This is a genomic window from Collinsella sp. AF33-16, from assembly GCF_003475325.1.
Lineage (GTDB): Bacteria > Actinomycetota > Coriobacteriia > Coriobacteriales > Coriobacteriaceae > Collinsella.
Map to the genome: position 1 here is coordinate 1 of NZ_QRQC01000001.1, position 115,343 is coordinate 115,343.

The window sequence follows — 115,343 nt, forward strand, 5'->3', positions numbered from 1 at the left end:
GTCTTTTTAGTGCCCTCGGATTGGGTCATAGTGTCTGTCGTTGCCAAGACATCGGCGCTTCCGTTGTTGTAGGTGGCAGTTAGGTGCACTCATTGGGGACAGACTTAAATGAGTGCCCACAGAATGAGAGTGGATAATCTTCCGTTTTTGGCCTGCTTGGGGGTTCAAAGTGGGAGATTATCCACTCTGCGGCACTTGGGGACGTTCCTTTTGTGCCGGCACTTTGGGACACTCCTTGTCATTGGTACAAAGCAACCTGTCCCCATTGCGCCAAGCGGCGTGTGCCGTTAAGCGGAGGGGGTGTATTCCCGACCCATCGTTTGGGCATACAATGGCTATTGACTTGCTGCGGTGAAGGTCTGTCCGCCCCGCAGCTTTTTTCTACGGTTAAAGGAGTATGTATGTCCGTTGAGGTCATGAGGTCTGTGATCGACGCTGCCGAGGGTCGCGTGCCCGTCGACACGCTGTTTACCAATGCGCAGATTGTCGACGTATATGGCCAGCGCGTGGCGCCCGGTAGCGTTGCCGTCAAGGATGGCGTAATCGTCGGCGTGCTCTACGACGGTCGCGATGACGCTGCTGGCACCTACGAGGCGGCTGAAGTCATCGACTGCCAGGGCCGCTATCTTGCCCCCGGTTTTATCGACGGGCACTTGCATATCGAATCTTCGAACATCCGCCCTGCTGAGTATGCGCGCATGGCGGCGACGCGCGGCACCACCACTGCCATTGCCGACAGCCACGAGATTGCCAACGTTTCCGGCCTGGACGGCCTGCGCTTTATGATCGAGGACGGCCGTCGCGCGCCCATTTCCATCAAGTACATGATGCCCTCGTGCGTGCCCGCGCTGCCCGATGAGCAGGCCGGTGCCGTCATTACCGCCGCCGATATGCAGGCGTTTTTTGCCGAGTATCCGGGCGATGTCTTCGGTCTGGGTGAGATGATGAACCTGCCGGGCGTCTTTATGGGCGACCCCGAGACCTGTGCTCGCATCGATGCTGCCAACCAGACGCCGTCCAAGCAGGTTGACGGCCACGCGCCGCTCGTTGCCGGAAAGGACCTCAACGCCTATGCCACGGCGGGCATTATCGCCGACCACGAGTCGACGATTCCCGAGGAGGCACTCGACAAGCTGTCCCGCGGCATGTATGTGATGCTGCGCGAGGGTACGTGCAGCCATGACCTGGCCAACTTGTCGCCGATGCTGCTGGAAAACCCCGCCCGTGCCCGCCGCTGCTGCTTTGCGACCGACGACCGTGCTCCCTCCGACGCGCTTTCGACCGGTATGATCGACAACGCCTGCCGTGTGGCTATCGAGGCCGGCATTGACCCCGTGGTTGCCATCTCTATGGCGTCCCTCTCCACGGCCGAGGCGTTTGGCCTGGATCACGGCTGCCGCGACCCGTACGAGCTACGCGGTGCGATTGCCCCGGGCAAGCGTGCCGACCTGCTGGTGCTCAATGATCTGACGTTTGCCACGGCTCCGCATCGCGTATATGCCGCCGGTGCCCTGGTGGCGCAGGACGGCACCTTTGTGGGCGAGATTGCACCCGAGATGGCCGAGGTTGCGGCCCTTGCCGATGAGCTGCGTGCCTCCGTTAAGCTGCCGAAGCTTTCGCTCGATGTGTTCGACTATGCCTTTAAGCCGGGCGAGGCCGTTATCGATGTGATCCCGGGCATGGCTATCACGGGCATGATTCGCCCCGAGACTGACGAGGACTTGCGCCGCATTATGCTGATTGAGCGCCATGGCCGTGGCGTGTCGTTGCAGGTCGAGGGTGTCGACGGCGACGGCCCCGCCGGTCTGGGCTTGGTCGGCAAGCATATCGGTCGCGGTTGGGTGCGCGGTTTCACCATCACCGGTGGTGCCATTGCCTCCACGATCGGCCACGATTCGCATAACGTGTGCGTGGTGGGCGACAATGCGGCGGATATGATGGCTGCCGTTGAGGCCGTGGGCCAGGGCGGCCACGTGCTGGTGCGCAACGGCGAGGTCGTGGCGCGCATTCCGCTGGCGCTCGGTGGCCTTATGAGCGAGGGTACGGCCGAGGACGTTGCCGCGCAGCACGACGACTTTATGGTCAAGGCGCGCGCCATGGGTATTGAGCCGCCGCTCGACCCCATCATGGGCATCATTTTCCTGCCCCTGCCGGTGATCCCGACGCTCCGCATCCGCCCCGAGGGCATGTTCGACGTTACAACCTTCACCTACGCCGACTAGTCATCGGGGACGTTCTTAAACGACTAGTCGTTGGGGACACTCTTTGGCGTGTCGCCTGACGCCGCGACCGTGAGACCTCTGGCATGTGTGAGCTATTTGCCAGGTCCTTGTAACGTTTACGCCCGCGGAGTCTTATTTGAGCTCCCTTTGGGTACGTTGGAATCGGATACACGTTCGATTCCAACAAGCCCGAAGGGAGCTTTTCTATGTTTAAACTGATTGCATCCGATATGGACGGCACGTTGCTTGACGAAAACGGCCAGGTGCCTCCCGAGACCTACGAACTGATTCTGGCGCTACGCGAGCATGGCGTGCATTTCGCCGCATCGTCAGGTCGTCGCTACGATCGCCTGTGCGAGTTCTTTGCGCCCGTTCGCGACAAGATGGACTTTGTCGCCGCTAACGGTGCCCAGGTCTTCGCCGACGGCAAGATGGTAGACCGTGAGGTGTATTCGCACCTGGCGATTCGAAGGCTCGCCCAAGCCGTCGCGACGTTTCCCAATCTGCATCTTGCGCTTTTTGACCGAACCAAGTCCTTCTTGCTCGATGACGAGTGCAAGTTCGTGCGTGAGGTCGATAAGGACCTTCCCAATGCCGAGCGTATTTGGGAGCTGCCCGATCCCAGCGTAAATATCATCAAGGCGAGTATCTTTTGCGATGACGGTGCCGTTATGGACAGCGCTTACGTACTGCAGCGTGAACTCGGTCAGCTCTTTACTTTTGCGCCTTCGGGCAACGCGTGGATCGATGCCATGCAGCCCGGTGTGTCGAAGGCCTCGGGCATCGCACAGCTCATGGAGCACTATGGCGTCGAACGCGACGAGGTCATGGCGTTTGGCGACTCGATGAACGACTACGAGATCATTCGCTTTGTCGGTACGGGCTGTGCGATGGGAAACGCGCGCCCCGCGCTCAAGGCGGTGGCCGATCGCGTGGTGGGTTGTAATCGCGACCACGCCGTCCAGCAGGAGCTCCGTCGCGTGCTGGAGAGTCTCGCTTAATCCGGCAGATGGGGACGTTCCTTTTCTGCCGGCAGTGGGGGACAGTCCTTGCAGCTTTTTCGCGAAGACTGTCCCCAACGACTAGTCATTCAAGAACGTCCCCAGTGACTGGCCAATGACTAGGCGAGGGCGGCCATGATGGTGCGGGCGACGCCGTCGTGGTCGTTGTCGAACTCGGTGATGGCGTCGGCGGCGTCGCGGTCTTCGGGCTCGCCGTTGACCATGGCCATGCCGTGGCCTGCTGCCTGCAGCATGGGAATGTCGTTGATGTTGTCGCCGAACGCCCAGGCGTCGGCGAGACGCTCGCCCAAGTGCTCGCATAGCCACGTGAGGGCCGTTCCCTTGGTGGCGCCCTCGCCCATGACCTCGATATTCATGGCGTACGAACGTGTGACCTCAATGCCTCCGAGCGTGTCGAGCTCCGCCGCGATGGCGTCGCGATCGGCCGGGTCGTGCCAGTACATGGCGATGCGTTCGAGCGTCTCGACCTCGTCGATCTTGCTGTCGATATTCATGTCGATCGGTGTTCGTGTGCGCTTGAGCGAAGCCGCGATGTGGGGGTCGCCGCCGCAGAATTCGTCCAGGCGCGTGTAGAGCGAGCGGGGGAGGAAGCACTGCCCGTCCGCGAAGATATCGAAGGTCACATCGTGGCCGGCGGCAATGCGATGGATGCGGTGGGCAATGCCACGGTCGAGCGGACGGCTCAAGATGCACGTGGCGCGCGAGGCGTCGGTGGGCGTATCCTCGTCGAGCTGCCAGACGCTGGCGCCGTTGGCACAGACCGCGTAGTGCACGGCGGGATGGGCGAGAATGGGCTCAAAGATGCCCGACAGTGGACGTCCCGTGCAGGGAACAAACTCGATGCCACGATGTGCGAGCTCGTCGAGCATCGCCCAGGTGGCATCGCTCATTTGCTTATCGCTCGTCAGCAGCGTCCCATCCATATCGGAAAACACAATCATTTGATGCGGTCCTTTCTACTGGCATAAAAAGCGTGGCCGAGGGCTTGGGTCCCTGGCCACGCTCGAGTTCTATAACGGTCCGCGTCCTAGCGGTCGGCGAGCGGCTTGTACTCCAGCGGCTCGATCACCGGACGATAGGCGGGGCGGATGATACGGTGCGCGCAGAAGAGCTCTTCCATGCGGTGTGCCGACCAGCCGGCCATGCGGGCGACGGCGAATAGCGGCGTAAAGAGCGTTTCGGGCACGCCGAGCATCTTGTAGATAAAGCCTGTGTACAGGTCGATGTTGGCGCAGATGGGCTTGGTCATGCCGTGGTCGCGCATCACCTGCGGTGCCAGGCGCTCGATGCGCTCGATGAGTGCGAACTCTTCGCCCAAGTCCTTCTTGGCTGCCAGTGAGCGCGCGTAACGGCGGCACACCTCGGCACGCGGGTCGCTCAGCGTGTAGACGGCGTGGCCCATACCGTAGATGAGACCCGTGCCGTCGAAGGCCTGCTTGTCGAGAATCTTGCCCAGGTAGGCTGCAACCTCGTCCTCGTCCTCCCAGTTGGAGACATGCGCGCGGATGTCCTCGTGCATAGACACGACCTTGGCATTGGCACCGCCGTGGCGCGGGCCCTTGAGCGAGCCGATAGCCGCGGCGTAAGCGGAATACGGGTCGGTTGCCGAAGAGGACAGCACGCGGCAGGCGAAGGTGGAGTTGTTGCCGCCGCCGTGCTCGGCATGCAGCATGAGCATAACGTCGAGCAGCATCGCCTCATCGCGGGTGAATGCCATGCCGCCGCGCAGGACCTGTAGGATGGTCTCGGCGGTGGAGAGACCGGGCGTGGGGTGCGGCACGTGAACCTCGGAGCCGCGAAGCTTGGCGATCGAGGCCATGTGTGCGAAGGCGGCGATGCGCGGGAGACGTGCGAGCATGGAAATGGCGACGTCGATTTCGTGCTCGGGCGTGATCACGTCTGGTTCGGCATCGAAGGCGTAGAGCAGCAGCACGGCGCGCTGGAGCACGTTCATGATGCTCGACGACACCGTGGTCATAGGGAACTCTTTGACGTACTCGTCGCTCAGATGTCTAAAGGCGCCCAGGCGCTCGCAAAAGCCGTCGAGCTCTTCCTTGTTGGGTAGCGAACCCGTGATAAGCAGATAGGCGACTTCCTCGTAGCCGTAGCGATTCTCGGCCTGGGCATTGTTGACCAGATCCTCGATGCTGTAGCCGCGAAGCGTGAGCTTGCCCTGATCGGGCACGACCTTTCCGTCGACCTTGTTGTAGCCGTGCACATCCGAGATGCGAGTGAGGCCCGCGACCACGCCCGAGCCGTCGGCGTTTCGCAGGCCGCGCTTGACGTTATGCTCGACGAACAGACCCTCGTCGTACGGATCAGTCGGCAGGCCGTAGTAGAGGTTTTCGCTTTCGGGCGAAATCTGGCGGCTCGCCTCATAATCCAAGACCAGGCGGCTCAGATGGTCATCGAAGCGGTAGTAGATTTTCTTGGCGTCGTAAGCCATGCGCGCTCCTCTCCGGGCCGCATCGGGGTGGCCTGCATGGGCATGCGCGTGTCAGGCTATTCCCAGCGGCCTGCTCGCTACAGGCGGTACATAAAGTTAAAGACGTCCTCGCGCTGGATGGACACGTTGACGCCCGAAAGCTCGCCGGCCTCGGCCAGCGCCTTCTGCAGCTCGGCGAAGTCGAGCTTGGACTCGGCGGTATCGGCCAGCATGGTCATGGTGAAGATGTCCTCGATAATGGACTGCGTGATGTCGCGGATGTCGACGTTGGCCTCGCCTAGGACACGGGTGACGCCGGCGACGATGCCGGGGCGGTTCTTGCCAAGGACGGTGATGACGATACGGGAGGACGAGATCTCGGCCATGGGAAACCCTTTCGCGTGATTGCGGCGCGCGCGGGGCGCTCCGCTACGGTACAGTGTTCATCATTGTACCTGTCTGGCGCAAAAAAGGCGCGCTCGCTGCGGCGTTACATGCCTGCAACATGAGCGTAAGGGGGAAGGCCGCACGGGGAAGAGCCGTCTGGCGCGTGTCCGGCTCGTGTTGGGTTGATTTCCGATCTCAGCCGAACACATTGAGCGGACAGGCCGTTCCCGCAGTCAGCCGAACGCCTCCGACGGCTGATTCCGAACTGGAAGCGGAGGGCATCCCCGCCCTTCGGTAGGGGATACCGCTCCGCGGCGCATGCCGCGGGCGGCGCCCCTATCGGACCACCGTGACCTCAGTTGGGATGGGCCCAGCACTGCCGCGTACTCGGTGAGCTAGAGCCAACTGTTCGTCTTCACGTCGCGTATGGCGATATTTCGGTCGTCCGGCTCGGTGATGCCGTAGCCGAACGCCTGGAGCGTCTCGATGGACTCCTGGATCCTCTGTTGGAACATGGGACCCGGATCGACCCTCGGCCCGAGGTGCCCGCGCCAAAGGCACGGCGTGGCGCGCAGCATGTTATGGATTTTGGAGATGGGCTCGATGTCGGCGTAGACGTTGAGCGTCGCCATGGCGTCCTTGTGGCCGAGGATCGATTGGAGCGCCTTGATATCGCCGCCTTGGCGGATCCACTGCGTTGCGAACGTGTGGCGAAGGCCGTGGAACGTGATCAGCTCGTCGTTGGTGCCCATGAGGCCGTTGGTCTCCGAGAACGTCTTGAACGCCCTGCGGATATAGCTTGTCGTCGCGAAGGTCGCGCCCGGCTCCGACAGGATGTAGCAGTCCCCGATCTCGACCGCCCCGGTAAGGCCGCGCAAGCGCAGCTTTCCGCAGTCGATCTCGTGGGTCTCCTTCAGGAAGGGGAGTAGGCCGACCGGGTCGATGGGGATACCCCTGGCGTCATGGGTCTTGGTGTCCTTGATGAACGAACCCATTCCCTTCGCGTACGCCACCGAGTGTCTGATCGAGATCAGGCCCGTCTCGAAATCCACATCGCACCACCGAAGGCCGCAGACCTCGCCGATTCGCATCCCCGTGTGCAGGGCGAGTACGACCGCCCTCTAATCCTCGGCGGACCAATCGAGTCCGAACTCCTTTCGGGCATCCTCTTCGCTCATGACTTCGAGAAGGTCTCCGGGTTGGCAACGAAGGGCGAGGCATAGCTGCTCGAGTGTGTTGAAGCGAATGCCGCGAATATGCCCTTTTTTAATACGGGACAGGTTCACGGGCGTGGTTCCAATCCTTTCGGCAAGTTCGTTCGAGGAAATCTTTCGCTCGGCCATGATCTTGTCGAGGCGAACAATTACGGGCATGGCGTTTCCTTACGCAATCTCGTCGGAGTCGAGGTACAGCTCTCGGGCGTACAAGAAGAGCTGGGAAAGCATGAACAGGACGATGCCGAGAACCAGAGAGGTCCAATCGAATGATGAAGCGATCTCTTGGGCGCCGACGGCCCCCTCGCCGCCAAACATCGAAACGGAGGTTTTGAGTGAGCCGGCGTAGAGGCTGGTGGCAGCTTGAACAACGAAGAGAATGCCGAGCACCTTCAAGCATGTCGCAGACCCTTTCTTGAAGGGGTCTCCGCTCTTGATCGTCCACACGAGAACGGCGCTGAGGATGGTCGTAGCGATACCGATGACGGCAGGGACCAATGTCGAGATCGCAAGGGCTGGATACGCGGGGGAGTCTGCAATTACAGGGTTGTCGAGCACTTCGATTGCTGGCTTTAAGGAGAACGCCACTTGTGCGATGGCGGTGGCGCAAAGGGTCGCAGAGGCTATCGCACATGCGATGCGGAAGGAATGAAGCCGGGGAGTGCGATTGTCGGAACTCATAATAACCTCCGAAGAATTTAAAAAACTCAGGTTACTTTTTAACAGTTTATGTTAAATTGACTTTGCCGGCAAGTAATCACAGCATACTGTAACCGAAACCCCTCTAGATTGGAGAGGATTATGTTCAGTACTGTTAAGTCGTGTAAGCTCTTGGTTTTCCTCGGCCTCGCTCTTTGTCTGTTGCTGCCGGGAGCCCCCGCTTTTGCGGATACCCCGATGCCTCCTTCCCAGGAGAGCAGCCAGTGTGCCCTCGTTGAGCCCCTCGGGTATACGGACGACGTCGTCGATACCTACTGGAGCTACAGCTGTCCTCGCGGCGTAAGCGGGCACAGCATCTCGATGTTCAACATCTCTTACAAGACGATCTCCTACCGAAATGGCTATCGCCGATCCGCGCATCATAGGGAATCCCGCCTCGCTGCAATGTGCTCCTGTGGTGTTCTTGGCACAACTGATAAATGGCAATTAGTCTATAGCACCTACTAGATGCGAGGAAGGGCCGAGCATTTTGTTCGGCCCCTCTGTTCCGACTGGATGAGGTTAAGGTTGGCGATGAATATGCTCAAAATCTCGAAGGCGATCTTTAGGTCGCTTCTCTCCTCCAGGTCGCTCTGTGTTGTCGTTGTTGCGTTGATGGTTCTTTGTGCTCTGCCCGTCTTCAGGAGCGCGGCTGGCATCGACGGACGGGTCGAATACCTCGAGTCGGGAATAACCCGTGTTGAGCAGGAATTGTCAGCATCCTATGCGGATGCGCTTGTGAATGCGGGGGAGGACGGTGTCTATACCTCTTCATCAAGCATGCCCGCGCTTCTGTACCCTCTTGCCGCGGGACGTCTTATCTTGGCACCGCTCTCTCCCCTACTTCCGTTTCTGCAGATATCGGATGGAGAGTACACCTATTATGACGGATCGAAGGAGTACTTGCTATGGGTCGCAACGGCCGTTGCCGTCTCGTTCCTTGCCGCGCGTCTTAACAAACGTGAAAAGCTCATCATCCAGGCACCGATGGGCGAGCTGGGTAGACTTGTTGCATCGAGCGTATGGGCGAGTGTTTTTGCAATGCTTGCCGTCCTCGCCATCAATCTTCCAGGGATAATCGCCGCGCTTGTGAAGAATGGCCCGGGCTCGCCGTTCTATCCGATAGGCTACATTCAATATGCGACTCCGGTTATCAAACCGGCTTGGCTGGTGTTCGCGCAGACGGCCATCTTGCAATTCTTGGTGGCAGCGTTCATCTCGCTTGTCGTTCACCTTGCCGTGAAGATTGCCAATAACCCTACGCTTGGAATCGTGTTCGTATGTGCCCTGATGGGGGTGACGATGGTTCCCGGGTATTACGGAAGATCCATCGCTTTACGTGAGTTCGCCCTGTTGAATCCCCTTACGTATGCGAACACTGAGTTGACCGTCGGCGCCTATAGCCCGTACCCGACAACGCAGATAGTGAATCTGCCTGGACTTTGCTTCGAGCGTGGCGCGATTGCCCTCGTATGCGCAATCGGGATCGAGGTGCTGGCAATTAGCCTGCTTTGCGTTGCTGGAAAGAGCGGCTGCGCGTGCCCGATATCCCCGATTTGTCTTGAGAGAGGTTCCTTCACTGCATCGAGAACGGCAACTCGTTCGAGCGCTTGTGCCTCCGCCGTTGCATACGTAAGAACGATGGGGAAACTGCTCCTGCGTTCTCCTACCCTCGCCGTATGCGCGATTGCAATGTCGACGACGATGCTGGCCCCGGCTCTGGTCGAGATGTTTCCTGACGCTGATAACGTTTCCGCTGTTCGGTATAGGGATGGGGAGCTCCGTTCAATAGATCGGTATCTAGAGCAGAACGCTGCGAATATGGACGTCGAGGGCAAAGCGGCCCTGGAAGACATGCGGGATGCTCTTTCGGGTTTCGTGTACGCGCCTATGCCTGCGGAGGGGTTTCGAAGCCTTGCGACGTACGAGTGCGCTCGAGGTGAGCTGGGCGCGGCAGATGCGACTCTCCTGCAATCGATCGGAATCGAGCCGGAGACTCCTTCTCGTGCGGAGGCGCGCGCCCTTCTGCTTGAGTCGATCGCGAGCTTGCCGGACCCCAAGGTTTACGAGTTAAGTACGAAGATGCCCCCATTAATCCTCCTTTCGTATCTCCAGGCAGCGCTTCCCTCCTTATTTTTGCTGTTGCCCGTGGTTGTCACATCGCTCGCGTGCACCCACCTGCAGTGTCGTTCCCTTCTGGTTCTCCAGATCCCCGCAACAGCGCATGTGCGTTTTCTGACGGCTGTTGCGCTGGCTCTCCTGCTTGGCTTGGTGCTGCTTTTGGTGTCGATGGTTCCCGCTGTCGTTGTGTCCGTGATTAAGAACGGTGCGGGTGGATCGGAGTATCCCGTCGCTCTCATTCGGGCGGGAGCTTCGACAACGTCCATGGTGGGGGAGGCGGTGTTGTGCAGTATTCCGTTGCTGGTCATGGCATACGGCGTGATTTCCGTCGTCGCTGCGTTGACAGCAGCGATTAGCCGCAACCCCGTTGTCACCGGAATGGTTTGCGCGGTTCTCTTGGTGTTGGGTTCGTTGAGCGCTCATGTTGAAAGCGTGGGCATGGGCGTCGCGCTGCTGGCTCCATTCGCCTCGTTTGATCCCGCTTCCCAGGTGGGGACGATTGGGTTCCTTGGGCGAGGGACGAACGCGATGCCTTTTGGAGAGGTCGTCGGCGCATCGGGCGCTCTGCTGGTGGTCTTGGGCGCCGTATCTCCGTTGATGGTGCGCCTGAGTGTTCCAAAGATCGAAAGGGGATGATCTCGATGATTGACCTTCAAACGCTGACGATCTCTTATGGAAAGAAGGTGCTCGTAGATTCGGTGAACGCTGAGTTTGCCCCGGGTACGGTCTACGGTCTCGTCGCTCCGAACGGGCATGGAAAGACGACGTTGCTGCGTGCGATGGCAGGTTTGCCGGGTCCTCGCGTGGACGGGAGCATCGTTCTGGATGAGGTGCAGGGTACGGGTGCGAGAGAGGTCCGTTCTATGATCTTCTATGCACCTGGTGAGGGGACGCTGCTGTATCCCGGATTGCGTGCGGAAGATCACCTCAAGATGGTTTGCGATATGTGGCCGCATGCTCGCGATATCGAAGAGATAGTGGAACAAACGCAGATAGGCGAGTTCGCGAAGATGAGGATCCGCACTCTGAGCCAGGGCATGAAGCAGCAGCTTACCCTGGCGATTGCGTATGCGACGGGCGCGCGGTACCTTCTATTAGATGAGCCCATGAACGCGCTCGACCCCAGCAGGGTGGACTTGCATTCCGAGATTCTCAGGAAGCTGGCCGATTCTGGTACGTGCATCATCATGTCATCCCACATCTTGGATTCGGTCGATAGGCTGTGCGATGAGATTCTGTTTTTGAAGGATGGGAGGCTCATTAGAAACATTCCGCAAGATGATGCTGCGCCGAAGTCTCCTGGATCCCATTTCGCAAAGCCTGCTGGACGCGCCGAGGGTGCGCTAAGCACGTATCGGCGACTCTACGAAAAGGGCGGGTAGAAATGCAAGTTAAAAATCTATGTGGCCAATGTGATACCGTTGAACCCGCATATCGATACCGCTCAGCCATTCGCCTCGCCCCCGTCGCACGTATCTTCATCCGGTCTGTTACTTTTAATCTAACGATTCTTTGAGGAACGTAGGTGCTTCTAAATGTACTGTCGACTTCTTCTCAAACTAATCCTAAGAGACAAGGCCGCATGGATTTGTACGCTCGTTCTCGCTGCAGCCTTTTCCGTCCCCATTGCGTTCAATTCACCCATCTACGGGCCCTTCTTTATGAAACAGGGCATGCAGGGCTTTGTCGACGCATTCAATACGCGCGCGCCCCAGGCCAGCGGCACAGACCTATCTCCAGAGCAGCAAGCTGACGCGGAGCTTGCAAGATACGCGAACGCCGCCCTTGCCGCTCAAACCGACGCCGCCTTTCTCGATTCTGCCGAGAGCTACTACGCGCTCATGGACGAAGGCTTCCAATCCGGGTCCATCGTGGGAGACCGAGAGACCAATGACGCGGAGCTCGCATATTGCCGTGCCCTGAGCAGCTCCGGCATCACGGATATCCCGGCCTCCGCAAGCGACCTGCCATTCCTTTCCTTCCTGCCTTACGCCATTGCCGCGGCGCCGTCTTTCCTTCCCTTCATCCCCTTCCTTCTCTCGTCGATACTCGTGCTCGGCGCCACAAGGCCTGCGACCCTGGCGGCGAAGGCGCCCGCGCCCAAATTCCGGCGCCTTATCCAGATCGTGTTTTCGATAATCGCCGCGGGGACCGCGATGCTCCTCGCCGGCCTCGCACCCGGGGGCATTTACGCCTTGGCCCTAAACGGCTCCGGGCAAATTGGGTACCCGATCGCCTTCTTCCATGACGGCGCGCTTACCACCACGACCGCGGGAAACGTCTTCACGGCCCTGCTTCTCGCGCTGCTTGCGGGCGGAACCTTGATATCCGTTTGCTCCGCCGTCCTATCGACCGCAACGAGGCGCGTCCTCGCGGGCCCCCTTACCTCAGCGCTGCTTGTCGCGGCCCCGGCATTCCCGTTGCTGTCCGATTCGGCACTAGGGCATAATGCCGTGCTCGGGCTCCTGCCGCTGGCCGTGTTCTCGCCTATCGAGGCAACGGGCTACGTAGGATGCTTCCCGACAGAATTCATTGGCTCCGGTTCGGGCAGCGCATCGATGCTTGCCGTGGCCCTGGCATACGTCGCGGTCCTTTTTGCGGTCGGCGCCGTTGCGACACGTTCCCCCAAACAGCCTGGCCCCGCGAAAAAGCGCCATGGGCTCGAGCTTCTGGACGCGAGCGTGGGATACGGAAGCACGACGATACTTTCAATCGGGTCGCTTTTCCTGAGCCCGGGAACGGCGGCGGGCCTCGTTGCTCCCAACGGCTCGGGGAAAACCACCCTTCTTGAAGCGCTGTCGGGCCAATTTCCCACCCGCATCCGCTCGGGAAGCCTGGCGGCAGACGGAATCTGCCAACGTCGATCAGCCGAATTTGCAGAACTCGTCTACCTGAGCTCTTCGGGCGGCGCGGATCTCTATCCCACGCTATCGGCCATCGAGCACCTTGCTTTCGTTAGGGAGGCGTGGAAATCGGCCGCCGACATCGACTCGCTCTGCGACTCCCTCGGAATCTCCCCATATCTCGACAAGCCGACCCGTAAACTCTCGACGGGAATGAAGCAGCAGGTAAAGCTTGCCATGGCGATAGCGACCGATTGCCCGTACCTCATCCTCGATGAACCGCTGAACGGCCTCGATCCGGGAAAGCGGAAAACCTCCTGCGACGCGATGCGCAGCGAGGTGGCGCGGGGACGCAGCGTGCTCATTTCAAGCCATCTGCTCGACGACCTGGCAGACCTCACCAACTCGTTCTACTTCATCGAGGCCGGCACGCTCGTGGAAAAGATCAAGTCGTCCTCGCAGACGCTCAAGCAGGAATACCTCGATACATACGAGGAAGGTGAATGACATGAAACTATTTGAACAGCTGAAGTCCAACGCGTCGCGCATGGCTGTCTACGCCATCCTCGTGGCAACGGCTTTATGCGGAATCGCGGCACCCGTCTATGCGCTCAACGGAGAGAAAGGCGATGTCGAACCCGCGTACATGGCTTCGACGGTTAAAGACCGGTACAAAGCCTTCTCTGGAGACACGTTTTACGTAGCAGAGTACGACACGATCTACCGTCAGCTTCGCTACAACAAGGGCTACGACTATCTAGGCGCAGAGGCAATCAGCTATACGTCGGGTTGGTACCGCTCCAACTATGGACACATAACCCAGTTCAAGTGTAACTACCGTGTGTACAACTAAAGCAACCGGCCGGGACGAGGGGTGACGCAAAAGCGTCGCCCCTCGTTTTTAACCATGTCAACTGAACCTAGTTCAGTTTGGTTGATTTCCGATCTCAGCCGAACACATTGAGCGGAAAGGCCGTTCCCGCAGTCAGTCGAACGTCCCCGGGGCCCTTCTCAGGCCCCGGGGACGGCATTTTCCCAGTTGAAGGAACGGTGGAGATGTGTTTCGATGGGTCAGATTCGTGTCGTTCCGAAAAGACCGTGAACCTTTTGTGGGACACGCGGCGCCGTGGTACCATAGCCGAGTTTGTTGTCTTGGTCGGAAACCAAGACGCCTTATGCGCTGATCGGTAACCAGCGCCTGACCAATAAGGAGTCCTACCATGAAGCAGGGTATCCATCCCCAGTATGTCGAGTGCACGGTGACGTGCTCCTGCGGCAACACCTTCAAGACGCACGCTACCGTGTCCGAGATGAAGGTCGAGCTTTGCAACGAGTGCCACCCGTTCTACACCGGCCAGCAGAAGTTCGTCGACACCGGTGGACGCGTCCAGCGCTTCGCCGACAAGTTCGGTGGCGCCGCTGCCGCCCAGCTCAAGAAGGCTGAGGAGGCCAAGGCTGCCAAGGCCGCCAAGGCTGCTGAGGCCGAGGCCGCTCGCAAGGCCGCCGCTGAGGCTAAGGCTGCCGAGAAGGCTAAGCGTGCCGCTAAGTTCGCCGAGGAGGCTGCCAAGCAGGCCGCCGAGGCTCCCGCAGAGGCTCCCGTCGAGGAGGCCGCTGCCGAGGCCGAGACCACCGAGGCTGCTGAGTAAATAGCTCGCCGCGGAATCACTCGCATTCATGGCATGAGGGCCGTGCATCCATTTGGGTGCGCGGCCCTTTTCTTTTTATTGGCGCAAGCTAACCTGTCCCCGTGGCACCAAATGGCAGAGAGACGGCGTTTGCTCAGATAAAACCTGCCAAAATAAACCTGTTCCATTGCGGCAGGTTGGTCATAGTTATTACGTGGCGGTCGAGGTCGACCGTATAGGCCGCGCCTTGTTTGGCTAAAGTACAATCATCTGTGTTTAACTCGCCCGCAGCTGCACGGCGTGGGCGATGGCCAAAAAGGAAAACCACATGGGATTCATGTCAAAGCTGCTGTCCTTTGGATCCGATAAGGACCTTAAGCGCTACTACAAGATCGTCGACCAGATCAACGGTCTTGAGCCCCAGTTTGAGAAGATGACCGAGGAGGAACTCCGCGGCCAGACCGATAAGTTCCGTGAGCGTTACGCCAACGGTGAGTCGCTCGACGACATGCTCCCCGAGGCCTTTGCCACCGTGCGCGAGGCTTCCAAGCGCACCATGGGTATGCGCCACTTTGACGTGCAGCTCATTGGCGCCATGGCACTGCACGAGGGCCACATCGCCGAGATGAAGACTGGCGAAGGCAAGACCCTCGTCTCCACGTTGGCCGGCTATCTCAACGCTATTGCCGGCAAGGGCGTGCACGTCGTTACTGTCAATGATTACCTTGCCAAGCGCGACTCCGAGTGGATGGGCCGCATCTACAAGTACCTGGGCATGACCGTCGGTCTGCTCCAGAACAACATGCCGCTCGAGCTTAAGCGCCCGGCCTACCAGGCAGACGTCACCTACGGTACCAACTCCGAGTTCGGTTTCGACTACCTGCGCGACAACATGGTTACCCGTCCCGAGCAGCGCGTGCAGCGCGGCCACAACTACGCCATCGTCGACGAGGTTGACTCCATCCTGATCGATGAGGCTCGCACCCCGCTGATCATCTCGGGCGCTGGCACCAAGTCCGCCAGTACCTACAAGGACTTCGCGCGTGCCGTGCGTGGCCTTGAGCGCGGCGAGGACGTGTCGCACGACATGCTTACCGCCACCGAGGACGTTGAACCAACGGGCGACTACGTCATGGACGAGGCCAAGCACACCATCGCTGCCACCGAGCGCGGTCTTAAGAAGATCGAGCGCCGCCTGGGTATCGATGACATCTATGCCGATCTCTCTGGCCAACTGGTCAACCACCTGCAGCAGGCGCTGAAGGCCCAGTACATGTTCCACCGCGACAAGCAGTACGTGGTCACCAACGGCGAGGTCAAGATCGTCGACGAGTTCACCGGCCGCATCATGGAAGGCCGCCGCTACTCCGAGGGCCTGCATCAGGCCATCGAGGCCAAAGAGGGCGTGCTCGTGCGCGAGGAGAACCAGACGCTGGCTACCATCACCTTGCAGAACTACTTCCGTCTGTATGACAAGCTCTCCGGCATGACCGGTACGGCACTCACCGAGGATGCCGAGTTCCGCGAGATCTACAAGCTACCCGTCGAGGTCATCCCCTCCAACAAGCCCGTGCAGCGTGTTGACCACGAGGACCTGGTGTACCGCACCATCCAGGCCAAATACAACGCCGTTGCCGACGACGTCGAGCGACGTCACGCCAAGGGCCAGCCGGTCCTGGTGGGCACCGTCTCCATCGAAAGCTCCGAGAAGCTGTCGGCTGCCCTTACCAAGCGCGGCATCGCGCACGAGGTCCTCAACGCTAAGCATCACGAGCGCGAGGCTCATATCGTTGCCCAGGCCGGACGCTACGGCGCCGTGACCATCGCTACTAACATGGCCGGTCGTGGTACCGACATCCTGCTGGGCGGCAACCCCGACGAGCTGGTGCGCGAGCGCCTGGAGTACGAGGGCCTGACCATGGAGGACGTGACGCCCGAGCAGCTCGAGCAGTTTAACGCCGAGGCCAAGGAGACCTGCAAGGCCGAGCGCGAGCGCGTGCTTGCCGCCGGCGGCCTGACCGTCATCGGCACCGAGCGCCATGAGTCCCGTCGTATCGACAACCAGCTGCGCGGCCGCTCCGGTCGTCAGGGCGATCCGGGCGAGACTCAGTTCTACCTGTCGCTCGAGGACGACCTCATGCGCCTGTTCGGCGGCGACAAGATGGACCGTGTCTCCAAGATGATGATCACCGCCGACATGGGCGACGACATGCCCATCCAGCACAAGATCATCTCCAAGGCCGTCGAGAGCGCCCAGCACAAGGTCGAGAGCATCAACTTCTCCATGCGCAAGAGCGTCCTCGAGTACGATGACGTCATGAACAAGCAGCGCCAGGTCATCTACGCCGAGCGCAACAAGATTCTGGACGGCAAGGATCTGACCGACCACATCACCGAGGTCATGCACGACACCGTGTACCGCTGCGTGCAGGAGTTCTGCACCAAGGACAGCCACGATGGCGAGCGCGATCTCGAGGGCCTGCGCAAGTGGGTCGTGGAGCTCACCGGGCATATCGATACGCCCAAGTTCCCCGACGAGGACTTTGAGGCCCTGGCTGCCGATGTCCTGGCCTACGTCGAGAAGTGCTACAACATGAAGGCCGAGCGCCTGGGTGAGGACCTCATGCGCGAGCTCAACACCCAGGTCATGCTGCGCGTCATCGATACCCGCTGGATGAACTACCTGCAGGAGATGGACTACCTCAAGACTGGTATCGGACTGCGCGGCTTTGGTCAGCGCGACCCGCTGGTCGAGTACAAGACCGAGGCTTATGGTGCCTTCCAGATGCTCGTCGACACCATGTATGAGGATTACCTGCGCACCGTCCTGCGCATCGAGATCAAGGCCGCCCCGCACGCCGTGGAGCACAAGGAGGACCCCGCGCTCGAGGGCGCGCGCTTCTCCGGCCCCGCCGATGTCGATGGCGATAACGGCAACTCGGTGCTGCGCAAGCAGGCACAGGTGCAGGCCCGTACGGCCGTCCAGGGAGGCCCGGCCGCCGTCAACAACGGTGGCAAGGTGACCACCTACCGCAAGGACGAGAGCGACGATCCGTACGTCAACGTTGGCCGCAATGACCTTTGCCCCTGCGGCAGCGGCAAGAAGTTCAAGTACTGCCACGGCAGGAATCGTTAATGGCCGAGGCTTTAGAGGTAACGCCCGCCGAGCTGGACGCGTTTGCGGACCGGCTCGGCGAGGTCGAGTCGTATCTTCATTTGGACGAGAAGCGCACGCGCGTGACCGAGCTCGAGGCCAAAAGCGTGGCCCCCGGCTTTTGGGATGACGCCGACGCCGCTCGCGCCACCATGGAGGAGATCGCTCGCGCCAAGGAAGATATCGCTGCCGTGGATACCGCGCGCGGCGAGTTATCTGACGCCCGCGCGGCGCTGGAGCTTGCCGAGGAGATGGGCGACGACCCCGATGCCGCCGCATTGCGCGAGGAGGCTGCCGCTACGGCAGAACGCCTGGCCCGCGCTATCGACGAGCTCGAGCTTTCGAGCTGGTTTACCGGTGAGTTCGATCACGGCGACGCGATTGTGACCATCAAGCCCGGACAGGGCGGCCTGGAGGCGCAGGACTGGACCTTCATGCTCTTCAAGATGTACATGAAGTACTGCCAGCGTCGCGGCTGGAAGGCCACCATTAACGACTGCCCCGCAGCCGAGGTCATCGGCATCGACCGTGCGACCTTTACCGTCGAGGGTAAGGACGCGTTTGGCATGCTGCGCGCCGAGGCCGGCGTCCACCGTCTGGTGCGCATTAGCCCCACCGACGACAAGAAGCGCCGCCAGACCACGTTTGCCGGCGTTGAGGTCATCCCCGTGCTGCCTGACGATATCGACATCGAGATCAGTCCCGACGATATCCGCGTGGACGTGTATCACGCGAGCGGCCCGGGCGGACAGGGCGTCAACACCACCGACTCCGCCGTACGCGTGACGCATTTTCCCAGCGGCATCGTTGTCACTTGCCAAAACGAGCGCAGCCAGATTCAAAACAAGGCCGCGTGCATGCAGATTCTCAAGGCCCGTCTGTACGAGATCGAGCTCGAGAAGCGCGCCGAGGCGCTCGACGAGATTCGTGGACCCAAGACCACGATCGGTTTTGGTAACCAGATTCGCAGCTACGTGCTCTACCCGTATCAGATGGTCAAGGACCTGCGCTCGGGTGTGGAGACCAGCAACGTCGAGGCCGTTCTCGACGATGGCGATCTGGATCCGTTTGTAATTGGCTATCACCGTTGGGCTACCGGCAACGCCGGTGCGGAAGGCTCGGACGCCTAGGCACATGGTTGGCTCCGGGTCCATACAAACACTTCGCAGGGGTGGTATTTGCCCGGTGAATCGGTAGAATCGAATACAGTAAGAAGTTCAAAGCGCACTCGTTTGGGTGCGCTTTTTTGAGGGAGGCAGCATGGCATATCGTCTGGACATCAAGCGCATTCTTTCGCTGAACTTCTTTCATGACTTGCCCAAGATCATGTTTGGCTGCGCCCTGGCGGCTATCGCGACGGACCTGTTTTTGATTCCCAACGGTCTTGCTGCCGGCGGCGTTACGGGTCTCGCCACGATTATCCAGGCGGTCGGCGCCTCGCATGGCATCTCGCTGCCTGTCGGTATTCAAACCATCGTGATGAATGCCTTGCTGCTACTGGTCGTTATGCGCGAGGGTGGCATGTTCTACGTGGTCCAGACGGCGACGGGCTTTGTGCTGCTGGGCTTCTTCACCGACCTGTTCGCTCCGTTTGTGGCGCCGCTGGCACATGCCGACCTGATGCTGCCCGCTATGTGGGGCGGCATCATCACGGGCATTGGCTACGGCATGGTGCTGCGCGCCGGTGCCAACACTGGCGGCTCTGACACCATCGGTCAGATTATCTCGCGCAATACGTCACTACCGGTGGGCTCCACCGTCATGGCGATCGATGTTGCCGTGTGCGCGCTGTCGGCCCCGGTCTTTTCGGTCGAAAACGCGCTGTATGCGGGCCTTTCGATGGTCATTAGCGGCTACGTGATCGATGCCGTGGTCGACGGTGGCAACAGGCGCCGTATGGTGCTCATCATCTCGGACAAGTTTCCCGATATCGCGGCCGACATCATGTATGGCCTGGGTCGCGGCTGCACCAAGTTTAAGGCGACCGGCATGTACTCGGGCGCCGAGAAGCCGGTAATCATGGTAATCGTGAGCCGTCGCGAGCTCAACACGCTCAAGACCATTGTGCGTGAGCGCGACCCGCATGCTATCGTGACGGTGGCCGATGTCACGGAGACCTTCGGTGAGGGCTTCAAGGACATTAACGCGTAGGGCCGACTGCGTTCCATCCAAAAGACGTTCACATTGATAAACCGTTTCATCAGCGGTTCTGCCTGCTCAATTGTTCAAATAATGATAAATACTCTGGTAAAGCTTCCAGTTTCCAGCATAATGAATGACGTACGTGCATCGCGGCTGTGTTGGGACTACCTTTCCGTGCCGTGCGCATCTTGTCTTAAGAGAATGAAAGGAAGGCACAATGAGCGACGAAGAGCTCAAAAAGGTTGCCAACGAGGTAAGGAAGGGCATCGTCACCGGCGTGCACGCTGCCAAGTCCGGCCATCCGGGCGGTTCGCTCGGCGCTGCCGACATCATGACCTATCTGTACTTTGAGGAAATGAACGTCGACCCGGCCGACCCCCGCAAGGCCGACCGCGATCGCTTCGTGCTTTCCAAGGGTCATTGCGCGCCTGGTCTGTACGCCGTGCTCGCCGAGCGCGGATTCTTCCCCAAGGAGGATCTCGAGACGCTGCGCCACATCGGCAGCCACCTGCAAGGTCACCCCAACATGAACGACACCCCGGGCGTTGACATGTCCACCGGTTCGCTCGGCCAGGGCATCTCCGCCGCCGTGGGCATGGCCGTTGCCGCCAAGCACTGGGGCGATACTTATCGCACGTACGCCCTGCTGGGCGATGGCGAGAGCGAGGAGGGCCAGGTTTGGGAGGCCGCCATGTTTGCCGGCAACCAGCAGCTCGACAACCTCTGTGTGATCGTCGACCACAACGGCCTGCAGATCGACGGTCCCGTCGAGGAGGTCAACGACCCCATGCCGCTCGCCGACAAGTTCCGCGCCTTTAAGTTCCACGTGGTGGAGCTTGCCGACGGCAACGATTTCGATCAGATCCGCGCCGCCTTTGCCGAGGCTCGCGCTACCAAGGGCCAGCCGACCGCCATTATCGCCGAGACCCTGAAGGGCAAGGGCGTGTCCTTTATGGAGAACCAGGTTGGTTGGCACGGCAAGGCCCCCAACGATGAACAGTTTGAGCAGGCCATGGCAGAGCTCACGGCCGCCGGAGAGGAGCTCTAGGATGGCAGACGTCAAGAAAATCGCCACGCGTGTAAGCTACGGCGAGGCCCTCGTCGAGCTCGCCAACGAGCACGATGACTTTGTGGTCCTCGACGCCGACCTGGCCGCCGCCACGCAGACCGGTAAGTTTAAGGCCGCTTGCCCCGACCGCTTCTTCGACGTGGGTATCGCCGAGAGCAACCTGATGGGCGTCGCCGCCGGTATCGCGACCACTGGTCGTGTTGCCTTCGCGAGTACCTTTGCCATGTTCGCTGCCGGTCGCGCCTTTGAGCAGGTCCGCAACTCCATCGGCTACCCGCACCTCAACGTTAAGATCGGTGCCACGCACGCCGGCATCTCGGTGGGCGAGGACGGCGCCACGCACCAGTGCTGCGAGGATATCGCCCTCATGCGCGTTATCCCTGGCATGACCGTTATCGTTCCCGCCGACGACGTGGAGGCTCGTGCCGTGACGCGCGCCGCCTACGAGTGCGACGGCCCCGTGTACATGCGCTTTGCCCGTCTGGCCTCGCCGGTCATCAACGACCCCGAGACCTACAAGTTCGAGGTAGGCAGGGGCATCGTCATGCGCGAGGGCACCGACGTCACCATCATCGCCTGCGGCCTAATGGTTGGCGAGGCCCTCGAGGCCGCCGAGCAGCTCGCTGCCGAGGGCATCGATGCCGAGGTCATCAACATGCATACCATCAAGCCCATCGACGCCGACCTGATCGTCAAGAGCGCCACCAAGACCGGTCACGTCGTGACCGTCGAGGAGCACTCCGTGATCGGTGGCCTGGGCAGCGCCGTTGCCGACGTTCTGTGTGAGCAGTGCCCGACGCCGCTCAAGAAGATTGGCGTCAACGACACCTTTGGCGAGTCCGGTCCGGGTGCCGAACTCCTGCACAGGTACGGCCTGGACGCCGCCAACATCGTGGCAACCACCAAGGAGTTCTTGGCCTAGGGCGGTCTGCTTTGGCCTTAACTTGAGAGCCGCTTTTCGCATTGGGTAACGAATAAGCCGGGGCGCCTTCCATGTGGAGGGCACCCCGGCTTTGTGTTTGAAGGCGGCGGGGAAAGAAGTTAGAGAGGTTTTACGGTCGGGCCAGGGCGCAGTTGCGCAACGTTCAGCCCTAAACCCTAACAGCCAGAGGCGAATCGGAGAGGATTTCGCCCTGACATACGTGAGTTTCCGCAGGTCAGAAAGAGGGAGTAAATTTCGGGGCTGGCACCCGCAGGCCAGGGCGTTGCGAGCTAAATCGGCGGCGCGATAACAAGAAGGCGGGATTAACTCCCGCCTTCAGACAATCCACCTTCGCCCAGATGGTGCGCAATCACTCGAAGGTTCGCCGATTCATGCATTCTTGGCGGCAACGGCTCTGCTTGACATCATCAGGCAACCTGATGGCGTTTGAACGTCCTTATCGCGAGAACAATGCCCGCCGCGAAAAGCAGAAGGTAGAAAGCAGCGAGGAACACGGGGAGCTCGACCACGACAGGGCCTATGGCGTACGAGACCATGTCGAAGAGGTTCAAGGGGTTCAGTGCGTCGTAGGGGAACAGGTAGATGATGTGGTTCGCGATGCTGCTCGTCATCGTCGGCACGAAGATCGGAATCAAGATGAGAGCAACGCCGACTGCGAGGATTCCCATGGGGCTGTCTACCTTGGCCGACAGCGCAAGCACTATCCCAAGGAGGGCGAGGGTTGCGAGATACCCGACGAGGCAGCATATGAGGGCGGCGGCTGACAGGCTTATGCCGTAGGTGCATGTGATGTTGCAGATCTGGATGGGTAGACCTGCGCCGTCGGCTCCGTAGAAGACGAGCGGTATTGCCAGGAAGACGAGTGTGAAGACCCAGTATATGGCGCTTGCCGCGATCACAGAGGCTGCCGCCTTCGCGCGCCCGAGCCTTGATTTGCCGAACTTGGTGGACAGCAGGATGGCGTCGGTTTTGGCCCGGTACTCCCCGTTGAACACCGATGCGCACGTTATCACGACTGCGAGCATCGCGAATATGAGGAACTGGGCGAGGTTGAGGAACTCCGCCCACCCTCCTGCGTATCCGTACTCGATGGGCGTGTGCACACCTTGCGCCTTCTCGCTCCAGAACGCCCTCTCCTCGTCGTTGTACGAGAGGGCCCCGTTCGCGTGGAGCGCGGAGACTATCTTCGAGCGGACTTGTCCGTAGAGGTCGACGGTGCCAGTCGTGTCGATAGTGGCTACCGCGGACACGGGCATCTGGTTGTCTTGCATCCAAGGGCTTGTCAGCAGCGCCATAAGGGAGCCGTTCTTCGCTCTGAACTCCCAGTACTCGTCCGCCTTTTCCCCGTAGGGCTTTCTGTCCATTCTGTACTCTTCCTTGACCTCGCCGTCCGGACCGACGAACTCCTTGAACTCGCGGAGCGCCTCGGTGGCCTTCTTGTCGGTGATGGGGCCTGCGAGCGCTTCCGCGTTTGCCTTTATCTGGGCGATGGCGGCAGTGCCCTCGAATTCGGTGCCCATCTCCTTGGGTTCGAGGGCGTACTGGGACGTTACGTAGAAGAAGGCTATGACCGCGACCAACACCAGGACGGCTGCTATAGAGACCTGCGAGACGCGCCTTGAGAGCATCTTCTTGAGCTCGTATCTGATGAGGCTACCCACGGTGCGCTCCTTTCCTGCGTGCGATTGCGTCCTGCCCCACTTCCGCTTTCGTTTGCGAAACCGGCAGGCACCCGGACTGCTCTTGGAAGAGGTAGAGGTAGACGTCCTCCAGCGTCGGCTCCACGGCGCGCGCACTCGGATGCGGACGCTGCTGCGCCACCACGCGAACGATGGCAGAGCCGTCCTGGGCGTAGTGGATGTTGCCCACCGTGAGCGATGCCGACATGGCGTCTGCCTCCCTCGGAGCGACAGCGCACTCCCAGACGCATCCCCTGATGTCCCCCGTGATCTCTTCGACCGTGCCCGTCGTGATGATGCCGCCAGCGCGCATCACGAGAATCTCGTCGGCGATGTACTCCACGTCCGAGACGATGTGCGTGGAGAGGATGACGATCTTTTCTTGGGCGAGAGAGGATATGAGGTTGCGGAAGCGGACGCGCTCCTTGGGGTCGAGCCCCGCGGTGGGCTCGTCGAGCACGAGGACGGACGGGTCGTTGAGCACCGCCTGGGCGATGCCGAGCCGCTGCTTCATGCCGCCGGAGAAGGTCTTGACCTTCCGCTTTGCGGCCTCTGCGAGGCCGACAACGCCCAAGAGTTCGCGCGTGCGCACTTTCGCCTGCTGCGCGGTGAGCCCCTTGAGCGATGCCAGGTACATCATGAAGTCGCAAGCCGTGAAATCCGGGTAGTAGCCGAAGTCCTGGGGCAGGTACCCGAGGCGCGCCCGATAGCCGTCGCCAAGCTGGTCTATGGGGGTGCCCCCGAACAGCACGCTTCCCGATGTCGGCCTCATGACGTCGCATATCATGCGCATGAGCGTGGTCTTGCCCGCGCCGTTGGCCCCGAGTAGGCCGTAGACGCCGGGCGTGAAGCTGAAGCTCACGCGATCGACAGCGATATGGCTGCCGAACTGCTTGGTGAGCCTGTCGAGCCTGAGTTCCATGTTCGTTCCTTGTCCTTCGTTCGATGTTGCAGATAAGCAGGAGGAGAGCTAGAGCGCCGCCTTTGACAGGTGTGGCGAGAGGCCGCCCGAGACGCAGCGCATGAGCCTTGACGCCTCCAGGGCGGCGAGCGCCATGGAGGCCATGAGCGCCGCGACCCATACGGCGAGAGACGCACCCTCGTACCAGAGGGGGAACGTCGCGCTCAGCAGCCAGAGCGCCGCGAGTACGGACATCGCGGGAGCGACGCTGGCGACGAGCGAGTTGCCCGGCAGACGGCGCGCCGCATAGAAGCAGGTGGCACACGAGCAGAAGAACGGCGTGCATGCGTACAGCAGTACGCGAAGCGCGTCGATCCCCGCGAGCGTTGGCACTGCCGCAACGGCGAGCGTAATCCAAAGCACGTCGGCCAGGCCGAAAAGCAAAAGCCTGCTCGCCAGCACTTGCACGCAGCTGAACCGGCATGAGTACTCCATCTCGCAGACGCGGGTCTCGAAGCTCTTGAATACCGATGGTGCCGCTATGGCAACCGAGAGGGCCGATGCCGCCATGACGACGATGGGGCTTCCCGAGTGCGGGCCGATCTCACCGACGAGAACGAGCATGCATGCCAGAAGCGCGATCTGGAGCATCCATGCCCAGGGACGCACGAACCGAACCTGGCTCGCGACGAACCGCCAGAGCGGGATGTAACCCGCCTCCCTCGCGCCTCCGCAGGCGCGAGCCGCCTCTGCTTCCACGAGCAGCAAGGTGCGCTTGCGCGCCGAAGCGTCGGGGGATGCCGCGTCAGCGGCGTAGTAGCTCCTCAGCGCATCCTTTAGCTTCGAGTCATTCATGGCCTTCTCCCATCAGTTCCTTGAGCCTGCCGAGCGCGCGCCGCTCGATTCGATAGAGGGCGAACCTCGACTTCCCCGTCACGGCGGAGATGTCGGACATAGGCAGGTCCTGGCCGTAGCGCAGCTCGATGATCTCGCGCTCCTCTTCCGTAAGGCGGGCAAGGGCGTCTGCCATGATCAGCCGTCCGTCCATGTCCACATGCCGCGCGTCAGGAATTGCCGGCGCATCGTCCTCGTCCAAGGTGCCAACCGGTTTTTGGCCTCGGTAGAAGTCGGCACAGACGTTGCGCGCGCAGGTGTAGAGATACGCGAGGGGCTTTCCATGCTCGGCGTATAGCGCATCGCTCCGCACGAGTCGAAGGAACACCTCCTGAGTCACGTCTCGGGCATCCTCTTTCGAGGGGAGCCTTCGCGCGCAGTAGCGGTATACCTCGTCGTAGTGCTCCTCTGCGAAGCGCCCCACCAAAGAGTCGTTTTCGCGGCCTGGCGCGTCCGTCCTGCCGTTGCTGCCGTATGGAAAGCCTTGCATTCTCTTCCCTCACCTCCTATAGGGCATAACGTGGTTTGGCGCCGGGATGTGCGCGGAATTTTGAAATTTACGTCCCATGCAATGGGGGAAACCGCAGTCAGCGATGCTCGGTGAGTGGCGGATATGCGAGGGTGTGGCAGGCAGAAAGGGAGCTTATTCGCTTTCCCAAACCGCTCTGGTCATTTGAACGAGACGCGCCGGAGACCGTAACCGTCCCGAGTCATCTTCCCCGACTTGAGGTTCTCCTGTGCGTCCTGCCATGCCTTGATGGCAGCGTCAAGCTTCTGGGCTCCCTTTGCCTTCGGGTCGATGCGCAGAGCGCCAGACGGGCTCATCGAGGAAATCGGCCTGCTATACGTCGGCGTCACGCGCGCTCGAAAGGCGGTATATGCCTCCGCCTCGATGCAGCGCAGGACAAAATCGGGGGACTATCAGGCCACCTGTCTCTCTTGTCTAATATCTATTCCGAGTATTGCACCTGTGGGCTGGGCGGTGATGGATGCGGAGAGCTGACTTCTGGTGCTACGAGACGTGTCCGCTATGGCCGTGAGAGCCGGTCAGCCGTCTTGTCCATGACCTCGCTGAGCATGGCCAGGCCGTTCTTCAGCTCGCCCTGCTTGGAGAAGTAGTCCCTGTGCGCCATGAATCGTCTGCGCAGGGCTCGGAGCTGCCCGGCGGCGTCCCCTCTTGCGTTCTCGCTCTTGGCTATGTGCATGTAGCAGAGGGCGAGGGCGGTGAAGTCGTGGACGATGGGCGCTCTCTTAGTGAGTGACACGAGCTCGCGGTCGATCCCCAGCTCCTCGACCGCCATGTGTCCAGGGTCTCCGTACTTCTCGATGAGCCCGCGGGTGTATGAGGACCCTCCCAGCCCGGCGAGACTCCTCTCGGTGTGCTCGGGGTCTATCCCGTCGAGCGAATCCGATGCAAGGTGCAGAATGGAGGCTAGAGCGGAGATGACGGTCTCGGCGTCCTGGGCGGCCAGGTCTCCGGACAGGCCCATGACCGTCGGGGCTTTCGACCGAACAGAGTCGAGATCGACCCTCTTCTCGAGTACCCTGACCTTTCTCTCGCGCTCGGAATTGAAGAAGGACGCCATGAGCTCGTAGGGATCGTCTCCCTCGTCCATGATCATCTTGTTGAGCTCGACCTTCATGTAGTGCTCGATGTCGAGCGTGAGGGAGAGGACTGTCTCGCGAAGGTGGTGGTCGAGCCTCGTGAGCTCGGCGAGGTGGGCGAAGTCGAGGTTGATGTAGGAGCCGAAGTGCTCCGAGTCGGGGTTGGTGTAGCGGGAGAAGCACTTCGCGAACGCCTTCACCTTGAAGAAGTTGCTCTCTCGCAGGAACCGCTCGGCCTCCCGCTCGTCTGTCAGCTCGAAGCGGACCCCTCGGTCCTTGAGGTGGCGGACTTGCTGGGCGGCGCCGATGAGTGGCCGTTCCCTTGTTGTGGCGGTGCCGGAATCTCCCATATCGGCTCCAAAAGATAAGAAAAATGCGGCTGAAGGTACAGGTACCCGCAGCCGCTAAAAGCCCTAGGGCTTTTCACAATGACTGAAGTATACCCGATTGAGGCGGACGGGGGAGGTGTTCGGATGAAGTTGATATTCAAGGGGGCCGACGGGAATCCAAGGCGCGCCATGCTTCTTATGTGCAGCAAAGGCAATCCTGCTAAAATACAAAGCGCTCATGTAGTTTAAACGCACGACGATAAGGAGCACCAGTGGGTAACCACTTCCGTACCTCCGGTGCGGGCGATGAAGCCCCCAAGACGCAGCCGAGCGTCGCGGGCAGTCGTTTCGCCACTCCGGATTCAGAGGATCAGCTGTTTAGCCCGATCCCCGCACAGCCGGCAGATCAGGCACAGCCGGCGGCAGATCCCTTTGCCTACAACCCCAACAACGATGTTGCGCTTTCCGGCACGGCTGGCTTTGAGCCCGTTCAGACGGTGACCGCCCGCGTGGCTCAGCCTCAGATGAGCGCCGCCACGCCGCAGCCTACCATGGCCGGCATCCCCGACCCCTTGGCCCCTGCGGCTCCCGCGCCGCAGCCCGCGCAGTCCGGTCTTTTTGCCGGCATTCCCGACCCCACGCAGCCTGCGGCTCCCGTGGTCGAGCGCGATCAGGCCGCCGAGGTTGCAAGCCTCGACAGCGCGCTCAACAACCCCGACTTCACGTCGGTGTTTGCGCCCATCGACCCGCAGGCCAGCCGCAAAAAGATGGCCAAGCAGGCCGGTGTCGAGCCCGTCATCCTTATGGAGCACGTCACCAAGATCTATCCGGCGCAGCCCAACAAGCCCGCACTCGACGACATCAACATCGAAATCTATCCGGGCGAGTTCGTCTTTTTGGTCGGTCACTCCGGCTCGGGTAAGACCACGCTGCTGTCGACGCTCAACCGCGACGTCAAGCCCACAAGCGGTCGCATTTTGGTCGCCGGCCAGGATCTCATGAAGATCAAGAACCGCAAAGTTCCGTTCCTGCGTCGTCAGATTGGCGCCGTGTTCCAGGACTTTAAGCTCCTGCCGCAAAAGACCGCCTACGAAAACGTGGCGTTTGCCCTGCAGTGCATCGGCAAGCCCAAGGGCGTCATTCGCAGCCAGGTGCCCGAGGTGTTGCGTCTGGTCGGTCTGGCCGACCAGATGGACTCGCTGCCCGATCAGCTTTCCGGTGGCGAGCAGCAGCGCGTGGCCGTTGCCCGCGCTATGGTCAACCGCCCGCCGCTGCTTATCTGCGACGAACCCACGGGCAACCTCGATCCGGCGATTTCGCTGGGCATCATGAAGCTGCTCGAGCGCATTAACCGCACCGGTACCACCGTGATCGTCGCTACGCACGACCGCGAGATGGTCGATAGCATGCACCGTCGCGTGATCGCCCTCGAGGGCGGCCACGTAATCCGCGACCAGGAGAGGGGAGGTTACGGCAACTATGGCACCAACTAACGTGGGCTACTCGCTCAAAGAGGCAATCAGCCACTTCTTCCGTGACTGGACCACCTCGCTCGGCGCCGTCATCACGATTTTCCTTTCGCTGTTTATCATCGGCCTGTTCATTATGGGTTCCGCGATGCTGAACTCCGTGATCGGCACCGTCGAGGATCAGGTCGTCATCAACGCCTTTATTAGCGATGACGCCGACCAGGCAGATGTTCAGGCCTTTGAGGCCGAACTCAAGACGTGGAGCAACGTCAAGTCCGTGACGTACAAGGACAAGGACGACGCACTGGCCGAGTACACGAGCAAGATGTCGGGTAACGCCGACGCTACCATGAGCGCGCTTGACGGTCAGAACCCACTGCCGGCTTCGTTTGCCATCGAGATGGACGATCCGTCCATGGTCGAGAGCACGGCCCAGAAGCTCAAGAAGAACGCCGATTTTCAGAAGATCGCGGACGACGGCGACGTTAACGCGAGCGTTCTGTACGGCCAGGAGGAAGTGAGCCGCCTGTTCCAGGTGACGAACTACATTCGTACCGCCGCTGTGGTGCTCGTCGGCCTGCTGACCTTTATCGCGTTCATTTTCATTAACAACACGATCCGCCTGTCCATTACGGCGCGTCGTCGTGAGATCGCGATCATGCGTCTGGTGGGCGCAAGCAACGGCTTCATTCGCGGGCCGTTCATTACCGAGGGCGTGCTGCAGGCCATTTTGGGCTCGCTGCTTTCCATCGGCGTGCTGGAGCTGCTGCGTAACCTGATGGTTCCGCGTTTGCAGGAGAGCATCGGTTGGATGTCGTTTGCGCTGCCGATGCAGTACTACCTGGTGACCTACGCCGCGCTGATTTTGGTCGGCGTCATTATCGGTCTCTTTGGTTCCGCCATCGCCATGCGCCGCTATCTGCGCGTGTAGGCGTGCTTGGAATTCGTTCCTTCAACGGGTCGTCTCTTTTGGGGGCGGCCCGTTTTTTGTCCCCTAGGGATCATTTGGGTAGACTCTTGGGGTGTAAGCGGCCATCGATAGTAAGGAGGCGCCATGGGGCGCAATAACAAGCATAAGCGTGGAGCTCGCAATAAGCGCGGGCCGGTGCGCAGCGAGCGTCGCCCGAGTCTGACCGGACGCGTGCAGCTCCATGAGCATAGCGCCTACGTTGTAACCGAAAACGGCGACTACAAGGTCATGGGCCGCGGCAAGCGCGAGATTATGGACGGCGATACCGTTGCCGTAAGTATTAAGAACAGCCCGCATGGCGAGCGACGCGCCGTAATTGAGGGCGTCGTTGAGCGTGCGGCCATCAGTGTGGTGGGCACGTACCAGACCGCCGGCCCGCTCGGGGTGATCGAGCCGCTTGATTCTCGCCTTAAGGCCGATTTCTTTGTTCTGCCGGAGGACACCTCGGCGGAGCGCTTGGGCGTTCATCCGGGTGATGCGGTCGTCGCGCGCATTCTGACATATCCGACGCGTCTGGAATCGGGCACCGTGACGATTGAGCGCCGTATTGGCGGCGATGATGCGCCCGATTTGGGCGTTCAGTATGTGATGGCGCGCTATGGCTATACCGACAGCTATCCCGAGGCCGCACTTGCCGAGGCCGAGGCGCTTTCGCTTGACGTGGCCTCGGCGCTCAAGGACCCGCTCCGCCGAGACCTGCGCGATCGCTTTGTCATTACGATTGATCCGGTCGACGCGCGCGACTTTGACGACGCCATCTCGCTGGAGCGCACGCTCGAGGGTGGCTACAAGCTGGGTGTCCATATTGCCGACGTTTCGCACTATGTTGCCTGGGACGGACATATCGATCTGGAAGCCCGCCATCGCACGACGTCGGTGTATCTTGCCGATCGCGTGCTGCCCATGTTGCCCGAGCGCCTGTCGAACGATTTGTGCTCGCTGCGTCCCGACGAGGATCGCCTGGCGTTTACCGTCGACATTGAGCTCGACGCGCAGGGTCGCGTGCGCCATTACGATCCCTATCCCAGCGTGATTCGCTCACGCGTGCGCATGGACTACGACGGCGCCGAGGCGCTGCTGGTACGTGCCGGTGCGGTGGAGTATTCGGTGCTGGAGGGTGCCGCCGAGGATGTTGCCGCGGTTGAAGCCTCGCGCGAGGAAGCGCTCGGGCGCGGGCTTGCGTGCGAGAAAACCGCCCGCGGCTATAACGTCGACTTGGGGGATTTCCTCGTAGCCGCCAACGAGCTCGCCGAGCTTCGCCGTCGTATTCGTCGCGCACGCGGTTCGGTCGACTTTGATACGGCCGAGATCCGTGCACTGTTGGACGAGGACGGTGTGCCCGTGCAGATCGTGGCCCGTGAGCGCTCGTGCGCCACGTCGCTGATTGAGGAAGCCATGCTGCTGGCCAACGAGTGCGTGGCGGAGTGGCTGGCCGACCGCGATATCGAGGCCTGCTATCGCGTGCACGACGATCCCAGTCCCGACAGCCTGCACGGTGCCGCCGTGGCGCTGGCGCAGCTGGGTATCATCGATGACCGTCGCGCGGCCGGCATTGCTCTGGGAAGCCCCGACGAGCTGCAGGCGGCGGTTGATGCCGCAGCCGGTACGGCCAATGCGCCGCTCGTCAACACGTTGCTACTGCGCAGTATGCAGCGCGCACTGTACAAGCCGCGCAACGAGGGCCACTTTGCACTTGCCGCGCCGTGCTATTGCCACTTTACGAGTCCCATTCGCCGCTATCCCGACCTGGTGGTGCATCGCGTACTCAAGTTGCAGCTGGCCTACGAGCGGCTGGGCGGCAAGGACGCCTTGGTGCGTACGCCGCGGCTGATCGGTAAGGGTCGCGAGTCCCTGCCGCGCATCCTGCCGCAAATCTGCCGCGCGTGCAGCGATGCCGAGCGTGCGGCCGACGCCGCCAGCCATGCGACGCAAAAGATCAAGATCGCCCAGTACTACGAGGACCGCCTGGGTGAGCGCTACGCCGGAACGATTTCGTGGGTCAGCAGCATGGGTCTCTTTGTGCGTTTGGATCTGACACAGGTTGAGGGTTTGGTTTCGATCAAGAGTCTGGGCAACGAGTGGTTTGAGTTTGATGAGGACGCGCTCACGCTCACGGGTGCCGACACGGGGACTCGCTACGAGCTGGGGCAGCGCGTGATCATCGAGGTCTCGCGCGTCAACACCACGCGCGGGCACTTGGATTTCAGGCTTATTCATTAGCCGGAATTTGGTGATTCATAGAGAACGGGGCGGTCTTTTGGGGCCGCCTTTTTTGTGCCGGCTCAGTCGTCTTTCCGCTCGCGCGCTTGCGTCTTCCGCCTGCTATAGGGGAGATAAAACCTACCAAAATAAACCTGTCCCTTTTTGGGAGGTTTACGAGAGAGCGGGGATGAGATGACAACGGTGTACGGGTATGCGCGGGTGAGCTCGCGTGATCAAAATCTGAATCGGCAGCTGGATGCGCTGGGCGCCTATGGCGTGGAACCGGCGAATATCTTTGCCGACCATGCGAGCGGCAAAGACTTCGATCGACCGCGGTATCGCGAGCTGCTGCACATCCTGGGAGACGGGGACGTGCTGGTGGTGCTTTCTATCGACCGGCTTGGCCGTAATTACTCCGAGATTCTTGAGGAATGGCGACGCATTACCAAGGAGCTCGGGGTTGCCATTGTGGTGTTGGACATGCCATTGCTTGACACGCGCGCCAGGGCCAGCGGCGCGCCGGATGTGACCAATACCCTGATTGCCGATATTGTGCTACAACTGCTGAGCTACGTGGCGCAGGTGGAGCGCGAGAATATTCATCGGCGCCAGGCGGAGGGGATTGCAGCGGCGCGGGCGCGAGGGGTCCGTTTCGGTCGACCTCGCAAGCCGTGCCCTCCTCAGTTTGAGCTGGTACGCGATAGCTATGAGGCAGGCGATATTACCCGCAGCCAGGCAGCAAAGTGCCTGGGCGTGTGCGTGGGGACGTTCGATCGCTGGATGCGCGAGGCGGGGTAGGGGTTTGCGTCGCTTTGGCGCTTCCTGTTGCGATTCAAATTTTGATACGGTGACGATGTCATTTGGGGCTACAGTCGCTGATATTCAAAAAAGGAGGTAGGCCCTTGGCGCGCGTAAAACAAATAATCGGATGGACCGCGATCGTTCTGTTTACTGCAACGCTGGCGGGCATCTGGGTGCTGACGGAGCAAAATGCGGTGGAGACGTCGTTGCTGAGCGAGTCCACCGCGCGTGTGGTGGAGGGTCAAGCTACGGGCGTACAGGCTGCCGATGTCGCGGGTGAAGCTCAGACCGAGAATGGGATGACCGGGGGCACCGATTCGGCTGCTTCGAATGTCCGGTCTGGCCGACTTGCTTCCATTCGCATGTGGGTGGGCACGAACGTCCGTCGCGTTGCCCATACCGTAGAGTTTTTCTTCGTCGGATTGTTCGCCTCGGTGGTCGTGGTTTGCTTTTCCAGGCGTCCGTGGAGCGTATGCTCCCGTTGCGTGCCCGTGTTGCTCTTTTGCGCCGTCTGCTCCGTTGGCGATCAGGTACATAAGATCTTTGTTCCCGGCAGGCATTTCGACGTTATCGATTTAGGATTCGATGCTGCGGGCTATGTTACCGCGATGCTGTTGGTATTGCTGGCAGCGGTGTTGGTGCGCCATGCGACTCGGCCGATCGGCGCCCATGCGAGGCGCTAGCCGGTAACAAGCCCGTTTTTGATAATGCGACCTTGTTGAATTATTTTGTGTCGCGCGTATTTCCGAGCGGTCGGATTTGAGGGGCGAGCGGTAGAACGCTCGCCCTTTGTGCGCCACGATGCGGCACAATGTACCGCAAAAGCTGTTTGTATCCGGTACGAATCGTTCGTTGGTCTTTAATTCTTCTCAACGGAGGTGTTTGAGATGGCAAACGGATTGCTTTTGCGGCTTCGCGAGCGTGAGCTCAGCGCGAGCCCGGCGGAACGCAATGTCATCGCATATGTAAGCGCTCATCCGCACGAGGTGGTCGGGCTGTCCGTCCGCGGTCTTGCCGATGTCACGTTCTCCTCGCCCTCGAGCATTTTGCGCTTTTGCAAGCGTTTGGGTTTTGCGGGCTACAAGGAGTTCCAGCGCGAACTGATTGCCGAGCTGGCGCTCTTAGGTGACAAGAAAGACGTAGCCCTCGAGGACATCTCCATGGATGACAGCGTCGAACGTATCGTGGGGAAGGTGATGAAAAGCAACGTGCGCACGATCGAGGCGACGGCACGAACGCTCGATTACACCGTCTTGGAGCGATGCGCGGCCCGTCTTAAGCGAGCACGCGCGGTCAATCTGTTCGGTATTGGTGCCTCCCGTTTGGTCGCGCACGATCTGGCGCAAAAGCTCATGCGTGTCGACAAGGAGTGCCATCTGTACGACGACTGGCATGATCAGCTCTTGTGTGCCAAGAACATGCATGAGGGCGATATGGCAATCGCCTTTAGCTACTCGGGCTTGACGCAAGAGGTGCTGGACTGCACCGCCGAGGCTCAACGTCACAACTGTCCCGTTGTGGCCGTTACCAAAGTAGATGGATCATCCAAGCTTGCCACCGTGGCCGATGCCGTGCTCGGCGTCGCTGCGAGTGAACCCTTGGTCCGCAGCGGTGCCATGGCTTCGCGTATGGCCCAGCTTATGGTTGTCGATGCCCTGTACGCTGCTTACGTTGCGAGCGATTACGAACGGGTGACGCATGTCATTAAGCAAAACTACATCGAGAAACAGGAAAGATGAGGTGAATGAAATGCTCGATTTAACAAAATTCACGACCGAACAGCGTAATCAAAGTTCAATGGACCTCGATACGATGACATCGCTGCAAATCGTCACGACGATGAATGATGAGGATCTTCGTGCCGTCCAGTCGGTCACGAAGGTGTTGCCCCAGGTTGCCACAGCAATCGACTGGGCTGCTGAGGCACTCGAGCGCGGCGGGCGCGTCTTTTACATGGGTGCAGGCACCAGCGGTCGTCTGGGTGTACTCGACGCTTCGGAGTGTCCGCCCACGTTTGGCGTGTCACCCGATCTGATTGTCGGGCTCATTGCCGGAGGCGAGATGGCGTTTATCAAGGCTGTCGAAGGTGCCGAAGACAGCGAGGAGCTTGGCGCGAGCGACCTGCGGGAGCGTGGACTCTCGGACAAGGATCTTGTCGTTGGCCTGGCGGCAAGCGGCCGTACTCCCTATGTGGTGGGCGGCCTTGTGTACGCCAAGGCAACTGGGTGCAAGACCATTGCAATTGCCTGCAACCAAGGGTCGAAGATCGGGAAGAGCGCAGATCTTGCCATTGAACCCGTGCCCGGTCCCGAGGTACTGACCGGCTCAACGAGGCTCAAGGCGGGAACGGTTCAAAAGCTCATTCTCAACATGATTTCGACCGGTGCCATGGTCAAGATCGGCAAGGTATACCAAAACCTGATGGTCGATGTGCAGCAGACGAACGAGAAGTTGGTGGTGCGCGGCCAGAACATCGTGATGGAGGCGACCGGCTGCACGCGCGAGTGCGCTATTCAGGCGCTTGCAGATGCCGGCGGCCACGTAAAAACCGCTATTGTCTCGGTACTGCTGGACTGCGATGCCGAGCAGGCTGCGGTAGCTCTTGAGCGAGCGCGAGGCCATGTCCGTGCTGCGGTGAGTGGCCATGAGAAGAGCGATGCCGATGCCCAATAGGTGCGCGGCGTGAGCTGATATGACATCCAGACGAGATACCCAATACAAGGAGGAGTTATGACGAACAAAGAGCTGGCTCAAAAGCTGCTGGACCTTTTGGGCGGTAAAGACAACGTGCTGGCAAACGCGGCGTGCATGACGCGCCTGCGCGTGACCGTCAAAGACACGGGCAGCGTCGACACGGAGGGTATTGAGGCACTCGACGGCGTGATGGGCTTGGTCGAGGACGACACGATGCAGATCGTGCTGGGGCCGGGCAAGGTGAATAAGGTGCTCGAGGAGTTCTCCAAGCTCACCGGCCTTGCGAAAGGCGTTGCCGACGAGAGCGTGGTTGACGCTGCGGCCACAAACAAGGCCGCGCAGAAGGCAAAGTACGAGTCCAAGCCGGTTCAGGCCTTCCTCAAGAAGATTTCCAATGTCTTCGTCGCCCTGCTTCCCGGCATCATTGCGGCTGGCCTCATCAACGGTATCTGCAACGTCATTAACGTCTCGACGGCAGGCGCGCTTGCAGGCGAGTGGTGGTACCAGGGCATTCGTTCCATGGGCTGGGCCCTGTTTGCCTATCTACCCATCTTGGTGGGCTATAACGCGGCACGTGAGTTTGGCGGCTCCGCTGCGCTGGGCGGCATCGCCGGCATGATGTGTATCGCCAACAGTGCCATGCCCCTGCTTGCGCCTGGCGCGGCTGATCCTGCCACTGCCATTCTGCTGCCGCTCACCAATGCGCAGTACAACCCCGCAGCGGGCGGCATGATCGCGGCTCTTATCGCTGGCGCATTTTTTGCCTGGATGGAGCGTCAGATTCGCAAGGTTATGCCCAACGCACTCGACACGTTCTTGTCCCCGCTGCTGGTGCTCATCATCGGCGCCTTTGCTCTGATGCTCGTCATCCAGCCGGTTGGCGCATGGCTGACGACTGCCATCTTTAGCGTTTTGACCTTTATCTTCGAGAAGCTGGGCGTCCTGGGCGGCTATATCCTGTCGGCAGGCTTCTTGCCGCTGGTTTCCGTCGGCCTGCATCAGGCGCTCACGCCGATCCACGCTATGCTCAACGATCCCGACGGTGCTACCAAGGGTATCAATTACCTGCTTCCCATCCTTATGATGGCTGGCGGCGGCCAGGTCGGTGCCGGTCTGGCGCTGTACTTTAAGACCAAGAACGCCAAGCTCAAGAAGTACGTCGCAGAGTCCATTCCCGTTGGAATCCTGGGTGTGGGCGAGCCTCTGATGTATGCCGTTACGCTGCCGCTCGTTCGTCCGTTTGTGACGGCCTGCCTGGGTGCCGGATTTGGCGGCGCGCTCGCGGCGCTGCTTCACATCGGCACGGTTTCTCAGGGCGTTTCCGGTCTGTTTGGCCTGCTGATCGTCGTTCCTGGCCAGCAGCTCGGCTACGTTGCCGCTATGCTGCTTGCCTATGCCGCCGGCTTTGTCCTGACGTGGTTCTTTGGCGTCGACGAGCAGAAGATCAATGAGTTCTTTGGCGAGTAGTTTGATATCGTGAGCCGTGTTGCTCGGGGTTCGCGGCGCGCGGCAGATTTCTTGATGCTATGGTTGTGCCGGCGGGGCTAACTGCTCCGCCGGCCTTTTTTAAAGGAGCGTTGTAGCGTGAAAACGGGTATTTCGATTTATCTTTCCAGCCCTTTGCAGGATATTGAGCGGACGATTGAGCGTGGTGCCGCGGCGGGTGCGCGCTACGCGTTCACCTCACTGCATATTCCCGAGGATGGGGGAGCGGCGTATGCCGATAAGGTCCGTCATGTGCTGTCGCTGCTCTCCGCCCGCGGCATTGCGCTCATTGCCGATGTGGGGCCTCGCACGTGCGAGTTGCTCGGGCTTGAGCGCATCGAGGACCTGCGCGATCTGGGGTTGGAATACCTTCGTTTGGACTATGGCTTTAGCGCCCAACGGGTCGCGGAGCTGTCCGGTGTATTTCGCATAGTGGTCAATGCATCGACGGTGAGTTCTGATGAAATCGCATCGTGGCGTGAGGCCGGTGCCGATGTGACTCGTTTTGCCGCCTGCCACAATTTTTACCCCAAGCCTTATACCGGTTTAGCTCTGGAGGACATTGCTCGGGTGAATCTTCGTCTTGCGGCGCTTGGATTCGAAATCATGGCTTTTGTGCCGGGTGATGCCAACGTTCGCGGGCCGGTATTCGAGGGACTGCCGACGGTCGAGGCGCAGCGCGGTCGCGCGTCAAAGGTTGCCCTCAACATGCTTGAGCTTGCACATGGCGCCGATTGCGACATTGTGTTGGTCGGCGACCCCGATCTTTCCGATGCGGGCTGGACGCAGTTTGCTCATGTTTCCGCCGGATACGTGGACCTGCAATGCGAGCTTGAGCCCGGTTATGCCTATGTACGTGGGCAGATTCATCACGACCGACCCGATTCGAGCACCCTCATCTTTAGGTCTCAGGAGTCGCGTACGACGCTTAAGCCGGATTCCGTGCCGATGGATGCCGGTGCCGGCCTGTCACGAAAGACGGGGTCGATCGCTGTGAGCAATAGCGGCTATGGGCGCTACGAAGGCGAGCTTGAGATTGCGCGGGTCGATCTTCCCGGTGACGAGCGCATGAACGTTGCGGGTCATATCACGCCCGAGGCAATGGAGCTGCTGCCGTTCATCAAACGCGGATTCGGGGTACGGTTCGTTTAGCGTGTGACCCGTGGGCTACAATTGGCCCATCATGCGAAGGCGCCTCGTGTGGCGTGTGCCTGCGTTGGCCGATCTATATTCGGAGGATTTCCATGACCGTACTGTTTGTTGAATATCCCAAGTGCTCGACCTGTAAAAAGGCTAAGGCATGGCTGGACGAACATGGGGTTGAGTATATCGACCGCGATATCGTTTTGGACAATCCCACGGCTGATGAGCTTGCGACCTGGACTGCTCGTTCGGGGCTGCCGGTGCGGCGCTTCTTTAATTCGTCGGGCATGAAATATCGAGAGCTGGGCCTGAAGGCGCGTCTAGATGCGGGCATGACGGATCGGGAGTGCTACGAGCTGCTGGCGACCGACGGCATGCTGGTCAAGCGTCCGCTGTTGGTGGGCGACGACTTTGCGATTCCCGGCTTTAGGGAATCGGCTTGGGTCGAGGCGTTGCTGTAGCGGCTGCGGAAAGTGCGACCCGTTTTGAGCTTCGATTACGGGATACGGTTTCCGGTTGAGGGCTCGATGGGAAAGTGGGGACCGGTTTGAGCTTGAAATCTGGGACGCACTTTCCGCCGGCAGGCTTGCCCCAGTCAGTCCTCCAACTGCGCCCATTCGTGCGGATCGTAGACCTTTACGTGCTTGTTGGGCTTGCCGCTCCAGTACTCCTCGTCCATAAAGGGCAGATATGCCTGAACGCCGGGGCAGATAAAGGGGATCCGCTGCTGTTGCAGTCGCTCGCGCTGGCGCTGCTCCAGGTGCGCCTCGGATATGACGGTCGGCATACCGGACAGCTCGACGAGGCTTGCCTGGATTCGCTTAAGGTCGGGGAGTCCCGCGTGCCATGACATCCGCATGATCAAAAAGGATGCACGGCGGTATTTTGCCTGCATCACCGTGATGGCGGGGCGCAGAGTGGGATGGATTTTGTCCCGTTCGGGCCAAAGGTCAGCAGTGATCTCGAGGCCCAGGGTCTCCCATAGGTAATCAAGCTCTTCGTCCATGGCGCCTCGATATCTACGTGATCATTGATGCTTCGATTGTGTTGCCTGGTGCTATCGTTTTCGCGGTAGAATCTGCCAACGGTTGACGGCTACCGCTCGCGGCGTTTTGCCCTTCGTGTACAGCGGTCGGCTTCACAGGTCCTTCACGGGTTGGACTAAATTAGGCCAATTTGACTGAATTTTAAAAAAGTCAAAATTGGGGCTTGCGTCACGGCGGTACTTCCCGTATATTTCTTTCTTGCGCAAAGGCACAGCCGAGCGCAGCGATGCAGTCATTGGGATGTCGTCTAATGGCAGGACAGCGGATTCTGGTTCCGTCAATGGGGGTTCGACTCCCTCCATCCCAGCCATTGCATTTGCTACATATGGCCCGTTCGTCTAGCGGTTTAGGACGCCGCCCTCTCAAGGCGGAGATCACCAGTTCGAATCTGGTACGGGCTACCAAAATTGAACGCCCCGGGCCTCGTTAGAGACCCGGGTTTTGTGTATTGACCGATATTTAAGGCGCGCGTTGAGTCTGCCGCCCGGACCGAGGAGTTGTCATGGACCTGCCTATCAGCTTGGAAGACATCACGTATGCCGAGAACTATCTGGCGCAGGGCGACCTGGCTACGGCGACGCCGCTGCTTGAGCGTCTGGTGGAGCTCGCCGAGGAGTATATCGACGCTGAGTGCAAGACGGAGGAGAAGCGCCAGTACTTTAGCTTCGACAGCAAGTTTGAGCGCCTGGCCTATCGCCGTGTGGAGAAGGATCCGCGCGAGCTGGTGCAGGTCGAGGTTCCCTTTGACCGCCTGTACTCCGACATGGCGTTTGCCTACATTCGCCAGCAGGATTATGTGTGTGCTCGGAATGCCCTGATGCAGGCCGTGCGTTGGGATCCCATGAACTGCAACTATCGCTTGGACTTGGCCGAGCTGTTCCGCGCGCTCGAGGACAAGCAGGAGTGGGCATCGCTCTCGTTCTCGGTGCTGGAGCGCGCGAGCGACGGTAAGTGCGCCGCACGCGCCTACACCAACTTGGGTCAGTACTTCTTGGAGCCCGAGACCGAGAACATTTCGGCTGCCGTGGGCTGCGCGCGTCTGGCGCTGCGCCTGGCACCCAATGATGCGCATACGACGCGCCTGCTCAACAAGATCCATACCACCTATCCGGATGCCGCGGACGAGAGTGACGACCATGTGATGGGTGAGCTCGCCCTGCAGGGCGTGCCGACCTCGCCTTCGGCCGAGATCGCCATCTGCCTGATCATGTGCGCGACCGATGCTGCAAGCGACGGCGACAAGCAGGAGGCTACGCGTCTGACGGTCCGTGCCCGCGACCTGGTGGGCGAGGAGGCATGCGCGGCGATTATCAAGCTGGTGCGCGAGAGCGATGCCGAGCTTAATGCCGAGCGCAGGGCAAAGCGCGAGGCTGCGGGCTCAAACGCCAATGGCGCCAAGGAGGCCGGCGATGCCCAGTAAGCGCGAGCGCAAGCTCATTTCCAAGAATCGCTCGGCACATCACGAGTACTTTATCGATGAGACGTTTGAGTGCGGTATTGAGCTGAGCGGTACCGAGGTCAAGTCGATTCGCGAGCGCGCGTGCCAGATTACCGATACCTTTGCACTGATTCGTGGCGGGGAGTGCTGGCTCGTCGGCCTGCATATCCACCCTTATAGCCATGGTGGCGTGTGGAATCGCGATCCCGACCGTCGGCGCCGTCTGCTGCTGCACCGCAAGGAGATCGACTTTCTTGACGGCAAACTTCGCAACCGTGGTTATGCGCTGGTTCCGTTGGAGCTCTACTTTAATACCGACGGTCGCGTAAAACTGCTGCTGGGCCTGGGTCGCGGCAAGAAGCTCTACGACAAGCGCGAGGACATGGCCAAGCGTGATGTCCAACGCGAGATCGACCGCGCCCTCAAGGAACGCAACCGCTGACCGTCCTTCATAAGTTGCGGTGGAATACGGACTGTTTTGCCTGTTTGAGGGGCTATTCAGTCCTTATTTCACCGCAACTGCGGGCGTCTCATCTTGCTTATACTGTTTTGACACATATGTCTCAAAGGTGGTGTCCGTTGTGGGCGCCGCCTTTTTTGTGGGTACATACATCCATGAGGTTCCAACCCGGGTTAGGGGAGTGATTGTTATGGACAAAACTGCGTTCTTTACCATGCCGAGCGGTCTGTACGTGGTGAGCGCCGCGGCAGACGGGCTGCGCGCCGGCTGCGTCATCAACACTGCGGTGCAGGTGACGTCCATGCCGCCGCGCATTTCGGTTGCCGTGAACAAGGACAACGTCACCTCGGGCGTCATCGCTTCGGCCAAAGCGTTCGCGCTGACCGTGATCGATCAGACCGCCGATATGCTCTACATCGGTAACTTTGGGTTCCGCACCAGCAGCGATTATGACAAGTTTGCCAAATACGAGACCCGCGAGACGGCTCTGGGCATGCCCTATGTGCCCGAGCACGCGGCGGCCCTGTTTAGCTGCCATTTGATCGACACTGTGGATGTTGGCACGCATCTACTGTTTATCGGCGAGGTCGAGGATGCCGAGCGCTTGAGTGACGAGACGCCGCTCACCTACGATTACTACCATAAGGTCCTGAAGGGCAAGACGCCTCCGAAGGCGTCCTCGTATCAAGGCTAGAAATGTTTTAAAAGTACTTGCATTATATTATTGAGAATCTATACTGATAAATGAAGTACATCACCAGTCGCGTTTGAGAGGAGAACATCATGGCTGAGGAGAAGAAGACGTATAAGTTCGTGTGCGTCGTTTGCGGTTACGAGGTTGAGGTCGATACGCCCGAGCTGCCCGAGGATTATGTGTGCCCGGTGTGCGGCGTCGGTCCCGATCAGTTTGAGCTCGTCGAGGAGTAGCTCGCAGACACACGGCGAAAGCCGAACATAGCTCTGTCCAAGGGCCTCGGTCGAATTCTCGGCCGGGGCCCTTTTCCTCCGCCCCCAAGGGATCACGGTTGCTGTTGGCCGATCCTGTCTGTTGTGAGTCCGGCCGACCTTTTGTCTTAACCCGCCACATCTAACGGTGGAAATTGGGCCCACTTGTTACATATCGAGACAAACCAAAACCGTCCGGCAGAAGATCTCAATCTGTAACATCTAGACATCGAAAGCGGGTCTAGATGTTGCAGATCGAGACGTTTGCCTGAGTAGGTGCCCCGCCCCATTACATCCCTGTCAACAACACGACATCGAGAATCGTCACGATGGCACCGATCCCTACGAGCAGCGCGTTGAGCGGGCGCGAATTGGCATATTTGCCCATGACGCGGCGTGAGCTGGTGAGCCGTATGAGCACAAAGACCGTAATCGGCAGCTGAAGCGACAGCAGCGCCTGACTCCAGATGAGACCTTCAAAAGGATTTGGAACGACCAGGCACGCCGCCACTGCTCCGGCGAAACAGGCCGCCACCCCGACCGAGGAATGTCGGTCGTGGATGTCGTATTCCTCGTCGAACATGCCCGCGGTGATGGTGCCCGCCGCCATGCCCGCCGTCACACTACTCGAGAGGCCCGCAAACAGCAGCGCTACCGCAAAGATGGTCGAGCTCGCCGGGCCCAAGATGGGGGAGAGCGTGGCCGCTGCGACGGCGAGGTCGTCTACGACCATGCCGTGCGCAAAGAAGGTCGTTGCGGCCAGGATGACCATGGCCGAGTTGATTGCCCAGCCCACGCCCATCGAAAAGAGCGTGTCGAAGAGCTCGTAGCGCAGACGCTCTTCGATAACCTGCTCGCCTTGGCCTTCGAAGTGCATGGATTGGATGACCTCGGAGTGCAGAAAAAGGTTGTGTGGCATAACGACCGCACCCAGAACGCTCACGATAATCGCGGCAGAGCCAGTGGGCATACTGGGCGTGATCCAGCTTGCGGCGGCTTGCGGCCAGTCGACCTTGACTAGTGCAAGCTCGGCCAAAAACGAGAGTCCTACCACGCCTACGAAGGCGATGATCCAGCGTTCGGCTCGCTTGTAGGAGTTCGTCATGAGCATCGCCATCGATACTGCCGCCACGATGACGCAGCCCGCACGCACGGGCAGCCCAAAGAGCATTTGAAGGGCAATCGCGCCGCCCAGGACTTCGGCCATGGCGGTGGCGATGGTCGCGAGATAGGCGCTGCCGAGCACCGCGCGTCCCACGATGCGGGGGAGAAAGCGGGTCGTGGCCTCGGCAAGGCAGGCGCCCGTGGCGATGCCCAAGTGCGCCGCGTTGTGCTGCAGCACGATGAGCATAATCGTGGACAGCGTGACGATCCACAGCAGCGCGTAGCCAAACTGCGAGCCCGCGGCCATATTGGAGGCCCAGTTGCCCGGGTCGATAAAGCCGACGGTCACGAGCAGCCCGGGGCCGATATGCCGCGCAATGTCTAGGCCTCCGTGACCACCGGTGCGTCGGGAGCCAAAGTGTTGTTTGAGATGGTTGAGCATGGTGCGCTCCTGCGTATGGGCGGCGTGACGTCGCATCTGGGTCGTGCGGCGCCACGCGTCGGATTTGGGTTGGGGCTACTTGTGCGCTTTGCCCTGATTGGCCACGGCGTCGATCTTGGCGGCGATGGTCGCCGGGTCGCCGATGTAGCGCTTGTCGAGGACATTGAAATCGGTATCGAAGGTGTAGACGAGCGGCACGCCGGTGGGGATGTTGACCTTGAGGATCTCCTCGGGCGTGAGGTGCTCGAGCTTCATGACGAGTGAGCGCAGGGAGTTGCCGTGTGCGGCGATGAGTACGCGCTTGCCGGCGAGCATCTGGGGGCGAATCTCGTCTTCGAAATAGGGCCAGGCGCGGGCGATCGTGTCCTTGAGGCATTCGGTATAGGGCAGCTGATCGGGCGCGACATCACGGTATTGCTCCTGGGTGTGGGGATCGCGCGCGTCGTTCGGCTCGAGTGCCGGCGGGCAGATATCGAAGGAGCGGCGCCAGATGAGCACCTGCTCGTCGCCGTGCTCCGCCGCGGCATCGGCCTTGTTGAGACCCTGCAACGCTCCGTAGTGGCGCTCGTTGAGCTTCCAGGATTTGATGACGGGCAGCCACTCGCGATCCATTTGGCCGAGCACGATGTTGAGGGTGTGGATCGCGCGCTTGAGGCGCGAAGTGTAGCAGACGTCAAAGTCGAAACCGGCTTCTTTGAGGGCTCGACCGCCTGCTGCGGCTTCTTCGCGGCCCGTGTCGGTGAGCTCAACATCGGTCCAGCCGGTGAACAGGTTGAGCTTGTTCCACTCGGACTCTCCGTGACGGATGAGGACGAGTTGCATCGTCTGCTGGTCTGCTTGGTGCGCCATAGGGGCCTCCTTGATCTGGCACGGTGTGCGTGCCGTTTGCTTGACGCCGCAAAGGATACCCGTTTTAGGCTTAAAAGTTAACCAAGACTAACAAAATTGTTGTATTTGAATGGGATGGTGAAGGGGGGCTGCCGAAATGTCTCGATCTGTAACAACTAGGGATGGAAATTGGGCCTAGGTGTTACAGATCAAGACAGGAAGAAATGGTCCTATGGAAAATCTCGATCTGTAACAGCTGACCGCCAAAACCGGCCCTTCATGTTACAGATTGAGATGTTTGAAGTGGTGAGCTAACAGGCCGAACTTGGGGCCTATGTTGTCGCCCTTGAGGTCGGCGGTGTCCACTCGTAGGGCGTGCGTTACGCGATTGTTTCGAAACGGGTGGGAAACACAACGGGCCGACGATGCTCCTACTATGCCTATTCAACTGACTGTCTAAATATCTAGGGGAGGATCGCGATGCAGGCAGATTCCGCTCAGCAGCAGGGCCTTTATCGCCCCGAATTCGACCACGATGCATGTGGCATCGGCGCGCTTGCCGATATCAACGGTGAGCGCCATCACCAGATTCTGGACGACGCACTGTCCATTCTGGTCAACTTGGAGCACCGCGGCGGCACGGGACTCGAGAAGAATACCGGCGATGGCGCTGGCATCCTGTTCCAGGTTCCGCATCACTTTTTCCGTAAAGAGGCTCAAAAGTGCGGTCAGATTCTGCCGGCAGAGGGCGACTATGGCGTGGCCATGCTGTTCTTCCCGCAGGACGACAAGGGCGTAGAGGATGCCCGCCGCGTGTTTGAGGAGGGCTGTGCCGAGGCCGGCGTGCCGCTGCTCTTTTGGCGCGAGGTGCCCGTCGACCCGCACGACCTGGGCGAGACGGCCCGCGCCTGCATGCCCACTATCCTGCAGGCCTTCCTGGGCCGTCCGGACGACACGCCCGCCGGCGATGCCTTTGAGCGTCGCCTGTACGTGTGCCGCCGCACCATCGAAAAGAAGGCCGATGCCGAGTTTGCCCTGCGAGACAAGATCTTCTACGTGTGCTCCATGAGCTCGCGCACCATCGTGTACAAGGGCATGCTGGTCGCCACGCAGATGCGCCGCTTCTTCATCGACCTCAACGACGCCGCCGTCAAAACGGCCGTGGCGCTCGTCCACTCGCGCTACTCCACCAACACCACGCCCAGCTGGGAGCGTGCGCACCCCAACCGCTTTATCATCCATAACGGCGAGATCAACACCCTCAAGGGCAACGTCAACTGGATTCGCGCCCGCGAACCCAACCTGTACAGCCCCGTGCTGCAGCACGATCTTGAGCGCGTGATGCCCATCATCAACCGCGAGGGTTCCGACTCCGCGATTCTGGACAACGTGCTCGAATTCTTGGTCATGAACGGTCGCCCGCTCACGCGTGCCGCGTCCATGTTGCTGCCCGAGCCGTGGGACCACAACGATAGCCTGAGTGAGGAGCGCCGCGCCTACGACGCTTACCAGTCCATGCTCATGGAGCCCTGGGACGGCCCGGCGGCCATCGCCTTTACCGACGGTCGCACGCTGGGCGCCGCCCTCGACCGCAACGGCTTGCGCCCCGCCCGCTACTACGTGACGCGCGATGGCCGCTTTATGCTGGCAAGCGAGGTGGGCACCATCGAGGTGAGCCCCGAGAACATCCTGACGAGCGGCTGCCTGGGACCGGGCCAGATGCTCGAGGTCGATTTTGCCCGCGGCCGCGTGATCTACAACGACGAGCTGCGCGCCCGCTATGCCAAGGAGAAGCCCTACCGCGACTGGATTGCCGAGGAGACACTGACCGTCGACGCGCTCGATGAGCCCGCCGCGCCCGCGCCCGCCGAGGATGCCGAGGTGCCCGCCGCCGTGCGCATGGCCAAGCTCGGCTATCACTGGGATGATGTTGACGAGGTCGTGCGCCCCATGGCCCAGCAGGGCAAGGCCCCGCTCGCCTCGATGGGTATCGATGCGCCGTTGGCCTGCCTGTCCAAGAAGACGCGTTCGTTCTTTGACTACTTCTATCAGCTGTTCGCTCAGGTCACGAATCCTCCGATCGATGCCCTGCGCGAGCACATGGTGACTTCGACCACGCTCTACCTGGGCAACCACGGCAACCTGCTCGAGGATTCCCGCACGGCCTGTCAGCTGGTGCGCTTGGAGCGCCCATTGCTCAACGAGGAAGAGCTCGAGCATATCTGTGCCATCGACCGTGTTGGCTTTAAGACCCGTCGTTTCCGTGCCGTCTACCGCCGCGATGCCGGCGAGGGCGCGCTGCAGGCTGCGCTCAAACAGCTTGCCGAGGACGTTGAGGCTGCGGTCCGCGACGGCGTGAACATTGTGGTGTTGAGCGATCGTGCCGCTGCGGGCGAGGTGCCCGTGCCGTCGCTGCTCGCCGTGGGCTGTGTGCACAACCACCTGATTCGCGCTGGCGTGCGTACCTTTGCCGACATCGTGGTGGAGTGCGGCGACGCCGTGTCCCCGCACGACTTTGCGGCACTGGTGGGCTACTCCGCGAGCGGCATCTATCCGTACAACGCACATGCGTGCATCCGCGATCTGGCGGCACGCGGCGACCTGGACGTGACGGCCGAGCAGGGCATCGCCAACTACAACAAGGCTGCGACCGCCGGTATCGTCTCCATCATGTCCAAGATGGGCATCTCCACGGTGCAGAGCTACCATTCGGCGCAGATCTTCGAGGCCGTGGGCTTTACGCCGGAGTTCGTCAACGCGTACTTCGCCGGCACGGTGAGCCGTGTGGGCGGTATGGGTGTCGAGGACGTTGAGTGCGAGCAAAACGAGCGCTACGACGCCGCGCTCGCTATCCTTAAGAGCCCGGCTCCCGATCAGCTGCCCACACTGGGTCTGACCAAGTGGCGCCCGCTCGGCGGCGAGGATCACCTCATCGATCCGCAGACTGTCTACTTGCTGCAGACCGCCTGCCGTGAGGACAGCTACGACACCTTTAAGGAGTACAGCGCCCGCCTGCACCGCACCGGCCGCGCCGTGCGCCTGCGCGACCTGCTGGACTTTGATGCCAGCGGTCGCACTCCGGTGGCACTCGACGAGGTCGAACCCGCACTCAACATCGTCCGCCGCTTTAACACCGGCGCCATGTCGTATGGCTCCATCAGCAAAGAGGCGCACGAGTGCATGGCCATCGCCATGAACCGCCTGCACGGCCGTTCCAACTCCGGCGAGGGCGGTGAGGACCCGCGTCGCGAGACCCCGCTGGCTAACGGTGATTCCAAGAACTCCGCGATCAAGCAGGTGGCAAGTGCGCGCTTTGGCGTGACGAGCCGCTACCTGTGCAGCGCCTTCGAGATTCAGATCAAGATGGCCCAGGGCGCCAAGCCCGGCGAGGGTGGCCACCTGCCCGGCAAGAAGGTCTACCCCTGGATTGCCGAGGTCCGTCAGTCTACGCCCGGCATCGGCCTGATCTCGCCTCCGCCGCATCACGACATCTACTCCATCGAAGACCTGGCCGAGCTCATCTTTGACCTTAAGAACGCCAACCCTGGCGCACGCGTGTCGGTCAAGCTGGTCAGCGAGGCCGGCGTCGGCACCATCGCCACCGGTGTGGCCAAGGGCGCTGCCGACAAGATCTTGATCAGCGGCCACAATGGCGGCTCGGGTGCCGCTGCTCGCGATTCGATCTGGCACGCCGGTCTGCCGCTGGAGCTTGGCCTTGCCGAGGCCCAGCAGACGCTGCTGCAAAACGGCCTGCGCTCGCGCGTGGTGCTCGAGGCCGACGGCAAGCTCATGGACGGCACCGATGTTGCCGTCGCCTGCCTGCTGGGCGCCGAGGAGTTTGGCTTTGCGACCATGCCGCTCATCTCGATGGGCTGCCTCATGCAGCGCGACTGCCAGCAGGATACCTGCCCCGCCGGCATCGCCACGCAAAACTGCCGCCTGCGTCGCGGCTTCCGCGGCAAGCCCGAACACGTCGAGCACTTTATGCTCTTTGTTGCCGAGCAACTGCGCGAGGTCATGGCGAGCCTGGGCTTCCGCACCGTCGACGAGATGGTCGGCCATCCCGAGTGCTTGCGCCAGATTGAGGTCCCGGGCAACCGTAAGGCCAACCTGCTCGATCTGTCGCCCGTGCTGGCGAGCGCGACCTGCGAGTTCGGTGCCCATATCCCGGGTGCCGACGGTCGTCACTTCCTGCCGCAGATGGCCGCGGACAGCGAGCTCGACAAGACGCTCGACTCCACGCTGTTCGTGCCCTATACGGCCGATGCCCGTGCGCACCTGCGTCCGATTCGCTTCCGCGCCGATATCGCCAACGTCAACCGTTGCGTGGGCACCATCCTGGGCAACGCGGTGACCAAGGCACATCCCGAGGGCTTGCCCGCCGGCTCCATCACCGTCGATTGCGATGGTTCGGCCGGTCAGAGCTTTGGCGCGTTCCTGCCGCGCGGCATTACGCTCAACGTGTGCGGCGACGCCAACGACTACTTTGGAAAGGGCCTTTCGGGCGGCGAGGTGTCGGTGCGCCCCAACCCGCATGCGACCTACAAGTTCGACGAGAACATCATCGTGGGCAACGTTGCGTTCTTTGGCGCCACGAGCGGCCGCGGCTTCATTAACGGTCTGGCAGGCCAGCGCTTTGGCGTGCGCAACTCCGGTGCCACCGTGGTGGTCGAGGGCTGCGGCAACCATGGCTGCGAGTACATGACGGGCGGTCTGGCGCTCATCTTGGGCGAGGTCGGGCAGAACTTCGCCGCCGGTATGACGGGTGGCGTGGCCTATGTCTTTGACCAGTACGGCACGCTCAGTGCCCGCGTGAACCACGAGAGCGTGGAGCTCAAGGCCCCGACGGCCGGCGAGCTGGCACAGATTCGCGAGCTCATCCAGGAGCACGTGGACGCGACGCAGAGCCCGCGCGGCATCAAGCTGCTCTACAGCTTTGAGACGATGAGCAAGCACTTCGTGAAGGTCATTCCGACCGAGTACGAGCGTGTGCTGGCGATTGTCGCCGCCGCCGAGGCCGTCGGCAAGACGCATGCGCAGGCAGAGGAGCTGGCGTTTGACATCGTGACCGGTCGCGCGAGCGCTGCGGATCTCGCTCGCTTCGATGCTGCGGGCGGTGCTGCGGGCGCTGCGTCCGTGGCTGCCAGCCCTGTTGCTTCGACCAAGAAGGAGGCGTAAGTGCCATGGGTAAGCCCGGTGCTTTTCTTGATATCGATCGCGTGACCCACGAGCTGCGTCCCGTGGAGGAGCGCAGTCATGATTTTGATCCCCTGTATGTGGAGCTCGATGACGACGCACGTCGCGCCCAGGCGAGCCGCTGCATGATGTGCGGCGTGGCGTTTTGCCAGATGGGCGCGAGCTTTGGCAAGGCACGTCCGAGCGGCTGCCCGCTGCACAACTTGATTCCCGAGTGGAACGAGCTGGTGTACCGCGGCCGCTGGGACGAGGCTGCCGAGCGTCTGTCGCTCACCTCGCCCATGCCCGAGTTCACGAGTCGTGTGTGCCCGGCGCTGTGCGAGGCCGCGTGCAACCTGGGTTCGGTCGATGGCCAGCCCACGACGATCCATGACAACGAACGTGCGATCAGCGACCACGAATGGGCAAATGGCGGTCCGCGTCGCTTTGAGCCGGCGGGGGAGGACGCGCCCTCGGTCGCCGTGGTTGGTTCTGGCCCGGCTGGCCTGGTGGCTGCGTGGGAGCTCGCGCGTCGCGGTGCCCGCGTGACGGTGTTTGAGCGTGACGACCGCCCGGGCGGCCTGCTCATGTACGGCATTCCCAACATGAAGCTCGAGAAGTCCGTGGTCGAGCGTCGCGTGGCGCTCATGCGCGAGCTGGGTATCGTCTTTGAGCTGAGCGCCGATGTGACGGACCCTGCGGTGGCAGCCAAGCTCAATGGCTTTGACGCCGTTGTGGTGGCTGCTGGTGCTCGTGCGCCCCGCGGTCTTTCGGCTACGAATGTGGATGCCCCGGGCGTGGTGTATGCCGTGGATTACCTGACGGCTTCGACTGTGTCGGTACTCGACGGCGGCGAGCCCGCTATTGACGCGCGCGGCCTAGACGTTGTGGTCATTGGCGGTGGCGATACGGGCAACGACTGCGTGGGTACCGCCGTACGTCAGGGCGCGCGCAGCGTGCGTCAGTTTGAGTTCTTGCCGGCGGCGCCCGATAAGCGTACGGCGAGCAACCCCTGGCCGCAGTGGCCCAATGTGAAGAAGACCGACTATGGCCAGCAAGAGGCCATTGCCGCCATGGGTGGCGAGATGCGCGCCTGGGGTGTGGATACCCTCGAGGTGTTGCTGGACAAGAAGGGCGCGGCCGCGGGTCTGCGCGTAGTCGATCTAGATTGGTCGGCCGGCAAGCCCGAACGCATTGCGGGCTCCGAGCACGAGGTGCCGGCGCAGCTGGTGCTCATCGCCTGTGGCTTTACGGGTCCCGAGCATGGCGTGTTCGATGTGGTGAGCGTGCCTGTTGCCACCGCTGGTCGTCCGCTGCCGGTGATGGCTGCCGAGGGCTCGCACCTCGCGGCCCGCGTGGATGGCGTTGCTGCGGATGCCGCGCCGGTGTATGTGGCCGGCGACGCCCGCAACGGCAGCTCGCTCGTGGTGAGTGCCATGGCCGATGCCCTCGCCTGCGCTGCCGAGGTTGCCGAGGCACTGGAACTGTAAAGTAGTCACGGAGATATTCAACAATCGAATCGGCAAGGGCTGTCCCTAACTGCCGGCACAAAAGGAACGTCCCTAAGTGCCGACAGTTAGGGACGTTCCTTTTGTGCCGGCATTCGGGGACACTCCTTGCGGATTTGCGAGCAGTTTGCTCGTTTGTCGACGTGCGGGTGTTCATTTGTCGACTTCTTGGGCTGTGGTCACCTGTTGTTTCTGTGGTGGCTGCGGGCATCTGGCTCAAAAGGGCGGGTTGGCCGTCTATGTTTGCCTGCGGTTTTGTTGCGGTGCGCATTTTCGGTCAAGCTTTTCGTCAAGTGTTTGGTCAGCATCTGGTTTGCAGCCGGAGGCCTATTTTGCCCGCGCTGGTCGTGGCTGCCCACCCTCCTCGTAAGCTCAAATTGAGGTCCATCAGTTTGAGGAGGATGCCATGACTGACCACGCTTTTGACCGAGCAGAGCTTGCTGAAGCCGTCGGCAACGATATTGCCGACATGGCTCACTTTTGGATGCTGCGGAAGTTTCAATTCCTGGAGCCGGCACGCGAACAGTTCGAGGTCATTGTCGACCCGTGGCTCAGCTATTGCGAGGGGCCTTCTCAAAACGAAATCATGGCCTACAACATGGCGTTTACCGATTGGCTGCTGTTTGAGCGCCCCTATCGCCATGGCAAAACGCTGCTCGAGCTATATGTTGACGAGCCGCCGGCATCGCTTTCGCCTGCCTCGCTCAAGCGGCTCGAGCAGGTACGCGACACGCAGTATTTCTCGCGCTTTGGCATTTTGGACAAGAATCCTGCGTCCGGCATGGTCGTGCTGAAGGACACGCGCACCGATCATCGCTTTGATGTCTACGACCCGCATATCGTGCAGAAGGAGCATTGGAACGACGGCGCGATTGCGGTGCGCCTCGCCTGCGTCGACGATGTCTGGCTTACGGCGGGACAGCTCTACCTGTATGACATCGCGCGCCTGAACGACACGGCGGTCGACGGACCGGGTGCGGTGCATCCCGAGGATCTGCAGGACGGCTTTGACACCTCGTGCATCAGCTTCTTCTTGCGTCTGGTCCGCGACATCATGGGCGCCCAGGGGCGGTACGTAAAGTCCCTCAACATCTACGAACAGGAATGGGGGTAGAGGATGGGCGGTTGTCGCCTGCCTTGCCTTCTGCCCTTTTGTCTCGATCTGTAACGTTTGGGGACAAAAACCAGTCTATCTGTTACAGATCGAGACGAATGCTTGGGCGCCGCTGGTTTGTCTAAATCTGTAACGTTTAGGGGCCTGGAGAACGTCTTACTGGTACAGATCGAGACGTTTGGCACCTGGCTGGGGGGGGGATGTCTCAATCTGTAACATCTACAGTCCAAAAATCGGTCTTCCTGTTACAGGTCGAAACGTTTGTCGGCGGAGGCAACGGTGACGATGGTCCATTTGTCCGATGTGGTGGTGATGGAAGTGTCTAATACCGTTTTCAAGCACAAGCATACGACTCGCAACACGTTGGCGCGGAATAGGATGCTCGCGCGACTCACGGAGGCGACCGAGCAAGGTGCGCTGCTCGCAACGCATGACAATGCCGAGCTCATGTGGCTGCGGCGTCATGTTGGAACCGACGATATCGCGGAACCCGAGCCGTATTTGTTCTGCTTTCAACATGATTGGGGTGTGCTGACGCCGGCGGAGCGAACGCTGCGTACCATCAAAGGGCTTGCAGAGTTTCATCCCGATTGGGCGTTTTGGGGCTATGACGCGGCGCTTTTGTGGGGTCTGGAGGTGCCGAATGATCTGCTTGGGTCGCGTTTTCTTGTTAAGACGGGTTGTTCGGTGGCGTTGAGCGGCGGGTGCAGGTTGTTGCGTCCGCAGATGGCGGGCGCACTCGAGCATGTTGATGGCGTGCGGGTGACGTCGTTTTGGCGCACGGTGGAGGATTGCCTACTGCGTGCGCCGTTCTCCTACGGGTTGGCGATTGCCGATTCTGCACTGCGGGCGAAAGGCGTATCACGTGGGGATTTGTGCGAGCGCCTCCGCGCCGATTGCGAGGGCAGGCGAGGGTATCGCAGGGCACAGGTGATTGCGTCGTATGCGGACGGGCTGTTTGAAAACGGCGGCGAGTCTCGGTTCCGAGCATTCTTTATTGCGTACGGCTTTCCGGTTCCGGAGCTGCAGGTGGAGTTTCGCGACCCGCTCGATCCGAGCCAGGTGTTTCGCGTCGACTATTTTTGGCGGCTCGAGGACGGGACGTGTGTCATCGGCGAGCTCGACGGAAAGGGGAAGTACACCTTGCAGAGCGGCGAGGGTCGGGAGTCGGTTGACCCATTCGTGGCAGAGCGTCAGCGGGAATCTCATCTGACAATGCTCGGGCATAAGGTGCTTCGGTTTACGTTTAACGAACTCAAGAACCCGGGGAACCTGGCTGAAAAGATGAGACTGGCGGGAATTCCACAGCGGGCCGATCTGGCTGAGGAATGGAAGCGTCAGTGGTATGGGTGCTAAGGGGTGCAACTGACGCGAATGTGGTTGTTCCTGCCGAGTTTGTCTCGATCTGTAACAACAAGGGGCCGTTTGGCCTCGTAGCTGTTACAGATCGAGACAGAAGGTTGGCTGCCGCTAAAAGATCTCAATCTGTAACATCTAGAGGCCGAAAACCTGTCTAACTGTTACAGATTTAGACGTTTGACGACAGGGCTGGAGAATATCTTAATCTGTAACATCTAACGGCCAAAAACCGCTCTAACTGTTACAGATCGAGACAAAGGTTGGACGCGGTGCCGAAAGATCTCGATCTGTAACATCTGGCTGCTAAAACCCGGTCTACCTGTTACAGATCTAGACATTTCCCGGATGTCGCTGGGATGGGACTGCAATGCATTCCGTTCTCCGTGTCTCATCCTTTCTCCGTTAACCGATATGTCCGCAGCAACCCTGCCGCACTGGGTGATAATGGACAAATGTTCAAGTTAATCGTGAGGGAGGAGCTCGATATGGCATCTGCCGATCGTTCCACGTTGTTTATCAATGCGACCATTCTGGACGGTTCGGAGCATATGGAGCCGCAACCCGATATGGCCGTGACTGTTGAGCGCGGCGTCATCACCTGGATGGGGCCGAGTGCTGTGGCGCAGGCGCCCGCGGGTGCCGAGGTCATCGATCTGGCAGGGGCGTATCTCATGCCCGGTCTCATCAATATGCACGCGCACCTGTGCGGCTCGGGCAAGCCTGTCTCGGCCGGCGATGCGGGAGCGCTGATGAAGAAGCTCGATAATCCCGTGGGGCGTGCCATCGTCCGCCGCATCCTCAAGGGCAGTGCCCAGCAGCAGCTGGCAAGCGGCGTGACCACGGTGCGCGGCGCGGGCGACCCGCTGTTTGCCGACATTGCCGTGCGCGACGCTATCGACGCCGGCAAGTATCAGGGTCCGCGCCTGGTAGCGCCGGGAACGGGCGTCACGGTGCCGGGTGGCCATGGCGCGGGCTTGTTCGCCCAGGTGGCCAACAGCCCCGTCGAGGTAGCCGAGCAGGTGCGAGACCTGTATGCGCGCGGCGCCGACGTCATTAAGCTGTTCGTAACGGGCGGTGTGTTCGATGCGACCGAGGTGGGCGAGCCGGGCGTGCTGCGTATGCCGGTGGAGGTTGCCGCGGCGGCGTGCAAGGCGGCGCACGAGGTGGGCCTGCCGGTTATGGCTCATGTCGAGAGCACCGAGGGCGTGAAGGCCGCGCTTGAGGCCGGGGTCGACACGATCGAGCACGGTGCCCCGATGACGCCCGAGATCCTGGAGCTGTACCGTGGCGCCGCGGGCACGCAGCTCGAGGGACGTGCGCCCAGCGTTACCTGCACGATCAGCCCGGCGCTGCCGTTTGTGTTGCTCGATCCGGGGAAGACCCATTCGACTGACACGCAAAAGAAGAACGGCGACATCGTGTGCTCGGGCATTATCGAGAGTGCTCGTGCGGCGCTGGAAGCTGGCGTTAAGGTGGGCCTTGGCACAGATTCGAGCTGCCCGTTCGTGACGCAGTACGACATGTGGCGTGAGGTTGCCTATTTTGCCAAGTATGTCGGTGTGAGCAACGCCTTCGCGCTGCATACGGCTACGCAAGTCAACGCCGAGCTGCTGGGGCTGGGCGGCGAGACCGGTGCGATCGAGTGCGGCAAGGCCGCCGATATCCTGGTGACGCGCAAGAATCCGCTCGATGACCTGTGCGCTCTGCGTGAGCCGATACATGTGATGTGTCGCGGTGATCTGGTACGCAAGCTCAAGGTAAAGCGTATTCCCGAGGTGGACGCCGAGCTCGACGCGATTATGGCCATGCCGGCCGAGGCGCTGGCCGAGGAGCTCGCCCGCGACGGTGTGGCATAGGTGTGACAAAGGTGTAGCTCCGTTGCCGCATGTAAAAAGCCGAGGTCTCAACACGAGGCCTCGGCTTTTTTATCGAACAAATACTTAAGATTTGGGACAAACAAACCTGATTAATTTGTCCCGCGTGCGGGCGCTAGGAGCGGGTTTCCATCTTAGCGTGGCACTTGGGGCAGGTGACGCGGATCTTGCCCTTGCCCTTGGGGACGGAGAGCATCTGGCCGCAGTTGGGGCACTTGAGGTATGCCGTGGTCTTGCGACCCTTCCACATCTTCTTGGCCGTGCGCTTGGCGCGCTCAAAGTCTTCCTTGCTCGTTCCAGCCGCGCGCGAGGTGCCGGCCGCCGCAGCGCCGCCGCCCAAGCTGGCGACAAACTTGCCCAAGCCGGGGACGTTCGCGGTCGCGGTGACAAAGGCAGCGTTTTCCTTGCGACGCGCATCGATGTTTTTGGACAGGCCGCGCAGCACGCCAATCACGATCACGGCGATGGCGATCCAGCTGAGCCACTGGATGCGGGCTATCGATCCGATCATCGCGATGACGATGCCGGCAAAACCCATCACGATGGTGAGTTCATCGGCACCATTGCGACCCTTCATAAAGTCATTCATGCAAATTGCCTTTCGTTCGATATGCTGCTCGCCTTTATACCCGATTTAGAGCAAGGGGGACAGGTTAATCTGCACCAAGGTGGTGCAAACGTACCTATCCCCGATACACCAAGATGGTGCAAAGCAGTCTGTCCCCAATGCCCCAATTACTTGGAGAGCTTGTCGACGACGCGTTCGATCTCGGCGAGCTTGGCGGCTTTGAGGTCTTCGTCGCCCGATTCGATTGCCGAAGTCACGCAGCCCTCGATATGCGCCTTGAGCACATCGGCGTTAATGCGCGCGATGAGTGCCTGCGTGGCCATGAGCTGCGTGGAGATGTCGACGCAATAACGGTCCTCCTCGACCATCCGCAAGATGCCGTCGATCTGACCGCGTGCCGTCTTGAGCATGCGGGTCACCGATTTATGGTCTGCCATCATGGCGGGTCCTCGTTTCTGATCGATAGGGGCGGATGCTACCGACGGCGCTAGGCTGCGGTCACCGAAAGGGCATGGAACTTCTCGCCCGCGGCCTCGACGGCGGCAGCGAGCTGCTCGGCGGTCACGGTGTCGGCGCACTCCACCTGGACGGTCTGGGTCTCGTGATCGGCGTCGGCATCGGTCACGCCGGCCACGTTGAGCAGCGCGGTCTCGACGGTGGCGTCGCAGTGGCCGCACATGAGGCCGGAAGTCTTGATTGTGTAACGCATGGGTATTCCTCTCTGTTGCGTCGGCTTTCCCAGGCACCCGACCTTGACCTTCAAGCCGTCGCTCGCGTACCAAAGTACGCGTCGCTCCTCTTTCAGGTCAATCTCGGGCACCTGGAAAACCCGTTCTAAATGGACTTAATGGTGAGCTTATTTTGCCACTTTAGGCTTAAAGGATTTCAGGCGCAGAGCATTGCTTACGACGCACACGCTCGACAGGCTCATGGCCGCGGCGCCGAACATCGGCGAGAGCTGCCAACCGGTGAGGGGGGAGAACACGCCCGCCGCCAGCGGAATGCCGATGCCGTTGTAGAGCAGCGCCCAGAACAGGTCCTGCTTGATGTTGCGGATTGTGGCACGTGACAGCTCGATGGCACGGGCGACGTCCATGAGATCGCTGCGCATGAGCACCACGTCGGCGCCCTCCTTGGCGATGTCGGCGCCGGTGCCGATCGCAAGGCCCACGTCGGCGCGCGCCAGGGCGGGGGAGTCGTTGATGCCGTCGCCCACCATGGCGACCTTGCTGCCCGCATCCTGCAGCCCGCGCACGTGGCGCTCCTTGTCGGCGGGGAGGACGTCGGCGATGACCTGCTCGCTGCTCAGCCCCACGCGGCGGGCGATGGCCTCGGCCGTCACGCGGTTGTCGCCGGTGAGCATGCGCACGTCGACGCCGAGCTTGCGGAGCGCAGCGATGGCCTCGGCGCTCGTCTCTTTGACCTCGTCAGCCACGGCGATGGTGCCGACAAGCTCGCCGTTCTTGGCAAAGAACAGCGGCGTCTTGCCTTCGGCGGCAAATTGCTCGGCAAGACCCGCGGGCACGGTAACGCCCAACTCGTCCATCAGGCGCACGTTGCCGGCTGCGATGACATTCTGCCCCTCGCGCGCCGTTACGCCACGACCGGGCACGGAGGCAAAGTCCTCGACCATGCGCGCGACAATTCCGCGTGCCTCGCACTCGGCCATGATCGCCTCGGCCAGCGGGTGCTCGCTCGAGCGCTCCAGCGCGGCAGCGAGCTTCAGTAACGCCTTTTCACTCATAGCGGGCGAGCCGTCGGCGCGCGCGACAACCACAATGTCGGTCACGGCCGGCTTGCCGCGGGTGACCGTGCCCGTCTTATCGAGCACCACGGTGCCCACGCTGCGCAGGTTCTCCAGCGCCTCAGCGCTCTTAAACAGAATGCCCATCTCGGCGCCCTTGCCGGTGCCCACCATAATAGCGACGGGCGTGGCCAGGCCGAGCGCGCACGGACAACTGATCACCAGCACGGCGACGGCGGAGGTAAGCGCTTCGTTGACGCTTCCGGTCAGCACCATCCACGCCACAAAAGCTACGGCAGAGATTACAAACACCACGGGCACGAACACGCCGGCGACCTTGTCGGCCATGCGGGCGATGGGCGCCTTGGTGGCGTTGGCGTCCTCGACGAGCTGGATAATCTTGGCGAGCGATGTCTCGGCACCCACACGCGTGGCGCGGAAGGTAAACGAGCCGGTGCGGTTGACCGTGGCCGCATTGACAGTGTCGCCGGCGGTCTTCTCCACGGGAATGGATTCGCCGGTGAGCGCGCTTTCGTCCACGGCCGAGCTGCCATCGAGCACCACGCCGTCAACGGGGATGGACTCGCCGGGGCGCACACGCAGCACCTGGCCGGGCAGAATGGCATCGACGTCGACGGTGGCCTCGATACCGTCCTCGGCCACGACGGTCGCGGTCTTGGGTGCTAAGTCGATGAGCGCCTCGATAGCGCCGCCGGTTTTGGACTTGCTGCGCGTCTCGAGGTATTTGCCCACGGTGACGAGCGACAGGATGGTGCCGGCGCTCTCAAAATATAGGTTGTCCATGCTCGTCATCATGGCCTCGTGCACCTGACCTGCGGCTAGCTGGTCGGCCATGATGAACATGGCGTAGAGCGACCAGGCGATGGACGCGGTGGCGCCCACGGCGATGAGGGCGTCCATGATAGGCGCGCCGTGCGCGAGCGATTTAAACCCATTGATAAAGTACGCGTCGTTGACATAGACGATGGGGATGAGCAGGACGAGCTCGGTGAGGGCGAGCGTCATGCTGTGGGCATGGTCGGTGAAGACGCCGGGCAGTGGCCAACCGAGCATGTGCCCCATGCCTATGTAGAACAGCGGGATGAGGAAGATGATCGAGACGATGAGGCGGGTGCGCATGGCAGAGGCGGCGGCCTCCAACTTTTTGGTCGGCGACTCCATATGCGCGGCGCCGGACCTGGCTTGCGCACTTCCGCTTTGGACAGCGTCGGTGCCCGTGCTGATGGGCGAGGCCGAGTAGCCCGCGCGGTCGACAGCGGTGCAGATGTCGTCGGAGGTGACCTGCGCGGGGTCGTAGTCGACCATCATGGAACCGGCGAGCAGGTTGACCGCGACGCTTTGGACGCCGTCGAGTTTGCTCACGGCGCGATCCACATGCGCCTGACAGGCGGCGCATGTCATGCCGCCCACGTCGAACTTATCTTGAGCCATGGTTTCTCCTTTCTGCAGTTCGGTGTTGGAATTGTTAACCTGCCGATACTATATACCCATACCCCCTGGGGGTGTCCAGTGGGGATGAAAATGTATGACATTTCGCTACAGATGCGGGTGGCTGCTCAATCGTTGGCAGCTCATGTCAAACATCTCGATCTGTAACATCTAGCGGGGAAAATGACCTCTAACTGTTACAGATCGAGATTATGTTTTGCGATGTTTGAGTTCGTCTCAATCTGTAACGTGTAGACCCGGTTTTGTCTCGTAACTGTTACAGATTGAGACAATCGGCCCAGGCCCGCCTCGTCCGCTCCGTCATCTGTGGTTTACGTGGGGGCATGTGAAGCACGGGTATACTAACCGGCGGCGAATCTGCTCCATCGTTTAGTGCTGCTGCGTCTGGACGGCGCGTGATAGGGCTGCCAAAGCGATCGCCAGCGTGCTGAGCAACGTCCTCTCTGTGCGCACCCGTTTTTGTATGTATTAGCGCACTACCAAGCACGCCCGCGCGGCCGCATGCCGTGCCCATTGCGCGTGCAGATAAGGAACAACAACATATGCGTAATTCTGTATCCGACGTCACCGACGCCGAGATTCTGGACGAGACCCGCGAGGCCATGACCCAGGCTGCCTTCGATGCTGCCGATGAGGCCAATGCTGCCCAGGCCGTCGAGTCCGCTACCGAGAGCCTGCCCGCCTTTGACGAGCTGGGCCTTTCCGACGAGATGCTTCGTGCTATCGAGAACCTGGGCTACACGGCGCCGACGCCCGTGCAGGCCGGTTCGATTCCTGTGGTGCTCGAAGGCCGCGACCTGCTTGCCGCCGCTCAGACCGGCACCGGCAAGACGGCTGCCTTTTTGCTGCCGACCATGAACAACCTGGAGCACATCGCTCCTCCCAAACCCGTGCGCGAGCGCGGCGGCCGCAACCGTCGTCGCGGCGCCAAGAAGCCCGAGGGCAACGGCCGCGGTCCCGTGATGCTCGTCATCACTCCCACGCGCGAGCTTGCCCAGCAGATCGACGAGGTTGCGAGCAAGATCGCCGACGTCACCGGCCACGTTGCCGTGACCGTCGTGGGTGGCGTGAGCTACAAGCCGCAGACCGCTGCCCTCAAGTACGGCTGCGACATCCTGGTCGCAACGCCAGGCCGTCTGGTCGACTTGATCGAGCAGGGAGCCTGCCATCTGAACGAGGTCAAGGTGCTGGTGCTCGACGAGGCCGATCGCATGCTCGACATGGGCTTTTTGCCCGCCGTCCGCCGCATTGTGCGCGAGACGCCGGCCGAGCGCCAGACGCTGCTGTTCTCGGCGACCCTCGACGAGGAGGCCGTGGGCGAGATCACCGACCTGGTGAGCGACCCGGCCCGCGTGGAGATCGCGCCGGCCACGTCGACCGCCGACACCGTCGACCAGTTTGTGTTCCCGGTGTCCATCGAGGCAAAGAACAACCTGCTGCCTGAGTTCCTCAAAAAGGAGGGCCCGGAGCGCACCATCGTCTTTATGCGCACCAAGCACCGCGCCGACAGCTGCTGCCGTCGCCTTGAGCGCAAAGGCATCAAGGCCGCCGCGATTCACGGCAACCGCAGCCAGGCCCAGCGCGAGCGCGCGCTTTCTGCCTTCCGCGACGGCACCGTCGACGTGCTGGTGGCAACCGATGTTCTCGCCCGCGGCATCGACATTAGCGACGTGCGCTACGTCGTGAACTTCGACGTGCCGGCCGAGCCGACCGACTATATCCACCGCATTGGCCGTACGGGCCGCGCCGGCGAGCTGGGCTGGGCCATTACGTTTGTGACCGAGCAGGACGTCGACGAGTTCTACGAGATTGAGAAGCTCATGGACAAGACGGCCGACATCTACGAAGCCGGCGACCTGCATGTGGGTCCCAACCCGCCCGCCGTCGATCCCGAGCGCGATCCTGCCGCCTTTAAGGTGAAGAAGAAGACCAAGCGCGGCAAGTCCAAGAGCAAGAAGAAGCTTGAGCAGGCGCGTCGCGACGGCAAGCGTAACGGCGACGATTACGGCGACGTGGCTGGTCGTTCCAACCGCGGTCGCGACGAGCGTCGTGGCGACGGCGAGCGCCCGAGCCGTCCCAAGCGCGGCGGCAAGACCCGCGTGCGCGAGGGCGTTCAGGCTCGCGTGGACGAGGCCGTGGAGAGCGTTGCCCGCGAGGTGGCTGCCGAGGAGCGCGGCGGTGCTGGTGCCGTCGAGCAGGTCCCGCGAGGCAACCGTGCCGAGCGCCGTGCCAAGCAGTTCCAGGGCGAGGCGCACCGCCGTCGCCGAGAGGACGAGGACCGCGGCGGTCGTCGCCGTGTTGAGCGCGAGGACGAGGGCCGTGGCTCGCGTGGCGGCAAGCGCGGCTCGGGCGACCGTCGTCGTTCCGGTCGCGATGACGGTCGCGGCGGCCGAGACGAGCGTCGCGGCGGCGAGGGTCGCGGTGAGCGTGGCACCCGCAGCGGTGAGTCCCGTGGCGGCAAGCGCTTTGAAGAGCGCGGCGGCCGCGACGGAGGCCGCGGTGGTGAGCGTCGCGAGGGCGCTCGTGGCAACGGTGGCCGCAGCGGCGCCGGTCGTTCGAATGAGTCGCGCGATCGTCGCGACCCGCGTGCCAGCCGCGATCGTCGCGATGATTGGCGCAACTACGACGACACCCGCGAGGAGCGCCGTGGCGGCTATCGTGGTGGTCGCGGCGGCAACCAGTCCGGCTCTCGTGGCGGCCGCGCCGGCGGTCGCGATAACCGTGGCAGCTATGGTAACAATCGTGGCGGCAAGCGCGGCGGCAGCTCCCGTCGTCCCGGCGACGGCGGCGGCAAGCGCAAATAACATACGCATCGCGCGATAAGGCGAGATGAGTTTGGGCCCCGAGCAGACTATGCTCGGGGCCCTTTTTGGTGCAAAGAGGTCAGGTTAATCTGCACCAACGTCTTGAAGTTGCGGTGGAATACGGACTGTTTTGGCCTTTTGAGCGGCTTTTCAGTCCCTATTTCACCGCAACTCATGATTGGTGCAAAGTAACCTGTCCCCCATGCACCAAACAAGGAGTGTCCCTAAGTGTCGCTTAAATACCGTTTATCGAAGAAAAAATACCGTTCGCCGGTCATAATGATTGTTCTGGCTTTGGGCTTGTCTACAATAGCTCCCGTAAAAAGAAATGCGGAAGGTTACCGAGTCCCTCGGACGTGGGCCTAACCAAAGTCTTTGAACGGATGTGTCTCTATGGACGCATTCGCTTGATTTTGGTTGGGCTATATTTATGAAGGGACATGCCACCATGGGTTTCTTTTCTCGCCTGATGGGCGGTTCGGATGAGCAGAAGACTGCAACTTCCGAGTTCGAAATCCTCGCTCCTGTTTCCGGCGAGCTTGTTCATCTAGAAAATACCAATGACCCCGCTTTTAGCAGCCGTGCCGTGGGCGATGGCGTTGCCGTGGTTCCCCAAGAGGGAACGGTGTGCGCTCCTGTTTCCGGTACCGTCGCGGCGCTGTTCCCGACCGAGCATGCACTGGGCATCATGTCCGACGACAGCTCTGCTCAGGTGATGCTGCATATCGGAATCGACACTGTTAAACTTGAGGGCAAGGGCTTCCATGCGCTTGTTGCCCAGGGTGACCATGTCGACGCGGGCCAGCCCCTCGTTGAGGTCGATTTTGACGCGGTCCGCGCCGCCGGCTTCGATCCCACGGTCTTCGTTATTGTATGCGAGCGTTCGGAGAACTCGACTCTTCGTGAGCATGCTTCCGGCCCTGTTGCTGTTAAAGAGCCTGTCGTCTGGCTTTCCGAGTAAATTCTTGTGGTGGGTACCGTGGTTATCAAGCGAGTTTTCAACAATAACGTCGCAATGGTCACTTCGGACGATGGCTCCGAGCTTATTGTCATCGGTCGAGGCCTCTGCTTTGGCCGTCATGCCGGCGACGCTATCGATGAAGCATCGGTCGAAAAGACCTATGCGCTGCAGGAGGGCACTTCTCAGGATTCGCGTACGATTGACCGCTTGGCACATCTTTTGGAGTCCATTCCCACCGTCAACCTCGTGATTTCCGAGGACATTGTTCAGATGCTTCGTCGAGAGCTCAATGTCGACATCAACGACAAGATTCTCATTGCTCTCGCAGACCATATCAGCCTTGCTTTGGAGCGCGAGCGCAAGGGCGTCTCCTGCGAGAATCCGTTGCTGCTCGAGATCCAGCAGTTCTATCGCAAGGAGTATGCGCTCGCTGGTCGTGCGCTGCAGATTGTCAAGGAGTATATGGGCATCCAGATGAGCGAAGAAGAGCAGGGTTTTATTACGCTGCATATCGTCAACGCCACTATGCCGCAACGCTCCGACCGCCTCATCATTTCGGTCCAGCTTGTTCGCGACGTGCTCGCAATTGTTTCCGAGCGCTATGCTACGACCCTCGATGACACCTCGCTGCCCTATGAGCGTTTCGTCCGCCACCTGCAGTTTTTCGCACAGCGGGCGCTTGACCCCGCGGCCGGGCAGATCAATGACGATGCACTGTTCCGAATCGATGAAACTAAGTATCCGTGCGCGTTCTCGTGCGCGGACGCCATAGCCGCCCACTTGTCGTCTACCTATAACGTTGTCGTTACCGATGCCGAGAAGAGTTATCTCGCATATCACATTGTTAACCTGCTTGGAGAACCTGGTCTCTAGGCATAACGTGCCCATACATCGATTGATATAAGGCAAGGCTCACGGTCTTGTCCAGGGCACATCTGTCTTAATTTGCGGAAAAGGAAGGGGAGTACCGCTATGACCGCAAAAAAGAAGTTCAATTTCAAAGCGCCGTTGGAGGTGTTCGCGAAGTCGATCGTTCAGCCGATGATGTATCTCTCGGTTGCCGGCATTCTGCTCATCGTGGGCATCATTCTGACCAACAAGACCATTTGCGCCTTGATCCCCGTACTGGGCTCCGGTCCGTTCCAGCTTGTGGGCGCCGTTGTCTATCAGTCGCTGATGTTTATCATCAACAACCTCTCGATTCTGTTCTGCGTGGGCATCGCCGGCGCCATGGCAAAGAAGAACAAGGGCCATGCTTCGCTGATTGCCCTGATGTCGTTCTTCCTGTTCCTGCAGGCTAACAACATCGTGCTCAACGCCACCGGCTCTCTTGCCGAAGCGAGCGGCATGCTCGGTCTTACCGGAACCGGCCAGAGCACCGTTATGGGCATTCAGGTGCTCGATACCGGCGTGTTTGGCGGCATCATTCTTGGTTGCATCACCGGTGCCGTGTTCAACAAGTACTCGAACAAGCAGTTCCCCATTGCCCTTTCGATGTTCTCGGGCGTTCGCTTCCCGTTCCTGATCATGATCATCATCTCCTGGATCATGGGCGCTGGCTTCTGCATCGTTTGGCCTCCGGTTCAGGGCGCCATCTCCTCCGTTGCCGGCATCATTAAGGAGTCGGGCAACATCGGTCTGTTTATCTACGGCATGCTCAACAAGCTGCTCGTTCCCACCGGTCTGCACCACCTCATCTACACTCCGTTCCAGTTCTCCGATGTGGGTGGCACCCTGACGCTGGGTGATCAGGTTATCGCCGGCGCCTATCCCATCCGTGTCGCCGAGATGGCAATGACGGGCCAGCCCTTCTCCGATAGCACCTACTTCAACAGCTACACCTTCAACAACCTGTGGCCCTACATCGGTATCGGTCTCGCCTTTATCTTCACCGCTTACAAGGGGAACAAGGATAAGACCAAGGCCGTTATCATCCCGCTGATCATCACCGCCGTGCTCTCCTGTGTCACCGAGCCCATGGACTTCCTCTTTGTCTTTGCCGCTCCCGTGCTCTTTGTTGTTCACTCGGTTCTTTCCGGTATCTTCCTGGTCCTGCTCAAGGTCCTCTCCGTGCCCGCTTCGACTGCAGGCGGCATCATCAACATCGTGGTTTCCAACCTGGTCCTTGGTGTCGATAAGACCAACTGGCCGATGATGCTCGTGCTTGGAGTCGTCAACGCCGCTCTGTACTTCTTCCTCTTCACCTTCCTTATTAAGAAGCTCAACCTCCACACGCCTGGTCGCGAGGAAGAGTCCGAGCTCGCCGAGTCCGTTGCCGAGGGCGAGGCCGCCGCGTCTGTCGCGGTGAAGCAGGGCGCTGTTGCCGCGGCTCCCGCAGAGGGCGTCGATGCAGGCATCGCCGACCTGGTCGCAGGTCTTGGTGGCAAGGACAACATCGAGGAGCTCGAGAACTGCTTTACGCGTCTCCGCGTGAACGTTAAGAACCCGGACCTCATCAATGAGGACCTCATCAACCACGTGCCCAACAGCGGCATCAACCGCAACGGCAATAATATCCAGATCATCTTTGGCATGAAGGTCGCCGAGATGCGTGACAAGGTCGAAAACGCAATTGAGAAGGAGCAGTAAACAATGATCATTACTCTGTGTGGTGGCGGATCCACCTTTACCCCCGGCATCGTCAAATCCATCGCCCTGCGCAAGGACGAGCTCGACGTTGACGAGATTCGTCTGTACGACATCAACGAGGAGCGCCAGCGCAAGATCGGCGTGCTCGTGGACTGGATTTTGCACGAGGACCTCGGCCTGGACATCAAGCTCACGGTGACCACCGACAAGGAGACTGCCTTTACGGACGCGAGCTTCGTGTTTGCCCAGATGCGCGTGGGCGGCTATGCCATGCGCGAGCAGGACGAGAAGATTCCGCTGCGTCACGGCTGCGTGGGCCAGGAGACCTGCGGCTGCGGCGGCCTTGCCTACGGCATGCGCACCATCTTCCCCATGGTCGAGCTGATCGATGACGTTGAGAAGTACGCTAAGAAGGACTACTGGATTCTCAACTACTCCAACCCTGCTGCCATCGTGTCCGAGGGCTGCCGCGTGCTGCGTCCCAACGCTCGCATCATCAACATCTGCGACATGCCGATCGCGATCATCGACGTGGTTTGCGCCGCACTCGATATCGACAAGAAGGATGTCGAGTACGATTACTTTGGCCTCAACCACTTTGGTTGGTTCACCTCGATCCGCCACAAGGGCGAGGAGGTGCTCCCGCAGCTGCGCGAGTACATCAAGGAGCATGAGATTCTGCTGCCCGACTCCTACCTCAAGGGCATGGGCTCGCTCATGGCAAAGAAGCCCGAGGAGGCCACTGACGAGCACCCCGAGCAGAACCGCCACACCAAGGGCAGCTGGTACTACGTCTGGAAGGGCGAGTACGAGATCATGGAGTGCTTCCCGGAGTACCTGCCCAACACGTATCTGAACTACTACCTGCAGCAGAAGGAGTTCGTCGAGCATTCCAACCCCGAGCGCACCCGTGCTAACGAGGTTGAGGAGACGCGTGAGAAGAACCTCTTCGACGGCATCGACCACTACGAGAAGACGGGCGAGATCGACGAGAGCACGTTCTATGCGGGCAGCCACGGCGACTGGATTGCCGATTTGGCTATCGCTCTGAAGAACGACACCAAGCAGCGCTTCCTGGTCATTTGCGAGAACAAGGGCGCTATCCCCAACATGCCCTACGACGCTATGGTCGAGCTGCCTGCCTACATTGGCAAGAATGGCCCCGAGGTCATCAGCCGCGACAACATTCCTCTGTTCCAGCAGGGCCTCATGATGCAGCAGCTGAACTCCGAGAAGCTCGTGGTCGAGGCTACGATCGAGGGTTCTTACGAGAAGGCGCTCAAGGCCTTTACGCTCAACAAGACCGTGCCTTCGATGAAGGTCGCCAAGGAGGTTCTCGACGACATGATCGAGGCCAACAAGGGTTACTGGCCCGAGCTTAAGTAAAAGCAACAGGGTCGCTGGCCGCATACCTGGAGCAATGCCCCGTCCACGTGATTGCGTGGGCGGGGCATTGTCATTTGGTAACGCGTTTTACCAAATATGGCATTTATCTGCGGTAATGTTCTATTTCACCGCCGAGGGTGACATTTCATACCGCCTGCCGAACTGCGTGGAGACCTAACAACTTTTTAGGTCAGTGTTGTGCGTGTAGCAACTTCGCCCGGCCTCGCCTCCGGGCTGCCATGTGAGAGGGGATCTTATGGCTCGACTGCACGTAATGGAACGCAGCCACGCTCAGGCCGTCATGGACGACCTGCACGATGCGCTCGGACGTCGTCTGGCGGTGAGTTCGCTCGCCCCGTGCCCCGTTGAGTTTACGGCAGCGCTCGTCAATCTGTGCTCCACCCAGAGCTGCGGCAAGTGCACGCCCTGCCGCGTGGGCCTGAGCGCGCTGAGCGACCTGCTCGCCGATGTGCTCGAAGGGCGCGCCGATGAGTCCACGCTCAACTTGATTGAGCGCACCGCCCGCACCATCTATCTTTCGAGCGATTGCGCCATCGGCTACGAAGCTGGCGCCATGGCACTCACGGCCATTCGCGGCTTCCGCGACGATTTTGAGCATCACATCCGCGAGCGCTCCTGCGGCTTTGACCGCGAGGCCCGCGTCCCGTGCGTTTCGGGCTGCCCGGCGCACGTCGACATTCCCGGGTACATTTCGCTGGTCGAGGCCGGCCGCTATGCCGACGCCGTCAAGGTCATCCGCAAGAACAATCCGCTGCCGCTCGTCTGCGGCCTGGTGTGCGAGCATCCCTGCGAGATGCACTGCCGCCGTGGCATGGTCGACGACCCCATGAACATCCTCGCCCTCAAGCGTTTTGCCGTCGAGCACGGTGAGCTCAACGACCACAAGCCGCATGTAGTGGACAACACCGGCAAGCGCGTCGCCGTGATCGGCGGCGGCCCGGCCGGCCTTTCCTGCGCCTACTACCTGGCCGTGATGGGCCATAAGGTGACCATCTTTGAGCAGCGCCACCACCTGGGCGGCATGCTGCGCTATGGCATCCCCAGCTATCGTCTGCCGCGCGAGCGCCTGCAGGCCGAGATCGACTGGATTTTGAGCGCCGGCATCGACGTTGAGCTCGATCACTCCGTCAACGGCGAGGAGCTTGCCCGCCTGCGCGACGAGTTCGATGCCGTCTACCTGGCCATTGGCGCCCACAGCGATAAGAAGCTCGGCCTTCCGGGCGAAGAGGCGCCCGGCGTGGAGTCGGCCGTCAAGATGCTGCGCGCCATCGGTGACGACGAGCTGCCCGACCTGAGCGGCCAGCGCGTGTGCGTCATCGGCGGCGGCAACGTGGCCATGGACGTGGCGCGCTCTGCCGTGCGCTGCGGTGCCGAAAAGGTGAGCATTGTCTACCGCCGCCGCATCTGCGATATGACGGCTCAGGACGCCGAGATTGCCGGTGCCCAGGCCGAGGGCTGCGAGGTTCTGGAGCTGACGGCGCCGCTCGCCATCGAGACGGGCGAGGACGGTCGCGTGAGCGGCCTGCGCGTGCAGCCGCAGATTATCGGCGAGCCCCGTCGCGGTCGTCCGGCCCCGCGTGCCGCCGCGACGCCCGAGCGCGTCATTCCCTGCGAGCGCGTGTTCGTGGCCATTGGCCAGGACATCGATTCCAAGCCGTTTGAGGACATGGGCATCGTCTGCAAGTGGGGTCGCGTCGTCACCGATTCGGATGGCGCCGTGCCCAACTTCGACGGCCTCTTTAGCGGCGGCGACTGCCAGACCGGTCCCGCCACCGTCATCCGGGCCATCAACGCCGGCCGCGTTGCTTCGGCAAATATCGACCGCTACCTGGGCTTCGACCACAAGATCAAGCTCGACGTTGAGCTGCCGACCGTGCAGTTTAAGGGCAAGCACGAGTGCGGCCGCTGCGAGCTGGGCGAGCGCGAGGCCGGCGAGCGCATCCGCGATTGGAATCTGGTCGAGCAGGGCCTTACCGAGGAAGAGGCACGCCAGGAGGCAAGCCGCTGCCTGCGTTGCGACCACTTTGGCTTTGGCGCGTTCCGCGGAGGGAGGAACCTGGAATGGTAGAGCCCAACAAAACCACTGTCAGCGACAACACCGAAAGCGGAGCACTCAACATGGTCAAGCTCACGATCGATAACTGCGAGGTCGTGGTGCCCGAGCACACCACGATCCTGGATGCGGCCAAGTCCGTCGGCATCCAGATTCCCACCCTGTGCTATCTGCGCGATCTGAACGAGATCGGCGGCTGCCGTGTGTGCGTGGTCGAGGTTGAGGGCTGCGACCAGCTGGTTGCCGCCTGCAACAACTACGTACTCGACGGCATGGTGGTCCACACCAACAGCCCCAAGGCCCGCGAGGCGCGTCGCACCAACGTGCAGCTGCTGCTGTCCCAGCACGACTCGCGCTGTACGAGCTGCGTGCGCAGCGGTAACTGCAACCTGCAGACCATCGCCAACGACCTGGGCATTTTCTATCTGCCGTATCAAAGGCATTTGGCGGGCGAGGGCTGGGACTTCGATTTCCCCATCATCCGCGAAAACGACAAGTGCATTAAATGCATGCGCTGCATCAAGGTGTGCGAGAACGTGCAAGGCCTAGGGATTTGGGACCTGACCAGCCGAGCCACGCACACCGCCGTGGGTACCCGCGGGCGCGCGCCCATCGGCAAGACTGATTGTGTCGCATGCGGCCAGTGCATCACGCATTGCCCGACGGGCGCGCTGCGCGAGCGCGACGACACCGAGACCGTGTTTGATGCTCTCGCCGATCCCGATAAGATCGTGCTGGTGCAGATAGCGCCGGCCGTGCGCACCGCCTGGGGTGAGGAGCTCGGTATTCCGCGCGAGGATGCCACCGTTGAGCGCCTGGCCTGCGCGCTGCGCCGCGTGGGCTTTGAGTACGTGTTCGACACCGATTTCTCGGCCGATCTCACCATTATGGAGGAGGGCTCCGAGCTGATCGAGCGCCTGGGCGCCGCCGCCAAGGGCGAGAGTAACAGCCGCGGCTGGCCCATGTTTACGAGCTGCTGCCCGGGCTGGGTGCGCTTTGTAAAGGCGCGCTACCCGGAGTTTGTCGACAGCCTGTCCACGTCAAAGTCGCCGCAGCAGATGTTCGGCGCTATTGCCAAGACCTACTACGCCAAGGTGCTGGGCGTGGAGCCCGAGCGTCTGTTCGTGGTGTCCGTGATGCCGTGCACGGCCAAGAAGGCCGAGTGTGCGCTGCCGAGCATGATGGGCGAGGGCGGCGCGCCCGACGTGGACGTTGCGCTGACGGTGCGCGAGATGGTGCGCATGATCCGCGCGAGCCACGTGAGCGTCGACACGCTGGTCGAGGAGCCGCTCGATACGCCGCTGGGCTTTGGCACGGGCGCGGGCGTGATTTTTGGCGCCACGGGCGGCGTGATGGAGGCCGCCGTGCGCTCGGCATATTACCTGGTGACGGGCAAGAACCCGGATGCCGATTTCTTTACCGACGTGCGCGGACTCGATGGCTGGAAGGAGGCCGTGGCCGATATCGATGGCACCAAGGTGCGCGTCGCCGTGGCACACGGGCTGGGAAACGCTGCCCGTCTGCTCGACGCGATTCGCGACGGCCGCGTGAGTTATGACTTCGTTGAGGTTATGGCATGCCCGGGCGGCTGCGTCGGTGGCGGCGGTCAGCCCATCCATGACGGCTGTGAGCTGGCAGCCGAGCGCGGCCAGGTACTGTGGGGCCTCGATGCGAACGCCAAGATTCGCTTCTCGCACGAGAATCCCGATGTCCAGGCGTGCTATCGCGAGTTCTTGGGTGCGCCGCTGTCGCCGCTGGCCGAGGGATTGCTGCATACCGACCATCACGCATGGACGATGCCTAACGAGGGGACGTGCTAGCGATGCGCGCGTTTGATTTTGAAATGTCGCGCCGGGGATTTGCCTCGGCGCTTGCCGCGGGCGCGTTGTCGCTTGCGCTGGTTGGCTGTGGCGGCGGAGCTGCGGGGGCGAGGTCTTCTGCGGGTTCGGCTGCTGGGTCTGCGGCGAGTGGCGCTGCCGCTGAGTCGGTCGAGGTGCGCGTTGCCTCGCTCAAGGGACCGACGTCGATCGGTCTGGTGCAGTTTATGGACCAGGCTGCCGATGGCGAGACGGACAATGAGTTCGACTTTGCGATCAGCGCCGCGGCCGACGAGATTGTGCCCAAGGTCATTCAGGGCGATATCGACATTGCCCTGGTGCCGGCCAACTTGGCGAGCGTGCTCTACAACAAGACCGAGGGTGCGGTGCAGGTCATCGACATCAACACGCTGGGCGTGCTGAACGTTGTGACGGGCGACGCAGGCGTGGCCTCGTTTGGCGATCTGGCGGGTCGTACCGTCTACATGACGGGCAAGGGCACCACGCCGGAGTACGTCATGAACTACCTGCTGGAGCGCGCGGGCCTGACCGGTCAAGTGACGCTCGAGTTTAAGAGCGAGCCCACCGAGGTGCTGTCGGCCCTGCTTGCCGACCCGTCCGCCGTGGGCGTGCTGCCGGAGCCATTCAAGACCGCTGCCATCGCCAAGAGCGAGGGCAGTCTGTCGGTACCGGTGAGCCTGACCGACGCGTGGGACGAGCTCGCGGGTGACACGGGCTCCCGTTTGCTGACGGGCGTGACCGTGGTGCGCCGTGCATTTGCCGAGGAGCATCCCGAGGCCGTGGCGGAGTTCTTGAGCTGCCATGCGGCGAGCGTTGAGGCCGTAAATGCGGCGCCGGCGGACTGGGCTCAGGCCGTGGTCGATGCGGGCATCGTGGATAATGCCACGATTGCCGAAAAGGCGATTCCCGGGTGCATGCTCGTGTGTCAGACGGGGAAAGATATGAAGGCGGCGCTCGGTGGGTACCTACAGGTGCTGGCCGATGCGGACGCGAGCGCCGTGGGCGGTAAGCTCCCGGCTGACGATTTCTACTACATGGAGTAGCCCGTGCGTGCGTTTGCTCGACAAATGACTGAGCGTGCGAAGGCGGTGGCGGCAGTGGGTGCCGTCGCCGCCTTTTGGCTTGCCGTGTGGATGCTGGTGGCGGCGCTGGTGGCGCAGCCGCTGATTTTGCCGGGGCCGGGCGCTGTTGCCTTGGCGCTGCTGCGCCTGGTGTGCGATGGCGGTACCTGGGCGATTTTGGCGGGCTCGGGCGCGCGGATACTAGGCGGGCTGGCGCTTGCCGCGGTGTGTGGTGGCGTGCTTGCCGGGATTTCGTCACGTTCGCGTGCGTTTGCGCGCCTGGTGGCTCCGGCGCTGTCGTTTGTAAAGGCGACGCCGGTTGCCTGCGTGGTGGTCCTGCTGCTCATTTGGTTGGGGTCGGCACGTGTGAGCATCGCGGCGGTCTTTTTGATGGCGCTGCCGGGCGTATATTTCTCGCTGGTCGAGGGTTTGACGCAGGTTGATAAGCCGCTGGAGCAGATGTTCCGCCTGCATGGCGTGCGGGGCTGGCGACTGTTTTGCGCCCATACCTGGCGTGAGGTGCTGCCGTTTGTGCTTTCGTGCGCGAAGGCGGTCATCGGCATGAGCTGGAAGGCCGGTGCGGCAGCCGAGCTTATCGGCATGGCGGTGGGTTCCGTGGGCGAGCGCATCTATCAGGCAAAGCTTTTGATTGAGACGGCTGATCTGCTGGCGTGGACCGTGCTGGTCGTTGCCGCCTCGTGGGCGTGCGAGCGCGTGCTGGTGTGGCTGCTGCGAGTTTCGGGACCCGTGGCGTGGGGAGCGGCCGTGCGGGCGCATGGGGATGGACTGCGCGGGCGCGCGGGGACCGCGAGCGATGGCGCTGCGGCGGAGCTTGCGCTCGCCGTGGGCGATCGCGCGCCCTGGGCGCCGGCGCTCGCCGGACTGGTGCTCAACGTGCCCGCGTCTGGGCGTATCTGTGTGATGGGCGCCTCGGGTGCGGGCAAGTCTACGCTCCTTGCCCTTGCGGCGGGGGAGTGCGCGCCGTGCTCCATGGTGTTTCAGGATGCACACTTGGTCGAGTCCGCCGCGGCGCTGGATAACGTGCTAGTGTGCGCCGATGCACGCGTGGACGCCTCGAGTGCTGCGGCCCTGTTGCGCCTGCTGGTGCCGGGGGTCGATGTACATACTCGCGTGGCCGAGCTTTCGGGCGGGCAGCGCCGTCGCGTCGAGATCGCTCGAGCCATGCTGTGCCCGGGCGGCGCGGTGATTCTTGACGAGCCCTTTACCGGTTTAGATACCGCTGCGCGCGACGCATGCGCCGAGGTCGTGCTCGACTTGCTCGACGGCCGTATGCTGCTGCTTGCATCGCACGATGTCGCCGACGCTCAGGCCCTCGATATCTCGGACATCATCACGCTCTAAATACCTACTCAGCAACAAAATGATTCGTTTTCCTCCGCCCCCATTGGGTCGGGTGTGCTATTCTATCTGCGGGGTAATACTTAGGAATACCAAGTAATACCAACGCAGCAGAAACAAACTCCGGATGCGGGCCAATCGGGTTGCCTTCACAGTCCGTCGCCCAGCCGCGTGGCCCGCATCTATCCGCACCACCGTCGTTTCAAAAAGGAAGCGCCATGGCAGAACACATGACCCCGGTTGTCGCGAAGGTCTTGCCCGAGGAAAAGGCGGCCTTCGCGGCGGCAACCCAGCTCGTGGGCACCACGCCGTCCAACGCCATCCGCATGTTTATCGCCGCGTTCAATCGCTGCGGCACCTTCCCGTTCGACATTTCGCCCAACGGGGCTTTTGGCGCTGCGCCCGATTCTCATCAACAATGACTGTCCCCAAGTGCCGGGTTTTGAGGAGGTTGGCATGCTCAATGCGCTGGTTTGGGCGCTTGCCTGTTTTGGTGTCGTCGCTGCCGATATTGCCCTGAGCATTGTTTTGTTCTCCGCGCTGGACATCGTGTCGGCACTGACGGGTTTCCCGATCGACAATCTCGATATTCAATGGTTTCAGGCCGCCGCTCAGACGGCGTCGTTTTTGATGGCGCTGCTGTGGTGGCGCTATCTGTGGCCCCGCTCCTTCATGGCGCGCCGGCAAGGTGAACGCCCGCTCGGCGGGGGAGCAAATGCTGCATGGAAGCGCGTCGCATGCGTTGTCGTGATCGGCCTATCCATGCAGGTGGTCATTAGCTACCTATGCGACGGCGTGCTGTCGCTGCTGCCCGAGGTTGCGGCGGACTATAGCGAGCTCGTCGAGGAAACAGGCTTGGGCGATACCAACCTTCTTGCCGTCCTGACCACGGTGCTCGGCGCTCCGTTTTGCGAGGAGTTGCTGGTGCGCGGCATTGTTTTTGAGTTTTCGCTACGAGCGTTTAATCCGCAGTGCCGCCCGCTTTGGAAGCGCAGGCGTCGTGCGAGCGCGCAGGACGGCGCCATGGTGCCCTGGGCGGCACCAAGCACGTGGGGTATCGCCGCGGCGATTGTGCTGCAGGCGGCAATCTTCGGTTTTATGCACATGAACTGGGTACAGGGCTGCTATGCGGGTGCCGCCGGCCTCATCTTTGGCTGGGTGCTCGTGACCACCGGAAAGCTCCGCTACACGATCCTGCTGCACTTTGCCTTTAACGCCGGGTCGTACCTGATGGGTCTGTTGTGGTTTGTGAACACACCGCTCGACGTGGTAATCACGGTCGCTATCGCCGGCGTCATCCTCGTTGAGGCTATGCGCTCGCTGCGCCACGCGTGTGGGATGGGCGCAGCGAGCGCGCCGCTGCCCTAGTTGCGACGCCCGCCTCCGTTGGCGCCCTGACGCCCCTGAGCTGCACGGTTGCGCCCGGCAGTGTTCTGTGCACGCGACATGCCGCCGTGCCCCTTGCTGCCTTTGGGTCCCTTGCCGCCAGCGCCACCGTGCGGCTTGCCGCCTTTCTTGCCGGTGCCATGCCCACCGCCAGCAGGCGTCTCACCCGGGCGCGGCGGCACGGGGCGGATTAGACAGTGTTTGGTGTAGCCGATCAGGTCACGACGCCCGGCTTTTTCCAGCGCCTCGCGCACGAGCTTGTAGTTCTCGGGCTTGCGATACTGGATGAGCGCGCGTTGCATGGCCTTCTCGTGCGGGTCGCGTGCCACGTAGATCGGCTGCATGGTGCGTGGGTCCACGCCGGTGTAGTACATGCAGGTCGACATGGTGGACGGGGTGGGGTAGAAGTCCTGCACCTGCTCGGGCATGTAGCCCATGTCGCGCACGGCCTCGGCAAGGTCCACAGCTTCCTTCATGGTCGAGCCGGGGTGGCTCGAGATTAGGTATGGCACTACGTACTGCTTGAGTCCGTATTCGCGGTTCAAGCGTTCAAATTTACGGCAGAACGCGTCGTAGACGGCGCGGCTCGGCTTGCCCATCACAGAGAGCACCGCGTCGCTCACATGCTCGGGCGCTACGCGCAGCTGGCCCGAGACATGGTGTTCCAGCAGCTCGCGCAAAAACTCGTCCGAGGCATCTGCCATGGTGTAGTCAAAACGGATGCCGCTGCGGACGAAGACCTTTTTGACGCCCGGCAGCTGGCGCAGGTCGCGCAGCAACTGTGTGTAGCCGCTCTCGTCGACCACCATGTTTTTGCATACGCTCGGCCACAGGCAGCGCTTGTTCTTGCACACGCCGTGCTTGAGCTGCTTGTCACAGGCCGGGCGGCTAAAGTTGGCCGTCGGTCCGCCCACGTCGTTGATGTAGCCCTTAAACTCGGGATCGCGCGTGAGCAGCTCGGCCTCGCGCATGATCGAGTCGTGGCTGCGCATCTGCAGTACGCGGCCCTGGTGGAAGGTGAGGGCGCAAAACGAGCACTCGCCAAAACAGCCGCGGTTGGAGCTAATGGAAAATTTGATTTCGGCAAAGGCCGGTACGCCGCCCGCCGCGTCGTAGTCGGGATGCCAATCGCGGGCGTAGGGAAGCTCGGCCACATCGTCCATCTCGTCGGTGGTGAGCGTCGCCGATGGCGGGTTCTGCACCACATAGACGCTGTTGGGATAGGGCTCTACCAGGCGATGACCGGTGATGGGGTCCATATTCTGCTGCTGCACGTTAAAGCTGCGCGCGTAGTTGAGCTTGTCGGCGGTAAGGTCGTCCCAGCTGGGCAGCAGGTCGTAGTCGTAGACCTCGTCGAGCGAACCCGTGCGGTAGACGGTGCCGTTGATATAGGTGATCTGGTCGACGGGCAGTCCCGCGTCGAGCGCGTCGGCGATCTCGACAATCGCGTGCTCGCCCATGCCGTAGATGAGGATGTCGGCGCCCGAGTCGAGCAGTACCGAGCGCTTGAGCTTGTCCTGCCAGTAGTCGTAGTGGGCCAGACGGCGCAGGCTCGCCTCGATGCCGCCGATGATGATGGGAGCGTCCTTGAACGTCTGGCGGATGAGGTTGCCATAGACCGTGACGGCTCGGTTGGGACGGTGCCCCTCTTCGCCGCCGGGGGTGTAGGCGTCGGAGTGGCGGCGGTGCTTGGTCACCGAATAGTGGTTGACCATGGAGTCCATGTTGCCGGCACTGACGAGAAAGCTCAGGCGAGGCTCGCCGAGCACCGTGATGCTGGCGGGATCGGTCCAGTCGGGCTGGCAGATGATACCCACCTTGTAGCCGTGCGCGTCAAGGACGCGGCTGATGATAGCCATGCCAAAGCTGGGATGGTCCACGTAGGCGTCACCGCAGATGTAGACAAAGTCGCACTGGTCCCAGCCGCGCGCATCCATGTCGGCACGACTGACGGGGAGGAACTTATCGCGGCCCGGACGCCAGGGGCGGGCGGGCGTCGCTTGGGAATGCTTGGTGCGGGCGACCGTGGCCTGCGCCTTACCGCCGCGCTTTTGCTGCTGGCCCTGTTTGCCCTGCTGACTGCGCTGGTTGTTCTGAGCGTGCTGAGGCTTTTTTGCCACGATCCCTCCCGGTGTTTGTATGCTGCACGTAATTGTAACCAGTCTTTTTGGGACGGGGCTAAAAAGACTGGTGGAGTACATGGGTTGGCGGATCGGCGTATCGATGCGGGTGCCGTTTGTTTCCAGACTGTGTATCCGCGCGTTGGGGAGCCCGTCTCGCGCGCATGCCATGTTGTCAATGGGTTACAGTATGAACGGCGGCTATGTTTCCGCCAACGCACGAGAGAGTCGTCAACAAGGAGGATGCACGACGATGCAGCGTGCCAAACAGATATCGGAGTCTATTGAGCTGGGCATCATCTTGGCGCTCGCCGGTGGCTTTATGGATGTGTATTCGTACATTGGGCGCGATCATGTTTTCGCCAACGCGCAGACGGGCAACATCCTGCTCGTGGGCGTGAGCATCTCGGAAGGCAACTGGGCACTGGCGGGGCGCTACTTCTTCCCCGTGGTGTCGTTTGCTGTGGGCATTATGCTTGCCGACCTGGTTCACGAGCGGTTTGGCAGTGTGATTCACTGGCGCCAGGTGACGGTGTTTTTTGAAGCCGTTATCTTGCTGGGCGTGAGCTTTATCCCGGGCGGCGGTTACAACCTGCTCGCCAACTGCCTCACCTCGTTTGCCTGCGGCATGCAGGTCGAGAGCTTCCGCAAGATCCACGGTCACGGCATCGCCACGACCATGTGTATCGGCAACCTCCGTAATGCCTTGCAAAACGTGGACGACTACATCATCACCCACAAGCGCGGCTTTTTGGAAAACGGCCTGCTGTACTTTGGCGTGATCTTTACCTTTGTGTTTGGCGCCGTGTTGGGCAACTGGTGTATTGAGCGCATGGGCCTGCACGCCATCGTCGTGGCGAGCGTGCTGCTGTTTGTCGCGTTTGCCATCATGTTCATCGACCGCGAGCGCGACTTGCGTTTTCGCTGGAAGGTTGCGGCCGAGGCTTGGAAAGAGGGCTGTCGAAAGTAACCGAATGCGGCAAAGGGACAGCCCCTTTGCCGCAATATATTTTCATCTCTATGTAGTACAGCTTCAGGAGCCAGGAAAAAACTATCTAGCTCCTGAATGTTGTTACGAACTGCTTTTTGCAATTTATTCGAGATGCTCTTCAATCCGAGCCCTCAGAAGGGCAATGGCAGTGGGTATTCCAATTGCGGCGGCTAATTCGGCTTTATCCAAAACCTGTATGTTAAAGCACGATTGTTTATCACATTGAAGGACGTTAACTGAAGATAGCTTCACTTCCCGTTGACTGAATATATCGTAATCTCCAAATAGGAAGTTACCTTTTATTGTGTAATTCGGTATGTTCGTTACGCACTTCATCTCAAGTCTGTTTAGGCCATAATCGAACACCGCAACTTCCTTGTGTTCGATGATGAGCGCAACCCTGGGCATGTTACTAAAACCACCGTCGACGACAGTAAAGAGCTTTTCATTTGCATCGTCATAAACGGTGTATTTAAGACTCAATAGCTGTCCTAGTGGACCCGTGAACCCATGTCTTTTGATGTTGAGGTTGTCTCCCGCTGGGTTGACGAGAGCCAGAGCATGCGGATAAGGGTTACCTTCAATTGAGATTCGATATTCGTTTGTAGCCGTCTTGCTCGATTTAGGACCAGTAGCCATCACGCGTCATCGCCTCGATCGAATTGGAACCGTCTTCTGCTTCGTGCGGAGAATTACGCTGTACGTTGCAGTACATGCAGCTGCAATAACCGCATGGGCAATTTCTAACAAAATGAATGACACTATTTGCTGCATGCATATTAATTACTATAAAGTATCCTTTTATAAACGTATTGTCAAACATATATTGCTAAAACAGAAACAATTTATAGACTGAGTTGGTCGTATTCTTTGGGCAATTGCTCCTATAATCTAGCCTTCGCTGCAGTCGGGAGGGAAGGGCTGGGGCTCCGTTATTATGTTGAAACGCTTTAACACTTTTGACGTTCTCATGCATTTTTTGTTTCAAAAGCGTTAGGATGGAACTTGCAGCGCGGGGCGTAATGGGTGCCCCGCACACGATGGGAGGCTATCAATGGCTAATCGTTTCGTTCTCAATACCATTTCTTATCATGGTTCCGGCGCCATCAAGGAGATCCCCGGTGAGCTCCAGCGTCGCGGCTACAAGAAGATCTTCGTCTGCTCCGACCCCGATCTGGTTAAGTTTGGCGTTACCGCTAAGGTGACCGACGAGCTCGACGCCGCCGGCATCGCTTGGAGCCTCTACTCCGAGATCAAGCCCAACCCCACTATCCAGAACGTCAAGGACGGCGTCGAGGCCTTCAAGGCCGCCGAGGCTGACGCTATCGTGACCATCGGTGGTGGCTCCTCCATGGACACCGCCAAGGCCATCGGCATCATCATCAACAACCCCGAGTTCGCCGACGTCCGCAGCCTCGAGGGCGTTGCTCCCACCAAGAACCACGCCGTGTTCACCATCGCCGTGCCGACGACCGCCGGTACCGCCGCCGAGGTGACCATCAACTACGTCATCACCGACCCCGAGAAGGTCCGCAAGTTCGTGTGCGTCGACACCAACGACGCCCCCGAGGTTGCCGTCGTCGACCCCGACATGATGGCTTCCATGCCCGCCGGCCTTACCGCTTCCACTGGTATGGACGCTCTGACCCACGCCATCGAGGGCTACACCACCAAGGGCGCCTGGGAGCTCTCCGACATGTTCCACTTTGAGGCCATTAAGTTGATCAGCGAGAACCTGCGCGACTCCGTTGCCGAGGCCAAGTCCGGCCAGCCCGGCTCCGGCCGCGAGGGCATGGCTCTTGGTCAGTATGTCGCCGGCATGGGCTTCTCCAACGTTGGCCTGGGCATCGACCACGCCATGGCTCACACCCTGTCTGCTCACTACGACACCCCGCACGGCGTCGCTTGCGCCATGCTGCTGCCGATCGCCATGGAGTTCAACAAGCCGGTCTGCGCCGAGCGCCTGGCCAAGGTTGCCGTCGCCATGGGCGTTGACACCACGGGCATGAGCACCGACGAGGCTGCCGACGCCGCCATCGCCGCCGTCAAGCAGCTCTCCGCCGACGTGAACATCCCGCACGTCTGCGAGGCCATGAAGGCCGACGAGATCGAGGTCCTGGCCAAGGACGCCATGGCCGACGCTTGCTTCCCGGGTAACCCGCGCGAGGCGACGCTCGACGACGTCATCGAGCTCTTCAAGAAGATTTGCCCGGCTGCCTAGCCCAGTTTGGTGGTCCTTCGCCCGTAGGCGTATGGTCTTTTGACTTGCTGCTGGCCCCGCCGTGCTACGCGCGGCGGGGCTTTTTGTGCCGCGCCGATGCCCCAAGATGGGCAAAACCAAGGCATGCTGCCCGCTGCGGATAGGTGGTGCACTTCTCAGCGTGCATTTTTGGGAGTATTCAGCAAGCTCTGAAAAATGCATAACGTTGTGAATGGGCCGCAGTGGCCCGCAGACGCCCATCGACAGCCCTTGTGGGCGGGCTATCGATGAGCGGAGGGGGCTGCCACCGCGTTTTTGGTTTGCGACGACCTGCAACACTGCTGTAACCGCGTCGCTTTGCCGTTTGCGATGGGGCTGACGGGGTCCACGGTGCTGAATACTCCGTATTTTGCACGGTCCAAGGTGGGGTACCCTGAGACGAAGCAAATAGATGCCTCATATTTATGCAGATACCGATAGGATTTATGCAAGATTGGGACTGTAAACCGAGCGCGTGCACAAAACCGGTGCGGGGACGTCTGGAGTCGGCTCGGTTTCTAGAGTATTGCACGTGCAGAAAGGTTAAAATCGGGGCTCGGTCTTAGTTTTACTTGGAAGGATGCATATGGCTTCTAATGTTGATGCTTCTCTAGAGGAGACGCTCTCCTATATTACTGACCAGTTGAAGACGCTGACTTCTATTGCTTCACCTACGGGCTATACCCGTGCGGCTACTGACTATCTAATGGAAACGTTGCGCGATATGGGCTTTGGCCCCGAGCGCTCCAATAAGGGCAACGTGTTGGTTGAGCTTGGCGGCGAGGGCGAGCCGCTCGTATTGGCGAGCCATGTCGATACCCTGGGCGCCATGGTGCGCTCCATCAAGGACAATGGTCGCCTGCGTCCCACGACGCTTGGCGGGCATCAGTGGTCTACGGCCGATGGCGAGAACTGCACCGTTTACACGCGCGATGGCAATGTCTACACGGGTGTGGTTCTCAATACCGAGCCTTCGGCGCATGTGGCCGATGAGCCGGTCAAGACCATCGAGAAGAACATGGAAATCCTGCTCGACGAGAACGTCGACAGCAAGGACGACGTGCTCGAGCTGGGCATTCAGGCTGGAGACATCATCGCTATGGATCCGCGCACCACGGTGACGGAGAGCGGCTACATCAAGAGCCGCTTCCTTGACGACAAGCTGTCCGCGTCGATTCTGCTGGGTCTGGCTCGCGCCGTTGCTGACGGCGAGGTGACGCTCTCGCGCAAGGTGTCACTGCTCTTTACCGTGTACGAGGAGGTCGGTCACGGCGGCGCCTTTGTGCCGGCCGACACGCGCGAGATGATCAGCGTGGACATGGGCTGCGTGGGCGACGATCTGGGCTGCACCGAGCGCATGGTTTCGATCTGCGCCAAGGATTCGGGCGGTCCGTACAACTACGACCTGGTGACGACGCTGTCCAACATCGCGCGCGAGCTTGAGCTCGACTACGCGATCGATGTGTATCCGCACTACGGCTCCGACGTCGAGGCTACGCTTTCGGCTGGTTACGACATTCGCCACGGCCTGATCGGTCCCGGCGTGTACGCGAGCCACAACTACGAGCGCAGCCACATCGACGGCGCGCGCAATACCTACGAGCTCGTTCGCGCCTACGTTCAGCGCTAGGGGAAGCGGTTCATAGCTTGGCTGACCAATTGCTCTAAGGCCCGATTGCTCGGGCCTTTTTTCAATTCAGTCCGTTTAGTATTATCCTGTATAAGATAAGTTATTTTAACGCGTGAAATACTTAACGAGGTGATGCGGCGCATGGATACATCGGAATACTTATCTATGGGTGATGCCGCCCGTCTACTAGGCGTCACAAAGGCTCGCATATCGCAACTGGCGGCATCCGGAACGCTCGCATGCAATACTGTGGGTGGACGGAAGATGGTTGAGTATAATTCCGCGATCGCCTATCAAAAGGTCCGCAAACGAGGGCGCCGTCCTGCAGCCGATGTGGGGCGCAAGTTTACGCTGATGTCGGCCGACCATGAGGTCGCGCATGTCTCATTTGATCCGACGCGCGAGTTTCCCTTCGAAATCGCCGAGGTCCTCGATACGCAACGAATGCCGTTTGGCACGTGTTCGAGCTTTTCTCCAACGGTGAATAAGCGGGAGCTCAACGTGTGGTGGAGCCATCGGTCGGTGCCCGATGTTCGCCCTGGGCTTATCTCGCGCTACCGCGAGCTGGGGGTTGTCAGCGGCGTTGAGGTGCCGGTTCAGTGCCTGGGCCTCTCGCTTTCGGATTGCTATTGGCTGCGGCCGACCGATTGTGCCGAACTCAAATGGCAAAACATCAATTATTTTGAGAACGAATTTGAGCGATCGGCGCCCGAAGAGCGTTCGGGTTGGCTGGAAGGCATCGGTCTTAAAAATCCGGATAACACGTCCGAGGGCGAGCTTCCTAAATCGTGGATGATCCGAAACGGCATTCGCATTTTGGCTAAAGGACGCGGCATGGACGATCAGCGTCCCTTTAACGAGGCGGTTGCAACGGCTCTGCATCGTCGCTTGCTGTCGGAGGGCGAGTTTGTTCCTTATACGGTTGAGCGGATGTTCGATGGCCCTGTGTGTCTGTGCGACGACTTTCTTGACGGCCGCGAGGAATACGTTCCGGCTGTTTACGTTAAGGGCGCACTTGGTAGCCAGCGGGGAGACTCGACATACGATCGATACTGTCGCTACCTTGGCAAGCATGGTGCCGATGAGGTCGCTGTGAGAAGGTCTATGTCGCAGATGATTGTCTGCGATGCCCTTTTGGCCAACAGCGACCGCCATTGGCGAAACTTCGGCATCATCCGTAATGTCGACACCCTGGAGATAAAACCTGCACCGCTGTTCGATAGCGGCAACTGTCTGTGGTATAACGTGCCAACTGTCTTGCTCGCGGCTGGGGAGTTTGGGTTTTCCGCTAAGCCGTTTGGGCCCGACCCTTCCGCTCAGCTGGCGCTTGCGGACTCGCTCGATTGGTTCGATTCATCGCGGCTCAACGGATTTGTTGATGAGGCGATCGAGATTCTTTCGCAGAGCGAATGGGCGACGGCGGAGGGTCGACTCGAGGCCATTTGCCGCGGCCTCGAGCGTCGCGTAATCGAGGTTGGTGCCGCTGTTGAGGTACTTCGACACGTGCAGCGATAAACCCACGGCTACTTAAGTGCGCCGGTCACGGTACCGCCGCCCAGGACGATGTCGCCGCGATAGACTACAACGGCCTGGCCGGGGGCGATGGGTCGTTGCGGCTCGTCAAAAGTTAGCAGCATTTGTCCGCCGGCGCCACGTGTAAGGGTTGCTGCCTGGTCTTTCTGACGGTAGCGGTACTTGGCGCCCACGCGGATGCCGCCGGCGTCGAGCTCCGCCTCCATGTGGTCGGCGGGGGCGCTCCAGATCCAGTCGTTGGCCGTGAGCGCTGTGGCCGCCAGGTCCTCGGCCTCGCCCAGATGCACGGTGTTGTTGGCGGCGTCGACGCCCGTTACGTACACGGGATGCGCCATCGCAACGCCCAGGCCCTTGCGCTGGCCGATGGTGTAGCGCAGCGCGCCGTTGTGGCGCCCGACCACGCTGCCGTCGCGCCACACAATGTCGCCCGGTGCAGCGGGATGTCCGCAGCGGCGCTCGATATAGCCCGCGTAGTCACCGTCTGGAATAAAGCAGATGTCCTCGCTTTCGGCCTTCTGGGCGTTGGTAAAGCCCTGCTCGGCGGCTATGCGGCGCACGTCGCGCTCTTTGTCTAGGCCTGCCAGCGGAAAGATCGTGTGTGCCAGGCGTTCCTGCGTAAGCGAATACAAAAAGTAGCTCTGGTCCTTTTTGGGATCTTCGCCGCGATGTAGCTGCCAGGTGCCGTCTGCCGCCTGGCTTGTTTTGGCGTAATGTCCCGTTGCGATGTAGTCGCAGCCCATATCCAGCGCCGCATCCAGCAGCGCGCCAAACTTAATGTGGCGGTTGCAGATGATGCACGGGTTGGGCGTCAGTCCTTCCTGGTAGGCGTTCACAAAGCACTCGATCACGTTGCGGTCGAAGGTCTGCTGCAAGTCGAGCACATGGTGGGGTATCCTCAGGCGCTCGGCGACGGCCTTTGCATCGGCGATGTCGCAGTCGACTTTGCTCATACCCGTGGCGGGGTCGGGCGCGGGGCAGGTGAGACGCATGGTGGCGCCGATGCATTCGTAGCCCTGGCGCTTGAGCAGATACGCGGTCACGCTGGAATCGACGCCGCCGCTCATGGCGACGAGCACGCGCTTATTGTGCATGGGGAGGTTCTCCTTGGTGGCATGTGGCCAAAAAAAGAAAAGCGGCACGGGAGGCTGGTTCCGCGCCGCAGACATTGTAGCAAGTTCGGGCGTCGTGTGGGACACCCTGTTGGGATGGGCTCAGGCAGCCAGAAGAGAGGGCAGACCGGCGTGCCTTGGGTCTATCGACAAGTGACGGGCCCTTAGTCCTGGAACAGTGCCGTGGACAGGTAGCGCTCGCCGGTGTCGGCAAGCAGGGCCACGATGGTCTTACCCTCGTTCTCGGGGCGCTTGGCCAGCTGCAGCGCGGCCCACACGGCGGCGCCTGACGAAATGCCCACGAGCACGCCCTCCTTGTGGCCCACGGCGCGGCCGGTGGCAAAGGCGTCCTCGTTCTCGACGGGGATGATCTCGTCGTAGACCTGGGTGTCGAGGACGTCGGGCACAAAGCCGGCGCCGATACCCTGGATCTTGTGCGGGCCGGCCTGGCCCTTAGAGAGCACCGGGGAGGTGGCGGGCTCGACGGCGACGACCTGAATCTCGGGGTTTTGCTCCTTGAGGAACTCGCCCACGCCGGTCACGGTGCCGCCGGTGCCGACGCCGGCGACGAAGATGTCGACCTTGCCGTCGGTGTCGTCCCAGATCTCGGGGCCGGTCGTGGCCTTGTGAATGGCCGGGTTCGCGGGGTTCACAAACTGGCCGGCGATGATGCTGTTGGGAGTTTCCTTCTGCAGCTCCTCCGCCTTGGCGATAGCGCCCTTCATGCCCTTGGAGCCGTCGGTGAGCACGAGCTGTGCGCCGTATGCCTGCATGAGCTTGCGGCGCTCGACGGACATGGTCTCGGGCATAGTGATGATCACCTTGTAGCCGCGGGCCGCCGCCACCGAGGCGATGCCGACGCCGGTGTTGCCGCTCGTGGGCTCGATGATGGTGTAGTCGCCACCGCGCACGAGCTTGCCGGCCTTCTCGGCCTCGTCAATCATGTTCTTGGCGACGCGGTCTTTGACGGACCCGGCGGGGTTGAAGTATTCCAATTTGACGAGCACACGGGCCTTGAGGTCCTCGTCGGCCTCGAAGTGGGTGAGCTCCAGAAGCGGGGTGTGGCCGATAAGCTGATCGATGGACGTGTAAACATTGCTCATGGTGAACCTCCAAAGTGTTCAAATGACTGGATACCGTGTGGTTTTACGGTGTGTGTGGCAGCGAAACCCACAAACCTTATGGGTTGTTCGTTTTGCTGTTGGCAAGCATAGTAGACAGTAAAGCCTAGTAACGCAATAGGAAATAGAAGATTATTACGAGTCGATTAACCATCTTGACGGGAATAGGTATTTTCAAAACCAATTTTTCGGCTAGAATTTCTACGAATTAAAAGACCGAAAGGCAGCTATATATATGTTGGTTTCCACAAAGGGCAGATATGCCCTGCGCGTTATGGTCGACCTGGCCGAGCACCAGGCGACAGGCCGTATCCCGCTTAAAGAGATTGCGGCGCGTCAGGGTATTTCGGAGAAGTACCTCGAGAATATTCTGGCTACGCTCGTGCGCGCCAACATGCTCTCGGGCATGCGCGGCAAGGGCGGCGGCTATGTGCTCACGCGCCCGCCCGAGCAGTACACGGTGGGCGAGATCTTGCGCCTGACCGAGGGCAGCCTGGCGCCGGTCGCCTGCCTGGATGGCGACTGCAAGGGTTGTTCGCGCTCTGACGAGTGCCCCACGCTCGACGTGTGGAAGAACCTGGACAAGCTTATCAACGACTACCTCGACGGTGTGACGCTCGATCAACTTGTCGCTCCCAACGAAGGCTACGACTACGTGATCTAGCCCACCTGCCATTTGGGGACGGGGTGGAAATGGCAGATTCTCTCGCCCTTTGAGACTTGGCAAATAAGAAGGCCGCCCATTTTTGTGATGGGCGGCCTTCGTTTTGGGCTGTTGAGACGGGCGCGGCCGGAATGGCCGTTTCAGCCCTCGGCGATGCTGTCGAGGATGCTGCGCATGATGGACACCAGGATGCTGCCCATAAAGGCCGATCCAAAGCTGGCGATGGAGATACCCGCGCCCAGCAGATTGACCGACAGATAGCTGGCCAGCTCGAGCATAAAGCTGTTGACTACGAGCTGAAAAATACCCAGCGTAATGATCGTGAGCGGCAGCGAGATAACCGTCAGAAACGGCTTGACGAGCGAATCGACGATGTTCAGGAACAGTCCCACGAAGGCGAAACAGACCCAGGCCTCGGCAAAACCGAAGGGCTGGATGCCGGGGACGAGGAACGTGGCGATCGCGATGGCGATCGAGGTGAAGAGCCAGTTAAGCATAAAGCGCATGGCGTGAATCCTTTCTTGCGCCGGGGTTGCTGGCGTCGCGTGAAGCGGCTTGCGGCGGCGACCTGGATGGTTGCGCGGGTGCGCCGCGGTGTTTGGACGCCCATTGTCTCAAATATTCGTGGAGCTTACGTGCGCATTCGGTTTCTAAACGGCGTTCGTCCTGAAAAACGCGCCGCTGACAGAGAGTCTTGTCGCTTTAGTTTGGTGGTGTGCTACACTGCTACGGGCAAAAGCCACAGGCGTTGCCCTATTGCATAGAACGGGCGAACGATGCCCGATGTCAGTATCAACTTCGATGCCTTTTGGCGGGTTTGGCGGTGATCGATGAATATCGAGAACATGTTTGACAAGCCTGATGTCAAGCAGCTAGTCCACGCATTTAGTCTTTTGGATGACGAGAAGGATATCCAGGCGTTTTTAACCGATATCTGCACGCCGCGCGAGATCTGCGATCTTTCGCAGCGTCTGCAGGTTGCGCGTTATCTGGATGATGGCGAGCCTTATGTTGAGGTTCAGGCCCGCACCGGCGCTTCGTCCACTACGGTGAGCCGCGTGTCCAAGGCGCTTAATGGCGAGTACGGTGGCTATCGCAAGATCCTCATCAAACTGGAGGATGGCGAGTAGGCCATCGGCGACAAACGAATTGCGCAGAACCGTCCCTTCGGGGGCGGTTTTTTGATCCCTTGGGGACGGAGGAAATCTGTTGGCGTGGGGCAAATCTGTCCGCGTGGGCGGGTAGGATGGAAGTATTGATTATTGCGAACGGTTTGAGTGGAGGACCATGCCTGTTCGAATCTATACCACCAACGCCGGCGCGGATTTGAGCGATGCCGAGGCGGCGCTGCTCGCCGACCTGGTTGCCCGCCACGGGCGTGCCGTTTTGCTGGTGCCTACGTTTGCCGAGCTCGATCTGTGCCGTCATGATGCGGCGGAAGCTGGGATTTCACTGGGTATCGATTACAAGACCCCTTCGTCGTGGCTCCGTTCGCTGTGGGAGCTTATGGGCGATGGCCGCAGCTTTGTGGATAACCTTCAGCGCCAGATGCTGTTCTCGGACATGATCGACCGCTGCGACGACGCTGCTCTGCAGCCGCTCTCGCGCAGCCAGGGCACGGTGCGCATGCTTGCGCGTATGGCCCGCGATGTGTTGCCGGGCGTGGCGGGGGCGGGCGACGAACGCTGCCGCGGCAACGTTTGCCAGCCAAAGCCCAAAAGCGACGCCGAGGCCCGTGTGTTCGAGCTTCTGTGCGCCCATGCGAGCGGTTTGGACCGCCGAGGCATGGTCGAGCCTTGCGAGGCGGCTGACATGATGGCCGGTGCCCTGGCCGATAACCTGCCGGGGTGCACCCGTGCCGTTTGCGTGCGCGGCGTCACGTCATTTACGTATAGCCTGCTCGAGCTGCTGTCCGCCGTGGCAAACAACGGGGGAGAGGTTGTCGTGCTGCTCGCCCGCGAGCAAGCGGCGATGCGTGAGGAGCTGGCCACGGCCCTTGATGCCTGCGGCGTGCTGTTTGAGGTTGCACCGCTGGATGAGGATGCCGGCGCTCCCGCGACTGCTCCAAAGTCCGTCGCACGTCCTGCCTTTGTGGAAGTCGCCGGGCCCCATGCCCGTGCCCGTGTCTATGCGGACGTCATCGATAAGATGGTGAAAGCGCACGAGGAGTCCAAGGTCAACGATGCCGCCTCCGCACCCGCCGATCCCGTGCGCGTGCTCGTGGTGTCCGCCCGGGCGCCCCAGCTGTTCGGCGAGCTCGCTGCCCGTTTGGCGGCGCGTCACATTGCGGCCGAGACGACTGAGTTCACGGCGTTTTCCCAGTCCATCGCAGGCAGGCAGTTTACGGCGCTCGCCAACCTGATCGAGCGTATGAAAGCCGCCGATGAGGGCATGGCGTCAAAGACCGAGTGGTGGCCCGCGCCGGAGCTTACCGACTGGATCTACAGTCCGCTTTCGGGCGCTGATGCCGTCAATGCCTGTACCTTCGATAAGAATATGCGTCTCTCGCGCAGCAAGACTACCGCGGGCGTTAAGAGCCTGCTGCAGAGCGTTCAGGGCCAGGTGAGGGGCGCGCGCAAGGCGGCGAGCGACGAAAACTGGTTTAAGAATGTGCCGTGTGTGGTCTCGGACGTGTTCCAGGCGCTGTGGCGTGACAGGCCCGTGACGGCGCTCAAGGCCATGCTTGCCGTTGCCGAGGCGTTGCCCGATCGCTCGCTGGGCAGCTTGGATGGCCAAGCCCGTCGCCAGGCGGAGGTGGCCCTGCTGCGCCATGTCATCGACATCCTTATGAACGATGCTCGCGCGCTCGACGTGTCGCAGGCCGCGACCGTACCGGTTCTCGATGGCGTTCGAACCAAGGTGGACAAGCGCAGTACGGCATATGACTACGAGACATTTGAGGTCGACCGTGCGCCGCGCGCCCAGGTGCGCTTTGCATCGCTTGCCGATGCAGCAGCTCTGCGCCCCGGTAGCTATGATGCCGTCCTGTTTGCCGATGTCGATCTGGACAGCTATCCGCTCTCGCATGAGGAGGGTCCGCTGGCCACGCTGACGGCGAGCCTTGGTCGCGAGGGCGTGACGCTTGAGCCCGCGGCCTTGCTGCGCGTGCGCTTTGGCCACGCGATGCAGGCGGCGCGCGGCCCGCTTGCGCTCGCCCGCGTGACGCACGATCGCCAGGCGCGCGAGTGCTATCCGGCTGCCGTGTGGACCGAGTTGCGAGCGCATGCCGAGGCCGCTGATGCTGCTAAGCCCACGCGCGTGGGCGAGGGCGATATCGTGAGGGACTTCGATCCCGCGGCAGGCGAAGGCCTCAAGCGCGAGCGCGTGACCTGTGAAGCCCCTCAGCATCTGAGTGCCGAGGCCGTGCCATATCTGGTCCTGCGCCGTCGCGATGGCGAGGGCGAGGACGCGCCGCTCGTGCCGCGCCTGACGTCCGCCTCGCAGATCGAGGCCTATTCCACCTGCCCGCTATGCTGGTTCGTGTCGTATCGCGTCAAGCCCCAGTCCATCGACGCGGGCTTTGGGAACATGGAGAAGGGCAACTTTGTTCACGACGTGCTGGAACACCTGCACGCCCGTCTGCCCCAGGAGGGCATGGAACGCGTGACGCCCGAGAACCTGCCACGTGCTCAGGAGCTGCTGCGCGAGGTCTTTGACGAGACCTTGGCCGAACATGCCTCCAAGCGTGGCAACGAGGGCCCGCTTGTGCCGCTCTCTCCGGTAGAGGAGCGGCAGGTGGCCGAGATTTTGCCGCAGCTGGAGGGCGTGCTTGCCTATGAAGCCGAGGCGCTGACCCCCTTTGCTCCGCGCTACCTGGAGTTTGCCTTTAACGATCTTAACGTTGAGTATGCCGGCTGGCCGCTCGGCGGGCGCATCGACCGTGTGGACGTGGATGCCGAGAAACGCGCCGTGGTGATCGACTATAAGCACCGCACGGGCGTTGAGGAGTTTAAACTCGCCGACCCTACGGTGCGCGACGAGGAATCGGGTGAGGCCGCCATCGACGACCCGCGGTGGCTACCGCCACATACCCAAACGCTCATCTACGCCCAGGCCATGCGCCGGGCGCTGGATCTGGATACCCGTGCGGCGCTCTATTTTTCGACCAAGGGCGGCAAACCGGCGCTGCGAGGCGCCGCGAGTGCCGAGCTGCTCGAGGAGGAACGTGGTGACGGCCGCATTCCGGGGCTTAAGAAGGGTTTTCCCGGCGAGGGCGGCAACATGGACTTCGATGCCCTGCTCGACCGCGTGGAGGCCGGTATCGCCGAGCGCCTGCATGAGCTCGAGGCGGGCGACGTCGCCGCTGTCGACCCGGCGTCGACGCAGGCCGCGCATGCGCGCTGCTCGTATAACCATGAAGGAACGTTTGTAAGGAGGGACGTGTAGACCATGGATCTTTCGACCTTGATGCCGCAACAGCTGCAGATCGTCAAGACGCTCGACCGTCCGCTGTTTGTCTCGGCGGGCGCCGGTTCGGGCAAGACCTTTACCCTCACGCGCCGCATCGTCTACGCGCTCTCGCCCGAATCCGGTCCGTTCGTTGAACATCTGGACCAGGTGCTCGCCATCACCTTTACCAAAGATGCCGCGGCCGAGATTCGCGACCGCGTGCGCCGTGCGCTTATCGACGAGGGCATGGACGAGGAAGCACTGACCGTCGACGACGCGTGGATCTCGACCATTCACGGCATGTGCTCGCGTATCCTGCGCGCACATGCGTTGGAGCTGGGCATCGATCCCGAGTTCACGGTGCTCACCGATACCGACGAGCTCATGGATCAGGCTGTTGAGCATGTGTTGGGTCGCGCGACGGCGCCCGATGCCGCCCCCGAGCTCGCGGCATCGCTCAAGGCCCTCTACGCCTGGTATCCCATGGCGGGCGAGGGCGGTCCCTTTGGCGCCGGCACGACCGTCAAAGGCCTGGTGCGCGATCTGTTGGAGCTATCGAGCCAGCTGCCGGGCGGTATGGACGACGTGTGCGTGGCGCGCGGCCAGGCCGATACCTCGGCACTCGCCGATGCCTATCGCGCGGCGTTGGGCGCAAGCAAGGCCGCGACCGAGAAGGCACAGACGGCGCTCGATGCCATCGACGCGTTCGAGGCGAGCGGCAAGACCATGACCGATGCGGCGCGACTCATGATGTCGTGTACCATGCCTCGGGCGAGTAAGGCATTCCCTAAGGAGCAGGTGGAGCTGCTCAAGGCCGAGGCGGCCGATGCGTTTATCAATATCGTGCTTGCCTGCGGCGGCCCGGCGCTCGATGCGCTGGTGGGCCTGGCTCGCTCCGTCGAGGCCGAGTATCGCGCACTCAAGGCCGAGCAGTCCGCCCTCGATAACAACGACCTGCTGCGCATGGCCTATGAGGCGCTGCGCGATTACCCGGCCATTCGCGCCGCGTACGAGGGCCGCTTTAAGATGGTTATGATCGACGAGTTCCAGGACACCGACCAGATGCAGGTCGATTTGATTCGCTATCTGACGGGTGCGGGGGAGCGCGCGCTGTGCACCGTGGGCGATGCGCAGCAGTCCATCTATCGCTTTCGTGGGGCAGAGGTCGAGGTGTTCCGTCGCCAGGAGCGCAAGGTGGGCTCCTCTGCTGCGCCCGAGACCTCCGTCGCATCCGATGCCCCTGCCGGCGAGCTCGTCAAGCTCGTGCGCAACTTCCGCAGCCACGACGAGGTGCTGCGCTATGTGGCACGCGTCTTTGACGGCGATACCGGTGGTTTGATGCAGGGGTTCTTGGATCTTGAGCCGAGTGACGATCGCGAGGACAAGCTCAAGGCAAAGGCTTCGCGCCGCCAGGCGCTGCTCGTTGCCGGCGGCAGCACCCAGGAGCGAACGCAGGCGAAAGCTCGTGCGATTGCGGAGCGGTTCCAAGCGCTCGTTAAAGCGGGCCAGCCCCAGGGTGGCATGGTGCTGCTGCTGGGCCGCATGACCAACGCCGACGTCTACGCCCAGGCCTTCCGCGACCAGGGGCTCGACTGCGTGATCGCAGGCGGTTCGGTCTTTGCCCAGGCTGCCGAGGTCCAAACGGTGCGTGCCCTGGTGTGCGCGCTTGCTAACCCGGCCGATACGGCGCAGGGTCTTATGCCGCTGCTGGCCTCACCGATGTTTGCGCTCGGCGCTCAGGAATTCCTGGCGCTGGCGACCAAGCTGGACGAGCAGACGGGGGAGACGTCGCGCCGCAACATCGATGCGGGCATCATGAGCGATTCCGATGTGCCCGGCTTGCAGGGCTTGCCACTGGTGACGCGCGCCCGCGAGGTGCTGCGCTATGCGCTTCGCCGCGTGGGACGCGATTCGTTTGCCGTCATCGCGCGTGACGTGGTCAATGCCTCTGGCTGGTTTGTGCGCCTGGCGCAGCGTGGTCCCGAGGGCAAGGCCATTGCCGCCAATGTACTCAAGGCGCTCGACGCTGTGGCCGAGGCAGAAGCCGAACTCGGCAACTCCCCGCGTTCCATCGCCCTCGCCTTCGATCGCTTCTTGGCGGGCAAGGAGGCGCCGGGCGCACTCAACGAGGAGGGCGAGGGCACGGTGCGCATCATGACTGTGCATGCGTCTAAAGGCCTGGAATACCCGGTCGTTGCTGTTGCCGAGTGTTTTGGCGTGCGCAAGTCGTCCGGTGCGGCGCAGATGGGTCGCGTCGAGGGCGGAGCGCAAGTCGTGGCGCTGCCGGCGCGCTTCGATGGCGTTAAGCTCGCGGACGGCACATTCGTGAAGGGCGATGACGTCAAAAAGCAGTTTGAGCACGCGTTTAAGGGCAAGGGCACGTCGCTGTGGCTGCCGTCGGAGCTTATGGAGGACGTGTGCGCGACGGGTTCTCCCGCCGAGGTATTTGCCCGTCTGCGCAACGATGACCTTCAGCTTTCGCTCGAGGAGCGGGCTCGTTTGCTCTACGTCGCCATGACGCGTGCGCGCGAGTTGGTTATTCTGGCGATGGATGCCGGCGTGAGCCGTGGCAAGGTGCGTGCGCCGACCTTCGACGTCGAGACCGATCTGACCTACGACGTGCTGCGTCGTATTTTGCCGACGGGCGCCCTGGACATGCCGCAGCTCGATGCCGACCGCTTGGTGTTCGACAACTCCCAGCCGGGCGACTACGAACTTATCTCGCTGGCGGACTTTACGTTTGGCGAGCAGGCGTTTGAGGCCAACGCTTCGCTGGATGTCGAGGGAAGGCTCGTTCGCGGTGATGCGGAGGCGGAGGACAACGGCGAGCACGCTCGCGCCACCGTTCCCGGCCCTGCCGACCCCGAGCCAGATTCGTTTGAGCTCGTGTATCCCCAGGCGGTGGGCGTGCGCATGGGCACGTGTCCGCTCCCGGCGCGTGACTCGTATAGCTACTCATCGATCGCCGCGGCCCTGCATGCCGAGACGGAAGATCGTGCTGTCGAGACGCGTGTGCCCATGGACGAGGCCGGCGATGACGCAGAATCGGATGGCTCGGAGATGACCGATGCGGACGTGGCTGCTGTCGAGTCTGCCGGCAATCCCATGGCCTTGGGCTCGGCCTTCCATGCCGCCTGCCAGTGGCTCATCGAGATGGGTGCCGATGCGCTGCCCGCCGAGCGCGCCGATGCACTGGCGCGTCTGTGGCGCTTGACGCCGGAACAGCGCGAGCGTTTTGACGTCGCCTTGAATCGCTGGCTCGGGTCATCGGTCCGTGCCGAGCTGCTTGCTTGGCCGTGTGTCCGTGCCGAGGTGCCGTTCTTCTCGCTGGGTTGCGAGGACGATGACATTGCTCGCTACGGTGCGTATGCCGAGGGCGCCATCGATGCGCTGGCAACCGACCCGGCCGATCCGTCGCGCGCGCTGGTCATCGACTACAAGACGGGTGGCGCGCCGGACGAGACGCCCGATCAGCTGCTGGAGAAGCATGCCCTGCAGGCGCGTGTCTATTCGGATGTTCTGCACAAGGCGGGCTTTGAGGGCGTGACCGTCAAGTTCGTCCGCGTGGAACAAGTTGACCAGATTTCCTCTGCCGAACCCGCCGAGCCCCAAGTGGTCACCTACAACCTCTAGCCCGCACCTGCGATTGGGCAGTCTTTTTGGGACGGGGCTTTTTTTAGCTACTTTGAGGATGGTTTTCTTGGGGTGGCAAAAGTAGCTAAAAAAGCCCCGTCCCAAAAAGACTGCCCGTGTGGGTTTGGCTAGGTTCGGGTGCCGTCCGCGCCGTGCGGTAAAATCGTTCAGTCAGAACACGAACCCGCATCGGAGCTCATCACATGGCATTCGTCCATCTGCACAATCACACTGTTTTCTCCATGCTCGACGGCGCAACCCGTATCCAGGATATGGTCAACCGTGCCGTTGAGCTTGGCATGCCCGCCGTGGCCATTACCGACCACGGCTACATGTACGGCGTACCCGACCTGGCGCTGGCCTGCGACGCCGTCAACCACAACACGCCCGAGTACAAAACCTGGAGCCACGACAAGGCCTTCCTGGAAAAGGACCGCCGCGACGAGCTGGTGGAGCCCGATCCCGAGGCAAACCCGCGCGAGCATGCCCAGTACGTTAAGGACATGGCCATGTGGGACGAGAAGGGCAACATCGACGAGCTCAAGCCGCCCCTGGTCATCAAGCCCATCTTTGGCTGCGAGGTCTACTTTACGCCGGACGAGACGCTCGCCCGCGACCACAAGCCCGAGCTCTACCACATGATCCTTCTGGCCAAGGACCAGGAAGGCTACGTCAACCTGATGCAGACGGTTTCCGAGGCCGCCGTGCAGGGCTTTTACTATAAGCCGCGCGTGACGCTCGACAACCTGCGCCGCCACGCCAAGGGTATGATCTGCACGAGCGCCTGTATCGCGGGCATCATCCCCAAATACATCGACCGCGGTGACATGGAGGGCGCCATCAAGTGGGCCGAGACCTTCCGCGACACCTTTGACCCCGGCGACTTTTACATCGAGATCCAGGAACACGGCATCACCACCGACAACGGCCTGACCGACGAGCAGATGGACCGCACGCTCATCGATATCGCCAAGCAGGTGGGTGTCAAGGTCATCGCCACCAACGACTTCCACTACCTGCGTCGCGAGGACGCGCCCGTACAGGACGTCATTATGTGCATCGGCATGAACGCCAAGGTCGACGACCCCAACCGCATGCGCATGACCGGCTCGGAGTTCTATATGAAGACCGAGGAGGAGATGCGGGCGATGTTCCCGTATTGCCCCGAAGCCTGCGACAACACGCTCGAGATCGCCGACAAGTGCTACGTGGAGCTGGACTGGGACTCCATCATCCTGCCGCGCTTCCCGTTGCTCGATCCCGGCGAGACGCACGAGAGCCAGTTCCGCCGCGAGTGCGAGAAGGGCCTGCGCCAGCACTACGGTGACGACTGGGCCACGCGCGAGATCGGCGGCGTCAACATCAAAGAGCGCTTTGAGTACGAATACAAGGTCATCTGCGACAAGGGCTTTGCCGCCTACTTCTTGATCGTCGCCGAGTACGTGCAATGGGCCAAGGACAACGGCATCGGCGTCGGCCCCGGCCGTGGTTCTGCCGCCGGCGCTATCGTCGCCTACGCCATGAACATCACCGCGTTCGACCCGCTCGAGAACGGCCTGATGTTCGAGAGGTTCCTGTCTCCGCAGCGTACCGAGATGCCCGATATCGATATGGACTTCGACGATGAGCGGCGCCTCGAGGTCGTGGAGCACGTCCGCCAGCTCTACGGTCCCGAGAAGGTCACCCACGTCATCACCTACTCGACCATTAAGGCCAAGCAGGCCATCAACGACGCCGCGCGCGTTCTGGACTACCCGGTCTACATGGGCCAGCGCCTGTCCAAGATGGTCTCGAGCGACCCCAAGGTCAAGCTCAAGCAGGTGCTCGAAAAGCAACCCGGCAAAGAGGATCTGTTTAACCCCGATTTTGCCGAGGCATATAAAAAGGACGACGACGCCCGCCGCATCATCGACACAGCGCTCTCGATCGAGGGCCTCACCCGTGGCGAGGGCGTGCACGCGTGCGCCGTTCTGATCTGCCGCGACCCCGTCAACGAGCACGTGCCCACCAAGCTCGACACCAAGGGCGGCGTCGAGATTACCCAGTACGAGGGCCATACCGTTGCCGACATGGGCCTGCTCAAGATGGACTTCTTGGGCCTGCGCACGCTGACGGTTATCTCCAAGGCCAAGGCAAACATCAAAAAGAACTTCGGCATCGACATCAAAGAGGAAGAGATTCCTTTTGACGACCCCGAGATCTTTAAGCTCATGGGTTCCGGCCACACCGCCGGCGTCTTCCAGGTCGAGTCCGCAGGCATGACGGCCACGATCAAGAACATGAAGCCCACCGAGTACAAGCACGTCGTAGCATTGATCGCCCTGTACCGCCCGGGCCCGCTGGGCGCCGGCATGGTTTCGTCCTACATCAACCGTATGAACGGCAAGGAGCCGGCGGTCTCCTACGACGACCGCCTGGACGACATTCTGGGCGAAACCTACGGCACCATGGTCTACCAGGAGCAGGTTATGCTCATCTCCGTCGAGATGTGCGGCTTCTCCAAGGGCGAATCGGACTCGCGTATCCGTAAGCCCGTGGCTAAGAAGAAAATCAAGCTGCTCACGTCGACGGTGCTCCACTGGGAGGATGGCTCCGACGAGACCACCTACGACCACTGGATGAACGGCGCCATCAAGAACAACTATACGCGCGAGGTCGCCCAGAAGATTTGGGACGATGTTCTCGAGTTCGCGTCCTACGCCTTCAACAAGTCGCACTCCGCCGGCTACGCCATCCTGGTTATGCAGACGGCGTGGCTCAAGGCGCACTATCCGCACGAGTACATGGCGGCCGTTCTGACGTCCTACACGGGCAAGACCGACAAGATCGTTCATTACGTCTCGGCGTGCCGTCACGACGGCATCCCCGTGCTTTCGCCAGATGTCAATGAGTCCGGTACCGAGTTCACGGCTACCAAGGAGGGCGTGCGCTTTGGTCTGGCCGGCATCCGCGGCGTGGGCACCGGCGTGGCGCAGGCGATTATCGCCGAGCGCGAGGCGGGCGGTCCGTTTAAGACGCTGCACGATTTTGTCGAGCGCGTGGACTCGAGCCAGGCCAACCGCCGCGTGATCGAATCGCTCATCAAGGCAGGCGCCTTCGACTCCACGGGGTATCCGCGTCGCCAGATGATGCACTTTGTGGACAAGAACAACCCCGAGAACATCATCGATGCCGCGGTAAAGCGCCAGAAGGATCGCGCGAGCGGCCAGACGTCGTTCTTCGATATGTTTGGCGACGTTGAGGGCTCGGGCTTTGAGGTGAGCGTGCCCGATCCGGATGGCCAGGAATGGGACCGCCACCTTAAGTTGAGTCAGGAGAAGGAGGTTCTGGGCATCTATGTCTCGGACCACCCGCTGCGCCCGTTTGAGTATGCACTAGCCAAGGCGCGTGACTTCTCGTTCTCGCAGATCGACACCGGCTACGAAGTTCAGAATCCTACGGGCGGCACCATCAACCAGGAAATTCCCGAGGGCAAGGCGCTGTGGTGGGCCGGCATGGTCTCGAGCGTGTCCAAGCGCGTGACCAAAAACGGCGATCCCATGGGTATCGTGCAGCTCGAGGACATGGAAGGCGAGGCCACGGTCGTGGTGTTCCCCAAGACCTACAAGGAGGCCGAGGGGTACCTGTACGGTGAGGTCGATCCCGAGACCGGCGCGCAGCTGTCCGATGCGTTTGTGCGCATTAAGGGCAAGCTCGAGCGCTCGGACCGCGGCGACCAGATCATCGCGCAGGAGATTGTGCCGCTGGAGCTTAGCGAGGAGAAAAACAAGCCCAAGGTCTTTGAGGTCATGGTGCCCAACAGCCGCTTTAGCCAGGGCAATATGGCGCGCCTGGCCACGGTGCTCACCACTAACCCGGGCGGCGACCGCGTGGAGATCTTTATCGAGCAGGTGGACGGGCGCGTGCTGCGCGCCGAGGTACCTGCCAAGGTCAACGCGCGCTCGATTCCGCTGCTGGCCGAGGCAAAGGCTATCGTGGGTAACCAAGGCAGAGTGACGGTTATCTAAAATGATTTTGCCGGGGTAGCTAATTTGGGACGGGGCTATTTTAGCTACCCTTTGGCTGACGGCGAATGAGTCGGGGTCGGAATACATCTCAACCGACATATGGGGGTAGCTAAAATAGCCCCGTCCCAAATTAGCTACCCTGTGTGGATTGGAGGAAGTGATGGCACAGGGGACGTTTGTGCAGGCGCTCCGGAAAGAGGCGGCGCTGAGCGGCACCTTTATGAAGGGCCGCTCGCTCATGCTCAACGGCGCCGTGCTGTCGATTGAGGACAGCGGCTTGCGCTTCTCCAAAAACGTGACGGTTGAGGGCTCGGTGCGCGGTTCGCGCGGCGACCTGTACAAGACGCACGTGGCGCTCGACATGGACGAGCACGAGGTGATTGACTACGACTGCGATTGCCCCGCCGCCTATCGTTACCCCGGTATGTGCAAGCACGCTATTGCCACGGCTCTGGCGTATTTGGATGCCAGCGGCGCCGAGCCCGTCGAAGGTTTGCGCACGCCGGTCCGCACGTTTACGGCGCAGCCGAAACAGCCCGTTCGCACCGCGCCCAAAGCGCCGGCCGTCAACCCCAACTTTCCCTTTCCGGCGCCCGTCCCCACGAGCCCCAGCCTCATGGCGGCGCTCTCCGATCTTTCGGACGCGCGCATGGATGAGCTGGCGAGCATGCGCCGCAAGCTTGCCGGTGCCGTTGATCCCGACGCCCCCAAAGCGGCGTTGGAGCCTTCGCTGGTGCCGTACTACAATCCGCTGTTCGCTGACCGCTTTAGCTGGGCGCTCGAGTTCCGCATTCGCTGCGGTTCGGTGTCCTACGTGGTCAAGGATATCGACGGCATGGCCGACGCCTATGTCCGAGGCGGTACGTTCTCGTACGGCAAGAAGCTCACGTTTGTCCATACGCCCGAAGCCTTCGAAGACGTGTCGACAAAGCTGCTCAACCTTGTCGTGACGACAGTTGCCTATCTCGATGACATCACAAGCTCGCGTTCGGCGTCGTACGACTTTGCACGCAGCGGTTTTGTCGCCGAGCGTCAGTTACCGCTGTCCGAGCATAGCATCGTATATGTGCTGGACCTGTTGCGCGGCAAGACTATCTCTTTTGAGCCCGCCTGGTCGCGGGGGACGACGACGCATCGCACCTATGACGTGGCGGTTGAGATGCCTCCGGAAGGGGCGGACGAGGCGCTGTCTAAGCGCCCACCGCTCCTTGCCGCCAAAATCGCGCCGGCGGCTGGTGGCAGCTACGATCTATGCCTGCCGGCCGATGCATACTGCTTTGCTTCGGGCGACGTTGCCTATCTGGTCGACACCCGCCGTGCGCGCCGTACCGATGTAGCGTTTGCCCAGCATGCGGCGCCGTTTCTATCGCGCTTGCTGCCCTGTCGCACGCCGGTCCATATCGCCGCCGAGCAGGTGGGGGAGTTCTGTCGTATGGTGCTGCCCATTTTGCGCGACTACACCGACCTTACCGCGCCCGCTGCGCTCGATACCGTGGCGCCCGAGCCGAGCTTTGCCATGGCGATTGGCGTCGACGATGGGCTCGTGACCTGCAAAGTTACGGTTACCTACGGCGACTGGTCGGCAGATCTCTTTAGTCTGGGCGCTCCGGGCAGCCCCTTCGAAGAGCGGCGCCCGGGCGTTCCGCCGCGCGACGAGGTGGCGGAGTTTCGCGTTATGGACACGGCGGCCCTGTACTTCGATTTCCACGAGGGCGGCCTAGCGTTTGAGGAACGCGATGACGAGAGCCTGTTCCACTTGCTGACCGAGGGCCTGTCTGCCCTGTCCGAGTTGGGCGAGGTCATGCTCAGCGACCGCTTGCGCCAGGTCTCGGTCCGCCCTGCGCCCAAGCTTTCGGTGCGTGCGACCGTCAAGAGTAACCTGCTCGACGTCGAACTGGGCGCGAGCGGCCTTTCGGCGGCAGACCTTGCCATCTATCTCGATTCGTACAAGCGTCATCAAACGTTTGCGCGCCTTACGTCCGGCGACATCATTCGCCTGGACGAGGGCGCCCGAGCCGCGTTTGGTCTCGCCGAGGACCTGGGTGTCGATGCCGTCGACCTGCTCGACGGCGTGTCGCTTCCCGCGTCGAGCACCCTGTTCGTCGATAGCATGCTCGCGCGCACGCCCGCGCTCGAGGCCGATCGCGACGCTGCGTTCCGCCGCACCGTCGAGCGCCTGGACACGCTCGGCAAGATGGACTTTACGGTGCCGGCATCGCTCAAGGCAACGATGCGCGGCTACCAGGTCGACGGATACCAGTGGCTCGGCTCGCTCGAACACCTGGGCCTTGGCGGCATCTTGGCCGACGACATGGGCCTGGGCAAAACGCTCCAGATGATCGCGCATATCCTGGCGCGCGTGGAGGCGGGGGACACCAAGCCCACGCTCGTGGTATGCCCGGCCTCACTCGTGTACAACTGGACTGCCGAGCTGGAGCGCTTTGCCCCGTCGCTCGATGTGTGCGCCATTGTGGGCGCCAAGGCTCAACGTCGTGTACAGATTGCCGGCGTGGCCGAGCATAACGTGGTCGTAACGTCGTATGACCTTATGCGGCGCGATATCGATGAGTACGTCGAGCAGGATTTTGCCCGCGTGGTGCTCGATGAGGCACAGTACATTAAAAATCCGCTCACGCAGGTGGCGCGCGCTGCCAAGCGCCTGCCTGCCGGCGTGCGCTTTGCCCTGACGGGCACGCCCATCGAAAACCGCCTGTCCGAGCTCTGGAGCATCTTCGACTTTTTGATGCCGGGCCTTTTGGGGACGCGCGAGTCGTTTGCCAAGCGCTTTGAGAGCCCCGTCGAGCATGCCGAGGGCGATAGCGCCGCTCGCCTGCAGGCGCTCGTGTCGCCGTTTGTGCTGCGCCGTGTTAAGGAAGACGTGGTGGCCGACCTGCCCGAGAAGATCGAGGACACCGTCATGGCACAGCTTACCGGCGAGCAACGCAAGCTCTACCTGGCCAACCAGGACCGCATCGCCCAGCAGGTGCAGCACCGCGAGGCTGGGGAGTTTAAGAAGGACAAGCTCAAGGTGCTCGCCGAGCTCACCAAGCTGCGCCAGATCTGCTGCGACCCACGTCTACACTACGAGGATTACAAGGCGGGGAGCGCAAAGCTCGATACGTGCATGGAGCTCGTGCACGGCGCACTCGACGGCGGGCATCGCATCCTGTTGTTCAGCCAGTTTACGGGCATGCTCGATATCATTGGCAAGCGCCTGGCCAAGGAGGATATCGCCTTCCTTAAGCTCACGGGCGCTTCGTCTAAGGAGAGCCGCGCCAAGATGGTCGCGCAGTTCCAAGCGGGCGAGGTCCCGGTCTTTTTGATTTCGCTCAAGGCTGGCGGCGTGGGCCTTAACCTGACGGCGGCCGACGTGGTCATCCACTACGACCCGTGGTGGAACGTGGCGGCGCAGGACCAAGCGACCGACCGCGCGCATCGTATTGGCCAGCAACATACCGTGACCGTGTACAAGCTCATCGCCAAGGACACGATCGAGGAGCGCATCATGCAGATGCAGGAGTCCAAGCGCGACCTGGTCAACAGCGTGCTCGGCGGCGACGGCATCTCGTCGGCGCTGTTTACCCGCGAAGATGTTCTGGCGCTGCTGGGCGGCGACGGGCGCTAACCCGCTCGGGTGGGGCCGCCAGGGCGGATAGCGCACGCTGCCCCATCGTCCCCGCCCGTTATGTGTTCATTTGCAATGCCGTGGATGGTTTGTCTGCCTTTGGGCATAAGAACCATCAAGAACATTGGCACGTCAGCAAAGGAGAACATCATGGCGAAATTCTTTAAGGACCCCGACGGTAAGCTCATTGCCGCCCTTGGCAACGACGTTGCAACCCCTGCCGGTTGCACGGAACTGACCGCAAACACTGAGGACGCGGCGCACGAGAAGCACGTGCCTGTTGTCGAGACCGAGCGCGACGGTCACGTGATTCGCGCACGCGTTGGCTCGGTCGAGCACCCCAGCCTGCCCGAGCACTATATTGAGTGGATCGCCCTTGAGGCCGAGGGCCGCTTAGAGGTCCATTACCTTGAGCCCGGCATGAAGCCCGCGACGTTTTTCGCGGGCGGCTCCAAGACCGGTACCGTCTATGCCTATTGCAACCTGCACGGGCTGTGGTCCGCGACGTTCTAGGAGCGCGCCCCCGCTCGGGGTATCATAGCTAGCATATGCACATGCGAGCGCCGGCTGCATTATGCGGCCGGCGCTTTTACTACGACAACGATGGTTTACGACGGAAAGGGCTGAGCCATGAAGCTCGCGCTTGCACAGATCGATATGCGCCTGGGTGATATTGAGGGCATTTGCGGCCGCATCGAGGACCAGGCTCGTCTGGCCCACGAGCGCGGGGCGCGCGTGCTGTGCGTTCCGGCTCCGCTCTTTATGGGCGCCATGCCCGGGGGCCTGGTGGGCACTGCCGACTTTGAGCACGACATGCTTGCCGGCTTGACTGGTGTCGCCGAGCGTATCCAGGAGCTTGACATGATCTGCATCGTGCCCGCGGCGGTTTCGTTTGAGGGCCAGCCGCTGCTCGACTACATGATGCTCAAGGACGGTCATGTGGTGCCGGCGCGTTCGAGCATTGCCCTGCAGCGTGGCGAGAACAACGACACGCGTTGGGCGCCGCCGGTGTTCGACGTGGATGGCGTGCGCATCGCCGTGATTTTTGACTTGGACCGCGAGCTCGAGATGTTGCCGACCGGTGTTGACCTCATTGCGTATTTCCAATTCAACGCGTTTGACATGACCGACCGCGAGACTACTGCCATTGCCGCCGTTCGCAGCGGCGCCTACCGCAAGATCGCATCCAGGCGCAGCGTGTGGTTTGCCTGCATGGCGCCGGTCGGTGCCTATGACGAGTCGGTGTATACCGGCGGTTCGTTTGTGCTCGACGACTGCGGTCGCGTGGTGGCCCAGGCGCCGTGTTTTGAGGAGAGCCTGCTGGTTCAGGAGATTCAGCGCGGCGTGATGCTCGATGCCCTGGAAGATCACGAACTGCCCGAGTTCCGTTCCGAGGAGTGGCTGTGGCAGGCGCTGGTGCTCGCCGTGCGCGACAACGCCCGGGCCCACGGTGCGTCGCGCGCCGTGGTGGCACTCGAGGGCGACTTGCCGTCGTCCCTGCTGGCGGCGCTGGCCGTCGACGCTCTGGGCCCACGTAATGTGATTGGCCTGGTGCTGGGGCGCAACCGCATCTTTACGCCGGCGCAGGAGGAGGCCGAGGCTGCTCGCTGTGCCGCCGTTCGCGCCATTGCCGAGCGCCTGCATATTCGCACGGTTGAGCGCGATGCGCCGGATGCCGCGCGCGCGCTCGACCGCGATGTGTCGGCGGGCGACGCCGAGCGCCTGCGCTCTCGCACGCTGGGCCTCATGCTGGAGGACACGGCGCTCGAGTTGGGTGCGATGGCGCTGAGCCCGCTGTCCAAAACCGAGTACGCACTGGCGGCGCCGGCGCTTTGCGGCGGCTACCAGGGCGATTATGCGCCCTTTGGCGATGTGTACCTGTCGACGCTTGAGTTTGTGGCGCGCGTGCGCAACCGCACGTCTGCCGTGGTGCCCCAAGAGCTCGTGACGCTCAACGCGGTGGAAGATTGTATGGAGCGAGTGCTGGCGCAGGCGCTCTCGACGCTCGACGGTCCGGTCGATATGCTCGACCGCGCGGCACAGCTGCTCGGCGGGGTCGAGCCGGGTGAGATCGATGGCGCGCTTGAGGCGCACGTGGACCGCAATCGATCTTTCGACGACATCCCGATGGCCGCTGGCAAGCCTGAGGCCTGCTCGCTGCTGCTGATGCTCGTTCGACAGGGTGAGGCTGCCCGCCGCATGTTGCCGACGGCGCCGATCGTTTCGTCCCGTTCGTTTGCCGAGCGCTCCTGGCCGTACATGCTCGCGTGGTCCGACCTGGGGCTTAACGGCAAGGAGCGTATGACGGTCGATTCGCTGGCGCGCGCCGAGGTGCGCCGTTTTGCTGACGAGGATACTAGTGAGCGCGTGCGAAACGAGATGATGGGCGTGCTGGGCGAGCTACTGGGTATTTCGCCCGAACAAATGGAGGAGTTGCGCTCTGAAGACGGTCAGCGTCGTTTACACGAGGGAATGAAAAAGTTCGAGGGCGAGGTTCAGGACGCCATCGATAAGATGATGGGCGGCCAGGGTGGCCCGCAGGGTGGGCCCCAGGGTGGCCCGATGCCGCATCCGCCGGTTGATCCCCGACAGTTCCCATTCTTCTCGCAGAACTAAACTGGGGATGGGATTCGCTCTCAACCCCGATACTTCAACTAAGCATCTTGACCCCGTTGTGTTATTCTAGAACAGACGTTCGTGAGTAGTGCGCGGGGCCTTGCCTTGCGCTTGGTAAAAGACGAGGGGAGGTTGGCTTGGTTATTTTAGGCATTGACCCCGGTTTGGCTCATACGGGTTGGGGGATTATCGAGGAGCGGCGTGGCGAGGTTCGCTGCCGTGCCTATGGCTGCATCGAGACCAGCGCGGGTAGTCCGCTCGCGGTGCGCCTGTCGCATATCGCCCGCGACCTCAAGGGTGTCGTGGAGCGCTATCGACCCGATACCGCTGCTATCGAGAGCATTTACTTTGGCGCCAACGTTCGCTCGGCCATCCCTACGGCGCATGCCCGCGGCGCTGCGCTTGTGGCGCTTTCGGAGTGCGCGCTCGAGATCGGCGAGTACACGCCCATGCAGATCAAACAGGCTGTGGTGGGTACCGGCGCCGCGGACAAGCGGCAGGTCGCCTACATGGTACGCACGCTAACGCAGCTCGACCACGACCCGCATCCCGACCATGCCGCCGATGCCCTGGCCTGTGCCATCTGCCACGTAAACCTCAGCCGCACCCGGGCGCTTACCGGCGGCGAGTTCTATCAACAGAGAGGAACCGGATACTGATGATTTCCCAGCTCCACGGAACGCTTGTCGAGGCCACGATGAGCTCTGCTGTCGTCGATGTGTCGGGCGTTGGCTTTGAGCTCGGCATCTCGGGCAGCACTGCGGCCACGTTGCCGACGCCCGGCGGCGAGGTCCGCCTCTACACGCGTATGCAGGTGCGCGAGGACGCCATGACACTTTTCGGTTTTTCCTCTAAGGATGAGCGCACGATGTTCGATCGGCTCGTGTTCGTCTCGGGCGTTGGCCCGCGCTTGGCGCTCGCCGTGCTTTCCACCTATACCGTGGGGCAATTGTATTCGCTGGTGATGGCCGAGGACGACAAGGGCATGGCCAAGGTGCCCGGTGTGGGCAAAAAGACAGCTCAGCGTCTGATCCTGGAGCTCAAGAGCACCTTTGCCAAGGACAAGGGCTTTGTGCCGGTCGACGTGATTCCCGGCCAGGTTGCGATGCCCGTGCCCGCTGCCGCTCCCTCGGCCATCGATGACGCCCGTGCGGCGCTCCTTTCCATGGGCTTTAGCCCGCAGGAGACCGATGTTGCCCTGAGCGGGTATGATGGGCAGGATATGCGTGTCGAGGATTTGCTCGGCGCGGCGCTTAAGCGACTCGGAATGGATGCGTGATGTGGGAAGCCGATGACTCTCAGGACCTGTGGGCGACGCCCGGCAACTCGCCGGCGGCATCCATGGCGCACGGCGAGCGCATGGTGGGCTCGGAGCTGACGGCCGAGGACCTCGATGTCGATCGCACTTTGCGCCCCCAGCGCCTGGACGATTACTGCGGCCAGGAGCATATCAAGCAGAGCCTGCGCGTGTTGATCGAAGCGGCGCAGAGCCGTGGCGAGACGCTCGACCACGTGATCTTCTCGGGCCCTCCGGGTCTGGGCAAGACCACGCTGGCTACGGTTATCGCCAACGAGCTGGGCGCTCAGATCAAGACCACGAGTGGCCCTGCCATCGCGCGCACCGGCGACCTGGCAGCCATCCTTACTAACTTGCAGCCGGGTGATGTGCTGTTTATCGACGAGATCCACCGCCTCAACCGTTCGGTCGAGGAGGTCCTGTACCCCGCGATGGAGGACTTTGCCCTCGATATCGTGATTGGCAAGGGTCCGGCGGCGCGCTCGATTCGCCTGGATATCCCCAAGTTTACGCTGGTGGCGGCAACGACCCGCTCGGGTATGCTGACTGGCCCGCTGCGCGATCGCTTTGGCATTTCATATCGCCTGGATTACTACACGGTCGAAGAACTCGCGCAGATTGTGACGCGCTCGGCGTCCATCCTGGGTGTGACAATAGACCATCCGAGCGCGCTCGAGATCGGCTCGCGCTCGCGTGGCACGCCGCGCTTGGCTAACCGTTTGCTCAAGCGCGTGCGCGACTATGCGCAGGTGCGTGGCAACGGTCCCATTGAGCTTGGTATTTGCCGTCAGGCGCTCGAGTTCTTCGAGATCGATGAGCTTGGTCTGGACTGGATGGATATTCGCATTTTGGAGACACTCGCTAAGACGTTCTCCGGACGTGCCGTGGGCCTGACAACGCTTGCCAGCGCTGTGGGCGAGGACCCGGGAACGCTCGAGGATGTCTATGAGCCCTATCTGCTGCAGTGCGGGTTGATGATTCGCACGCCCCAGGGCCGTCAGGCAACCCTGCGCACCTTTGAGCACCTGGGGATTGAACCTACCGTTTAGGGCGCTTTGTTTTGGCGGGCTGTTGGGCTATCGCCGGGCATCGAGTAAACATATCGCCGTTCATCGGTTATGGGCGTTTTACTATTGCGCACCCGTGCTATGCTGAATTGGTCTTTTTCTCATTCGGTAACGAAAGGACCGCCCATGCCTACTGACATCGAAATCGCACGTTCTGTCACGCCGTTGCCTATTACCGAGGTGGCCAAGAACGCCGGCGTCGACGTTAAGCACCTTATTCCGTACGGCTTCGACAAGGCTAAGGTCGACTATTCACTGCTCAACGAGCCGACCGATCACCAGGCCAAGCTCGTCCTCGTGACCGCTATCAACCCAACGCCTGCGGGCGAGGGCAAGACCACCACGACCATCGGTCTGGCCGATGGCCTGCGTCGTCGCGGCGTCAAGAGTGCCGTGGCCCTGCGCGAGCCTTCGCTCGGCCCCGTCTTTGGTGTTAAGGGCGGTGCTGCCGGCGGCGGCTGGGCTCAGGTGATCCCCATGGAGGATATCAACCTGCACTTTACCGGCGACTTCCATGCCATCGGTGCTGCCAACAACCTGCTGGCCGCCATGCTTGATAACCACATCCAGCAGGGCAACCAGCTTGGCATCGACGTTAAACGCATCACTTGGAAGCGCGTCGTCGATATGAACGACCGTCAGCTGCGCCACGTCATCGACGGTATTGGCGGTAAGGCCCAGGGCGTGCCGCGCGAGGACGGCTTCGATATCACCGTCGCCTCCGAGGTCATGGCAATCCTGTGCCTGTCTACGAGTATCAGCGACCTCAAGGAGCGCCTGGGCGAGATCGTCGTCGGCTACAGCTTTGCCGGCGAGCCCGTCCGTGCCCGCGACCTTAAGGCCCAGGGTGCCATGGCCGCGTTGCTTAAGGACGCGCTCAAGCCCAACCTGGTGCAAACGCTCGAGGGCACGCCCGCGTTTGTCCACGGCGGTCCCTTCGCCAACATCGCCCACGGCTGCAACTCTATCATGGCCACGCGTATGGCGATGCGCTTTGGCGATGTCGCCATTACCGAGGCCGGCTTCGGTGCCGATCTGGGTGCCGAGAAGTTCCTCGACATCAAGTGCCGTATGACGGGCGTTCGCCCCAGCGCCGTCGTGGTCGTCGCGACCGCTCGTGCGCTGAAGTACAACGGTGGCGTCGCCAAGGCCGACCTCAACGAGGAGAACCTCGAGGCACTCAAGGCCGGCATGCCCAACCTGCTGCGTCACGTCGACAACATCCAGAACGTTTATGGTCTGCCCTGCGTGGTCGCCATCAACCGCTTCCCGACGGACACCGAGGCCGAGCTTGCGCTCATCGAGTCCGAGTGCCAGAAGCTCGGCGTCAACGTTAAGCTTTCCGAGGTCTGGGCCAAGGGCGGCGAGGGCGCGCTCGAGCTTGCCGATGAGGTCATGCGTCTGATTGAGCAGCCGAGCGAGCTCAAGTTTGCCTATGAGGACGGCGCCGATGTCGCCGACGCTCTTGAGGCCATTGCCACCAAGGTCTACCGCGCCGATGGCGTTGACTTTACGCCGGCCGCCAAGCGCCAGCTCGCCGAGCTGCGCGAGAACGGCTTTGGCAACCTGCCGGTGTGCGTGGCCAAGACGCAGTACAGCTTTAGCGACAACGCCAAGGCCCTGGGCGCTCCCGAGAACTTCCGCATCACGGTGCGTGAGCTCAAGGTTTCCGCCGGTGCCCACTTTGTGGTCGCACTGACCGGCAGTGTTCTGACCATGCCGGGCCTGCCCAAGGTCCCCGCGGCTGAGAACATCGACGTCGACAACGACGGCAACATCACCGGCCTGTTCTAAGCTTGTTGCCCATAGCTGCTTGCCCGCCCCGTCGCGCCTACCAAGGCCCGGCGGGGCTTTTGTTTTCTAGCCGCGCTTGTCTTGTAGATATGGACGGGCTCTGTCCGTCACGGGCTTTTGCGCGGGTAGAATGCATGGATAACTTGATGCTTACGGGCGACGGAAAGGAATCGTTGCATGGATCAGGACAAGACAACCGTGATGGGCGGCTACGGTTCCGCGCAGGCTGGCGATAGCGCCGATGCGACCCGCGTTGTTCCCAACCCCGGTTATACCGACCCCGCCGCGACGCAGCCTTCTGCCGAGCCAACCCGGGTTATGGGCTATGGCGACACAGCGCGGGATTCTTATGCCGTATCTTCGCAAGGCCCCTATGGCAACGCAGCTCCGGACCCGTTTGATTACGCGCCGCAGGATTCTTATGCCGCCTCGACGCCGAATCCCTATGATGACCTGCCGCAAAATCCCATTCCGCAGCCTCAGCAGACGACGTATATGCCTCGCACGGCGCAGCCTCGCTACGAGTCGCGCGAGCCGTATCGCGAGTACCCCAAGTCGATTCCGCAATATGGCGAGGACGAGGAGAAGAAGCCGTCGCGTTCGTCGAGCGTGATCAAGAAGATCCTCATCGTGCTGGCGATCTTCTTTGCGCTGTCGGTTGTGTTTGCCATTGTGTCGGGCATGCTCAACAAGCGAGGGAGTTCAACGGCTGATACCGCTGCCGAGCAAACCGAGTCCGCCTCGTCTAGCACCGTCGATCTGAGCGATATCCCGGGGCAGTACTGGTCCAACGCCAAGAAGCTCCTCAAGTCGCGCGGCGCCAATCTTTCGAATGCCGTGGTCCTGACTGATGATGGCTCAACGCCCGTCATCGATGCCAACTGGGTCGTTACTTCTGCTTACTATAACGACAGCGGCAACCTCGAAATTCAACTCACGCACAAGAATAGCTCGGGCAACTCACCCGACGGCCAAAGCGGTACCGACAGCTCGAGTTCCAATACGTTGGAGGACTTGAGCAACAAGGCACAGGAGCTTGGGGATAAGGCCCAAGAGCTGGGCGACACGGCCCAGAACCTGGGCGACACCGCTCAGAACTTGGGCGACATGGCGACGGATGCCTGGAACGCCCTACAAAACGGCATCTCGGGCACGCAGGGAAACTAGCTGTTAAGCGGGCTACAGCTGCTCGGCCGGACGGTCGGGCGAGCTAAAGCCCGAGTCAAACGTAACGACGCATGAGGCATTGGGTCGGCGCTCGTGCACGATGCGCGTGACGAGCTCCAGCAGCTCCTCGTCGGATATGTCAAAGCCGTCGGGACGCACAAGGTCAAACGAAACGAACCCGTCGTGCTCGTGCAGGTCGTGGATGGAGAGCGCGGGATCGATCTGCGTAACGCCACGCTTGACCCAGCCGCGTAGGTCGTCGCCGGTGGTGGCGATGGGGTCGCAGTGCAGCGTGATACCAATGCCCATCTGGCGCTTGATGTCGTGCTCGATGGTGTCCAGAATCTCGTGGTGCTCAAACGCGTCGCCCTCACCGGGCATCTCCACGTGGGCGCTGGCAAACTGACGACCGGGGCCGTAGTCGTGCACCATGAGGTCGTGTGTGCCCAAGACCTGCGGATAGGACATGATCTTGTCGCGGATTGCCTGGACGAGCTTGGGGTCGGGCGCTTGCCCCAGCAACGGGCTGATGGCGTCGCGCACTAGGCCCATGCCACTGATGCAGATAAAGATGCCCACACCCAGGCCTGCCCAGCCATCGAGGTCAAAGCCGGTCGTCTGCGAAATAAGCGCCGCCACCAAGACCGAGCCCGAGGTAATGACGTCGTTTTTGGAGTCCTGCGCTGTGGCGATGAGCATCTCGGAATCGATGCGGTTACCCAGTGCGCGGTTGAACGCGGCCATCCAGAATTTGACGAGCATGGACAGAATAAGGGCGGCCATGGAGAGCGCCGAATACACGGTGGGCGAGGGCTTGATGATCTTGGTTATCGACTCGAGGATTAGGTTGATGCCGACGGCGCAAACCAGGACGGCGACAAACAGACCGGCCAGGTACTCGTAGCGGCCGTGGCCGTAAGGGTGGCCCTCGTCTGCCGGGCGGCTGGCAAGGCGGAACCCGAGCAGACTCACGATGTTGCTCGAGGCATCGGAGAGGTTGTTGAAAGCGTCGGCGATGAGCGAGACAGAGCCGGCGAGCAGGCCCGCGATGCCCTTGGCCAGGCACAGGGTGATGTTGAGGCCAATGCAGATGAGGCTTGCGGCAAAGCCCGCGTTGGTGCGGCAAGATGCATCGACCGGCTCGCCCTCGCTGCCGTGAACAAGCGTATGTACCAGCCGATTTACAAATAGCATAGCGGTCGTCCTCACAATCATGTTTAAGGGGATAGTGTAGCTCGCGCGGGGGCGCCGTGCACCGATGCTCAGAAAATGCAGCAATAGTCTGCCGGTGCTAACGAGCGAGCCTTCTCGTCTGCCTGGGTGGTCCATTTTGGGCCACATGGGTATGGGCATGTGCCTGTTTGCTCGACATACTTAATGTCGACAGCCCCTGCGCAAAGGAGGACGTTTCCATGGACGAGATGTTTGCCATTAAATGTCAAAACTGCGGCGGCCCTATGTACTCGCACCAAGCTAAGCGCAGCTTTGAGTGCGCTTATTGCGGTGCGGTCATTCCGTGGCAGGCGGACGCCGGAGAGCCCAAGAGCGCCCTGGGCATTCGCCATACGCCGTTGACGGTAGTGGATGGACTGCTCAAGCTCACGCATGTGTCGCAACTCGAGCGCCCGGAGGACCCGGACTGGTATTTCTTCAATTCGCACTGGCGCAATCAGTCGGTCCTGGAACATCTGCTGTGGGAGGACCGCGGCACGGCGCAGGAGTTCCAAGAAGCGACGCACGTGAGCATTCCTTGTCCCTTCTGCGGAGCGTCCTTTGAGGGCAAGTCAACGCAGCGTGTGTTTGAGTGCCCGTCCTGCGGCAACAAGATCGGCATTGCCGACCTGCTCAAGCCGGGGACGTTTAGCAAGCGCCTGACCTTGGGCGTTGGTGCGGAGTATGTACCTGGGCAGGGTATTCCCTGCGAAATCTCGCCGCAGCAGGCACGTGCCAACGCACTGCAGCTGGTGCACCAGTATGCGGAAGCCTTTGCCGGGCACGACGTGGAAGATGCGATCCAAAACGACATGATGCTCTTCTATTTCCCCATGGCGCTGGCGGACCTGCGCATGATGGTGAGCTTCCCGGGCAAGGGCCTGAGCAAGGAAACCCTGGTGTACTACGAGGTGCTCGACTGGGCATACCCCAGGGCAAACTACCTGGACGTTCGTCTCATGGGCATTTTGGAGCCGTGGGACTATGCCAAGGTTGGGCCGTTTGACCCTGCCATGCAGGAAGGTGACTTTCGTGTCGTCTCCGTCGATGCGTCTACCAAGGACCAGGTGGTCATTGATAAGTTGGCGCTCGACGTTGCGGGCAACGACGCCGAGGCTGTACTGGGGCTCAATAAAAAGAGCATCCGCACCTGGGCGCGCAAGGCCTGCAAGCATAAGGACGGCCTGGTGATGGTGCCGGTCTACTTTGTCGATCGTCCGGCGACAGACGGCCGCGATGGCGAGCAGGTGCGCATTGCCGTAAACGGTCAGACGGGCCGCGCGGCCGCGGTGGTGTTTAGCGACAAGCGCGAGACGCATATCGTGGCGCCGCTCAACCCGAGCCTGCATCTGTCCGGCGAGAGTACCGTGCATGCCACGCCCATCGAGGTCAAATACGTTAAGTCGCCGTTTCTGTACCAGATCGTACGCCGTGGAGGCGGCGAGCAACCACGTCAGGTGGCAGCGGCGGCCGAGGGTTCTTACCGAGAGGAGAAACCCAAACGCAAGGGATTGTTCGCTACGATCTTTGGGAAGTAGGGGAGTGGTGCTGGTTAGCGCTGTGGCGTGAAAGCCGGGGGTATGGGGCAGCTCGCAGGGGTGCGAGTTGCCCCGTTTTTTTGCGGCGAGACGTGGCGTCCGAGCTGCCGTAGAGACTTAGCTAAATGGCTATTTACTAGAACTGGCCACGGCTCGTTTTGAATCCGCCTTAAAAACGAAATCGAAAACAGTTAGATTTGGCGACATTGTTGCACTTGAAGACTCAAAGAGAATCCCATTAAACAGCAGAGATCGCGAGGCTCGAAAGGGCCCTTATCCTTACTATGGCGCAACCTCAATCATGGACTACGTTGATGACTTCTTATTCGATGAGATAAGAGTTCTTCTTGGCGAAGATGGCACGGTTGTCAATTCCGAAGGCAAGCCAATCCTACAGTATGTTTGGGGAAAATACTGGGTCAACAACCATGCGCACATCCTTGCGTCTTCAGGCGAGTATTCGCTCGAAGCGATTTACGTTGCGCTGAAGCGTACGGCGATAAACCAAATCGTTACAGGTGCTGTGCAAATGAAAATTAGCCAACGAAACTTAAAGTCCCTTGAGTTGGAGATGCCGAGCTCGGAAGAGCTTGGCTACTTGCAAGATCTTTTTGCTGCTTACCGCAGCAACCAAGACGAAAACACAAAACTTGCCGCTCTTCGCGACGCTTTGCTACCCAGGCTTATGTCGGGAGAGATTGACGTTTCGAAAGTTGATCTCACGCAGCTAAATAGCCATTTACTTCACTATGCACAACGCGCCGTCCACACTGTGGCTATCGTACTCGACGAAAGGAACAGCGTGGAAACTGTCATCAATACCGTGCTTTCAGAAATGCAGGGCCTTCTCGACCCGCATCAGCTCAAACATCTAGCCATTACGCTTAGACGGGCACTTGGACCGAAACAAGCGGAACCAGGACAAGATCTGCTCGCGCTCTTTCTCACCGCTAAAGAGGTCGAGGGGTGCTCTCCTAAAACCATTGCATACTATGAGGCAACCTTACGGCATATGAACACAACGCTTGCTAAGTCCTATACGCAGATTGAGAGCGACGACTTGCGCCGTTATCTCAATGATTACGAGGTGAATCGCGGTTCTAGTAAAGTCACAATCGATAATATACGCCGCATTATGTCGAGCTTCTTTTCGTGGCTTGAAGATGAGGATTACATTGTAAAAAGTCCTGTAAGGCGCATTCGTCGCGTCAAAACAGCTCAAGTAACCAAAGAGGTGCTTAGCGATGAGGAACTGGAGGTCTTGCGAGACGCCTGTGAATCCAAACGAGATCTTGCCATTGTTGATCTGCTTGCTTCGACAGGCATGCGTGTCGGCGAGCTCGTGCGTCTCAACAGGAAAGATGTCAATCTGCACGAGCGCGAATGCCTTGTAATGGGAAAAGGAAATAAGCAGCGCCCCGTTTACTTCGATGCGCGCGCTAAGCTTCATCTTACGGAATATCTTTCAAGCCGAGCTGACAAGAGTCCTGCACTATTTGTCGCGCTCGATTCCTCGGCTCGACGCATTACGGTTGGGAGCATAGAGCTTCGCTTGCGCGACCTGGGCAGAACCGCCGGCGTCAATCGCGTTCATCCGCATAAGTTTCGCCGTACGCTTGCCACCCATGCTATCGACAAAGGAATGCCTATAGAGCAGGTGCAAAAGCTGCTAGGCCATGCGAAAATAGACACCACCATGCACTACGCCATGGTGAACCAGAACAACGTGAAGGCTTCGCATAGAAAGTACTTGGAATGACGCGCGTACGACTTGGAGAGATCTGTGAACGCCTAAGCAGCGGAAAGAGCATTAAAGCCGCTGAGGTTCAGGAGTCGGGGACATACCCGGTAATCGGCGGCAATGGTCTTCGTGGATATGCAGAGCGTTACAACTTCGATGGAGAATGTGCCGTTATCGGTCGCCAAGGCGCCGCTTGCGGTAATGTCCGCTTTCATTCTGGCAAGGCTTACATGACCGAACACGCAGTCGTTGCCGTTGCAAACGAATCCAATGATTCGCACTATCTTGCCTATCTCCTGTCAACTATGAGCCTAGGACGGCTGTCCGCTCAATCGGCTCAACCTGGGCTTTCTGTTAAAACGCTTTCGAAGCAAGAAATCGACTTGCCTTCGCTCGAGAAGCAAAGGCAAGTCGTCGAAGTCATTGGTAGTATTGATGCCAAAATCGGGGTAAACGCTAAGCTAAATGGCTATTTAGCTGCGTGAGATCGACCTTCGAGACATCGATTTCGCCCGACATTAGCTTGGGCAAAAGGACATCACGCAACTGTGCAAGAAAGCGTGACTCTTTAGCAGTTGCCAGCAGCTGTTCGTAAATCGGCTTGGTTGATAGATAGAACTCGCTGAGCTCCAAATCGTCAGGCATTGCAAAAGGCATTGCTTTGACGGTTTTGGAATTAACGGCCGTTGCGATTGAAGATGTGCTTCCCAATTTCCCATAATCAAATGAACGCAAATAAGGATAAGCGTAAGCTAGCTTTCTTTTGTCATCAGACGCAAAGCAGGCAATCGCCTCATTGGTTGTCATATTGCAACCGGCGATCTTAACTCTGCCGACCGTCAACTTAAAGCTGAGAAGTACCGAGCCTGCTGGAACCCTTCTTACGTTTTTGCCGTTCACTGCGGCGTCAGTAAGGTATTCAGAGCTATCAAGCGAATATGTCCCCGCTTCGCCCATATCCTTGATTGAAAGCCATACGTGATTATCGGCTTTGACATCAGAGAACCATTCCGGCTCTTTCCTTGGTGGGGTCTTGCCTATTCCGATTTCGTAATACGAGTCGGCTCTTCCTTCGGTCCAGTTTTCGTTTGGTGATAGTGCAGTAAATTGAGCCAACAAAAGCTCTTCTAAATAGCCATTTAGCTTAGTGTTAATGGCTATTTTTTGATCAAGCGACGAAAGAAAGCTTCCGATTCTCCGCTGTTTCTCAATGCTGGGAAGCGGGAACTTGTAATCGAGAATCCATTCAGGCTTCACTCGTTGATGCGATCCTGAGGTT

At 60.9% G+C, this 115,343-nt stretch carries 87 protein-coding genes, 2 tRNA genes and 1 pseudogene (1 of these 90 running past the window's edge); 65 read left to right on the forward strand and 25 right to left on the reverse strand.

What is annotated here, in order from left to right; translation table 11 throughout:
- Positions 1 to 401 precede the first annotated feature (401 nt).
- Positions 402 to 2,222, forward strand: a complete 1,821-nt coding sequence (locus tag DWZ52_RS00005) for an adenine deaminase (RefSeq protein ID WP_118384592.1) — start codon at positions 402 to 404, stop codon at positions 2,220 to 2,222.
- A 206-nt stretch (positions 2,223 to 2,428) separates the two neighbouring features.
- Complete coding sequence (locus DWZ52_RS00010; protein ID WP_117630077.1) at positions 2,429 to 3,223, forward strand: Cof-type HAD-IIB family hydrolase; 795 nt, start codon at positions 2,429 to 2,431, stop codon at positions 3,221 to 3,223.
- A gap of 119 nt (positions 3,224 to 3,342) precedes the next feature.
- On the opposite strand, the gene DWZ52_RS00015 is transcribed toward DWZ52_RS00010, so the two are convergent.
- The 6 genes from DWZ52_RS00015 to DWZ52_RS00040 all read right to left on the reverse strand — a co-directional run bounded on the left by DWZ52_RS00015 (position 3,343) and on the right by DWZ52_RS00040 (position 7,951).
- Positions 3,343 to 4,185 (reverse strand): Cof-type HAD-IIB family hydrolase, encoded by an 843-nt coding sequence (locus DWZ52_RS00015; RefSeq protein ID WP_117630076.1) that lies wholly within the window; start codon positions 4,183 to 4,185, stop codon positions 3,343 to 3,345.
- Between the two features lie 86 nt (positions 4,186 to 4,271).
- Entirely contained in the window at positions 4,272 to 5,690 is a 1,419-nt protein-coding gene (locus tag DWZ52_RS00020) for a citrate synthase (RefSeq protein WP_118384593.1), read from the reverse strand.
- 77 nt (positions 5,691 to 5,767) lie between these two features.
- A complete protein-coding gene (locus tag DWZ52_RS00025; protein ID WP_006235289.1) occupies positions 5,768 to 6,055 on the reverse strand; it encodes an ACT domain-containing protein in 288 nt (95 codons plus the stop codon).
- Between the two features lie 396 nt (positions 6,056 to 6,451).
- Positions 6,452 to 7,159: a site-specific integrase gene (locus tag DWZ52_RS00030; RefSeq protein WP_255360342.1), complete on the reverse strand. Its 708-nt coding sequence runs from the start codon at positions 7,157 to 7,159 to the stop codon at positions 6,452 to 6,454.
- A gap of 18 nt (positions 7,160 to 7,177) precedes the next feature.
- On the reverse strand, positions 7,178 to 7,429 hold the full coding sequence (locus DWZ52_RS00035) for a helix-turn-helix transcriptional regulator (RefSeq protein WP_006235292.1): 252 nt from the start codon (positions 7,427 to 7,429) through the stop codon (positions 7,178 to 7,180).
- A gap of 9 nt (positions 7,430 to 7,438) precedes the next feature.
- Positions 7,439 to 7,951: a DUF2975 domain-containing protein gene (locus tag DWZ52_RS00040; RefSeq protein ID WP_006235293.1), complete on the reverse strand. Its 513-nt coding sequence runs from the start codon at positions 7,949 to 7,951 to the stop codon at positions 7,439 to 7,441.
- 552 nt (positions 7,952 to 8,503) lie between these two features.
- Between DWZ52_RS00040 and DWZ52_RS00050 the strand changes: the two genes are divergently transcribed.
- The 10 genes from DWZ52_RS00050 to DWZ52_RS00095 all read left to right on the forward strand — a co-directional run bounded on the left by DWZ52_RS00050 (position 8,504) and on the right by DWZ52_RS00095 (position 21,845).
- On the forward strand, positions 8,504 to 10,726 hold the full coding sequence (locus tag DWZ52_RS00050; RefSeq protein ID WP_118384595.1) for a hypothetical protein: 2,223 nt from the start codon (positions 8,504 to 8,506) through the stop codon (positions 10,724 to 10,726).
- Between the two features lie 5 nt (positions 10,727 to 10,731).
- Positions 10,732 to 11,472 carry an ATP-binding cassette domain-containing protein gene (locus DWZ52_RS00055; protein WP_158572379.1) on the forward strand — a complete coding sequence of 247 codons (741 nt, stop codon included), beginning with the start codon at positions 10,732 to 10,734 and terminating at the stop codon, positions 11,470 to 11,472.
- 279 nt (positions 11,473 to 11,751) lie between these two features.
- Entirely contained in the window at positions 11,752 to 13,440 is a 1,689-nt protein-coding gene (locus DWZ52_RS00060) for an ABC transporter ATP-binding protein (protein WP_158572380.1), read from the forward strand.
- A 1-nt stretch (position 13,441) separates the two neighbouring features.
- Positions 13,442 to 13,786: a hypothetical protein gene (locus DWZ52_RS00065; protein WP_117641063.1), complete on the forward strand. Its 345-nt coding sequence runs from the start codon at positions 13,442 to 13,444 to the stop codon at positions 13,784 to 13,786.
- Positions 13,787 to 14,153: 367 nt separating this feature from the next.
- On the forward strand, positions 14,154 to 14,579 hold the full coding sequence (rpmE, locus tag DWZ52_RS00070; RefSeq protein WP_006235303.1) for a 50S ribosomal protein L31: 426 nt from the start codon (positions 14,154 to 14,156) through the stop codon (positions 14,577 to 14,579).
- Between the two features lie 307 nt (positions 14,580 to 14,886).
- A complete protein-coding gene (secA, locus tag DWZ52_RS00075) occupies positions 14,887 to 17,694 on the forward strand; it encodes a preprotein translocase subunit SecA (protein WP_118384598.1) in 2,808 nt (935 codons plus the stop codon).
- A complete protein-coding gene (gene prfB / locus DWZ52_RS00080; RefSeq protein WP_118384599.1) occupies positions 17,694 to 18,842 on the forward strand; it encodes a peptide chain release factor 2 in 1,149 nt (382 codons plus the stop codon). Before secA ends, prfB begins: the two co-directional genes overlap by 1 nt.
- Positions 18,843 to 18,972: 130 nt before the next feature.
- Positions 18,973 to 19,863 (forward strand): YitT family protein, encoded by an 891-nt coding sequence (locus DWZ52_RS00085; RefSeq protein WP_118236899.1) that lies wholly within the window; start codon positions 18,973 to 18,975, stop codon positions 19,861 to 19,863.
- A 208-nt stretch (positions 19,864 to 20,071) separates the two neighbouring features.
- On the forward strand, positions 20,072 to 20,902 hold the full coding sequence (locus DWZ52_RS00090; protein WP_035137416.1) for a transketolase: 831 nt from the start codon (positions 20,072 to 20,074) through the stop codon (positions 20,900 to 20,902).
- Between the two features lies 1 nt (position 20,903).
- Positions 20,904 to 21,845, forward strand: coding sequence for a transketolase family protein (locus DWZ52_RS00095; protein WP_118384600.1), 942 nt, complete (start codon positions 20,904 to 20,906; stop codon positions 21,843 to 21,845).
- Positions 21,846 to 22,273: 428 nt separating this feature from the next.
- Here the strand turns inward: DWZ52_RS00095 and DWZ52_RS00100 are convergent, their stop codons facing one another.
- From DWZ52_RS00100 to DWZ52_RS00120, 5 genes are all read right to left on the reverse strand, one after another.
- Positions 22,274 to 23,527, reverse strand: coding sequence for a hypothetical protein (locus DWZ52_RS00100; RefSeq protein ID WP_118384601.1), 1,254 nt, complete (start codon positions 23,525 to 23,527; stop codon positions 22,274 to 22,276).
- The gene (locus DWZ52_RS00105; RefSeq protein ID WP_118384602.1) at positions 23,520 to 24,467 is read right to left on the reverse strand and encodes an ABC transporter ATP-binding protein; all 948 of its coding nucleotides are present in this window, start codon (positions 24,465 to 24,467) and stop codon (positions 23,520 to 23,522) included. Before DWZ52_RS00105 ends, DWZ52_RS00100 begins: the two co-directional genes overlap by 8 nt.
- Positions 24,468 to 24,515: 48 nt before the next feature.
- A complete protein-coding gene (locus DWZ52_RS00110; protein WP_118384603.1) occupies positions 24,516 to 25,301 on the reverse strand; it encodes a hypothetical protein in 786 nt (261 codons plus the stop codon).
- Positions 25,294 to 25,830, reverse strand: a complete 537-nt coding sequence (locus DWZ52_RS00115; RefSeq protein WP_118094474.1) for an RNA polymerase sigma factor — start codon at positions 25,828 to 25,830, stop codon at positions 25,294 to 25,296. Before DWZ52_RS00115 ends, DWZ52_RS00110 begins: the two co-directional genes overlap by 8 nt.
- Positions 25,831 to 26,368: 538 nt before the next feature.
- Positions 26,369 to 27,295, reverse strand: a complete 927-nt coding sequence (locus tag DWZ52_RS00120; protein WP_118384604.1) for an Abi family protein — start codon at positions 27,293 to 27,295, stop codon at positions 26,369 to 26,371.
- A 251-nt stretch (positions 27,296 to 27,546) separates the two neighbouring features.
- Here DWZ52_RS00120 and ftsE point away from each other — a divergent pair, with 251 nt between their 5' ends.
- The 10 genes from ftsE to DWZ52_RS00170 all read left to right on the forward strand — a co-directional run bounded on the left by ftsE (position 27,547) and on the right by DWZ52_RS00170 (position 38,499).
- Positions 27,547 to 28,767, forward strand: coding sequence for a cell division ATP-binding protein FtsE (gene ftsE, locus DWZ52_RS00125; RefSeq protein WP_118384605.1), 1,221 nt, complete (start codon positions 27,547 to 27,549; stop codon positions 28,765 to 28,767).
- Positions 28,754 to 29,674, forward strand: coding sequence for a permease-like cell division protein FtsX (gene ftsX / locus DWZ52_RS00130; RefSeq protein WP_118384606.1), 921 nt, complete (start codon positions 28,754 to 28,756; stop codon positions 29,672 to 29,674). Before ftsE ends, ftsX begins: the two co-directional genes overlap by 14 nt.
- Positions 29,675 to 29,797: 123 nt before the next feature.
- The gene (locus DWZ52_RS00135) at positions 29,798 to 31,933 is read left to right on the forward strand and encodes a ribonuclease R family protein (RefSeq protein ID WP_118384607.1); all 2,136 of its coding nucleotides are present in this window, start codon (positions 29,798 to 29,800) and stop codon (positions 31,931 to 31,933) included.
- A gap of 174 nt (positions 31,934 to 32,107) precedes the next feature.
- A complete protein-coding gene (locus tag DWZ52_RS00140) occupies positions 32,108 to 32,713 on the forward strand; it encodes a recombinase family protein (RefSeq protein ID WP_118384608.1) in 606 nt (201 codons plus the stop codon).
- A gap of 104 nt (positions 32,714 to 32,817) precedes the next feature.
- Positions 32,818 to 33,399, forward strand: a complete 582-nt coding sequence (locus DWZ52_RS00145; protein ID WP_117641029.1) for a VanZ family protein — start codon at positions 32,818 to 32,820, stop codon at positions 33,397 to 33,399.
- 204 nt (positions 33,400 to 33,603) lie between these two features.
- The gene (locus tag DWZ52_RS00150; protein WP_117641028.1) at positions 33,604 to 34,455 is read left to right on the forward strand and encodes a MurR/RpiR family transcriptional regulator; all 852 of its coding nucleotides are present in this window, start codon (positions 33,604 to 33,606) and stop codon (positions 34,453 to 34,455) included.
- Between the two features lie 10 nt (positions 34,456 to 34,465).
- The gene (gene murQ / locus DWZ52_RS00155; protein WP_117641027.1) at positions 34,466 to 35,389 is read left to right on the forward strand and encodes an N-acetylmuramic acid 6-phosphate etherase; all 924 of its coding nucleotides are present in this window, start codon (positions 34,466 to 34,468) and stop codon (positions 35,387 to 35,389) included.
- A 57-nt stretch (positions 35,390 to 35,446) separates the two neighbouring features.
- Positions 35,447 to 36,877, forward strand: coding sequence for a PTS transporter subunit EIIC (locus tag DWZ52_RS00160; RefSeq protein ID WP_117641026.1), 1,431 nt, complete (start codon positions 35,447 to 35,449; stop codon positions 36,875 to 36,877).
- A 117-nt stretch (positions 36,878 to 36,994) separates the two neighbouring features.
- Positions 36,995 to 38,047, forward strand: coding sequence for a MupG family TIM beta-alpha barrel fold protein (locus DWZ52_RS00165; protein WP_117641025.1), 1,053 nt, complete (start codon positions 36,995 to 36,997; stop codon positions 38,045 to 38,047).
- 92 nt (positions 38,048 to 38,139) lie between these two features.
- Positions 38,140 to 38,499 carry an arsenate reductase family protein gene (locus DWZ52_RS00170; RefSeq protein ID WP_117641024.1) on the forward strand — a complete coding sequence of 120 codons (360 nt, stop codon included), beginning with the start codon at positions 38,140 to 38,142 and terminating at the stop codon, positions 38,497 to 38,499.
- Between the two features lie 134 nt (positions 38,500 to 38,633).
- Here the strand turns inward: DWZ52_RS00170 and DWZ52_RS00175 are convergent, their stop codons facing one another.
- Complete coding sequence (locus DWZ52_RS00175; RefSeq protein ID WP_117564211.1) at positions 38,634 to 39,044, reverse strand: hypothetical protein; 411 nt, start codon at positions 39,042 to 39,044, stop codon at positions 38,634 to 38,636.
- A 276-nt stretch (positions 39,045 to 39,320) separates the two neighbouring features.
- On the opposite strand from DWZ52_RS00175, the gene DWZ52_RS00180 reads away from it, so the two are divergent.
- From DWZ52_RS00180 to DWZ52_RS00205, 6 genes are all read left to right on the forward strand, one after another.
- Positions 39,321 to 39,394, forward strand: a tRNA-Gln gene (locus DWZ52_RS00180).
- Positions 39,395 to 39,411: 17 nt separating this feature from the next.
- A tRNA-Glu gene (locus DWZ52_RS00185) sits at positions 39,412 to 39,488 on the forward strand.
- A 98-nt stretch (positions 39,489 to 39,586) separates the two neighbouring features.
- On the forward strand, positions 39,587 to 40,504 hold the full coding sequence (locus DWZ52_RS00190; RefSeq protein ID WP_118384609.1) for a hypothetical protein: 918 nt from the start codon (positions 39,587 to 39,589) through the stop codon (positions 40,502 to 40,504).
- Positions 40,494 to 40,964, forward strand: coding sequence for an SsrA-binding protein SmpB (smpB, locus tag DWZ52_RS00195; protein WP_006235325.1), 471 nt, complete (start codon positions 40,494 to 40,496; stop codon positions 40,962 to 40,964). The genes DWZ52_RS00190 and smpB overlap by 11 nt, the downstream gene beginning before the upstream one ends.
- 208 nt (positions 40,965 to 41,172) lie before the next feature.
- Positions 41,173 to 41,676 (forward strand): flavin reductase family protein, encoded by a 504-nt coding sequence (locus tag DWZ52_RS00200; RefSeq protein ID WP_055251877.1) that lies wholly within the window; start codon positions 41,173 to 41,175, stop codon positions 41,674 to 41,676.
- Positions 41,677 to 41,765: 89 nt separating this feature from the next.
- On the forward strand, positions 41,766 to 41,909 hold the full coding sequence (locus tag DWZ52_RS00205; protein WP_055251878.1) for a rubredoxin-like domain-containing protein: 144 nt from the start codon (positions 41,766 to 41,768) through the stop codon (positions 41,907 to 41,909).
- 307 nt (positions 41,910 to 42,216) lie between these two features.
- Here DWZ52_RS00205 and DWZ52_RS00210 read toward each other — a convergent pair whose 3' ends face one another.
- On the reverse strand, positions 42,217 to 43,473 hold the full coding sequence (locus DWZ52_RS00210) for an Nramp family divalent metal transporter (RefSeq protein WP_117639824.1): 1,257 nt from the start codon (positions 43,471 to 43,473) through the stop codon (positions 42,217 to 42,219).
- A 75-nt stretch (positions 43,474 to 43,548) separates the two neighbouring features.
- A complete protein-coding gene (gpmA, locus tag DWZ52_RS00215; RefSeq protein WP_192934503.1) occupies positions 43,549 to 44,295 on the reverse strand; it encodes a 2,3-diphosphoglycerate-dependent phosphoglycerate mutase in 747 nt (248 codons plus the stop codon).
- Between the two features lie 486 nt (positions 44,296 to 44,781).
- Here gpmA and gltB point away from each other — a divergent pair, with 486 nt between their 5' ends.
- The 5 genes from gltB to DWZ52_RS00240 all read left to right on the forward strand — a co-directional run bounded on the left by gltB (position 44,782) and on the right by DWZ52_RS00240 (position 55,313).
- Positions 44,782 to 49,479, forward strand: a complete 4,698-nt coding sequence (gltB, locus tag DWZ52_RS00220) for a glutamate synthase large subunit (RefSeq protein WP_117639822.1) — start codon at positions 44,782 to 44,784, stop codon at positions 49,477 to 49,479.
- Between the two features lie 5 nt (positions 49,480 to 49,484).
- Complete coding sequence (locus tag DWZ52_RS00225; RefSeq protein ID WP_117639820.1) at positions 49,485 to 50,966, forward strand: glutamate synthase subunit beta; 1,482 nt, start codon at positions 49,485 to 49,487, stop codon at positions 50,964 to 50,966.
- A 424-nt stretch (positions 50,967 to 51,390) separates the two neighbouring features.
- Positions 51,391 to 52,098 (forward strand): hypothetical protein, encoded by a 708-nt coding sequence (locus tag DWZ52_RS00230; protein WP_117639818.1) that lies wholly within the window; start codon positions 51,391 to 51,393, stop codon positions 52,096 to 52,098.
- A gap of 279 nt (positions 52,099 to 52,377) precedes the next feature.
- Positions 52,378 to 53,454, forward strand: a complete 1,077-nt coding sequence (locus DWZ52_RS00235; RefSeq protein ID WP_147349596.1) for a hypothetical protein — start codon at positions 52,378 to 52,380, stop codon at positions 53,452 to 53,454.
- A 488-nt stretch (positions 53,455 to 53,942) separates the two neighbouring features.
- Positions 53,943 to 55,313 (forward strand): amidohydrolase family protein, encoded by a 1,371-nt coding sequence (locus DWZ52_RS00240; protein WP_233547222.1) that lies wholly within the window; start codon positions 53,943 to 53,945, stop codon positions 55,311 to 55,313.
- 133 nt (positions 55,314 to 55,446) lie between these two features.
- On the opposite strand, the gene DWZ52_RS00245 is transcribed toward DWZ52_RS00240, so the two are convergent.
- The 4 genes from DWZ52_RS00245 to DWZ52_RS00260 form a co-directional block, all read right to left on the reverse strand.
- The gene (locus DWZ52_RS00245; protein WP_117639812.1) at positions 55,447 to 55,920 is read right to left on the reverse strand and encodes a hypothetical protein; all 474 of its coding nucleotides are present in this window, start codon (positions 55,918 to 55,920) and stop codon (positions 55,447 to 55,449) included.
- A 146-nt stretch (positions 55,921 to 56,066) separates the two neighbouring features.
- The gene (locus tag DWZ52_RS00250; protein WP_006235337.1) at positions 56,067 to 56,339 is read right to left on the reverse strand and encodes a metal-sensing transcriptional repressor; all 273 of its coding nucleotides are present in this window, start codon (positions 56,337 to 56,339) and stop codon (positions 56,067 to 56,069) included.
- 47 nt (positions 56,340 to 56,386) lie between these two features.
- Complete coding sequence (locus DWZ52_RS00255; RefSeq protein ID WP_055310331.1) at positions 56,387 to 56,608, reverse strand: heavy-metal-associated domain-containing protein; 222 nt, start codon at positions 56,606 to 56,608, stop codon at positions 56,387 to 56,389.
- Between the two features lie 147 nt (positions 56,609 to 56,755).
- Entirely contained in the window at positions 56,756 to 59,095 is a 2,340-nt protein-coding gene (locus DWZ52_RS00260; RefSeq protein WP_118384610.1) for a cation-translocating P-type ATPase, read from the reverse strand.
- A gap of 560 nt (positions 59,096 to 59,655) precedes the next feature.
- Here DWZ52_RS00260 and DWZ52_RS00265 point away from each other — a divergent pair.
- From DWZ52_RS00265 to DWZ52_RS00315, 11 genes are all read left to right on the forward strand, one after another.
- Positions 59,656 to 61,917: a DEAD/DEAH box helicase gene (locus DWZ52_RS00265; RefSeq protein WP_199411529.1), complete on the forward strand. Its 2,262-nt coding sequence runs from the start codon at positions 59,656 to 59,658 to the stop codon at positions 61,915 to 61,917.
- 448 nt (positions 61,918 to 62,365) lie between these two features.
- On the forward strand, positions 62,366 to 62,878 hold the full coding sequence (locus tag DWZ52_RS00270) for a PTS glucose transporter subunit IIA (RefSeq protein ID WP_158549283.1): 513 nt from the start codon (positions 62,366 to 62,368) through the stop codon (positions 62,876 to 62,878).
- Between the two features lie 18 nt (positions 62,879 to 62,896).
- Positions 62,897 to 63,751 (forward strand): PRD domain-containing protein, encoded by an 855-nt coding sequence (locus DWZ52_RS00275; RefSeq protein ID WP_117639836.1) that lies wholly within the window; start codon positions 62,897 to 62,899, stop codon positions 63,749 to 63,751.
- A gap of 99 nt (positions 63,752 to 63,850) precedes the next feature.
- A complete protein-coding gene (locus tag DWZ52_RS00280) occupies positions 63,851 to 65,467 on the forward strand; it encodes a PTS transporter subunit EIIC (protein WP_117639806.1) in 1,617 nt (538 codons plus the stop codon).
- Between the two features lie 3 nt (positions 65,468 to 65,470).
- On the forward strand, positions 65,471 to 66,853 hold the full coding sequence (locus DWZ52_RS00285) for a 6-phospho-alpha-glucosidase (protein ID WP_055310193.1): 1,383 nt from the start codon (positions 65,471 to 65,473) through the stop codon (positions 66,851 to 66,853).
- A 256-nt stretch (positions 66,854 to 67,109) separates the two neighbouring features.
- A complete protein-coding gene (locus DWZ52_RS00290) occupies positions 67,110 to 68,942 on the forward strand; it encodes an NAD(P)-binding protein (protein WP_117583958.1) in 1,833 nt (610 codons plus the stop codon).
- A 50-nt stretch (positions 68,943 to 68,992) separates the two neighbouring features.
- Entirely contained in the window at positions 68,993 to 70,747 is a 1,755-nt protein-coding gene (locus DWZ52_RS00295) for a [FeFe] hydrogenase, group A (protein WP_117639834.1), read from the forward strand.
- 2 nt (positions 70,748 to 70,749) lie between these two features.
- Positions 70,750 to 71,808: an ABC transporter substrate-binding protein gene (locus tag DWZ52_RS00300; protein WP_117757912.1), complete on the forward strand. Its 1,059-nt coding sequence runs from the start codon at positions 70,750 to 70,752 to the stop codon at positions 71,806 to 71,808.
- A 3-nt stretch (positions 71,809 to 71,811) separates the two neighbouring features.
- Positions 71,812 to 73,188, forward strand: a complete 1,377-nt coding sequence (locus DWZ52_RS00305; RefSeq protein ID WP_147352126.1) for an ATP-binding cassette domain-containing protein — start codon at positions 71,812 to 71,814, stop codon at positions 73,186 to 73,188.
- Between the two features lie 215 nt (positions 73,189 to 73,403).
- Positions 73,404 to 73,607: a hypothetical protein gene (locus tag DWZ52_RS00310; RefSeq protein ID WP_055252556.1), complete on the forward strand. Its 204-nt coding sequence runs from the start codon at positions 73,404 to 73,406 to the stop codon at positions 73,605 to 73,607.
- Positions 73,608 to 73,641: 34 nt separating this feature from the next.
- Positions 73,642 to 74,553, forward strand: a complete 912-nt coding sequence (locus DWZ52_RS00315; protein WP_117639800.1) for a CPBP family intramembrane glutamic endopeptidase — start codon at positions 73,642 to 73,644, stop codon at positions 74,551 to 74,553.
- On the opposite strand, the gene DWZ52_RS00320 is transcribed toward DWZ52_RS00315, so the two are convergent.
- Positions 74,550 to 76,691: a YgiQ family radical SAM protein gene (locus DWZ52_RS00320; protein WP_233524905.1), complete on the reverse strand. Its 2,142-nt coding sequence runs from the start codon at positions 76,689 to 76,691 to the stop codon at positions 74,550 to 74,552. The genes DWZ52_RS00315 and DWZ52_RS00320 overlap by 4 nt on opposite strands.
- A gap of 253 nt (positions 76,692 to 76,944) precedes the next feature.
- Here DWZ52_RS00320 and DWZ52_RS00325 point away from each other — a divergent pair, with 253 nt between their 5' ends.
- Complete coding sequence (locus tag DWZ52_RS00325) at positions 76,945 to 77,661, forward strand: YoaK family protein (RefSeq protein WP_117639796.1); 717 nt, start codon at positions 76,945 to 76,947, stop codon at positions 77,659 to 77,661.
- A 123-nt stretch (positions 77,662 to 77,784) separates the two neighbouring features.
- Here the strand turns inward: DWZ52_RS00325 and DWZ52_RS00330 are convergent, their stop codons facing one another.
- Positions 77,785 to 78,321: a hypothetical protein gene (locus DWZ52_RS00330; protein WP_117639794.1), complete on the reverse strand. Its 537-nt coding sequence runs from the start codon at positions 78,319 to 78,321 to the stop codon at positions 77,785 to 77,787.
- A 415-nt stretch (positions 78,322 to 78,736) separates the two neighbouring features.
- Between DWZ52_RS00330 and fucO the strand changes: the two genes are divergently transcribed.
- The 3 genes from fucO to DWZ52_RS00345 all read left to right on the forward strand — a co-directional run bounded on the left by fucO (position 78,737) and on the right by DWZ52_RS00345 (position 83,066).
- Positions 78,737 to 79,903, forward strand: a complete 1,167-nt coding sequence (fucO, locus tag DWZ52_RS00335; protein WP_022094861.1) for a lactaldehyde reductase — start codon at positions 78,737 to 78,739, stop codon at positions 79,901 to 79,903.
- A gap of 604 nt (positions 79,904 to 80,507) precedes the next feature.
- Complete coding sequence (locus DWZ52_RS00340; protein WP_117639792.1) at positions 80,508 to 81,551, forward strand: M42 family metallopeptidase; 1,044 nt, start codon at positions 80,508 to 80,510, stop codon at positions 81,549 to 81,551.
- Between the two features lie 264 nt (positions 81,552 to 81,815).
- Positions 81,816 to 83,066: a DNA-binding protein gene (locus tag DWZ52_RS00345; RefSeq protein ID WP_117639790.1), complete on the forward strand. Its 1,251-nt coding sequence runs from the start codon at positions 81,816 to 81,818 to the stop codon at positions 83,064 to 83,066.
- An 8-nt stretch (positions 83,067 to 83,074) separates the two neighbouring features.
- Here the strand turns inward: DWZ52_RS00345 and mnmA are convergent, their stop codons facing one another.
- On the reverse strand, positions 83,075 to 84,175 hold the full coding sequence (gene mnmA, locus DWZ52_RS00350) for a tRNA 2-thiouridine(34) synthase MnmA (protein WP_117639788.1): 1,101 nt from the start codon (positions 84,173 to 84,175) through the stop codon (positions 83,075 to 83,077).
- 182 nt (positions 84,176 to 84,357) lie between these two features.
- On the reverse strand, positions 84,358 to 85,296 hold the full coding sequence (gene cysK, locus DWZ52_RS00355; protein ID WP_117639786.1) for a cysteine synthase A: 939 nt from the start codon (positions 85,294 to 85,296) through the stop codon (positions 84,358 to 84,360).
- A gap of 253 nt (positions 85,297 to 85,549) precedes the next feature.
- On the opposite strand from cysK, the gene DWZ52_RS00360 reads away from it, so the two are divergent.
- Positions 85,550 to 85,978: an Rrf2 family transcriptional regulator gene (locus DWZ52_RS00360; protein ID WP_117564502.1), complete on the forward strand. Its 429-nt coding sequence runs from the start codon at positions 85,550 to 85,552 to the stop codon at positions 85,976 to 85,978.
- A gap of 140 nt (positions 85,979 to 86,118) precedes the next feature.
- On the opposite strand, the gene DWZ52_RS00365 is transcribed toward DWZ52_RS00360, so the two are convergent.
- Positions 86,119 to 86,484 carry a phage holin family protein gene (locus DWZ52_RS00365; protein ID WP_055250947.1) on the reverse strand — a complete coding sequence of 122 codons (366 nt, stop codon included), beginning with the start codon at positions 86,482 to 86,484 and terminating at the stop codon, positions 86,119 to 86,121.
- A gap of 324 nt (positions 86,485 to 86,808) precedes the next feature.
- Here DWZ52_RS00365 and DWZ52_RS00370 point away from each other — a divergent pair, with 324 nt between their 5' ends.
- The 12 genes from DWZ52_RS00370 to DWZ52_RS00425 all read left to right on the forward strand — a co-directional run bounded on the left by DWZ52_RS00370 (position 86,809) and on the right by DWZ52_RS00425 (position 109,573).
- Positions 86,809 to 87,108, forward strand: a complete 300-nt coding sequence (locus tag DWZ52_RS00370; protein WP_118384612.1) for a YerC/YecD family TrpR-related protein — start codon at positions 86,809 to 86,811, stop codon at positions 87,106 to 87,108.
- 157 nt (positions 87,109 to 87,265) lie between these two features.
- The gene (locus tag DWZ52_RS00375) at positions 87,266 to 90,364 is read left to right on the forward strand and encodes a PD-(D/E)XK nuclease family protein (RefSeq protein ID WP_118384613.1); all 3,099 of its coding nucleotides are present in this window, start codon (positions 87,266 to 87,268) and stop codon (positions 90,362 to 90,364) included.
- Between the two features lie 3 nt (positions 90,365 to 90,367).
- Positions 90,368 to 94,000 carry an exodeoxyribonuclease V subunit beta gene (locus DWZ52_RS00380; protein ID WP_118384614.1) on the forward strand — a complete coding sequence of 1,211 codons (3,633 nt, stop codon included), beginning with the start codon at positions 90,368 to 90,370 and terminating at the stop codon, positions 93,998 to 94,000.
- 203 nt (positions 94,001 to 94,203) lie between these two features.
- Positions 94,204 to 98,007 (forward strand): DNA polymerase III subunit alpha, encoded by a 3,804-nt coding sequence (gene dnaE / locus DWZ52_RS00385; protein ID WP_118384615.1) that lies wholly within the window; start codon positions 94,204 to 94,206, stop codon positions 98,005 to 98,007.
- A 160-nt stretch (positions 98,008 to 98,167) separates the two neighbouring features.
- Positions 98,168 to 101,632 carry a DEAD/DEAH box helicase gene (locus DWZ52_RS00390; protein WP_118384616.1) on the forward strand — a complete coding sequence of 1,155 codons (3,465 nt, stop codon included), beginning with the start codon at positions 98,168 to 98,170 and terminating at the stop codon, positions 101,630 to 101,632.
- Positions 101,633 to 101,782: 150 nt separating this feature from the next.
- Positions 101,783 to 102,145 carry a desulfoferrodoxin family protein gene (locus DWZ52_RS00395; protein ID WP_089572163.1) on the forward strand — a complete coding sequence of 121 codons (363 nt, stop codon included), beginning with the start codon at positions 101,783 to 101,785 and terminating at the stop codon, positions 102,143 to 102,145.
- Positions 102,146 to 102,262: 117 nt separating this feature from the next.
- A complete protein-coding gene (locus tag DWZ52_RS00400; RefSeq protein ID WP_118384617.1) occupies positions 102,263 to 104,248 on the forward strand; it encodes a hypothetical protein in 1,986 nt (661 codons plus the stop codon).
- Between the two features lie 137 nt (positions 104,249 to 104,385).
- Positions 104,386 to 104,907: a crossover junction endodeoxyribonuclease RuvC gene (gene ruvC, locus DWZ52_RS00405; protein ID WP_035137351.1), complete on the forward strand. Its 522-nt coding sequence runs from the start codon at positions 104,386 to 104,388 to the stop codon at positions 104,905 to 104,907.
- Positions 104,907 to 105,527, forward strand: coding sequence for a Holliday junction branch migration protein RuvA (gene ruvA, locus DWZ52_RS00410; RefSeq protein ID WP_117786692.1), 621 nt, complete (start codon positions 104,907 to 104,909; stop codon positions 105,525 to 105,527). Before ruvC ends, ruvA begins: the two co-directional genes overlap by 1 nt.
- Positions 105,527 to 106,594, forward strand: a complete 1,068-nt coding sequence (gene ruvB, locus DWZ52_RS00415; RefSeq protein WP_117786693.1) for a Holliday junction branch migration DNA helicase RuvB — start codon at positions 105,527 to 105,529, stop codon at positions 106,592 to 106,594. The genes ruvA and ruvB overlap by 1 nt, the downstream gene beginning before the upstream one ends.
- 144 nt (positions 106,595 to 106,738) lie before the next feature.
- Positions 106,739 to 108,406, forward strand: coding sequence for a formate--tetrahydrofolate ligase (locus DWZ52_RS00420; RefSeq protein WP_117778469.1), 1,668 nt, complete (start codon positions 106,739 to 106,741; stop codon positions 108,404 to 108,406).
- A 177-nt stretch (positions 108,407 to 108,583) separates the two neighbouring features.
- Positions 108,584 to 109,573 (forward strand): hypothetical protein, encoded by a 990-nt coding sequence (locus tag DWZ52_RS00425; protein WP_117786694.1) that lies wholly within the window; start codon positions 108,584 to 108,586, stop codon positions 109,571 to 109,573.
- Positions 109,574 to 109,585: 12 nt separating this feature from the next.
- On the opposite strand, the gene DWZ52_RS00430 is transcribed toward DWZ52_RS00425, so the two are convergent.
- Positions 109,586 to 110,767: a cation diffusion facilitator family transporter gene (locus tag DWZ52_RS00430; protein WP_118384618.1), complete on the reverse strand. Its 1,182-nt coding sequence runs from the start codon at positions 110,765 to 110,767 to the stop codon at positions 109,586 to 109,588.
- A 218-nt stretch (positions 110,768 to 110,985) separates the two neighbouring features.
- Here DWZ52_RS00430 and DWZ52_RS00435 point away from each other — a divergent pair, with 218 nt between their 5' ends.
- The 4 genes and pseudogenes from DWZ52_RS00435 to DWZ52_RS00445 all read left to right on the forward strand — a co-directional run bounded on the left by DWZ52_RS00435 (position 110,986) and on the right by DWZ52_RS00445 (position 114,549).
- On the forward strand, positions 110,986 to 112,323 hold the full coding sequence (locus tag DWZ52_RS00435) for a hypothetical protein (RefSeq protein WP_118384619.1): 1,338 nt from the start codon (positions 110,986 to 110,988) through the stop codon (positions 112,321 to 112,323).
- Positions 112,324 to 112,465: 142 nt separating this feature from the next.
- A pseudogene (locus DWZ52_RS10285) lies at positions 112,466 to 112,900 on the forward strand (restriction endonuclease subunit S); the annotation flags it as partial.
- 258 nt (positions 112,901 to 113,158) lie between these two features.
- Entirely contained in the window at positions 113,159 to 114,082 is a 924-nt protein-coding gene (gene xerA, locus DWZ52_RS10290) for a site-specific tyrosine recombinase/integron integrase (protein ID WP_158566067.1), read from the forward strand.
- Complete coding sequence (locus tag DWZ52_RS00445) at positions 114,079 to 114,549, forward strand: restriction endonuclease subunit S (RefSeq protein ID WP_118384620.1); 471 nt, start codon at positions 114,079 to 114,081, stop codon at positions 114,547 to 114,549. The genes xerA and DWZ52_RS00445 overlap by 4 nt, the downstream gene beginning before the upstream one ends.
- On the opposite strand, the gene DWZ52_RS00450 is transcribed toward DWZ52_RS00445, so the two are convergent.
- Positions 114,521 to 115,343, reverse strand: the 3' portion of a protein-coding gene (locus tag DWZ52_RS00450; protein WP_118384621.1) for a restriction endonuclease subunit S. The gene runs 365 nt beyond the window's last position; only the last 823 of its 1,188 coding nucleotides appear in the window; its start codon lies off the right edge, out of view; the stop codon is at positions 114,521 to 114,523. The two genes, DWZ52_RS00445 and DWZ52_RS00450, sit on opposite strands and share 29 nt — an antisense overlap.

Bases quoted from the DNA above. Each gene is read 5' to 3' on its own strand.
- DWZ52_RS00005 (WP_118384592.1), top strand. From the start codon at position 402: ATGTCCGTTGAGGTCATGAGGTCTGTGATCGACGCTGCCGAGGGTCGC.
- DWZ52_RS00010 (WP_117630077.1), top strand. From the start codon at position 2,429: ATGTTTAAACTGATTGCATCCGATATGGACGGCACGTTGCTTGACGAA.
- DWZ52_RS00015 (WP_117630076.1), bottom strand. From the start codon at position 4,185: ATGATTGTGTTTTCCGATATGGATGGGACGCTGCTGACGAGCGATAAG.
- DWZ52_RS00020 (WP_118384593.1), bottom strand. From the start codon at position 5,690: ATGGCTTACGACGCCAAGAAAATCTACTACCGCTTCGATGACCATCTG.
- DWZ52_RS00025 (WP_006235289.1), bottom strand. From the start codon at position 6,055: ATGGCCGAGATCTCGTCCTCCCGTATCGTCATCACCGTCCTTGGCAAG.
- DWZ52_RS00035 (WP_006235292.1), bottom strand. From the start codon at position 7,429: ATGCCCGTAATTGTTCGCCTCGACAAGATCATGGCCGAGCGAAAGATT.
- DWZ52_RS00040 (WP_006235293.1), bottom strand. From the start codon at position 7,951: ATGAGTTCCGACAATCGCACTCCCCGGCTTCATTCCTTCCGCATCGCA.
- DWZ52_RS00050 (WP_118384595.1), top strand. From the start codon at position 8,504: ATGAATATGCTCAAAATCTCGAAGGCGATCTTTAGGTCGCTTCTCTCC.
- DWZ52_RS00055 (WP_158572379.1), top strand. From the start codon at position 10,732: ATGATTGACCTTCAAACGCTGACGATCTCTTATGGAAAGAAGGTGCTC.
- DWZ52_RS00060 (WP_158572380.1), top strand. From the start codon at position 11,752: ATGAAACAGGGCATGCAGGGCTTTGTCGACGCATTCAATACGCGCGCG.
- DWZ52_RS00065 (WP_117641063.1), top strand. From the start codon at position 13,442: ATGAAACTATTTGAACAGCTGAAGTCCAACGCGTCGCGCATGGCTGTC.
- rpmE (WP_006235303.1), top strand. From the start codon at position 14,154: ATGAAGCAGGGTATCCATCCCCAGTATGTCGAGTGCACGGTGACGTGC.
- secA (WP_118384598.1), top strand. From the start codon at position 14,887: ATGGGATTCATGTCAAAGCTGCTGTCCTTTGGATCCGATAAGGACCTT.
- prfB (WP_118384599.1), top strand. From the start codon at position 17,694: ATGGCCGAGGCTTTAGAGGTAACGCCCGCCGAGCTGGACGCGTTTGCG.
- DWZ52_RS00085 (WP_118236899.1), top strand. From the start codon at position 18,973: ATGGCATATCGTCTGGACATCAAGCGCATTCTTTCGCTGAACTTCTTT.
- DWZ52_RS00090 (WP_035137416.1), top strand. From the start codon at position 20,072: ATGAGCGACGAAGAGCTCAAAAAGGTTGCCAACGAGGTAAGGAAGGGC.
- DWZ52_RS00095 (WP_118384600.1), top strand. From the start codon at position 20,904: ATGGCAGACGTCAAGAAAATCGCCACGCGTGTAAGCTACGGCGAGGCC.
- DWZ52_RS00105 (WP_118384602.1), bottom strand. From the start codon at position 24,467: ATGGAACTCAGGCTCGACAGGCTCACCAAGCAGTTCGGCAGCCATATC.
- DWZ52_RS00110 (WP_118384603.1), bottom strand. From the start codon at position 25,301: ATGAATGACTCGAAGCTAAAGGATGCGCTGAGGAGCTACTACGCCGCT.
- DWZ52_RS00115 (WP_118094474.1), bottom strand. From the start codon at position 25,830: ATGCAAGGCTTTCCATACGGCAGCAACGGCAGGACGGACGCGCCAGGC.
- DWZ52_RS00120 (WP_118384604.1), bottom strand. From the start codon at position 27,295: ATGGGAGATTCCGGCACCGCCACAACAAGGGAACGGCCACTCATCGGC.
- ftsX (WP_118384606.1), top strand. From the start codon at position 28,754: ATGGCACCAACTAACGTGGGCTACTCGCTCAAAGAGGCAATCAGCCAC.
- DWZ52_RS00135 (WP_118384607.1), top strand. From the start codon at position 29,798: ATGGGGCGCAATAACAAGCATAAGCGTGGAGCTCGCAATAAGCGCGGG.
- DWZ52_RS00140 (WP_118384608.1), top strand. From the start codon at position 32,108: ATGACAACGGTGTACGGGTATGCGCGGGTGAGCTCGCGTGATCAAAAT.
- DWZ52_RS00150 (WP_117641028.1), top strand. From the start codon at position 33,604: ATGGCAAACGGATTGCTTTTGCGGCTTCGCGAGCGTGAGCTCAGCGCG.
- murQ (WP_117641027.1), top strand. From the start codon at position 34,466: ATGCTCGATTTAACAAAATTCACGACCGAACAGCGTAATCAAAGTTCA.
- DWZ52_RS00160 (WP_117641026.1), top strand. From the start codon at position 35,447: ATGACGAACAAAGAGCTGGCTCAAAAGCTGCTGGACCTTTTGGGCGGT.
- DWZ52_RS00170 (WP_117641024.1), top strand. From the start codon at position 38,140: ATGACCGTACTGTTTGTTGAATATCCCAAGTGCTCGACCTGTAAAAAG.
- DWZ52_RS00175 (WP_117564211.1), bottom strand. From the start codon at position 39,044: ATGGACGAAGAGCTTGATTACCTATGGGAGACCCTGGGCCTCGAGATC.
- DWZ52_RS00190 (WP_118384609.1), top strand. From the start codon at position 39,587: ATGGACCTGCCTATCAGCTTGGAAGACATCACGTATGCCGAGAACTAT.
- smpB (WP_006235325.1), top strand. From the start codon at position 40,494: ATGCCCAGTAAGCGCGAGCGCAAGCTCATTTCCAAGAATCGCTCGGCA.
- DWZ52_RS00200 (WP_055251877.1), top strand. From the start codon at position 41,173: ATGGACAAAACTGCGTTCTTTACCATGCCGAGCGGTCTGTACGTGGTG.
- DWZ52_RS00205 (WP_055251878.1), top strand. From the start codon at position 41,766: ATGGCTGAGGAGAAGAAGACGTATAAGTTCGTGTGCGTCGTTTGCGGT.
- DWZ52_RS00210 (WP_117639824.1), bottom strand. From the start codon at position 43,473: ATGCTCAACCATCTCAAACAACACTTTGGCTCCCGACGCACCGGTGGT.
- gpmA (WP_192934503.1), bottom strand. From the start codon at position 44,295: ATGCAACTCGTCCTCATCCGTCACGGAGAGTCCGAGTGGAACAAGCTC.
- gltB (WP_117639822.1), top strand. From the start codon at position 44,782: ATGCAGGCAGATTCCGCTCAGCAGCAGGGCCTTTATCGCCCCGAATTC.
- DWZ52_RS00225 (WP_117639820.1), top strand. From the start codon at position 49,485: ATGGGTAAGCCCGGTGCTTTTCTTGATATCGATCGCGTGACCCACGAG.
- DWZ52_RS00230 (WP_117639818.1), top strand. From the start codon at position 51,391: ATGACTGACCACGCTTTTGACCGAGCAGAGCTTGCTGAAGCCGTCGGC.
- DWZ52_RS00240 (WP_233547222.1), top strand. From the start codon at position 53,943: ATGGCATCTGCCGATCGTTCCACGTTGTTTATCAATGCGACCATTCTG.
- DWZ52_RS00245 (WP_117639812.1), bottom strand. From the start codon at position 55,920: ATGAATGACTTTATGAAGGGTCGCAATGGTGCCGATGAACTCACCATC.
- DWZ52_RS00250 (WP_006235337.1), bottom strand. From the start codon at position 56,339: ATGATGGCAGACCATAAATCGGTGACCCGCATGCTCAAGACGGCACGC.
- DWZ52_RS00255 (WP_055310331.1), bottom strand. From the start codon at position 56,608: ATGCGTTACACAATCAAGACTTCCGGCCTCATGTGCGGCCACTGCGAC.
- DWZ52_RS00260 (WP_118384610.1), bottom strand. From the start codon at position 59,095: ATGGCTCAAGATAAGTTCGACGTGGGCGGCATGACATGCGCCGCCTGT.
- DWZ52_RS00265 (WP_199411529.1), top strand. From the start codon at position 59,656: ATGCGTAATTCTGTATCCGACGTCACCGACGCCGAGATTCTGGACGAG.
- DWZ52_RS00270 (WP_158549283.1), top strand. From the start codon at position 62,366: ATGGGTTTCTTTTCTCGCCTGATGGGCGGTTCGGATGAGCAGAAGACT.
- DWZ52_RS00280 (WP_117639806.1), top strand. From the start codon at position 63,851: ATGACCGCAAAAAAGAAGTTCAATTTCAAAGCGCCGTTGGAGGTGTTC.
- DWZ52_RS00285 (WP_055310193.1), top strand. From the start codon at position 65,471: ATGATCATTACTCTGTGTGGTGGCGGATCCACCTTTACCCCCGGCATC.
- DWZ52_RS00290 (WP_117583958.1), top strand. From the start codon at position 67,110: ATGGCTCGACTGCACGTAATGGAACGCAGCCACGCTCAGGCCGTCATG.
- DWZ52_RS00295 (WP_117639834.1), top strand. From the start codon at position 68,993: ATGGTCAAGCTCACGATCGATAACTGCGAGGTCGTGGTGCCCGAGCAC.
- DWZ52_RS00300 (WP_117757912.1), top strand. From the start codon at position 70,750: ATGCGCGCGTTTGATTTTGAAATGTCGCGCCGGGGATTTGCCTCGGCG.
- DWZ52_RS00310 (WP_055252556.1), top strand. From the start codon at position 73,404: ATGGCAGAACACATGACCCCGGTTGTCGCGAAGGTCTTGCCCGAGGAA.
- DWZ52_RS00315 (WP_117639800.1), top strand. From the start codon at position 73,642: ATGCTCAATGCGCTGGTTTGGGCGCTTGCCTGTTTTGGTGTCGTCGCT.
- DWZ52_RS00325 (WP_117639796.1), top strand. From the start codon at position 76,945: ATGCAGCGTGCCAAACAGATATCGGAGTCTATTGAGCTGGGCATCATC.
- DWZ52_RS00330 (WP_117639794.1), bottom strand. From the start codon at position 78,321: ATGGCTACTGGTCCTAAATCGAGCAAGACGGCTACAAACGAATATCGA.
- fucO (WP_022094861.1), top strand. From the start codon at position 78,737: ATGGCTAATCGTTTCGTTCTCAATACCATTTCTTATCATGGTTCCGGC.
- DWZ52_RS00340 (WP_117639792.1), top strand. From the start codon at position 80,508: ATGGCTTCTAATGTTGATGCTTCTCTAGAGGAGACGCTCTCCTATATT.
- DWZ52_RS00345 (WP_117639790.1), top strand. From the start codon at position 81,816: ATGGTTGAGTATAATTCCGCGATCGCCTATCAAAAGGTCCGCAAACGA.
- mnmA (WP_117639788.1), bottom strand. From the start codon at position 84,175: ATGCACAATAAGCGCGTGCTCGTCGCCATGAGCGGCGGCGTCGATTCC.
- cysK (WP_117639786.1), bottom strand. From the start codon at position 85,296: ATGAGCAATGTTTACACGTCCATCGATCAGCTTATCGGCCACACCCCG.
- DWZ52_RS00360 (WP_117564502.1), top strand. From the start codon at position 85,550: ATGTTGGTTTCCACAAAGGGCAGATATGCCCTGCGCGTTATGGTCGAC.
- DWZ52_RS00365 (WP_055250947.1), bottom strand. From the start codon at position 86,484: ATGCGCTTTATGCTTAACTGGCTCTTCACCTCGATCGCCATCGCGATC.
- DWZ52_RS00370 (WP_118384612.1), top strand. From the start codon at position 86,809: ATGAATATCGAGAACATGTTTGACAAGCCTGATGTCAAGCAGCTAGTC.
- DWZ52_RS00375 (WP_118384613.1), top strand. From the start codon at position 87,266: ATGCCTGTTCGAATCTATACCACCAACGCCGGCGCGGATTTGAGCGAT.
- DWZ52_RS00380 (WP_118384614.1), top strand. From the start codon at position 90,368: ATGGATCTTTCGACCTTGATGCCGCAACAGCTGCAGATCGTCAAGACG.
- dnaE (WP_118384615.1), top strand. From the start codon at position 94,204: ATGGCATTCGTCCATCTGCACAATCACACTGTTTTCTCCATGCTCGAC.
- DWZ52_RS00390 (WP_118384616.1), top strand. From the start codon at position 98,168: ATGGCACAGGGGACGTTTGTGCAGGCGCTCCGGAAAGAGGCGGCGCTG.
- DWZ52_RS00395 (WP_089572163.1), top strand. From the start codon at position 101,783: ATGGCGAAATTCTTTAAGGACCCCGACGGTAAGCTCATTGCCGCCCTT.
- DWZ52_RS00400 (WP_118384617.1), top strand. From the start codon at position 102,263: ATGAAGCTCGCGCTTGCACAGATCGATATGCGCCTGGGTGATATTGAG.
- ruvA (WP_117786692.1), top strand. From the start codon at position 104,907: ATGATTTCCCAGCTCCACGGAACGCTTGTCGAGGCCACGATGAGCTCT.
- ruvB (WP_117786693.1), top strand. From the start codon at position 105,527: ATGTGGGAAGCCGATGACTCTCAGGACCTGTGGGCGACGCCCGGCAAC.
- DWZ52_RS00420 (WP_117778469.1), top strand. From the start codon at position 106,739: ATGCCTACTGACATCGAAATCGCACGTTCTGTCACGCCGTTGCCTATT.
- DWZ52_RS00425 (WP_117786694.1), top strand. From the start codon at position 108,584: ATGGATCAGGACAAGACAACCGTGATGGGCGGCTACGGTTCCGCGCAG.
- DWZ52_RS00430 (WP_118384618.1), bottom strand. From the start codon at position 110,767: ATGCTATTTGTAAATCGGCTGGTACATACGCTTGTTCACGGCAGCGAG.
- DWZ52_RS00435 (WP_118384619.1), top strand. From the start codon at position 110,986: ATGGACGAGATGTTTGCCATTAAATGTCAAAACTGCGGCGGCCCTATG.
- xerA (WP_158566067.1), top strand. From the start codon at position 113,159: ATGCAGGGCCTTCTCGACCCGCATCAGCTCAAACATCTAGCCATTACG.
- DWZ52_RS00445 (WP_118384620.1), top strand. From the start codon at position 114,079: ATGACGCGCGTACGACTTGGAGAGATCTGTGAACGCCTAAGCAGCGGA.